The organism is Sulfuriferula sp. (assembly GCF_054605375.1).
This window is the reverse complement of sequence record NZ_JBTSEG010000012.1, coordinates 1-85344: the sequence shown is the minus strand read 5'-3', so window position 1 is coordinate 85344 and position 85344 is coordinate 1. Positions and strand designations below refer to the sequence as shown.

Sequence of the window (85344 nt, the reverse complement as noted above, 5' to 3'; positions counted from 1 at the left end):
TGGTTGCCTGGCGGATGCATTCGACGGCGAAGATGCGCAGGCCTTTTTTCTGATGGCACCAGGCATCGAGGTACCAGTTGTCGCGGTAGTGGGTGAGCCGTTGGGGCGAGATTTCGCGTTCGCTGGTTTGGCTGCGGTCGCGGTTGTAATACTGGATGATGAGCCGTTTGCGTTGCAGTACGGCGCCGGCGACGATTTGAAAATGGCGCAGGTCTTTGGCGCGGGCGGCCATGGCCAGGATGCGGATGCGCTTGTGCGCTTCGCCGCTGCCGAGGTGTTCGGTTTGGAGGAGCGCGTCGATGCGGGTACGGATGGGCGCGAGTGCGGAATCCAGCAGGCCGGGTTGAAGGGTTTGCAGCAGGTGATTGAGAGTGATGAGGGCATGGAGTTCCGCGCTGGTGAACCACAGGCCGGGCAGGGGGTGGCGCCCGTCTGCGGTGTCATAGCGGTAGCCGTTATATGCTGCGTCGAAGATGAGGGGCGCGCCGAGCTGGTTGCGCAGGTCAGTGATGAGGCGGGTGAGTTTGGAGCGGGAAATTGCCAGTTCGTCCATCAATGCCTGGCGGCTGATGGTGCTGCGCCGCCCATCGAGCAGGCGATGCAGCCGGTAGAGGTCGTCGGGTTTGCTCAAGGTGGCTTGCTCACTTCAAACCCGGGGTGATTGGCAAATTTGCCGGTGGCCGATCAGGTCGGCAGAACTTTGACGTGTCCGGCGGTGCCATAGTCGAGAATTTTCTTGTCGTGAGTGACGAGCACATCTCGCTGCGGGCAGTGGCAAGCGCGGCGATCCAGGGCGCGTTCGATCCAGGCTTCCACTGTCATGGGCAGGCCCAGGAATGATCGAGATGAGCAGCGGTTCGTCCGGGCTGACTTGTTCCAGTGCTTTGCGTGTGCTTGTCTTGATTTTTTCAGGGGTGCCGAAAGCCAGCCAGAGCCAGACGTGGGTATCCAGGAGCAGACTGCCCATTTCAAGCCTTTTTCTTGAGCTTTAAATCGGCGTAGAGGCGGTCCTCTTCTCCGCTTTCGGCAGCAAAGGGTTCATGGGGTACCTCCACGATGTCACCCAGAATCTGGCCGGTGTTTTTCATGTAGCCGAACAGGCTGGCCGGAGTTTCGCACTCAAGGGGCACCAGCCTGACCATGGGCTTGCCGTGTTTGGCGATCACCAGCGGTTCGTGGGTGGAGGCAACCTGGTCGATCAGTTTCAGGCACTTGGATTTGAACTCGGCGGTATTGACACTCATGTCGGCTTCTTCATGCACAGTAAATTATAGCCATGCTAGTCGTCTCGTTAATTGAATGCAATTCAAGTGCCGGGCTGGAAACTGGATTCAGGCCTGACGGGAAGTTCAACAGGGTAAAGTCGAGGCCCATACCGGGCGGTGCGGGTTGCTGCCTTGCTGGGGGGTTCATGGATTGCTCCGTATGGGCGGACGGGGAAATGGGTACGGTGTATCCGAACGCAACTCGCTCAAGGCATGAGCGTCGTGATTCCACCCCGCAACAATCAGCGCTCCGAAATCTGCCGAAACGACGAGCAGGATTGCAGCTTTCCTTACCGAATTCACGGCTGATGTACTGGGAAAAAAGAGAGAACTCACCTCGGTTGCGGTCGAGTATGTGGCGGCCAACGAGTGGTTCATAGGCGGCACTTCCGTCGCATCACAGGGTTTGGCAACTTTCTACCTCGATATCAAGATTACTGAAGGAACCAACACAAAAAATCAGAAAGCCGAATATGTTCAAAAAGTATTCGCTGCCTTCGAGCCGGTTCTGGGCAATCTTGATCCAGCGAGCTATATCGTCATCCATGAAGTCAGAGCGGATTCCTGGGGTTATGAAGGCGCCACCCAGGAGTTCCGGTACATCAAGGGCAAGGTTCTTTGAGATGCTGCCGGTCAGCCAGTTGCTGCCAGACTGTATCAATACCCAAAGCCCGCCGCTATAATTCAGTTCATGTCTGAAACCTTTCAAACCATCGCCCTGGTGGGCAAATACGATAGTCCTGAAATTGGCGAAGCGCTGTTGCGGCTGGCAGACTATCTGAATGATCGCGGCCATGATGTGCTGATTGCGCGCAATACCGCAGAGCATATCGGCAGCGATGTTTACCCGATAGCCGAATTGGCCGGGCTGGGCACGCGTGCGGATCTGGCGGTGGTGCTGGGTGGCGACGGTACCATGCTGTCCATTGCACGCATCCTGGTGAAGGACGACATCCCGCTGGTTGGCGTCAACCAGGGGCATCTGGGTTTTTTGACCGATGTGCCGGTAGAAACGATGCTCGAAAGCATGGATGCCATCCTGGATGGCGAATATGTAGCCGAGCAGCGCCTGTTGCTGAATGCCAGGGTGGTGCGTGATGGCGAAGAGGTGTTTGATGCGTGTGCTTTCAATGATGTAGTGGTGAGTAAAGCCAGTAGCGGGCGGTTGATAGAATTCGAGGTGTTTATTGACGGTGATTTTGTTTATCGCCAACGCTCCGACGGCCTGGTGATTGCCACGCCTACCGGCTCTACCGCCTATGCGCTATCTGCGGGCGGGCCGATTCTGCATCCCACGCTGGAAGCGCTCGTGCTGGTGCCCATCTGCGCACATACCCTGTCGGCCAGACCAATTGCGGTAAACAGCCGCTCCGCAATCGAGTTGCGCCTGATCGATGCACGCGATGCGCGCGTCTACTTTGACGGACAGCGCCATTTTGATGTCGAGCCAGGCGACCGCATCCTGGTCACCCGCGCACCCAAGACCATGCGCCTGCTGCATCCCAAAAATTACAGCTACTACTTTACGCTCAGGCATAAGCTGCACTGGGGTACCCAGCTTTAAATGCTACGTCAACTCAGCTTGCGGGATTTTGTCATCGTGGACGCGCTCGAGATTGAATTCGAGGCCGGGTTTACTGTGCTGACCGGCGAGACTGGTGCAGGTAAATCCATACTGGTGGACGCGCTGGCGCTGGCACTGGGCGGACGCGGCGATGCCAGCGTGATCCGTGAGGGAGCGGCCCGTGCCGACATTAGCGCCGACTTCGATAGCAGCGCCTTGCCCGGCCTGCAAGCCTGGTTGACCGAAAATGCGCTGGATGACGAAACCGCCTGTTTGCTGCGTCGAGTGATCGACAACAATGGCCGCTCGCGTTGTTTTATCAATGGCCGCAGTGTGACCGCACAGCAGTTGCGTGAGGCGGGTGAATTTCTCGTCGATATTCACGGCCAGCACGCGCATCAGTCGCTGCTCAAAACAGCCGCCCAGCGCGATCTGCTCGACAGTTACGGCGGCCTGCAAGCCTTGGCGCGGCAGGTGGCCGATACTTATCGCCACTGGCGCGAACTGCACGACCGGCTTAACGCGCTGCGTGACAACAGCAGCGAGCTCGACGCCGAACGCGAGCGCCTGCAATGGCTGGTCACGGATGTGGACGCGCTTCAATTTACATTGGCGGGCTGGGGCGAACTGCAGGCAGAGCATCGCCGCCTGGCCAATGCCGCCAGTCTGCTGGAGGGCGTGGGCCTGGCGCTGGATAATCTGTCGGAAGGTGAGGCGGCTGCCGAACAGCAGATCGGCGCAGTCAGCGCGCGGCTGATGAGCCTGGCGGAATACGATGCTGACCTGCAGCCGACCTGCGAGCTGGTGGAATCCGCCGTTCTCCAGTTGCAGGAGGCCACGCACAGCCTGCGCCGTTATCTGGATCACCTTGAAGCCGACCCGGCTCGATTGAAGGAAGTCGAATCGCGTATTGAGCTTGTACTTGATACGGCGCGTAAATATCGCGTCAAGGTGGAGCAGATCCCCGAACTGTTGAGCAATGCGCAAACCCGACTCGGCGAACTCGGCGCAACGGCCGATCCGCTGGCACTGGAACAGGCAGCCCATGCCGCGCGCGAACAGTGGCTTGCTCATGCAGGAAAGCTCAGTGCCGGGCGTGCCAGGGCAGCCAGGAAACTGGCAACCAGCGTGACCTTATCCATACAGCAGTTGGCCCTGGCTGGCGGTGCATTCGAGATCAATTTGACGCCGCTTCCGGAAGGCAATGCGCATGGTCTGGAACAGGTCGAGTTCATGGTTGCGCCGCACGCGGGCACGGCACCAAAAGCCCTGGCCAAGGTGGCGTCGGGTGGCGAGTTGTCGCGTATCAGCCTGGCGCTGCAAACCGCGGTCAGCCAGATGGCCGGCGTGCCGACCCTGATTTTCGACGAAGTTGATGTGGGTATCGGAGGGAGCGTGGCAGAAATTGTGGGAACGCTGCTTAAAAACCTGTCCGGCAGCCGCCAGGTTTTATGTATTACGCACCTGCCGCAAGTGGCCGCCTGCGGTCAACAGCACCTGCAAGTCAGCAAGGTGGTGCGGGCGGGCAGCGTGGCGAGCCATATCGCAGTGCTGGATGCGTCAGCGCGCGTGGATGAGATTGCCCGCATGCTGGGTGGGGTCACCATTACCGACACCACGCGCAAACACGCAGCCGAGATGCTGAACGCCTGATCGTCCGTCGTTACCCGTCCCCGTAGCAGGCAAGTATTGATTGAAGTTGTGGATCGAATCGTTCAAGGTGATGGCTTTGCCTTGAAGATGGTGCAGCAGGATTATTTGGATTTATGCGGACACGTGCTTTTCGTGCAGTCCGCGTAAATATGCAGTGAGTGATCGTGAATGGTAAAGCCGCGCTGGGCGGCGACTTTTTTCTGGCGGCGCTCGATTTCCTCGTCGAAAAACTCTTCCACACGTCCGCATTGTATGCACACCAGATGGTCGTGATGCCCGCCGCTATTGAGTTCGTAAACGGCTTTGTCGCTGTCGAAATGATGGCGGATCAGCAGTCCGGCCTGTTCGAACTGGGTCAATACACGGTACACGGTGGCAAGGCCGATATCGATATCTTCGGCAATCAGCAGGCGATAAACTTCTTCAGCGTTAAGGTGGCGTTTTTCCGAACTCTCGAACAAATCGAGGATTTTCAGTCGGGGCAGAGTGGCTTTGAGGCCGATGCTTTTCAGATCGCTGGGGTCGCTCATGATGGGGAGTGTCTCGTGCAGGTTATCTGAGCTATCATAGTGCCTTTATTTTGCTTTGCAAACTCCAGACTAAAATATGCGCGCCTTGATCCTGATTTTCATAGCCAGCCTTGCACTGGCTGGTTGCAAAAGCATGCCGTCCTTTTCCATGCCATCCCTGACGCCTTATAAAATCGATATCCAGCAGGGTAACTATGTGGATAGCACGAATGTGGCCAAGCTCAGAATCGGTATGACCCGTGCGCAAATAAGCTTCATTATGGGTACACCCCTGGTGAAGGATATGTTCCACACCAGTCGTTGGGATTATGTCTATATCGATAAAAAAGCCGGCAAGCTGATCACCAAACGCCGCGTCGCCGTGTATTTCGATGGCGATTTGGCAAAGCGTATTGTGGAAGTGAAGAATGACGGCAAGGAAGTGGATATCAACACCGCGCTGACCACCGATGAAACAGCGCCCGCTGACGCGAATACCCCCGCTGTTGCGGCACCGGTCCCCGATGCTGTCACGACGCCTGCCGAACCCGTTGCAGGTGGAAAATGAGCATCGCCACACCGATTAAAGTTGTTATCGCGGGCAGTTCCGGACGGATGGGCCGGGTGTTGCTGGAGGCGGTTGCGCTAGCACCGGATTGCGTGCTGCATGGTGCGTTGGAACGTAGCGGCAGCCCGTTTGCAGGCCGTGATGCGAGCGTGCTGGGCGGGCCGGCAGAGGTTATGGTTAGCGATGACATGGCAGCAGCTTTGACGGGAGCCAATGTGCTGATCGATTTCACGCGCCCTGAGGCCACGCTCCAGCATCTGGCGCAGTGCCGCAAACTGGGTGTGAATATGATTATCGGCACGACGGGCTTCTCTGCCGAACAAAAACAGGCGATCGCCGCCGCCGGCCAGGATATCGGCGTGGTATTTGCCCCGAATATGAGCGTGGGCGTGAATCTCACTTTCAAGTTGCTGGAAATCGCGGCCAAGGTGCTCAACGAAGGTTACGACATCGAAATCATTGAAGCGCATCATCGCCACAAAGTGGATGCGCCGTCCGGTACGGCGCTACGCATGGGCGAAGTGGTGGCCGATGCGCTCGGGCGCGATTTGTCCGAATGCGCGGTATATGGCCGTGAAGGCGTGACCGGCGAGCGTCAGCCGTCGACCATCGGTTTTGCCACGGTACGCGGTGGGGATATCGTTGGTGACCATACCGTGATGTTTGCCGGCATTGGCGAACGCGTCGAAATTACCCACAAGGCATCCAGCCGCATGACCTTTGCACAGGGGGCGTTGCGGGCCGCGCGTTTTCTGGCGAAGCGCCCCGCCGGACAGTATGATATGCAGGACGTGCTCGGCCTGCGCTGAACTTGCATTGAGTTCGAGGCCGCTTTCGGCTAAAATGACACACATATTTCAGAGGCGGGCGGGTGAAAACCCGGCCCGCCTCTTCGTGTAAGTCTTATACCGGAGTACTCCCTTGCCGCACGCTCAACCCGCCATTCTGGTGCTTGCCGATGGTTCCGTCTTCCGCGGCGTAGCCATTGGAGCATCAGGTATTACTGTGGGCGAGGTTGTGTTCAACACCGCCATGACCGGTTATCAGGAAATCCTGACCGACCCGTCCTACGCTCGCCAGATTGTCACGCTTACCTATCCCCACATCGGTAATACTGGCGTTAATGCCGAGGATGTGGAAGCCGACAGGGTTCATGCGGCGGGCCTGGTAATACGTGATCTGCCGCTAGTGGCCAGTAATTTCCGTTGCACGCAATCTTTGTCCGATTATCTTGTGGCTGAAAATGTCATTGCCATCGCCGATATTGATACGCGTCGTCTCACCCGCATCCTGCGCGAGACGGGCGCGCAGTCCGGCTGCATCATGGCCGGGCATGTCGATGAAGCCGAGGCGCTGGCGCAGGCGCGCGGTTTTCCCGGTCTGGCTGGAATGGACCTCGCCAAAGTGGTCAGCTGCAGTAGCGCCTACCCATGGGAAGAAGGCGAATGGCAATTGGGTAATGGTTACGCCAAGCCGGACAACATGCCGTTCCATGTGGTTGCCTACGATTATGGGGTGAAACGCAATATCCTGCGCATGTTGGTCGAACGTGGCTGCAAGCTGACTGTGCTGCCCGCCCAGGCCAGCGCACAAGCGGCGCTGGCGCTCAAGCCGGACGGTATTTTCCTGTCCAACGGCCCGGGTGATCCCGAGCCATGTGATTACGCCATTGCTGCACTTAGCGAGTTGGTGACGACCGGCATTCCGATTTTCGGTATTTGCCTCGGACACCAGTTGCTGGCGCTGGCTTCCGGTGCCAAAACCATCAAGATGAAATTCGGTCACCATGGCGCTAACCATCCGGTAAAAGACCTCGACACGGGACGCGTGGCAATCACCAGCCAGAATCATGGTTTTGCGGTGGATGCCGACTCGCTTCCCGCCAACCTGCGCGTGACCCATGTTTCCCTGTTCGACGGCTCGCTGCAGGGTTTTGCACGTACCGATGTACCGGCGTTCAGCTTCCAGGGCCACCCTGAAGCCAGCCCCGGCCCCCATGACGTCGGTTATCTGTTTGACCGCTTCGTGGCCATGATGCAGAAAGCCCACCGTTAAGCCATGCCGAAACGTACTGACATCCATAGCATCCTCATTATCGGCGCCGGCCCAATTGTCATCGGCCAGGCGTGCGAGTTCGATTATTCCGGCGCGCAGGCTTGCAAGGCGTTGCGCGAGGAGGGTTACAAGGTGATCCTGGTGAACTCCAACCCGGCCACCATCATGACCGACCCGGAGATGGCCGATGTCACCTACATCGAGCCGATTACCTGGCAGGCGCTGGAAAAAATCATCGAGAAAGAGCGGCCCGAGGCTTTGCTGCCGACCATGGGCGGGCAGACTGCGCTGAACTGCGCGCTCGATCTGGCCAGACACGGCGTGCTGGAAAAATTCGGCGTCGAGATGATCGGCGCTTCGCGCGACGCCATCGACATGGCAGAAGACCGCGAGAAATTCAAGCAGGCGATGACCCGTATCGGGCTTGCCTCGCCACGCTCCTCCATTGCGCATAGTATGGAAGAAGCCTTGCAGGTGCAGGCGGTGATGGGTTTTCCCACCATTATTCGTCCGTCCTTTACGATGGGCGGCACCGGCGGTGGCATTGCTTACAACCGCGAAGAATTCATCGCCATTTGCGAGCGTGGTCTGGAAGCATCACCCACGCGGGAACTGCTGATCGAGGAGTCGCTGATCGGCTGGAAAGAATACGAGATGGAGGTAGTGCGCGACCGCGCCGACAACTGCATCATCGTCTGCTCCATCGAAAACCTCGATCCGATGGGCGTGCATACCGGCGACTCCATTACCGTGGCGCCGTCGCAAACGCTGACCGACAAGGAATACCAGATTCTGCGTAATGCCTCGATCGCGGTACTGCGCGAGATCGGTGTCGAGACCGGTGGTTCCAACGTGCAGTTCGGCATCAACCCTGCGGACGGACGCATGGTAGTGATCGAGATGAACCCGCGGGTTTCGCGTTCCTCGGCACTGGCGTCCAAGGCGACCGGCTTTCCCATCGCCAAGATCGCCGCCAAGCTCGCGGTGGGTTATACGCTGGATGAGCTGAAAAATGACATTACCGGCGGTACGACGCCGGCTTCGTTCGAGCCCAGCATCGACTACGTCGTCACCAAGATACCGCGCTTTGCCTTCGAGAAATTCCCGCAGGCCAACGACCGCCTGACTACCCAGATGAAGTCGGTAGGCGAGGTGATGGCCATTGGCCGGACCTTCCGTGAATCTTTCCAGAAAGCGTTGCGCGGACTGGAAACCGGCATGGACGGGCTGGACGAAATCACCACAGATCGTGATGTGATCGAAGCGGAAATCGGCAATCCGGGGCCTGAGCGTATCTGGTATGTAGCGGATGCGTTCCGTATCGGCATGAGCCTGGATGAGATATTCGATTTTACCAAAATCGACCCGTGGTTCCTGGTACAGATCGAAGCCCTGGTGGCAGACGAGGCGGCACTCAAAGGCCGCACGCTGGGCGACCTCGGTGCAGATGAATTACGTCATCTCAAGCGCAATGGCTTCGCCGACCGCAGGCTGGCAAGGTTGCTGGGCTGCGACAAGCACGCGGTGCGGGCAAAGCGCTGGGCGCTGGGCATCCATCCGGTATACAAACGTGTGGATACCTGTGCGGCCGAGTTTTCCACCCACACCGCCTATCTGTATTCCACTTACGAGGAAGAATGCGAAGCGCAGCCAAGCGACCGCAAGAAAATCATGGTACTGGGCGGCGGGCCGAATCGTATCGGACAGGGTATCGAGTTCGATTACTGTTGCGTCCATGCCGCACTGGCGATGCGCGAGGACGGTTACGAGACCATCATGGTCAACTGTAACCCGGAAACGGTATCCACCGATTATGACACCTCCGACCGGCTGTATTTTGAGTCGGTAACACTGGAGGATGTACTGGAAATCGTACGTATCGAGAAGCCGGTCGGCGTGATTGTGCAATATGGCGGGCAGACCCCGCTCAAACTGGCGCGCGATCTGGAGGCTTTTGGCACGCCGATCATCGGCACGACACCGGACATGATTGATTGTGCCGAAGACCGCGAACGTTTTCAGCAGCTTCTGGTAGGACTGGGCTTGAAGCAACCGCCTAACCGTACCGCCCGTTCCGCCGATGAAGCGCTTCGCCTGGCGGCGGAAATCGGTTATCCGCTGGTGGTTCGCCCCTCCTATGTGCTGGGCGGCCGGGCCATGGAAATCGTGCGTGAGGAAGCTGATTTGCAGCGCTATATGCGCGAAGCCGTCAAGGTTTCCAATGACTCGCCGGTACTGCTGGATCGCTTCCTCAACGATGCCATTGAAGTGGATGTGGACGCCATCAGCGACGGCAAACAGGTGCTCATCGGCGGCATCATGGAACATATCGAACAGGCTGGCGTGCATTCGGGTGATTCGGCGTGCTCATTGCCGCCCTACAGTCTGTCGGCTGAAATCCAGGATGAAATCCGTCGTCAGACGGTCGCCATGGCACGTGCGCTCAATGTAGTTGGACTAATGAACGTGCAGTTCGCGCTACAGGGTGATACGGTGTACGTGCTTGAGGTCAATCCGCGCGCTTCGCGTACCGTGCCGTTCGTGTCCAAAGCCACCGGTATCCAGCTTGCCAAAGTAGCCGCGCGCTGCATGGCAGGGCGCAGCCTGGCTGAGCAGGGGATTGAAAAAGAAGTGGTGCCGCCCTATTTCTCGGTAAAAGAAGCGGTATTTCCCTTCGCCAAATTCCAGGGCGTGGACACCTTGCTGGGGCCGGAGATGAAGTCCACGGGTGAAGTCATGGGCGTTGGCGCCAGTTTCGGCGAGGCCTTTGTCAAGTCGCAGCTGGCGGCGGGCGTGAAGCTTCCCAAGGGTGGTGCAGCTTTCATCAGTGTGCGCAATGCGGATAAAGAAAAAGTCGTCGAAATCGGCGCACAGTTGATCAATCTGGGCTTTACGCTACTCGCAACACGTGGCACGGCAACGGCACTTGCTGCTGGCGGGCTGGCAGTGACCATTGTCAATAAAGTAGCCGAGGGGCGTCCGCATATTGTAGACATGATTAAAAACAACGAGATCAGCCTGATCGTCAACGTGGTAGACGACAAACGTGCCGTGCGCGATTCGGTGGAAATTCGCCGTGTCGCACTGGCGCAACGCGTTACTTACTACACCACGCTGGCCGGGGCACGCGCCGCCTGTATCGGAATGCAGGCGATGAGCGAGCTGAATGTTTATGACCTGCAGGGATTGCATCGGCAATTACCTGCCCGATAAGGATTAAGTATATGAGTGCAATGAGCAAGATTCCCTTGACAGTCAAAGGCGCAGAAATGCTGCGCCAGGAACTGCATCGTTTGAAAACCATAGAGCGCCCGTCGGTGATTACCGCCATTGCGGAGGCGCGCGCGCAGGGTGATTTGTCTGAAAATGCTGAATACGATGCTGCCAAGGAAAAACAGGGTTTTATCGAGGGACGTATTGCCGACCTGGAAGGCAAGCTGTCCTCGGCCCAGATCATCAATCCTGCAGAGGTGGATGCGGACGGACGCGTCGTATTCGGTGCAACCGTCGAGTTGGAAGATCTTGAAACCGGCACCACTGTGACTTATCAGATCGTCGGGGACGATGAAGCCGACATCAAGCAATTCAAGATATCCATCAGTTCACCGATTGCGCGAGCATTGATTGGCAAAAGTGCAGGCGATACCGCCGATGTGCAGGCCCCCAGCGGTGTGCGCCAATACGAAGTGCTGGATGTGAGTTACGTATAGGCCATGAAAAACCTGCCTGAAGCGCTTGCCCGCATCGCCGTTACCTTTTGGGTAGGCGGTTTGTGGGCGATCGGCTACGTTACCGCGCCAGTACTGTTCACCCATCTGGCCGACAAACAGCTGGCTGGCAACCTGGCCGGGCATATGTTTGCCGTCATGGCGTATGTCAGTATCGCTTGTGCGGTTTATTTGATTATTCAGCGTCTGGCTGCGTTTGGTGGCCGTGCGTTCAAACAGGCGTTTTTCTGGGTAGTGCTGGTCATGTTGCTGCTGACTCTGGCGACCCATTTCGGTATTCAGCCCATCATGGAAAGTCTCAAGGAGCGTGCCATGCCGCAGGCGGTCATGGAAAGCATCTTCCGTGACCGTTTCGCACGCTGGCATGGCGTATCCAGTATCGTTTATCTGGTGCAGAGTTTGTTGGGACTGGTATTGATTTTCAAGCAGAATAACCGCTGATCGCTTACTTTGGCAGGCTGATTTTTGGTTTGGCCGCCGGGCGGTAAATCAATAAAAGCTTGCCGATATGTTGAACCGGTGCTGCGCCCAGGTCGGTACAGATTTTTTCCATCATTGCAATGCGATTATCGCGGTCATCTCCGAATACCCTGACCTTGATGAGTTCGTGGCTTTTCAGATTAATGTCCACTTCACGCATGACCGCGTCGGTCAGTCCGGCATCTCCGATCATGACAACAGGATGCAGATGATGGGCTTGTCCGCGCAAATAACGGCGTTGCAGTGCATTGAGGGTGATCATGATGGCCATTTCTAAAGCAAACCCGGATTTTAGCCGATGAAGCCAAGTAGAACCAGCAAAGCCTGGATGCGCGAGCATGTGAATGATCCTTATGTGAAGCTGGCCAAGCAACATGGCTATCGTTCCCGCGCTGCGTTCAAGCTCGACGAAATCAATACGCGCGATCATTTGCTTCGTCCGGGCATGCTGGTGGTGGATCTGGGCGCAACCCCCGGTGGCTGGTCGCAGATAGCCGCGAAACTGGGCGCAAAGGTCATCGCCCTGGATCTGCTGGAAATGGATTCGATTGCCGGGGTGACGTTCATTCAGGGTGATTTTACCGGCGAGGCGGCGCTCATGGAGTTGAAGCAAGTGCTGGCGGGGCGGCTGCCAGACCTTGTAATTTCGGATATGGCACCCAATATGAGTGGTGTTGCCAGCGCCGATCAAGCGCGCAGCATGCATTTATGCGAACTGGCGCTGGAATTTGCCTGCCATCATTTGAAACCTGGTGGTGATTTGCTGGTCAAGACTTTTCAGGGCGAAGGTTTTCAGGAATATGTGAAGGCGATGCGAAGTCAGTTCGGGCAGGTTGTAACACGCAAACCACGCGCCTCGCGAGATCGCAGTAGTGAAGTATATCTACTCGGGAAAAGCAGGCTGCCAAATGCTGGCAGTGGTACCGGATTCGGTTTAGAATGAGTTTAAACTCGCAATTTTTACCTGCTCACAGGAGCGTTACGTGAATAACATGTTTAAAAATATTGCCATTTGGCTGGTTGTGGCTTTGGTGCTGATGACGGTATTCAATCAATTCACCACACGTCAGACTGCGCAGTCGCAAATGGACTACTCGCAATTCATCCAGGAAGTGAAGCAAGGTGAAATTACCAAAGTGGTGATCTCCAACCATGTGCTGAAAGGTGTGAAAAGTGATGGCAAGCAATTCACTTCCTACGCCCCTTCTGACCCCTGGATGGTTTCCGATTTGCTCAAGAATGGCGTCGCAATCCAGGCAAAACCGGAAGAGGAACCCTCGTTCCTGATGAGCCTGTTCGTGTCCTGGTTTCCAATGCTGCTCCTGATTGGCGTGTGGATATTCTTCATGCGTCAGATGCAGGGTGGCGGCAAGGGCGGCGCGTTCTCGTTCGGCAAGAGCAAGGCGCGCATGCTGGATGAATCCACCAATCAGATTACCTTTGCCGACGTGGCAGGGTGTGATGAAGCCAAGGAAGAAGTTTCCGAACTGGTCGAGTTTCTGCGTGATCCGTCCAAATTCCAGAAACTGGGCGGACGTATTCCGCGCGGCATACTGATGGTGGGTAGCCCGGGTACAGGTAAAACGCTGCTCGCCAAGGCCATTGCGGGTGAAGCCAAAGTGCCGTTTTTCAGTATTTCCGGCTCTGATTTCGTCGAGATGTTTGTGGGTGTCGGTGCAGCGCGTGTGCGGGATATGTTCGAGCAGGCTAAAAAGCACTCTCCTTGTATCATTTTCATTGACGAGATCGATGCGGTCGGTCGCCAGCGTGGCGCAGGCATGGGCGGCGGCAACGATGAACGTGAGCAGACGCTGAACCAGTTGCTGGTCGAGATGGACGGTTTCGAAGCTTCCGTAGGCGTTATCGTGATTGCGGCTACCAACCGCCCCGATGTGCTGGATCCGGCTTTGCTGCGGCCCGGCCGTTTTGACCGCCAAGTCGTGGTTCCATTACCTGATATTCGTGGCCGCGAACAGATTTTGCTGGTGCATATGCGCAAGATTCCGATGGCGCCGGATGTGCGCGCCGATATTCTGGCGCGCGGCACGCCGGGATTTTCCGGCGCCGATTTGGCCAATCTGGTAAACGAAGCGGCGCTGTTCGCTGCGCGAAGTAATAAGCGCCTGGTGGATATGGACGATTTCGAGCATGCCAAAGACAAGATCATGATGGGCGCTGAACGCAAAAACATGGTCATGCCTGAAATCGAGCGTCGCAATACTGCCTATCATGAGGCGGGTCACGCTGTTGTGGCCTATACGCTGGACAAGACCGATCCGGTGCATAAGGTCACCATTATCCCGCGCGGACGTGCCTTGGGGCTGACCATGCAGTTGCCTACCGAAGACCGCTACAGCATGGATCGTGAACAGATACTGCAAAATATTTCGGTGCTGTTTGGTGGTCGTATCGCTGAAGAAGTGTTCATGAACCACATGACAACGGGCGCTTCCAACGACTTCGAGCGGGCTACGGAAATGGCGCGGCGCATGGTGACCCAATGGGGTATGTCGGATGCGTTGGGCCCCATGGTATACGGTGAGAACGATGGAGAGGTATTCCTTGGGCGAAGTGTGACAACGCACAAGAATGTATCCGAGGCCACCATGCAAAAGGTGGATATGGAAATCCGTCGAATTATCGATCAGCAGTACACGCTGGCGCGCAAAATCCTTGAAGACAGCCGTGACAAGGTTGAAGCCATGGCGCATGCGCTGCTGGAATGGGAAACCATTGATTCGGAGCAGATCGGCGATATCATGAAAGGCCAGCCGCCGCGACCACCCAAGCCATCCCCCAGTGTCAACGCGAGTCCGCCTAACCCGCCCCAGGGTGGTATTCCGGCAACGCCACCCGCACCTGCTGCAGCACCCGCACAAGAAGCCTGATTACATTCGACAGGTAAGTCACACCAGCCAGGGGCTATAATGCAGCCCCTGGCTTTTTTGTTTCATTTGCGATGATTCTGCACTGCAGCACTATTCAGCTTGACTTGGCTACCCCCCGTATCATGGGAATACTCAATGTCACCCCGGATTCATTTTCCGACGGTGGCCGGTATACGCATATTGATCATGCGGTGGAACATGCCTGGCAGTTAATTGCAGAGGGCGCCGCGATCATTGATATCGGAGGTGAATCTACCCGCCCCGGTGCCCAGTGGGTGCCGCTGCAGCAGGAGATGGACCGGGTGCTGCCGTTACTCGATGCTTTGCGCGGCTGCGGCGCGGTATTGTCAGTGGATACACGTAAACCCGAAATCATGACCGCAGCCATCGCAGCAGGCGCGCACATGATCAACGATATTGATGCTTTGCAGGCGCCAGGCGCATTGCAGGCGGTTGCATCGGGCGATACGGCTGTGTGTTTGATGCACAAACAGGGTGAGCCGCAGGTGATGCAACTCAATCCGAGTTACGATGATGTCATCACCGAGGTTGCGGCGTTTCTTGCCGCACGGATTGCGGCAGCGATGGATGCCGGCATTGCGCGCGAACGCATTGTGGTGGATCCGGGCTTCGGTTTTGGAAAGTCATTGGCGCATAATCTTAAACTTTTACGTCATCTTGACCGTATTACTCAGGAAGTGCCGATACTGGCGGGTATTTCGCGCAAAACCATGCTTGGCAAGATTACGGATCGGGAAGTCGGCCGGCGAGAATATGCCGGCTTGGCGGCAAATGTGCTGGCTGTCATGCGGGGTGCGCGTATTTTGCGGGTTCACGATGTGGCCGCATGTCAGGATGCCTTAAAAATAATTCAGGCAGTGGAGGGGTGTGATGAGTAGAAAATATTTTGGTACCGACGGCGTCCGTGGCCGGGTAGGGGATAACCCGATCACGCCGGATTTTGTCATGCGTTTGGGCTATGCGGCAGGAAAAGTACTGGCTTCCAATACCTCGGGCCTGGCAGCGGGAGAAAACCCGGTGGTCCTGATCGGGAAAGACACGCGTATTTCAGGTTATATGCTTGAGGCAGCACTGCAGGCTGGCCTGTGCGCGGCAGGCGTCGATGTACGCCTGGTAGGACCCATGCCGACGCCCGCGGTGGCTTATCTGACGCGAGCGCTGCGCCTGCAGGCGGGGGTAGTAATTTCCGCCTCGCATAACCCGTTTGAAGACAACGGTATCAAGTTCTTTTCTGCTACCGGAGCAAAATTGCCGGATGCGACCGAGCTGGCTATTGAAGCGCTCGTGGATAAACCGATGGAAACCATGCCGTCCAGAGGCTTGGGGCGTGTCAAGCGCATCGAAGATGCGGCTGCACGCTACATCGAGTTTTGCAAAAGCACCTTTCCATTTGATCGGGATTTGCGTGGTCTACGCATTGTGCTGGATTGCGCGCACGGTGCGACTTACCATGTCGCCCCCCATGTATTGCACGAGTTGGGCGCAGAAGTCATTCCCATTGGCAATCACCCGGATGGCTTCAATATTAACCGTGAATGCGGTGCAACGCATACGAGTGCGATGAATGCTGCGGTGCGCCGTCATCGTGCTGATTTCGGCATTGCGCTGGATGGCGATGGCGATCGACTGATGATGGCGGATGCCGATGGCACGATTTTCGATGGCGACCAACTGGTTTATGCCATTGCCAAACATCGTCTGGAAGTGGGGTATATGAAGGGTGGTGTGGTCGGTACCTTGATGACTAATCTGGGTATGGAGCACGCGCTGGAACGTTTGAATATCCCGTTCGCCCGCGCCAAGGTGGGAGACCGTTACGTACTTGAACTGCTGCAGCAGAATGGCTGGCAACTGGGCGGAGAAACGTCCGGTCATGTGTTGTGTCTGGACAAACACACCACAGGTGACGGCATCATCTCGGCACTGCAGGTACTTCATGCCTTGCGTGATTGTGGTACTTCGCTGGCAGAATACACCGCCGATCTCAAACTTTACCCGCAAGTGCTGCTGAACGTGAAGGTCACTAAAGGTTTTGATCTCAATCACGCTGCTGTCCAGCAGGCCTGCGGGGATGCTGAAAGCGCTTTGGGTAATGACGGACGGATTGTATTGCGCGCTTCAGGAACCGAGCCGTTGATCCGTGTTATGGTTGAGAGTACTTGCCCGGATCAGGCACAGCTACAGGCTGAGCATATCGCCCAGGCAGTGCGTCAGGTAGCGCCTTCGAGCTAATAACTGATCTGGTCAACCGAATTTCCCGGTAATGTAGTCTTCAGTGGCTTGCTGTTTCGGATTGGTAAATACCAGATCGGTCTTGCCGAATTCAATCATTTCACCCAGGTACATGTAGGCGGTGAAATCGGAAACCCGCGCCGCCTGCTGCATGTTGTGAGTGACGATGGCAATGGTGTAGTCGGTTTTAAGTTCGTGGATCAGCTCTTCAATACGCGCGGTGGAAATCGGGTCGAGCGCCGAAGCGGGTTCGTCCAGCAATAACACTTCAGGCTTGACTGCGATGCCGCGTGCGATGCACAGACGCTGTTGCTGGCCTCCAGACAGACTATTTCCACTGCGGTTCAGAACATCCTTTACTTCATTCCATAGGGCGGCTTTTTTGAGTGCCCATTCCACACGTTCATCCATGTCTGAACGTCCCATGCTCTCATACAGCTTGATGCCAAATGCAATATTGTCGTATATCGACATGGGAAAGGGGGTTGGCTTCTGGAACACCATGCCAACCCGGGCGCGCAGTTTATTGAGATCCGCACCTTTTTCCAGGATATTCTGCCCGTCCAGCAATATTTCACCCTCGGCACGCTGCCCTGGATAGAGGTCGTACATGCGGTTCATGGTGCGCAGCAGGGTGGATTTTCCACAACCTGAAGGTCCGATAAAGGCAGTCACCTGGCGTTCGGGTATATCCAGATTGATGTTTTTCAGGGCATGCGATTTGCCATAATAAAAATTCAGGTTGCGCAGACTGATTTTTGCGTTGTGTTCCATGCTCTGACTCATGTAGTGATTCCGTGTATAAAACTTAATGGGAAGAGGATTGCTGACGGAACAGAATGCGCGCGGCGACACTGAGTCCGAGCACGGCCGTCGTAATCAGCAGCGCGCCCGCCCAGGCAAGTTTGTGCCAATCATCGTAGGGACTCATGGCCATCTGGAAAATCACCACCGGCAAGTTGGCCATGGGTTTATTCATGTTGGTGCTCCAGAATTGATTGTTCAATGCCGTGAACAGCAAAGGCGCGGTTTCGCCGCTGATGCGTGCAATAGCCAGCAGAATTCCTGTCAATATGCCCGCTTTGGATGCGCGCCATGTCACCATGGTGATTACTTTCCAATGTGGAGCGCCCAGTGCGGCTGCCGCCTCGCGTAAGCTGTTGGGAACCAGTTTAAGCATATTTTCAGTCGTACGTACCACTACCGGTATGACGATCAGGGATAGTGCAAATGCGCCGGCCCAACCAGAGAAATGCCCGGTGCTTACCACATAAACCTCATAGACAAACAAACCGATGACGATGGATGGTGCTGAGAGCAGAATGTCATTGATGAAGCGGGTGGTCGGTGCCAGCCAGCCACGTTGACCGAATTCAGCCAGATAAGTGCCTGCCAGAATGCCGATCGGCGTGCCAACCAGGGTGGCGACCATGGTCATCAGCAAGCTGCCGACAATGGCATTGAGAAGTCCACCGGTACTGCCTGGGGGGGGCGTGGATTTGGTAAACATATCAATGCTTACACCACCCAAGCCATAGGTCAGCAATGTCCATAGTATCCATGCCAGTGCTGACAGGCCAATCAGCATGGTCGCAAGCGAAGCGATCAAATTGAACTTGTTGGCGAATTGCCGCCGTGCGTAGAGGGAAAACATGCAAGCTCCTAGCTTTTCTTGCCTTCGTGCTTGCCCAATTGCAGCAGTAGCAGTTTGGACAAGGCCAACACAATAAAGGTGATGAAGAAGAGGATGAGCCCGAGTTCGATCAGGGCCGAAGTATATAGTTTGCCATCGGCCTCGGTAAATTCGTTGGCCAGCGCAGAGGATATCGTGTTGCCGGGCATCATCAGTGATGTGCTGAGCTGATGCGCATTCCCTATCACGAATGTGATGGCCATGGTTTCGCCCAGAGCGCGTCCGAGCCCGAGCATGATGCTGCCAACGACGCCGATTTTGGTATATGGAAGAACAATATTCCACACCACTTCCCAAGTGGTTGCGCCCAGGCCGTATGCCGATTCCTTGAGCAAGGGCGGCACGATTTCAAATACGTCGCGCATGACGGAAGCAATAAACGGTACCACCATCAAGGCCAGAATCAAACTGGCAGTCAGCATGCCGATACCCATCGGTGCCCCCTGAAACAGCGGTCCGAATATGGGCAACGGGCCCAGCTTGTCAATCAGCCAGGGTTGGACATGTTCAGCGAACAAGGGAGCGAATACGAACAGCCCCCACATGCCGTAAATAATGCTGGGCACGCCTGCCAGTAATTCAATTGCAATACCCAATGGGCGCTTCAGCCATTTTGGCGAAAGTTCAGTCAGAAACACAGCAATTCCGAAGCTGAGAGGTACGCCAATCAATAATGCGATAACGGATGTGGCCAAGGTGCCATAGATGGGTACCAGTGCCCCGAATTTTTCGGTAACCGGGTTCCATGAGCTGTCCGTCAGAAATCCAATGCCAAATGCGCGAATGGCGGGCATGCTGCCCATGACTAAAGAAGCCAGGATGCCAATCAGCAAGGCCAGCACAATAAATGCAAAAATTCGTGTGGCGTTACGGAATAGTTTGTCCTGCCACATGAAGCGGCGTGTGCGATGGGTGGATAACGGGTTGCTCATGTGATTCGTACCATATTGAGACCGGTGCTGGTTTCGCAAATATGCTGATTTTGATAGAGCGCACACTTCATCAGAGGGTCATCTTTCCGGAAAACTTTAATTTGTATGTCATGCAGATAGTGCAAAGCGTTGCGACCCCGTCCTCGCGTGAGCAGTATTTTCGCAGGGATTTTACCGCGATCTTATGGTTTGTTGATTAAAACTCTCCAGTATACAGAGGTATGCCGGCACTATTTCTACTGACCAATGACAGCAAAGCTGGCATGGCTTGGAAGTTCGTATTTCCGATTCGGGATTCTGGTTCTCCTGTATCGTTGATGATTTTTGTCACGCTGCCCGGCGCGTAACCTAATCCAATACAAGGCGTTATATCAACATCATTGACGTGCGCCAATCAAAAAAACCAGCATCGCTAGTGGTGATCGCTGGGTGCACTGCACCTGTGGGTCAGAGTGAATTTGGCATCGGTAATCGGTCAGTATGCATAGCCGGGTGATTGATCGGAGTTCTGTAAACCTCGATAGCTGCTTTATGCCAATCTCCAGATTGCGGCATTGATAGTAAGGTTCCAATGTTACAGAATTATGACAGTACGGTTAAATCAAACAGGGAATGCCCGGTAAAATATTGACCAGCCCTTGGTGTTGTGTGTACTATTTGCGGCTTTCTATGGGTCGGAATAGGCGATGCGCAAAAAACTGGTCGCAGGCAACTGGAAAATGCACGGTAGTCTGGTTGAGAACAAAACATTGCTGGATGCGCTGCTGCTTGAATTGGGGCAAGAGCGTGCGATGGGCTGCATAGTTTGTGCGCCTTTCCCGTATCTGGCACAGGTGCAATCGATATTGTCGGGCAGTGCGCTGGCATGGGGTGCTCAAAGTGTGAGCAACCACATGAAGGGAGCATATACTGGCGAGGTTTCCACCGCGATGTTGCAGGATTTCGGTTGCACCTATGTCATCGTTGGCCACTCTGAGCGACGTGCGTTGTATGGCGAGGATGATGCGACCGTTGCGGCGAAATTTGCCGCTGCGCAGGCCGCCGGTTTGATACCGATCCTGTGTGTGGGAGAAACGCTGGAACAGCGCGAGGCAGGTGTGACCGAAGCGGTTATTGGCCGCCAGCTGGATGCGGTTCTGGCGGTTTCCGGTATTGCGGGCATAGGGCGTGCGGTCGTGGCCTATGAGCCGGTATGGGCGATCGGTACGGGCAAGACGGCCAGCCCGCAGCAAGCGCAAGCCGTACATGCCTTTATTCGTGGCAAGTTGGCAGCATTGGATAAAAATATAGCGGCATCTCTGGTGATTCAATATGGTGGTAGCGTAAAAGCCGCCAATGCGGCAGAATTGTTTGCTCAGCCGGATATTGATGGTGGCTTGATAGGCGGCGCGTCGCTGGTTGCAGATGAATTCATTGCCATTTGCCGGGCAGCTCAAAGCTAAGGATATCGATTTGGAAACAGCAATTTTGGTTTTTCATGTGCTGGCAGCAGTGTCAGTGATTGTGCTGGTGCTGTTACAGCAGGGGAAAGGCGCCGATATGGGCGCCGCATTTGGCAGTGGCGCTTCGGGTAGCCTGTTTGGTTCCACCGGCTCGGCCAATTTTTTGAGTCACGCCACGGCCGTCCTCGCAACGGTTTTTTTTCTGACAAGTCTGACTCTGACCTATCTTTCGGGTCATCAAACCAAAGCGGTTGGCGTAATGCAGGGTCAGCAAAAAACACAAGTTCAACCTGTGGCGCCCGCTAGTGTACCAACACCAGCCCAGCCTGCAGGTAATGTAGTTCCAGGCAATACCGGGTCAAAAGCCGGGGAAATTCCCAAGTAATACGGGAGCCGCCATTGGGGCGGATTATCAATCCGTCCTGTCAATACGCCGACGTGGTGAAATTGGTAGACACGCTATCTTGAGGGGGTAGTGGCGTAAAGCTGTGCGAGTTCGAGTCTCGCCGTCGGCACCATAAATTCGGGTTATGAGGCAATCAGCTTTGGTGATTGCATAACTTATTGATTGTTTTGAGTAAAACAATTATTTTTTCAGCTTGACACGACGCTTTTCGCGCTACTAAACTGAAACGCTGTGCACGCTTCCTGGGTAGGGTTGCGTACGGCTTTGGAGCGGATGCATGCTAGCAAATTATTTTCCTGTTTTATTGTTCGTGTTGATTGGGCTCGCCGTAGGCGTAGGGCCGATGGTCATTGGCTGGCTACTGGCGCCCAATCATCCGGACAGTGAAAAACTTTCGCCATACGAGTGTGGCTTTGAGGCATTCGAGGATGCGCGCATGAAATTCGACGTGCGTTATTATCTTGTTGCCATCCTGTTCATTTTGTTTGATCTGGAAATCGCCTTCCTGTTTCCGTGGGCGATCGTGCTCGAGGAAATCGGTATGTTCGGTTTTCTTGCCATGGTGATTTTCCTGGGAATTCTTGTCGTTGGCTTTGTGTACGAGTGGATGAAAGGGGCGCTGGAATGGGAATAGAAGGCGTTTTGGAGAAAGGCTTCGTCACCACCACGGCCGACAAGCTGATTAACTGGACTCGTACCGGTTCGCTGTGGCCGATGACCTTTGGTCTGGCATGCTGTGCTGTGGAAATGATGCAGGCCGGCGCATCGCGCTATGACCTGGATCGTTTTGGTATTGTGTTTCGCCCCAGTCCACGCCAGTCCGACGTCATGATTGTGGCGGGTACACTGTGCAACAAAATGGCGCCGGCGCTGCGCAAAGTGTATGACCAGATGGCCGAGCCGCGCTGGGTGATTTCCATGGGGTCCTGCGCCAATGGGGGCGGCTATTATCACTACTCGTACTCCGTGGTACGCGGTTGCGACCGCATCGTACCGGTGGATGTGTATGTGCCGGGCTGTCCGCCGACTGCCGAAGCGCTGCTTTACGGCATTATCCAGTTGCAGAACAAAATCAAGCGCACCAACACCATCGCGCGTTAACCGGTAGAGCGAGAAACCATGAATCCGTCGCTGGAAAGCCTGTCCGTTACCCTGATCACTGCATTGGGCACCAAGCTCGTTCGGCAGCGGGATGCGCTGGGCGAACTGACCATCGAAGTGCGCGCACGCGACCTTACCGAAGTGATGACGACGCTGCGCGACCATGCCGGTCTGCGTTTTGAGCAATTGATCGACCTGTGCGGAATGGATTATTCCGCCTATCGGGAGGGTGCCTGGGAAGGGCAGCGTTATGCCGTGGTGTATCACCTGCTCTCCATCAGCAAGAATCGGCGTGTGCGTGTGCGCGCGTTTGCAAGCGAGGATGATTTCCCGGTAGTGCCTTCCCTGGTCAAGGTATGGCCTGCCGCCAACTGGTTCGAGCGCGAGGCGTTCGACCTGTTCGGAATTGTATTCGACGGTCACCCGGACCTGCGCCGTATTCTGACCGACTATGGATTTGTAGGCCACCCGTTCCGCAAGGATTTTCCGCTGTCCGGCAATGTGGAAATGCGTTACGACCCGGAACAGCAGCGCGTGATTTACCAGCCGGTGAGCATAGACCCGCGCGAGGTAACGCCCCGCATTGTGCGTGAAGAGAACTACGGAGAGCGCGCCTGATGGCTGAAATCAGAAATTACACCATGAACTTCGGGCCGCAGCACCCGGCGGCGCACGGCGTGCTGCGTCTGGTGCTCGAGTTGGATGGCGAGGTGATTGAACGTGCCGATCCGCATATCGGGCTGCTGCATCGCGCTACCGAAAAACTCGCCGAGCACAAGACCTTCATCCAGTCGTTGCCATATATGGATCGCCTGGACTATGTGTCCATGATGAGCAACGAGCACGCTTATGTCATGGCCATCGAAAAGCTGATGGGCATTGCCGTGCCGGAACGTGCGCAATATATCCGCGTGTTGTTCGACGAACTCACCCGCATTCTCAACCACCTGCTGTGGCTGGGCGCGCATGCGCTGGATATCGGCGCAATGACCGTGTTCCTGTATGCATTTCGCGAACGCGAAGATTTGATGGATGTGTACGAAGCCGTGTCGGGCGCGCGTATGCATGCGGCCTATTATCGTCCCGGCGGCGTTTACCGCGATCTGCCCGACACGATGCCGCAGTACCAGGCGTCCAAGATTCACAATGCTGCCGCGATTCGCGACATGAATACCAACCGTCAGGGCTCCGTACTCGACTTCATCGAAGACTTCGCCCGGCGTTTCCCGACCTATGTGGACGAATACGAAACCCTGCTTACCGACAATCGTATCTGGAAGCAGCGTACCGTCGGCATCGGCGTGGTATCTCCGGAACGCGCGCTGGCGCTGGGTTTCAGCGGCCCCATGCTGCGCGGCTCGGGGATAGAGTGGGACCTGCGCAGGAAACAGCCCTACGAAGTCTACGACCGCATGGAATTCGACATCCCGGTGGGGGTGAATGGCGACTGCTACGACCGCTATCTGGTGCGCATGGAAGAAATGCGGCAAAGCAACCGTATCGTCAAGCAATGTGTGGACTGGTTGCGCAAGAATCCCGGCCCGGTGATCACCGACAATCACAAAGTGGCGCCGCCGTCGCGAGTGGACATGAAACAGAACATGGAAGAGTTGATCCATCATTTCAAGCTGTTCACCGAGGGCATGCATGTGCCGGAGGGCGAGGCTTACGCGGCAGTTGAACACCCCAAGGGCGAGTTCGGCATTTATCTGGTGTCAGACGGCGCAAACAAACCTTACCGCCTGAAAATCCGCGCGCCGGGTTACCCGCATCTGGCGGCTCTGGATGAGATGGTACGCGGCCATATGATTGCCGACGTGGTTGCCATTATTGGCACGCAAGACATAGTGTTTGGGGAGATTGACCGATAATGCTGAACCCAGATTCCCTCGCCCGGATTGATTACGAAATTGCCAAATACCCGGCTAATCAGCGCCAGTCCGCGGTCATGTCGGCGCTCCGTATTGCCCAGGTGGAAAAAGGCTGGCTGTCCACCGAAACCATGAATTTTGTTGCTGACTATCTGGGTATGCCGACCATCGCAGTCTATGAAGTGGCGACGTTCTACAACATGTACAACACGGCTCCTGTGGGCCGGCACAAGATCACCCTGTGCACCAACATCTCCTGCGCGCTGATGGGGGCGCCTGAAATTGCCGAGCACTTGAAAGAGAAGCTGGGATGCGGTTTTGGCGAAACTTCCGAAGACAACCGCTTTACCCTGAAAGAGGGTGAATGCATGGGTGCCTGCGGCGATGCGCCGCTGTGCATGATCAACAACCACCGCATGGAAGGCTTTCTCACGCCCGAGAAAGTGGACAGCATCCTCGAAGAGCTGAAATAACATGGTGATCAAAGGCGGCGAAGTCATATTCAATACGGTACATCTTCCTGAGTCATGGAAGCTGTCCACCTATGTGGCCAACGGCGGTTATGCCGCATTGCGCAAAATTCTCAGCGAAAAAACCTCGGCCGAGACCATCATTGCCGAGGTAAAAAAATCGGCCTTGCGCGGTCGTGGCGGTGCAGGCTTCCCAACCGGGTTGAAATGGAGCTTCATGCCGCGCCATTTTGATGGCGACAAATATCTGGTGTGCAATTCCGACGAGGGCGAACCGGGTACATTCAAGGATCGCGACATCATGTTGTTGAACCCGCATGCGCTGATCGAAGGGATGGCGATCGCCGCCTATACCCTGGGTACCAGGCGCGGTTACAACTATATCCACGGCGAAATATGGGAAACCTACGAACGCATGGAAGCAGCGCTTGAAGAAGCAAGGGCAGCCGGCTTCCTGGGCGACAACATTTGTGGCACGGACTTCAGTTTTCACCTGTTCAACCACCATGGCTATGGCGCCTATATTTGCGGCGAGGAAACCGCGCTGCTCGAATCCATCGAGGGCAAGAAGGGTCAGCCGCGTTTCAAGCCGCCGTTTCCGGCCAGTTTCGGCCTGTACGGCAAGCCCACCACGATCAACAACACGGAAACTTTCGCCAGCATCCCCTACATCATTCGAGAAGGGGGGCAGAAATTTCTGGAACTGGGCAAGCCCAATAACGGCGGCACCAAACTCTTCTCGGTATCCGGGCATGTGAATCGCCCCGGAAATTTTGAAGTGCCGATGGGGATGCCTTTTGCCGAGCTGCTGGAAATGGCAGGCGGCATTCGGGATGGACACACCTTCAAGGCCTGCATTCCCGGTGGTTCTTCCACCCCGGTGCTGCCCGCCGAGATCATGATGCAGTGCACCATGGATTACGACTCCATCGCCAAAGCCGGTTCGGCGCTGGGTGCAGGCTCGGTCATTATCATGGACGAGACGGTGTGCATGGTGAAAGCACTGGAACGCTTATCCTATTTTTATTTTGAAGAATCCTGCGGACAGTGCACCCCGTGCCGCGAGGGCACCGGCTGGCTGTATCGGGTGATTCACCGCATCGAGCATGGTCAAGGCAGGCCGGAAGACCTCGATTTGTTGAGCGATGTCGCTCACAACATCGGCGGCCGTACCATCTGCGGTCTGGGAGATGCGGCAGCGATGCCGGTGCAGGCAATGCTCAAACACTATCGCCACGAGTTCGAGCACCATATCGAACATGGCAAATGCATGGTTTAGGTGAAGCAGGTTTAGGTGAAGCAGATGCTAGAGATCGAAATTGACGGCAACAAGATACAGATGACGGCGGGCGGCACCATTATGGAGGCCGCAGCACAGATCGGGATTTATATTCCGCATTTCTGCTATCACAAAAAGCTTTCCATCGCGGCCAATTGCCGCATGTGTCTGGTGCAGGTGGAGAAGGCAGCCAAGCCGCTACCGGCTTGCGCCACACCGGTTACCGATGGAATGAAGGTGTTCACCAAATCCGACTATGCTGTCAAGGCGCAGAAGGGCGTGATGGAATTCCTGCTGATCAACCATCCGCTGGATTGCCCGATTTGCGACCAGGGCGGCGAATGCAGCTTGCAGGATCTGGCAGTTGGCTACGGCGGCAGCAGTTCGCGCTACCAGGAAGCCAAGCGCGTGGTTAAGGAAAAAGATCTGGGTCCGCTGGTTGCCACCGACATGACGCGCTGCATCCACTGCACGCGCTGCGTGCGTTTCGGCCAGGAAATCGCCGGCATCATGGAGATGGGGCAGGTGGGTCGTGGCGAACATTCCGAGATCATGCCGTTCATCAGCAAGACCATCGATTCCGAACTGTCCGGCAACATCATCGACCTGTGCCCGGTGGGCGCGTTGACCAGCAAGCCGTTCCGTTATACCGCGCGCAGCTGGGAGCTGTCGCGGCGCAAATCGGTGAGCCCGCACGATGGCCTGGGCAGCAATCTGATTGTGCAAGTTAAAGATAGCCGCGTAATGCGGGTACTGCCATTGGAAAACGAGGCGGTCAACGAATGCTGGCTGTCCGACAAGGATCGCTTCGCATACGAAGGCCTGAATTCCGAACAGCGCCTTAGCCGTCCGATGCTCAAGCAGGATGGCAAATGGCTGGAAGTGGATTGGCAGACGGCACTGGAATATGTCGCCAACGGCCTCAAGCAGATTCGCGAGCAACATGGTGCCGACAGCATCGGCGCGCTGGCTACGTCGCACCAGACCGTTGAAGAACTCTACCTGCTGCAAAAGCTGATGCGCGGCCTGGGTACCGGTAACGTGGATAGCCGTCTGGCACAGGCCGATTTCAGGCTGGATGCCAGCCTGCAAGGCGCACCCTGGCTGGGCATGGCGGTTGCCGATATCAGCAGGCTGCAGCGGGTACTGGTGATAGGCAGCACGCTGCGCAATGACCATCCCCTGCTCGCGCATCGTTTGCGTCAGGCCGTGAAGCACGGTGCGCAACTCAATCTGGTGAATCCGGTGGACGATGATCTGCTCACCAAGCTTGCCAATAAAGCCATTGTCGCTCCGCAAGCCATGGTCAATACCCTTGCGCAAATTGCGCTGGCATTGGCTGAGACCAGGCAGACCGAATTGCCTGCAGCCATCAAGGCGGTGTTGGCGGATGTCACGGTCGGCGCTGCGGCACGGGCCATCGCTGCCAGCCTCACAGGTGCCGAGCGGCGTGCGGTATTCCTCGGCAATCTGGCGCAGCACCATCCTCAGTATGCCGACCTGCACTCACTGGCCGAAGTAATCGCAGGGCTTGCCGGAGCAAATTTCGGTTGTCTGGGCGAGTCAGCCAATAGCGTGGGCGCTTACATTGCCGGCGCGGTGCCATCCAAATCCGGTCTGAAGGCAGGCATGAATGCGGCCGCCATGATGGCGACACCGCGCAAGGCTTATCTGTTGCTGGGTGCTGAGCCGGAGCTGGATTGCAATGATCCGGCCGCAGCCATGCGCGCATTACAGTCGGCTGACATGGTGGTGGCGATGAGCGCTTACAAACACAGCGCGCTGGAATACGCAGATGTGTTGTTGCCCATTGCACCGTTCAGTGAAACTTCAGGTACTTTCATCAGCACTGAAGGTCGCGTGCAAAGCTTCAACGGCACGGTCAAACCGCTAGGTGAAACGCGCCCGGCATGGAAGGTGTTGCGCGTGCTGGGCACCATGCTTGGCGTAAAAGGTTTCGACTACGATACCAGTGAAGCCGTGCGTCAGGATGCGCTGGGCGGCAGTGGTCTGGCCGCGGGCGCGCTCAATAACCGCTTGTCCGGACCGGTACTGCAATCGGCCGCCATTACCGGCACATTGACTCGCGTGGGCGAAGTGCCCATGTACCAGGCCGATGCGATTGTGCGCCGTGCTGCTTCGCTGCATGGCACGCGCGCCGCAGCATTGCCTAATGCGTCCATGCATTCCGCCTTGCTGGCGCGCCTGGGCCTTGCCGATGGCGCCATGGTGACGGTGCGTCAGGGTGAAGCGCGAGCTGTGGTGCGGGCCCTGGCAGATGACAGACTGCCGGATCAGTGTGTGCGGCTGGCTGCCGCGCACCCGCTGACTGCCACGTTGGGCGCGATGCTGGGTGAAGTCTCCGTGGAGCGTGCATAACATGGAATTCTTGCAAAACCTGTTTGGATTCACCTGGCCAGCAGTATGGTCGCTGGCCAAGATTGTTGCCATTGTCGGCCCGTTGATGATTGCAGTGGCTTACCTCACCTACGCCGAGCGCAAGGTGATCGGTTATATGCAGGTGCGCATCGGCCCCAACCGGGTTGGCTTCAAGGGCCTGCTGCAACCGATCGCCGACGGACTCAAGCTGATGATGAAGGAAATCATCATCCCCAGCGGCTCCAACAAGTTTCTGTTCGTGCTGGCGCCGGTGCTGACGATTGCCCCGGCGCTGGCTGCCTGGGCGGTGATTCCGTTCACCCCGGAACTGGTACTGGCCAACGTGGACGCGGGCCTGCTCTACATCATGGCGATCACTTCCATGGGTGTGTACGGCGTCATCATTGCGGGTTGGGCATCCAACTCAAAATACGCATTCCTCGGCAGCCTGCGTTCCGCCGCGCAAATCGTGTCTTACGAAATCGCCATGGGCTTTGCGCTGGTGGGTGTGTTGATGGCTTCGCAAAGCCTGAATCTGATCGATATCGTGAAGGGACAGGCAGGCGGGGTGTTCAGCTGGTACTGGCTACCGCTGTTCCCGATGTTCATTGTGTACCTGATTGCCGGCGTGGCGGAAACCAACCGCGCCCCGTTTGACGTGGCTGAAGGTGAATCCGAGATCGTGGCCGGCTTTCATGTGGAATATTCCGGCATGGCGTTCGCGGTATTTTTCCTGGCGGAATATGCCAACATGATTTTGATCGCAACGCTGGTTGCGTTGATGTTCCTGGGAGGCTGGAATCCGCTGTTTGACATAGCGCCGTTCACCTGGATCCCGGCCTTCGTCTGGCTGATGCTGAAAGTGGGTTTTGTGCTGTTCCTGTTCCTGTGGTTCCGGGCCACATTTCCGCGCTATCGCTACGATCAGATCATGCGCCTGGGCTGGAAGGTGTTTATTCCAGTCACCCTGATCTGGCTGCTGTTCGTGGGGGGCATGATGCAAACCCGCTACGGTTACCTGTTCCACTAATGTGGAATGATGGAGTAATTTGATGAAAGCGATTAAACACTTCTTTTCGAGCATGTTGCTCACCGAGCTGTTGCGCGGCATGGCCCTGACCGGGCGGCATCTGTTCGCGCGCAAGATTACGGTGCAGTTCCCCGAAGAAAAAACGCCGATGTCGCCGCGCTTTCGTGGCCTGCATGCGTTGCGCCGCTATCCGAATGGCGAGGAACGCTGCATTGCCTGTAAATTGTGCGAAGCGGTATGCCCGGCGCTGGCCATCACCATTGAGTCGGAAAAGCGCGACGACGGCACGCGCCGCACGACGCGCTATGACATCGATCTGACCAAGTGCATTTTCTGCGGTTTCTGTGAAGAATCCTGTCCGGTGGACTCGATTGTGGAAACACACATTCTCGAATACCACGGAGAGAAACGCGGCGATCTCTATTACACCAAGGACATGCTGCTCGCCGTAGGCGACAAGCACGAAGCGCAAATTGCCGCAGCCCGCGCAGCAGATGCGCCATACCGTTAATGCTGTTCAAGAATCGAGTGGATCAGTATGAATTTTGAAACTGCAGTTTTTTACTTTTTCGCGGCGATATTGCTGTTTGCCGGAATGCGCGTCATCACCGCACGCAATCCGGTACACGCGGCGCTGTTCCTGGTGCTGGCATTTTTTACCGCTGCCGGATTATGGCTGATGCTTGAGGCGGAGTTTCTCGCCATCACCCTGGTGCTGGTCTATGTGGGTGCGGTGATGGTGCTGTTCCTGTTCGTGGTGATGATGCTCGATATCAACCTGGACAAGCTGCGCGAAGGTTTCTGGGATTACCTGCCGCTGGCCGGTATTGTGGCGACGCTGATGGTGCTGGAAATGGCCGTCGTGCTGGGTGGCAAACAGTTCGGGCTGAGCGCCGTTCCGGCGCCGCTTGCGCATGCTGCCAATTACAGCAATACCAAGGAACTGGGACGCCTGCTATATACCCAATACGTGTATCCGTTTGAGCTGGCAGCGGTGATTCTGCTGGTGGCGATTGTTGCCGCCATTGCGCTTACCATGCGCCGCCGCAAGCACACCAAATATCAGGATCCGGCGCAGCAGGTAAAAATCAAGCGTGCAGATCGTGTTCGCATGGTTTCCATGGCATCTGAAAAAGCAGTATCGACTGAAAAGATTTCGCAGCCTGAAAAATAATTCGCCAGCGTCATTGCTGGCACCGCAATCATAGGGGGATACCCGTGTTGTCACTTTCGCATTACCTGGTGCTAGGCGCGATATTGTTCGCCATCAGCATATTGGGCATATTTTTGAATCGCAAGAACGTCATCATCCTGCTCATGGCGATCGAACTCATGTTGTTGGCAGTGAACATGAATTTCATCGCTTTTTCGCACTACATGGGCGATACGGCAGGACAAATTTTCGTGTTCTTCATTCTTACCGTGGCAGCGGCGGAATCCGCTATTGGCCTGGCCATTCTGGTGGTGCTGTTCCGTAACCTGCACACCATCAACGTGGACGATCTGGATCATCTGAAAGGCTAACGGGCGCCGAGGCGAACCCGACGGGAAATAACCATGACGGAAATGCAAAAACTTTATCTCCTGGTGCCGATGGCGCCGCTGCTGGGCTCGATTATTACGGGTCTGTTCGGCTGGGCTATCGGCCGTACCTTGTCACATCTGGTCACCATTGCCGGTGTGGCGGTGGCGTGCTGGGTTTCCTGGATAATTTTTCAGGATGTGCAGGCCGGGCATATATTCAACGGTACTGTTTATACCTGGATGACCAGTGGCAACATACGTTTCGAGATCGGTTTCCTGATTGACCCGCTGACCACCATGATGATGCTGGTGGTGACCTTTGTTTCGCTGATGGTGCATATTTACACCATCGGCTACATGAAGGACGATCCGGGATATCAGCGTTTCTTCAGCTACATTTCGTTGTTTACGTTTGCCATGCTGATGCTGGTAATGGCAAATAACTTCCTTCAGCTGTTCTTCGGGTGGGAGGCGGTGGGTCTGGTCTCGTATCTGTTGATTGGCTTCTGGCATACCAAGCCCACGGCGATCTATGCCAACCTGAAAGCTTTTCTGGTCAACCGCGTCGGCGATTTCGGTTTCCTGCTGGGCATCGGCCTGGTGCTGGCCTATTTTGGTACGCTCGATTACGCCTCGGTATTTGCTCAGGCACCGAGTATGGCAAGCCACACGATCAGCATTATCCCGGGACAGGAATGGTCGTTATTGACGTTGATCTGCATCCTGCTGTTTATCGGCGCGATGGGCAAATCGGCGCAGTTCCCGCTGCATGTATGGCTGCCCGATTCGATGGAAGGCCCTACGCCGATTTCCGCACTGATTCACGCAGCCACCATGGTGACGGCGGGCATTTTCATGGTGGCGCGTATGTCACCTTTATTCGAACTGTCGCAGACCGCGCTTTCCGTAGTGATGGTGATCGGCGCGATTACCGCGCTGTTCATGGGTTTCCTGGGTATGATCCAGAACGACATCAAGCGTGTAATAGCATATTCCACCTTGTCCCAGCTTGGTTACATGACAGTCGCACTGGGCGCATCGGCCTATTCTGTAGCCGTGTTTCACTTGATGACACACGCATTTTTCAAGGCGCTGCTGTTCCTGGCAGCCGGTTCGGTCATCATGGGTATGCATCACGACCAGGACATTCGTAACATGGGTGGTTTGCGCAAGTACATGCCGATTACCTGGATTACCTTTCTGGTTGGTTCGCTGGCGCTGATCGGCACGCCATTCCTGTCGGGCTTTTATTCCAAGGACAGTATCATCGAGGCGGTGGGATTATCGCATCTGCCAGGTTCCAGCTTCGCCTATTTCGCCGTCGTGGCGAGCGTATTCGTCACCGCCTTCTATTCGTTCCGGCTGTATTTCCTGGTTTTCCACGGCAAGGAGCGTTTCCCCATGCATGCCGACCACGCACATGGTCACGATGACCACGGTCATGGTCATGGCGGAAAACCGCACGAATCCCCCTGGGTGGTGACCGTGCCATTGATCATGCTGGCCATACCGTCTCTGGTTATCGGGTATTTCACAATTCAGCCGATGTTGTTTGGTGACTATTTCAAGGGTGCTATTTTCATCAATAGCACCTTGCATCCGGCCATGGAAGAACTGGCGCATGAGTTTCACGGCGCGGGTGCCATGGCTTTGCATTCACTGACGTCCTTGCCACTGTGGCTGGCGGTTGCAGGCGTGGCCGTATCCTGGTTCTTCTATATGAAACGTCCGGATATTCCGGCGGCAATCAAACAGCGTTTCAGCCTGATTTACACAATTATGGAAAATAAATACGGCTTTGATATCTTCAACGACTGGTTCTTTGCGGGTGGTGCCCGCAGGCTTGGGAATCTGTTGTGGCGCTATGGTGATGTAAAAGTGATCGATGGTTTTTTCGTCAATGGCGCAGCGCGAGTGGTGGGATGGCTTTCACGGGTGATCCGCAAGTTTCAGTCCGGTTATATTTACCATTACGCCTTTGCGATGATTATTGGCGTATTTGCGCTGCTTACCTGGTTTGTACGTGCCGCCTGATGCATCGGGCGATGAATAAATACAAGAGAATAGGGAATTTATGCTAGCTGGATACCCACTACTGAGTCTGTCCATATGGGTGCCGATCATGGCCGGTGTGCTGGTGCTCGCCACCGGGTCCGATCGCAATGCACCATTGGCGCGCTGGATTGCCTTGCTGGGGGCTGTCCTGGGTTTTGCTGTGACACTGCCGCTCTATACCCAGTTTGACCCGCTCTCGGCCGGCATGCAGTTCACCGAACTGGCACGCTGGATTCCGGCATTCAATATTCACTACCATCTTGGCGTAGACGGCATCGCCATGCCTTTTGTCCTGCTCAATAGTTTCACCACCGTGCTGGTGGTGATCGCTGGCTGGAAAGTCATCCAGGTCAAGACTGCGCAATACATGGCAGCCTTTTTGATCATGTCAGGCCTCATCAACGGGGTGTTCGCGGCGATGGATGCGATGCTGTTCTATGTGTTTTTTGAGGCCATGCTGATCCCCATGTTTCTTATCATCGGGGTGTGGGGCGGGCCAAACCGGGTGTACGCCGCGCTCAAATTCTTCCTGTATACCCTGATGGGCTCGCTGTTGATGCTGGTGGCGTTTATTTACCTGTATTTCCAGTCCGGTGGCAGCTTCGAAATACTTGATTATCAGCGTCTGCCCATCGGCATGACCGCGCAGATACTGATCTTCATTGCGTTCTTCCTGTCGTTCGCGGTAAAAGTACCGATGTGGCCGGTGCATACCTGGCTGCCGGATGCTCACGTCGAAGCGCCGACTGGCGGTTCAGTAGTACTGGCTGCGATTACGCTGAAAATCGGCGCCTATGGTTTTCTGCGCTTCAATCTGCCCATTGCGCCGGATGCCAGTCATTATCTGTCCGGCTTCATTATCACCATTTCATTGATCGCGGTGGTGTATATCAGCTTTGTTGCGCTGGCGCAGAGCGACATGAAAAAGCTGATCGCCTATTCCTCCATCGCGCACATGGGTTTCGTTACCCTGGGTTTTTTCATGTTCGATGCCCTTGGCATGGAAGGCGGGCTGGTGCAGATGGTTTCACACGGCTTTGTTTCGGCGGCGATGTTTCTGTGCGTGGGCGTGATGTACGATCGCCTGCACTCGCGTCAGATCAGCGATTACGGCGGACTGGCCAGGAAAATGCCGATATTTGCCGCGTTCTTCATGCTGTTTGCGATGTCCAATGCCGGCTTGCCCGGCACCAGTGGTTTCATTGGTGAATTCATGGTCATCCTGAGCGCCATCAAGGTGAATTTCTGGTACGCCTTCCTGGCCGCGACCACGCTGATTACCGGTGCGGCTTACACCTTGTGGATGTACAAGCGCGTGGTGTTCGGGAATATCACCAACCCGCACGTTGAAGACTTGCAGGACATCAGCCCACGCGAATTCAGCTTTTTGGCTGTGCTTGCAGTGGCGGTGCTGGCGATGGGTGTCTACCCCAAGCCGGTTACCGATGTCATGCACACCTCGGTGAACAACCTGCTCGCCCATGTGGCGCAGAGCAAACTGCCCTAAGCTGTATTGATAAGGACTACGGATGAATTTTGCACTCACCGATTTGATGCCGTTACTGCCGGAAATCTTTCTGCTGGCGGCTGTTTCTTTCATTCTGATTTTTGACCTGTTTCTCAGCGATGAACAACGTTACATTACGTATATTCTCAGCCTGGCGGCATTGCTGGGCTGCGGCTGGCTGACATTTACCGGTGCAAGTGGCAGTGTGGTGTACGCCATGCATGGCATGTTTGTCAGCGATATGCTGGGCGATGTGCTGAAACTCGTGGTGTATTTCAGCGTGGCGGTGACCATGGTTTACTCGCGCGAATATATCCGGGTGCGCGGCATGTTCCAGGGTGAATTCTTCGTGCTGATGCTGTTCGCCACACTGGGCATGATGGTGATGATTTCCGCCAGTCATTTCCTGACTTTGTACATGGGGCTGGAACTGCTGAGTCTGTCGCTGTATGCGCTGGTTGCGCTGCAGCGTGACTCGGCCGTGGCGGCTGAGGCGGCGATGAAATACTTTGTGCTTGGCGCACTGGCTTCGGGCATGCTGCTGTATGGCATGTCCATGCTGTATGGGGCCACAGGCAGTCTGGAGATCGCCAAGGTCGCTGCGGTATTGCAACAGGGGTTGGGCAGCAATACCGTACTGGTATTCGGTCTAGTATTCGTGGTTGCCGGGCTGGCGTTCAAGTTGGGCGTCGCACCGTTCCATATGTGGATCCCCGATGTATATCAGGGTGCTCCAACAGCGGTGACACTGTTCATTGGTACGGCCAGCAAAATAGCCGCGCTGGGTTTTGTACTGCGTATCCTGGCGCAAGGATTGCAGCCGTTATCACCCGACTGGCAATCCATGCTGGTGATCATGGCAGTATTGTCCATGGCAGTGGGTAATATAGCGGCCATTGCGCAGACTAACTTCAAGCGCATGCTGGCCTATTCAACCATCGCGCACATGGGCTTCCTGCTGCTCGGCTTGCTGGCTGCCGATATCAATGGCTACACCTCGGCCATGTTCTATATGATCAGTTATGTCCTCATGGGGCTGGGCTCCTTCGGCATGATCCTGCTGCTGTCGCGCAAAGGCTTCGAGGCCGAAAACCTGGATGATCTGAAAGGCCTCAATCAGCGTAGCCCGTGGTTTGCGTTCATGCTGCTGCTCTTCATGTTCTCGCTGGCCGGCATTCCGCCTACGATTGGCTTCTATGCCAAATTGTCGGTGTTGCAGGCGGTGATTCATGCCGGTTACACCTGGCTGGCCGTGGCCGCCGTTATTTTTTCACTGATCGGCGCATTTTATTATTTGCGCGTAGTCAAACTCATGTATTTCGACAAGCCGCATGATATGACCCCGATCACGCCGCAAAGTGACATGCGTATATTAATGAGTGCCAATGGTTTGGGGATGCTGGCACTCGGTATCCTGCCGCAACCGCTGATGGCGTTGTGTGCGTATGCAATTGGTAAATCACTATGAATACACCTGTTATTGCCTTGCTGTTGACGGCGCTGGTCGCCGCCAACCTGCCATTTCTGATCGAGCGTATATTTTTCATCGTCCCCGCCAAGGATAAACACAAGGCGCTGGGCTGGCGTTTGATGGAATTGATCATGCTGTATTTTGTGGTGGGTGGCGTGGGTTTCCTGCTGCAGCGTAAACTGGGGCCTGTACAACACCAGAACTGGGAGTTTTATGTGGTCACTGCCTGCCTGTTTCTGGTCATGGCCTATCCCGGATTTGTTTACCGCTACTTGTGGCGGCGTTAACAGAATCAAGCGACGCCTGAATAATCGGGCAGGCTTATTGCTTTAGTAATCCCGTTCCTGGCCGTTATTTGGTTTTACCATCAATAAGCAGACAATAAAGGAGCGCTATGGCTAGGCCGGAAAAGGTTCGACTGGGCGAACTTTTGGTTCAGCAAAAGCTGCTTTCTGAAGAACAACTCCAGTTAGCACTGACCGAGCAGAAGCGTAGCGGGCGCAAGCTCGGTCGTTTTTTTGTCGAAAACGGCTTCGTCACCGAAGACCAGATTTCCGGTGCGCTGGCCAAACAGCTCAACATTCCCTACATCGATCTCAAGTACTACAACTTCAATCCGGATACGGTGCGTTTATTGCCGGAAACGCAGGCGCGGCGTTTTCGCGCCATTGCTCTCGAAGACCACGGCACCGCGCTGCTGTTCGGTATGGCAGATCCCACCGATCTGTTCGCTTATGACGAAATTGCCCGTTTCGTGAAAAGAAATATCGAGCTCGCCGTGGTGAACGAAGGTGAGCTGCTGCAAACCATCGATCGCATTTATCGCAAGACAGAGGAGATCACCGACTTCGCCCGCGAGCTGGAACAGGATCTGGGCGACAGCTATGTGGATTTCGGTACGCTGGGGGCAACCGCCGGGCTCGAAGAGGCGCCGGTGGTCAAGCTGCTGCAATCGGTGTTCGATGATGCGACGCAGGTCAGGGCATCCGACATCCATATCGAGCCGCAGGAAGGCAGCCTGCAGATTCGCTTCCGCATCGACGGTGTGCTGCATTTGCAAACCGAATCCGATATCAAGATTGCCTCGGCACTGGCCCTGCGGCTCAAGTTGATGTCAGGTCTGGATATCTCGGAAAAACGCCTGCCCCAGGATGGCCGGTTTGCCATCAAGGTCAAGCAGCAGCAGATCGACGTGCGTATCTCTACCATGCCTACGCAGTATGGCGAATCAGTGGTCATGCGCCTGCTGAACCAGGGCGGTACGACACTCAAGCTGGATACCATCGGCATGCCCGGCAATATGCTGGAAAAATTTCGCGCCATTCTGCGCCGTCCAAACGGATTGGTGCTGGTGACCGGACCGACCGGAAGCGGAAAAACCACTACGCTGTATGGCGCATTGGCAGAACTGAATACGCTGGAAAGAAAACTGATTACTGTTGAAGACCCGGTCGAGTATCGTCTTCCCGGCATCAACCAGGTGCAGGTCAACGATAAAATCGAGCTCACCTTTTCGCGCGTGCTGCGCTCCGCATTGCGTCAGGATCCGGATGTCGTTCTGGTTGGCGAAATGCGCGACCAGGACACTGCCCAGATCGGTATGCGCGCAGCCATGACCGGCCACCTGGTGTTATCCACACTGCATACCAACGATGCGGCAAGCACGCCGATTCGATTGCTGGATATGGGCGTGCCGCGCTATATGGTTGCCACATCCATTCAGGTCGTATTGGCGCAACGTCTGGTGCGGGTTATTTGCGAGAGCTGTGCCGAGCCTTACCAGCTGAAACCCACCGAGCGTGAATGGCTGAAGGCAGAATTGGGCGATGCGGTCGATAGTCACCGGTTTTTGCATGGGCGTGGCTGCTCGCATTGCAGTGGTACCGGTTACCGTGGCCGCACAGGTGTGTATGAAATGCTGGAAATGACGGAGGCCGTGGCCGATGCCGCCAACCATCAGGACCACGCACACTTCATGAAGGCAGCGCAGGCGCAAATGGCCGGTCAGACGTTGCGCAGGCATGCTGTGGCACTGGCCGGCGCAGGGAGAAGTACCGTTTCCGAAGCCATGCGCATCAGCAATCAGTTCGACGATTAAACATGCCATTTTTCGCCTATAAAGCCCGCAATGCACATGGTGAACTGGTAAAGGGGGTGCTGGAAAGCCCGGATAGCAGTGCCGTGGCAGAGCAGCTTTTCAATACCGGCATCACCCCGCTCGAAATCGCGGAGACCAAAAAACCGGCCTTGCGTAGCGAAGGTGGATGGTGGGAGCGTTTGACCGAAGAAAAAATTCGCCCCATCGATGTCCAGTTATTTAGCCGCCAGCTGTATACCCTGCTCAAGGCCGGCGTGCCCATCATGCGCGGACTGGCAGGCCTGCAGGAATCCGCCATCAACAAATCGTTTGGACGCGTGCTGGGCGATATCCGCGAATCACTGGATTCAGGCCGCGAGCTTTCTGCCGCCATGCGCCGTCATACGGACGTGTTCTCGCCTTTTTATCTGAGCATGGTACGCGTCGGTGAAATGACCGGACGTCTGGAAGAAATATTCCTGCGCTTGTTCGATCATCTGGAATTCGAGCGCTTGATGAGCGAGCGGGTACGTTCAGCCTTGCGTTACCCGATGTTCGTGGTGATCGCCATGGCGGTGGCGATTACCGTGATCAACCTGTTCGTGATTCCGGCATTTGCCAAGGTGTACGCCGGGTTCAATGCCGAGCTGCCGCTGATGACGCAGATACTCATCGGCTTTTCCAATTTCATGGTCAAGTACTGGCCCTTGATGCTCTTGATGCTGATTGGGGCCGGATTTGCATTCAAGTCTTATATCGCTACGGTCAATGGCCGCTACCGCTGGGACAAACTCAAGCTGCGCTTCCCGATTGTAGGCAAGATACTGCTGAAAGGCGCGCTGGCGCGTTTCGCGCGCAGTTTCGCGCTGGCCAGCAAGAGCGGTGTGCCCATCGTGCAGGGCCTGAATGTGGTGGCGCAAACAGTCGACAACGCCTATATCGCCAGCCGGGTCACCCAGATGCGCGATGGTATCGAGCGGGGCGAAAGCATCCTGCGCACCGCCGTCACGGCCGGCGTGTTTACGCCGGTGGTATTGCAAATGGTGGCCGTGGGCGAAGAAACCGGCGAGCTCGACAGCCTGATGGAAGAAATTGCCGAAATGTACGAGCGCGAGGTGGATTACGAGCTCAAAACCCTGTCGTCGCAAATTGAACCCATCCTGATCGTGGGCCTGGGTATCATCGTTCTGATCCTGGCCCTGGGCGTATTCCTGCCGATCTGGGACCTCGGCAAGGTCGCGCTGCATAAATGAAAACCGTACGGCGTGGCATATTCTGCCGCCCCGCGTCAGTTGTTTTGGTTATGAAAAGGCAGGCCGGTTTCACCCTGTTCGAACTGCTGGGCATCATTTTGCTGGTCAGCGTGTTGTCTCTGCTGCTCTATGATCGATTTCTGGGTTATCAGGCACTGGCAGAAAAAACTTCCATGGAGATGACTGTCATCAACATGCGTAGCGGACTGCGCTGGCAAGTGGCGGAACTGATGATAGAGGGAAAAGCCGACAAAATGGCTGGTCTGCTAAATGAAAACCCCATAAAATGGCTCGCGGCACCACCACCTAATTATATCGGGGCATTTCAAAACCCGGAACAGCACGCAATTCCCCGCAATGCTTGGTATTTTGATACGCGGCGACACGAGCTAATCTATAAGCCAGGTCGCAATGGTATTTTTACCACGGACCCTGCCCACGCAGCGGCGCTTCGTTTCCGGGTTGCCGGGATGGTAAGCCCCCCTGCTAGCGCAGGCTCCGTGGCCAAAGTACAAGGGGTCACCCTGATCAAGGTAGTTCCGCAGAATGAACACTAATTATTGGCATGGTTTGTGCTGATCGGTAACCACGAAATTATTTCACCGCTATTTGAATGGCGGGACACGGAGGGCAGAAAAATGAGTAAAAGCAATCGCGGTTTTACCTTAATCGAGCTGGTCGTCGTCATCGCCATTATCGGGATTCTGGCGGCGACGGCGTTGCCGCGCTACATCAACCTGCAGACCCAGGCGCGTATCGCCAAGGCACAGGCGATTTACGGATCGATCAGAGCGGCTTCCGCACTGGCTCGCGCCAGTTGCATGGTGGATCTGGCCACGAATGCTGCTCCTACGTGTACAGCCACCGCGGGTACGGCCAACATGGATGGTCTCAACATTAATATGGTCAACCAATATCCGGCGGCAACGACAGCGGGCATTATTGCGGCGGCCCAATTGGATGCGACTAACGATGCGGTAACCATTACGCCGGGCGCTACTGCTACCAATCCGATAGTGGTCACGATCAACGGCGCCACCACGCCGGCTAGTTGCAGTATTTCCTATACCGCTGCAACCACAGGCCCGGTGGCTCCTATCATTACCCCGGCGACTGGTGGCTGTTAATAAACATGATTTATCCGCAGGCACGTTAATTGCTCAGTTGTATTCAGGAACATTTTTATTCAAAAATTGAAGGAGTTGAATGATGCGTAAAGTACAGGCAGGTTTCACCTTGATCGAACTGGTGGTAGTGATCGTGATTTTGGGGATTCTCTCAGCAGTGGCGCTGCCAAAATTTATCAATATGAGTGCTGATGCAAATGCTGCGGCTCTTCAGGGGGTGGTTGGCGCGATAGCTTCAGCCAGTGCTATCAATTATGCCGCGCGTAGCGCAAATAGCGCAAACGCACAAACTACGGCCACTGTCGGACTTACTTGCAGCACGGCTGCTACTGCAATACTGCAAGATGGTATTCCTAACGGATATACGCTGAATGCGACCACGTTGGTAGCAGGTAACAATAGCTGCACGGTGACCCAAACTAATGGTGGCGCTACTGCAACTGTAAACATTATCGGTATTTAATGTAGGGAACGGGGGATAGATTCGCAAGAATTTATCCCCCGTATGTGGTGGGCGAAGATTCGGAAGTGCAAGTTTATCCTGTGCATATTTCGCTGCGTATAGCACGCGTAGGGCGCAATAGCGTAGCGTATTGCGCCGCATGGGAGCTATACACAAATACTCTCACCAAAGTACCGGCGCATTATGCCCTTAGGGCTAATGCGCCCTACACGTTTTAGCTGGTCAACGCTTTCTCCGGGACAGGCAGCGATGGGATTGATGGGCTGATATGCTGATGCAACTTAAATCATTGCCCCGGCAAACCGGTCTCCGTATGTCCGTCAAATCAGTTTCCGGTTTTACCCTCATCGAGCTCATTGTAGTCATGGTCATCATCGGCATACTCGCCGTGGCGGCCATCCCGCGTTTTTTTGATCGCCAAACTTTTGACAGCCGCGGGTTCAATGATGAGACGTTGGCCGCATTGCGCTATGCCCAGAAAGCCGCGATTGCCCAGCGCCGCACGGTGTGCGTGGCCTTCAGTCCAAGCACCGTTATTCTCACCATGGCTTCGTTCCCGGATTCATCGACTTGCGACCGGGATTTGGCTGGGCCGACTGGCACCAGCCCTTTCAAGATCACAGCGCGCGGTAGTGTGGCTTTTGCCGCTACACCGACCAATTTCCAGTTTAATGCGCTCGGGCAGGCCATTTCGCCACCGTCATCCATACAGGTGGCCGGTGCAACGGGTAGCATTTTTATCGAGCAGGACACCGGTTATGTTCACCCCTAACCGTACCCGGCAGGCAGGTTTATCGCTGATCGAACTGGTGATGTTCATCATCATCGTCGGCGTCGCGGTGGCGGGGGTATTGTCGGTGATGAATATCACCACGCAGCATAGTGCCGACCCGATGGTGCGCAAGCAGGCGCTGGCGATAGCCGAGGCCTTGCTGGAAGAGATCGAGTTGCAGCCGTTTACCTACTGCTTTCCCACTGATCCGCTGGCGCTGACCGCGAGCAGTGCGAGTGGCTGTACCGGTGGTGTAGGTGGCTCGGAGGATACGCTGCCAGCAACGGCGCGGGTAAACAGCCCGCGCAATGCCAACAACGTATCCGATTACACGAACTTCTCCATGTCACCCATTGTGGATATTACCGGTAGTCCGATTACCGGGCTGGGTGCCTACACGGCAAGTGTCAGTATCACACAGGTGGGCTCCAGCTTTCCTTCCGTGACCAATCCTAACGACGTGTTGAAAATCGATGTACGGGTGGTTTCCGGCAACACGGATATCTCTCTTACCGGCTATCGTTTCCGCTATGCGCCGAATGCGGTGCCATGACGAAATGATGACAGCCATGACCAAAACCCAACGCGGATTCACCCTGATCGAGGCGATAATCGTGATCACCATCACCGGCATCATCGCCGGGATGGTGGCGGTGTTCATCCGCGCGCCGGTGCAGGGCTATTTCGACTCGGCGCGGCGTGCCGAACTGACCGATATTACGGATACGGCCCAGCGCCGCATCTCGCGCGACCTGCATCTGGCGTTGCCGAACAGCGTGCGCGTGAGCGGAGGCAATTATCTGGAGTTTCTGCAAACCAGCGGCGGCGGGCGTTATCGCGCCGCGGTGGATAATAGCGGCGGCGGCAATGTGCTGGATTTCACCCAGCCTACGACGACCTTTGATGTGCTGGGCCCGCCGGTGGCCAAGGTGCCAGGCGAAATGAACCTGGTCGCTGTGTATAACCTGGGTATACCGGGTGCAGACGCCTATCAACAACCTGCCGTCAATACCAGCCCGATGACCGCCGGAGGCAATACGGTCACGATCAATTCCTTCCAGTTTCCGTTCGCTTCACCCGCCAATCGTTTCCAGATTATTTCCTACCCGGTCTCCTACGTCTGCGCCGGAGTGGGGACGGACGCCAGTGGCAACGGCACCGGGACGCTCACCCGTTACTGGAATTATTCCATCCAGACCAGTCAGCCCACCAGCTTTCCTTCCGGTACGCCGAGTGCGTTGCTAGCCAAGAATGTAAGCGGGTGCAACTTTACCTACGATCCGCAGGTGATTACCCAGCGTGCGGGTCTGGTTTCGGCCTGGCTGCAGGTCACCCAAAGCAACGAAAGCGTGAGCTTGTATTACGAGGTGCATGTCAGCAATGTTCCCTGAGCGCAATATATCGAACGTCATCCAGCGTGCCGGACAAGCCCAGCGCGGCTTTGCCATCGTGGCGGCAATTTTTCTGGTGGTCGTGCTGGCAGCACTGGGTGCATTCATGCTGACTTTCTCCAGTGTGCAGCACATTACTTCTGCTCAGGATGTGCAAGGCACGCGCGCCTATCAGGCAGCGCGTACCGGTATCGAGTGGGGCGCCTATCAAGCGCTGCGCAATTCAACTTGTTCACCCAGCACAACGTTAACAGCTGGCGGGACGCAGGCCGGGTTCAGTATCGTAGTGCAGTGCAATTCGTTCCCTTCCACTACGGAAGGCGGCAACACGGTGAACATGTATCAGATCATTTCCACCGCAAGCCAGGGGACGCTGGGCAGCGCAACTTATGTGGAACGGCAATTGCAAGCAACGCTGGGTAAATAACCATGCAGGCAATCACTAACAAAATGAAGGACAGATTTTTCCGCATGCTTCACACCATGCCGAGGCCGGGGACAGTTCGTGCCTGCCTGCTCGGGATATTGATGGTTCTGATGCCGGTTGTGGCCTCTGCTGCCTGGTTTAATGCTGCCTGGAATTATCGTGTGCCGATCAATGTGCCCGCCGGGGCCAGCGTCAACAGCACCATCAAGGTGGATGTGGATTTCAATGCCCTGCTGACGACGCTGGGCGTCGCGGGTACGTTCGATGTCAACTCACCCCGCATAACACGTGCGGACGGCATAACGCTGAGCGCCACGCAGGAATTTACCGATACAGTGTATGCCGGTGCCACCGATGCGACAGGCAATGGCCGTGGCGAAGTACGCTTCATTTTGCAGGATGCGGGGCCGGCGACGTATTACCTGTATTTCGATATCGTGGCCAATGGCCTGAAGGCGGCGAATCCGCAACCACCTATCAACGGAAATTTTGAAGTGGGTGCGACGGGTACTGCCACACCGGCTGGCTGGTCGGCTTCGACACGTTCAAATAACGGCATGGATATCCAGATGCGCCCGGCAGAGACGGTGGGCGTGTCCGACCCGAATGGCAGCCCGAGTCCATTCAATACCGACGGTAATCCCAATACAGGCCAGTATTCCTATTTGATGGGCTATCGCTCCAATGCGGATAGTGGCGGTAGCGCCACGCTAACCAGGAGCTTTACCGTGCCTGCGACCAATCCTGGTACCTTCAATATTCAGCTCAAGCCCGAAGGGTGGGACAGCGCCGTCAATGGCAATACATCCTATTATGATTTTATCCGCGTGCGCTTGCTTAATCCGTCCAATTCGGCGGTGTTGCTGGATATAGCTGGCCCTCAGTTAAACAATTATTCCACTTGCCCGTTCGGCCCTAACTACAGTACCAATTCAGCTTCGAATAAAAATCCGGGCTATGGCTATTACAACGATTGGGATAACGGCACCAAATCCGACAATCACACTTTGGGCATGAGCGCCGTTTACGACCGCAGGCAGGAGCCCTGGACGCTTTGTTCGGCGAGTTTGAGTTCGGTAGCAGGAAAAGCGGTTACGCTGGAAATCAGGGTCGACAATTTCAACCAATATAAAAGCTGGTTTCTGGTTGACGATGTGGAATGGAGCGTGGTCCCCGCCACGCTGGGCACGCCGGAAAGCGGTGCTGTGCCACCGCCGGGCGGGTTCAATGCCTACGACACCGCGACCGTGGCGGGCGCAACCACCGGCTTCATCCAGACCAAGATAGCCGGTTCCCCGTTCAATCTTGATCTGATCGCGCTCAATACTGCCAAAAACGCCATCCTGACCACGTTCACCGGCGTAGTAAAAGTGGAACTGCTGAATAGCAGCGCGGGCGGCGCGCTGGATGCGAACGGCTGTAATGCGGCCTGGCCAACAATACAAACCCTGGCTTCGAATCCGGTTTTTGCGCTAACCGACAATGGGCGCAAGACGGTCTCTTTTCAGGAAAACAACGCCTGGCGCAACGTGAGGGTACGCATTACTTATCCGGCTACCGGCACCCCCACGGCGGTGGGCTGCTCAACCGACAACTTCGCCATTCGTCCGGCCAGTTTTTCCGGCTTCAGCGTGACCGACGCCAACTGGCAGAGTGCCGGTACCACTCGTAGTCTGAATAATATGGGTGCAACTGGCGGGAATGTGCATAAAGCCGGACAACCATTTAGCCTGACTGCGACGGCGATCAATGCACTTGCGACACCGGGAGTGACCGCTAATTACACGGGTATTCCGTCGGCCAATCTGACCGCCTGCTCCGGCTCGGGTTGTACAACCAGTTTCGGCATCTTCACGGTGGGGGGGGCTGCCGCCGTAGGTGGTGTTTTCAGCTCATCAAGTGCTGGTTACACCGAAGCAGGCGCATTTACCCTGCAATTGCAGGACATGACTTTTGCCAGTGTCGATGCGGGAGATGGCACGTCGGCCAGTTGCGCCGGGTTGTACATATGTTCCAGCCCGCTTGTCGTAGGCCGTTTTGTCCCCGATCATTTCAGTGTAACGACAGGCAATACGCCTGCGTTCCTGACCTTCAACGATGCTACCTGCACCTCACGCTCCTTTACCTATATTGGCCAGGGCTTTGGTTACAAGACACCGCCGCAGGCCTTGATCACCGCCCAGAACACCGCGGGTGCCACGACACAGAACTACAGCGGCAGCCTGTGGCGTCCGACGGCTGCCTACACCTACACCAGTCCGTCAGGGACGCTGGATACCGGCCTGACGACCCTGCCGACGGTGACATCCAGCAATAACGGTACCGGCAGCGAAAACGTCAACGGCACTGACCTGCTCGCCTATGTGCGTAGCCTGACCACACCGCAGGCACCTTTCAACGCCAATATTTCGCTGAATCTGAGTGTCAGCGACACTAGCGAAGCATTGGTAACAGGAAACGGCACCATCAGCACGACAACCCCCGCCGTATTCAATGGCGCGGGAAGCGGTATTGCTTTCGATTCCGGCAACCTGTTCCGCTATGGAAGGTTGAGGCTCAGCAACGCATTTGGTTCGGAATTGCTGGATTTGCCGATTCCCGTCGAAGCGCAATACTGGAATGGAAATGTGTTTGTCACCAATACGGCAGACAGTTGCACGACCATCACTGCCACCAACATTGCCATGGGTAATTATTTGACGAACCTGAGTCCCTGCAAGACAGCCATTTCTGTGAGCGGCCGTCTGAGTAGTGGGAAAAGCGGCAATCTGAAATTGGTGAAACCGGGCGCAGGTAATAATGGCAGTGTAGACCTTACCGTGAACCTGGGTGCGACTGCCACCGGATTGACATGCGTGGCGCCATTGCCGACCACCCAACAGCCTGTCACGGCAGCCAATCAATCGTATCTGCAAGGCAAATGGTCAGGCACAAACTATAACCAGAACCCGCTGGGACGCGCGACATTCGGTGTGTATAAAAACGCGAATGAATTTATTTATATGCGGGAAATGTATTAAACCTGGCAAGCTGCGCGTCATTGAGAATGCTGGTTAAAGCAAAGCGTAGAAATGACGATTTGGATAAACTGAAACAGAAAAAGACAAAAGCCAATTGACAACAATGGCTTATTGATTTAATTTCAAGTGAATTTTACAAATGGCTATGGGCATGCGTCTATTCTCGAAAACAACAAAAATTGCCGGCTGGTTGTCCATCAATATTCAGGGGGATGGTATTTATATGGCGCATATCACGCCTATACCAGCAGCTCAGCCCCAGGTCGGGCTGGTTGCGTTTTATGCCATTGAGAAAACGCAAGTTGATGCCACCTTGGAAAAACTGTCCAGAGAACTGCGCACGGATAGTTATGAGTGCACGAATTTGCTTAACCAGGGGGAGTATAAGCTGTTAGCCGTGGATACGCCCAACGTGCCCCAGGAAGAGCTCAAAACGGCAATTCGCTGGCGTTTGAAGGACCTGCTGGATTTTCACATCGATGATGCGACCATTGATGTGCTGGATATCCCGGGTGATAAAAATGCGCCTGAGCGCAAAGGCGCCATGTATGCAGTAGTAGGGCACTCTCCATTTATCAAGCAACGTCAGACGTTATTCGAGCAAGTCAAAATCCCGTTGCGGGTAATCGATATCCCGGAAATGGCGCAACGCAATATTTCCGCCCTGCTGGAGCCGCAAGACCGTGGTCTGGCATTGCTGTCCTTTGATAGTGCAGGTGCCTTGCTCACGATCACCTATACCGGCGAATTGTATCTGTCGCGGCGTTTTGACGTGACGCTGGAGCAATTGCAGCAGGGTGATATCGATCAGAAAAATGCGTGTTTTGACCGGGTTACGCTGGAGCTGCAGCGCTCGTTCGATCATTTTGAAAGGCAGTTCCGGTTTATTGCGGTTGCCAAATTGGTGCTTGCGCCATTGGGTGATGGTAATGCAGGTTTGCAGGAATATCTGGCGGCCAATTTATACATGCCGGTTGAAACCTTGAATCTGGATGCCGTCCTGGATATTTCCAAGGTGCCGGCGCTGGAACAGCCGGCACAGCAACAGCGTTATTTCATGGCGCTGGGCGCTGCGCTACGACAAGAGGTAAAGGTACTGTGAGCCAGCAGATCAACCTTTACAACCCGCTGTTCCGCAAGCAGGAGAAGTATTTCTCCACTGTCACCATGGTGCAGGCGCTAGGTCTTATTCTGCTGGGTTCGCTGCTGGTTTACGGTTTTGCCTGGTATCGCACTTCGGCACTCGAAAAGCAGTCCGTGCAGGCCGAAAAATCCTTTCAGGCTACCCAATTGCGCCTGGCGCAAACGTCGGCTGCTTTTGGTCCGCGCCACCCGAGTAAATTGTTGCAGGACGAGATTGCGCAGATGGATGGGCAGGTGATGGCGCGGGCTCAGGTCATTGAACTGCTTGGTAAAGGTGAGTTGGGCAATACCAGGGGATTTTCGGAATATCTGCGTGCGTTGTCCCGGCAGACGCTGAGCGGATTGTGGATCACCGGGTTCCACGTATCGGGTACGGGGAGCGATATGGCGATTAATGGCCGAACCCTGCAGCCTGAGCTGGTGCCTGTGTTCATCAATCATTTGAAAAAAGAGCCGGTACTGGCAGGCAAGACATTCAGTATGCTGGAAATGCACCGGCCCGAGATTGAAAAAACTGCGGATGGAAAACCGGCACCCATTCCCCCGTACATCGAGTTCAGTTTGCGCAAAATGGAAGCGGAGCCTGCCAAATGAGCGCATTGAAAGCACAATGGAGACGCCTGGCCGACCGCGTTGATGCAATGAGTTTGCGCGAGCGCACCCTGATTTTTCTTGCGGCTGCGGTTATTCTGGTCGTATTGGTGAATACTGTTCTAATCGACCCATTGCTGGCGCAGCACAAAAAACTGCAGCAACAGATTACCCGGACACAGGAAAAATCCAACGCAATGGAGATGCAAATCCAGACGCTGGTGAAGACCTGGAATGCCGATCCTGATGTTGCCCTGCGCGCGCGGCTGACCCACTTGCGGGGGCAGTATGAGCAAACCGGAAAGACGCTCGCAGACATACAAAGCGGTCTGGTGCCGCCGCAGCGAATGCCGGTATTGCTGCAAGACATTTTGCGGCACAACAAGTCATTACACCTGGTGTCATTGAAAACACTGCCGGTCACCTCTCTGGGAGAACCGGAAACGAAGTCCGCCGGCAAGGTGGCAGGCGAAGCAGAAAAACCGGCTCAGGTGAAACCAGGTTCCGCGGAAAATCTTGTCTACAAACACGGGGTCGAAATTACGGTGGAAGGCAGCTATCTGGATCTATTGCGTTATCTGTCTGAGATAGAGGCGCTACCCTGGCATATGTTCTGGGGTAAGGCAGATCTGGATGTGGATCAATATCCCAAGGAGACGCTTACCTTGCGGTTGTACACCTTGAGTATGGATAAAGCATGGCTGGCGCTATGAATGCGATCATTCGGCAAATCGGTCAACGAAAGCGGGTTAAGCACCGGCGTTTCGCCGCGCTTGGCTATTTTGTGTGCGCGTGTCTGTTTGCGCCTTTGGCCTGCGCCAGCGGAGAACTGCAGGATCCGACGCGTCCACCGGCCGATTTATCTCCAGGAAACGCGGGACCGCTGGTGACAAGCGGTCCCCAGTTACAATCCGTGCTTATTTCGGCACACCAGCGTTCGGCAATCATCAGTGGTCAGCGTTTCACAATCGGGGAGAAGTTGGGCGACGCGCGAGTAGTCAGGATTAGCGAAGACGAAGTCATTTTGAAAAGCGGCAGTGGTTTGCAGACATTGAAACTATTTCCTGATGTCGGAAAACGTATCCTCATGCGCAGTCAGCACCATAAACACTGATCGTCCCGGCAGGCAAAAAGGTAGAAAAAATGCAGAAACGAATGATATCCATGCAATCGCAGACTCACGATACACGGGAGATGGCTTGGGTTTTACCAGTCTTGTTGGGCCTGGCGGCGCTGGCGCTCACTGGATGTGCCAATATGGGTGCGCGGGATAATTCCACATTCAAGGAAATCAATACCGAACTCAGCACGGCGGCTGCAGCGCAGGTAAAGCCAGCCCCCCAGGGAGCGGTGAATGCGGCTCTTTTGCCAGCGCTTAAAATTGAAATGCCCAAGGTCAATAAACCACCCGAGCAAAGATTCGACCTGGTCGTCAGCGATGCGCCGGCCACACAGGTATTTCTGGGGATCGTGTCGGGTACCCGTTACAGCATGCTGATCAACCCTGAGGTAAGCGGCACCATCTCGGTCAATCTCAAGAACGTTACCGTATTTGAAGCACTGGACGCCATCCGTGAGCTCTACGGCTACGATTACAAGGTGGAAGGTACCCGTATTTTCATTCAGCCGCTGACCATGCAGACGCGGGTATTCAAGCTGAACTATATCAGCGGCCAGCGTAAAGGCGCTTCCGATATCCGCGTGATTTCCGGCTCTGTAAGCAACTCATCGTCTACCGGGCCGACTACACCCGGCGGTACGACCACGACCACCGGCGCGCCGACCAGCCGTGCATTCGAAACCAGCAAAATAACGACCGACACTGAAACCGATTTCTGGAGCGAATTGAAAAACTCGTTGACGGCAATCATCGGCGATAAAGATGGCCGCAAGGTGGTGGTGAGCCCTCAATCGGGTGTGGTGCTGATTCGCGCGATGCCCAATGAATTACGGCATGTGCAGAATTATCTGAAAGCCACGCAGTTATCGGTTGACCGTCAGGTCATGCTGGAAGCCAAGATCATCGAGGTGCAACTCAATAGCGGTTATCAGGCAGGTATTAACTGGGCGGCATTCAGGTCTGGATTGTCGGTAGGTTCGGTGGCACCAGGAACGTCGCTGAGTGCGAATGGTGCTCTGACCAGCCCCACTCTTGCAGCGACGCCGGGTTCTAGCTTGGCAAATATTGCGACGGCCAGTGCAGCAACGGCCGCCAATGGTCTGTTCGGTCTGGCCTATCAGACCAGTAATTTTGCCGCGCTGCTGTCGTTCCTGAATACGCAGGGTACGGTGCATGTGTTGTCCAGCCCGCGTATCGCCACGCTGAATAACCAGATGGCGGTGCTTAAAGTGGGCACGGATGATTTTTTCGTCACCAACGTAAGCTCGACCACGGTCACGGGCACTGCGACCACGACTACGCCTAACGTGACGCTGCAGCCATTTTTCTCGGGCATTGCGCTGGATGTGACGCCACAGATTTCCGAAGACGGCGAGATTATTTTACATATCCATCCTTCGGTGAGCCTGGTCACCGAGAATCTCAAAACAATTAATCTTGGCGGTACGCTGGGTTCGCTGAATCTTCCGCTGGCATCCAGCGCGGTGTCCGAGACGGATAGCGTGGTGCGCGTTCAGGATGGCAGCATCGTCGCCATAGGCGGATTGATGCGGCAATCCATGACCGATGATCGCTCCGAAGTGCCGGTTGCCGGCGAGGTGCCGGTATTCGGATCACTGTTCCGCAACACCAACCGCGTCAGCCAGAAGCGAGAACTGGTGATTCTGCTGAAGACAACGGTGGTGCAGGGTGACAGTGACTGGGGACAGGATATTCTCAACAGCCGCGAGCGTATCCAGAAATTGCGGCCTGGCAATACTTTTGAGGATGGATCGAGCATGGGGACAACGGGCCAGCACTGAGTATGTATCTTGCCCATTTCGGTTTGCGTGAAGCACCTTTCGGCATCACACCGGATACCAGTTTCTTTTTTGCCTGCACCGATTATCAGGAAGCACTGAATACCCTGTTGATCGCCATCAGGCACGGTGAAGGGTTTATCAAAATCACCGGTGAAGTGGGCACAGGCAAGACGCTGTTATGCCGACAGTTCATGGCGAGCATTAACATGAACCACGGTGCTGCTGTTGTTTCGGATAGTGGACCGGATCAGGAACGGGGCGCAAAGCCGGGCAACCCGGCACAGCGCTTTGTTACCGCCTATATTCCCAATCCCTACCTGACTCCCCATGCCTTGCTTCTGGCGCTTGCGGATGAGTTGGGTATCGTTTTGAAGCCGGATGTCGACCAGCATCATTTGCTCAAATCACTGACCGGGGCACTGCTGGAGTTTGCCCGGCAGGGTAAGCAAGTGGTGTTGTGTCTGGATGAAGCCCAGGCGATGCCGCTGGAGAGCCTGGAGGCAATCCGCCTGCTGACCAACCTGGAAACGGAAAAGCGCAAGCTTCTGCAGATCGTGTTGTTCGGGCAACCGGAGCTCAACCAGAAATTGCAGCAGGATTCAATTCGCCAGCTGAACCAGCGCATTACTTTCCATTACCATCTAGGCCCGTTGCGGCGCGACGATATGGATTATTATCTTTCGCATCGTCTTAATGTGGCTGGATACGCAGGCGGCCGTCTGTTTAGCCGTGGTGCGATAAGGCAATTGTATATGGCGAGCGGCGGCATTCCACGGCTGGTGAATATCATGTCGCATAAGGCGCTGATGCTGGCCTATGGCGAAGGCAGACAACAGGTAGGAGCACGCCATGTACGTGCCGCGGCAAAAGATACCGGGTCAGCCAGAAATAATGGGTGGCGCTGGTGGTTGATCGTTGCGATGCTACTGATTGCCGGCAGCGCATTGGGATGGGTACTGCGATGAGCGTGATCAATAAAATGCTGCAGGATCTGGAAAACCGGCACTCCACAGGAACCGGGGATGCATCGATGTCTGCGCATCTCAGGGCAGTCCCGGCACGTAGCCGGATACACCCTGCATGGTGGGTAATGTTGTTGGTGACCCTGGTGGTGGTGACTGGCCTGGTTGTCTGGAGGGTGTGGCCATCCTCCAGGGTTGTGAATGTCGTGACGCCGGTCAACACAGTAACAGGCGAGCTGACGCAGGCAAAAATTCACGCGGACGTACGTCCGGCGCAGCAATCCGGACTAACACCTGTCTCCAATCAGCATTCTTCCACCGATTTGAAACTGGCCATGCAGCTCAGCGCAGTCCAGGAGCTTGCCACTGCCCAGTTGCAATCAACGGAAAAAAGGCCATTGCCAGAAACGGCTGCGCCGGCAGTCACTAAACCAAACCCCATTGCACCCGTTCCGGTTGTGGCCAATTCTGCATTGTCTCAACCCATCCCGAATACCGTAAAACCAGAGGCGGTTACACCGGCACAGATGCCCTCCGTATCTGGCGACCGGGAAGACGCCAGGCCAAAAGAAACATCTGCGGCTATGCCGGTTGTTAAACAGATCAAGGAAATTACACCGCAACAGCGAGCCGAAAACGAATATGGCAAAGCCATATCCTTGCTGCAGCAGGGACGCACGCCGGAAGCGATCGAATCCCTCGGTAACGTGCTGCAATTCGACCCCGGCAATACGGCGGCGCGGCAAACACTGGTAGGTGTGCTGGTGGCCGGCAAGCGGTACGGTGAGGCCGAGCGCAGTCTGCAGGATGGCTTGAAGCTCAATCCTGGCCAAACCGGCCTGGCCATGATCATGGCACGTCTGCAAGTAGAACAGGGGAATACCCAGGGTGCCCTGAAGACGCTGCAGCGCAGCTTGCCTTTTGCTGCGGAGCAGCCCGACTATCAGGCCTTTCTGGCGGCCCTGTTGCAGCGCGAGGGACGCAACAAAGAAGCAGTGGAGCATTATGTGCTGGCGCTGCGCAAGGTTCCCGGATCCGGCGTCTGGTTGATGGGGATGGGTATCTCATTGCTGGGCGAAAATCACCAGGCGGAAGCGCAGGAAGCATTTCTCAGAGCCAAGGCGAGTAATTCTCTCAGCCCCGAGTTGCTGGCATTCGTGGAACAGCAGTTGAAGCAGTTCAAACAACATTAACCGCGATAACCCATGCTGATGTGATACGGTGTGCGTACGTAATCCGGGCCGGGCTTATTTGTATTTCAGGGTGGCGGTGGACCGCATAGCGCGTCATGCCGAGTCGCTCAAATCCATGTTCACAAATCGCCCTCGCGGGCTTCCCTCGCTGCCAACCCCGCGCTGGTATAATTCCCACTCAAACCAAATCACCCGCCTACATGTTGCTGCACCATCGTATTGCCGCTATATTCCGCCTGACCCGCCGCAAACTGCGGCATTTGTGGCTGAGCTACGGTTTTTTTTGGGTAGGCGCATTACTGGTAGGTCTGTTGGCAGTGCTGTTTGCCCAGTGGGCAAATGACGTGCAAGCACAGTTCGGCCGCTGGATCGCCGATCGCGAATGGCTCGCGTTGCTGATCACCCCCACGCTGACTGCCGCGTGTGTCTGGCTGACCAGAAAATATTTCGATGGCAGCGAAGGTAGCGGTATTCCCCAGGTGATTGCAGCGCTGCATGCGCCGGGGCGCCGTCTCCTGGTTCCGCAGCTGTTCGGTTTGCGTATCATCATTGGCAAGATCGGGGTCGGTCTGCTTGGCATGCTGGGTGGCCTGACCATCGGACGTGAGGGACCGACAGTGCATGTGGGTGCTTCGGTCATGTATGAGATGCGGCGCTTTTATCCGCGCTCCAGCGCACGGCTGGAACGCAATTTGTTGTTGGCGGGCGCAGCCGCGGGGTTGTCCGGCGCTTTCAATACCCCCCTGGCGGGCATTGTGTTTGCGATTGAAGAGATCACGCGCAGTTTCGAGGCGCGGACGAACGGCACCCTGATCACCGCAATTGTGTTTTCCGGCCTTGTGTCGCTGGCCCTGGCAGGAAATTATCTGTACTTTGGCCAAATCAGCGCGCCGAATATGTTTCCCATATCCTTCGCGGTGCCGGTGGTCATTGCCGCGGTGTTGTGCGGCGCGGCTGGCGGGGTGTTCAATCTGCTGTTACTGAAGCAAACGCGCTGGATTCCGAAAAAATTGCGCGATGTTCGGGCAAGCCGGCCGCTGTTGTGGGGAGGCGGTCTTGGTCTGCTGATTGCGCTGCTCGGCATTGCCACTGGTGGCGATACCTGGGGGAGTGGTTACGATCAGGCGCGTGCGTTGCTGCTGAATGAGCCGCACACGACAGGCCTGTTATATCCAATCACTAAAATGCTCGCGCTGGTGCTGTCCTACATTACCGGTATTCCGGGCGGCTTATTTTCTCCTTCGCTATCCATAGGCGCAGGTTTCGGTCATGTCATGTCGGCGATTTTTTCCGGCACTTCACCCTCGGCATTAGTGGCGATCTGCATGGTGGGTTATCTGGCTGCGGTCACACAATCCCCGCTGACCTCTTTCATTATTGTGATGGAAATGATCAACGGCGGTGGCTTGGTGCTCCCGCTGATGGCTACGGCGCTGATCAGTAGCCGCATTGCCAACTTGCTCACCCCCCCACTGTATGAGGCGCTGGCACACCAGAAATATTTTGGCACTCACCGGCACGCGGCTACACCAGTTTGAAGTGTTGCCTCAGCCTGCAGGCAGTGGTCGTGTAGCGTGGGGCAAGTGGAGATGAATACGTTTTGACAGGACGGTTTTTTTAGTCACAGCATCAGCAATGGTGTGGCGATCAAGCTCTTGCAAAAAAAGACTGCGCGCTTCACCCAGGATGGATTTGAGCACACAGACGGGCGTGATCACACAATTGTTGGTAGTTTTGTTGAAGCATTCCGCGATGTCGAAGTTCGATTCAGTCAGGCGTACTACCTCACCGAGGGTGATTTTGGAAGCAGGGCGCGCCAGTCGCATGCCACCATGTTTGCCGCGTATCGTATGTATGAATCCATTATTCGCAAGATTGTGCACCACCTTGACCAAGTGGTTGCGTGAAATGCCGTAGAATCCCGCAATGTCACTGATGGTTCCCAATTTCCCAGGCTCTATCAAGCTGAGGTATATGAGTACTCGCAAAGAATAATCTGTGTATTGAGTGAGTTGCATGGTGTGTGCCTGGCATTGTCGAGATTGAATTATACGTTTTAGCATACTTCTTTTGACATGGGACCGGTTGCATATTAGTATGTGCTCATATACATCGTCGATTGTATATATATATTTAAGGGCGAACAGCCCTTTATTTTTGGCTAAAACATATATTTAATATATATGTTAATGAGTTCAATGACAGTGAAGGTATTCAAATGAATGATGCGTTATTTAATAAGCTGGGTGGCGAAGGTGCAGTGGATGCGGCAGTTGATATTTTTTACCGGAAGGTACTCAGTGATGATCGCATTAGCGATTTTTTTGACGATGTTGACATGGATCGTCAAGCAGCCAAACAAAAGGCATTCCTGACCATGGCTTTCGGTGGGCCGAATCAGTATAGCGGACTGGATATGCGGCGCGGCCATGCACATCTGGTGAAAAAAGGCCTGAACGATGCCCATTTCGATGCGGTAGTCGAAAACCTTGCTGCGACTTTGCAGGAACTCAATGTTTCGCAACAGTACATCGCTGAGGTGGCAGCACTATGCGAAACAACGCGCAACGACGTTCTCGGTAAATAATCGAAAAATCACCAGGAGAAATGCCATGCCCAATCTGACTTTCAACGGCAACACTTATCACTGTACTGAAGATCAGTCGGTGCTTGATGCATTGACAGGACATGGCGTACCCATTCCATCCTCCTGCCGTAACGGAATATGTCAGACTTGCATGATGCAGGCGGTATCCGGCGATCTGCCGGCTGGTTCGCAAAACGGACTGAAAGAAACGCTGAAAATACAGAATTATTTTCTTGCTTGCAGTTGCCGTCCCCAGGCAGACATGGAGGTCAGTCTGCCGGCGGCAGGTACTGCACGCAAGCAAGTGGTCGTGCAGAGCATCAAGCCGCTCAACCATGAAATCATTAGCGTGGGATTGTATTGTGAAGCCCCGATCGATTACCGGGCCGGGCAATTTATCAATCTATTCAAGGATGCCACAATAGGGCGCAGCTATTCGCTGGCCAGCGTACCCACGCAGGATAAACATCTTACCTTGCATATCCGTAAAGTACCCGATGGGCGGGTAAGCAACTGGGTGCACCAGGAACTTAAAGCAGGTGATATTGTCGAAATCAGCGCAGCTGCAGGCAACTGTTTTTATGTGCCGGACAAGATGGATCAGCCCATTTTGCTGATTGGAACCGGCTCAGGGCTCGCTCCTCTGTATGGCATAGCCCGTGATGCGCTGGAACAAGGCCACACCGGGCCAATCAGCCTTTATCATGGCAGTCGGGATGCACGTGGACTGTATCTGGTCAATGAACTGCGCGCACTGGCAGATCGTCATGACAATTTCAGCTATACGCCCTGCATTTCCGGCGAAGCGGTTACGGATGCCGGCTATGCTCAAGGCCGAGCCCTGGATTTGGCATTGGCGGATACCGGAAAATTGACAGGATGGCGCGTGTTCATATGCGGCAATCCGGACATGGTAAAAATCGCCAGGAAAAAGGCGTTTTTGACCGGCGCTGCAATGCAGGATATTTACGCGGATGCATTTACGCTGGCTGCCGCCTAATCTTGTTCCAGTGGCGAACCAGACCAAGGTTGAGCTGGATTAGGTAGCTTATTGAGCGGGTGGGCCCTGGCGAAAATAGGCGGTCATGCTGATGATTTCTTCGTTGGTAAACGGATTTTCCAGTGAGGTTAGAGGGACACCATGGATACCTCCCAGCACCCGCGCAATAAACTCATCCCTGGGTAAGGTTTTGGCCATGGAGAAAAGATTCGGGGCCGGGTTGGGTTGAGCCTTGTCTGGATTCAGATGGCAGCCCATGCACAGGTTCTGGTAAATCGATTGACCGGTACGCAGGCGCAGTGGTGTTGGCGTGAGCGGTAAGAACCCGGAAATATCCAACGGCTGGCTGGTTTTGAGTTGTTGCAGTAGCCGAGCGAATGCGGGGAGCTTGTCTGTGCCAAAAAGCTGGCGTAAATCAGTGATCTGTTTTTTTAATACCGCTGGTGACGATGCACCATCCTGAATGGCATAACGTGTCAGTATTCCGAGGGTACCCAGGCTGCTGCGGATACGCTGGCGCAAACCCTGACGCCGTAGTGGCGGGGTTGCGGGGTCAAGCAGCATTCTGGTGTCGCCATACAAAACAGCGATCTCAACCTGCAAGCGCTGTTGATGCTCACCGGCCGCCCAGCCTGGCAGGGCGGCGGTGAACAATATCAGCATGACCAGAATGCGGCCCAAACCCACAGAGCGTTAATCCACCTTGATTTTCTGCTCTACCGGCAGCTTGGGATCGGCACTCCATTCGGTCATGGATCCGTCGTATACCCTGGCTTGTTTATTACCGAGAACTTCGCTGGAAACGAACCAGCCCAACGAAGCCCAGTGACCGGTATTGCAGAAATTGATCTCCTCACCCTTGAGGGGAACGCCGGCATTCTTATACAGTTTCTCCAATTCAGCCACGCTGCGGAATTGACCGCCATTATTATCGGTGAGCCAGCTTTCAGGCAGATTTTTCGCGCCCGGAATCGTGCCATTCCGTTTGACCGTGGCTGTTCGATTGACACCCATGTACTGGTCGTTGGGGCGATTGTCGACCAGTATATCGCCCGATTTTCTGGCTTTTTCTACGTCCGCCTCAGTGGGATACATGTCCTTGCGGAATTTTGCTACAAAGGTTTTCGGTTGCGGTTGATTCATGCCCGTCTGGATCTTGTTGGCCTTGTCCGTCGTGTAAGCGGCATACCCACCATCCAGAATGGATACGTCGTCATGCCCAAGCACCTTGAACGTCCAGTAAACGCGGGTGGCACTGCCCATATCCAGCGCATTGGTGCCTGCCGAATAAATCACCACATGGCTATTGTTGTCGATACCCAGGCTACCGATGAGTTTCTCGATCTGCGGAAGTGGAGGCAACATGCCGGGAATGTTGTTTACTTTCGCGCGCCAGCCATCTTTCATGTAGTCGCTATAGACGGCGCAAGGAATATGGCCACGTAAATAGTCCATTTTGGAGTGGCCATCCAGTTGGTTGCGGATATCCAGAACGACAATACCTGGCTTGCAGGAATTCTGCTTGATCCAGTTCGTGTCCACGAGTGGGGTGGTGCTCGCCGCGAATACGGTGGTGCTGGCGACCGCCAACCAGGCTACTGTCAAAAACAATATTTGTTTCATGCTTTATTCCTCCTTTTATTAAACAACGATGATCCGGTCAGCACCGAGCAGACGCAGTAGCGCCTGATCCCAATCCCGATCGGTATTGCCTGTTGGCGTAGCATTAAAGCGCCACACGTGATGCGTCTTTTGCAGATGCTCGACCACCTGAGTCAGGGTCTCGCGATCGGGGAAAATGCCTGTTTCCAGTACCACGATATCCATTGCATTCATTTTTTATATCCCTAAAAACTCATGACGAAATCTGCAGTGAGCATGGCTTCAGCCAGGGCGGTAGAGTCGAGCCAGGGCAACTGTTCTTCAGCTACAGTAGTTTCGGGAGAAATATCGGCCAGTTCCAATAAATCAAACTGTTCCGCATTTTCCTCAGTGTCTGCCACCGGCGCGCGCATGAACACCAATCGGACTTGATGGCCGAAAATCGTTAATCCTGCGGCAACACGCATGGCCTCCGCATGATCGCGCCGCCCCAGCAGCAAAACCGTCTTGGTGGAATTTGTCATGTTCAGCCTTAAATGGTGATGACCCGTGCCGCGTGAGCGAGTAGGGCGCTGTGATTGGTCTGGCTGCCGAGTTCTACAGGGCAGTTTTCCGTGGCCATGAAACGTTGCCATGAATGCTCGCAGGCAATCGCCTGATTTGCTGCGCCCATCAGATTTCGAATGTCTGTTTCCGCAAGAATGCGAACGCCGTCATTGGTAAAAAAACAGCCCCACGCGATGCCTTTCCGGATGCAGGCATGCGCCAAGGGTGCCAGCACATGACTACCCCGATCAGTTGATATCACAAACAGCATTTCCAACTAACTTCTCCTTTTTCCCAGATAGAAAAATCCTGCTGACAGCGTGACCAGCATCAGAAATCCGCCCAGCAAGAGTGCAATTTGATCCTGGTTCATGCGGGTTGCCGGTTGCTGGGCAAGCTTGCCAATGACCAGTGGGTCCGGATAAGTGACGGAATCCATCGGCAGGGATGGGTGATTCGCCCAATCTATCCAGCCATCAGTAAAGACTCGTATATCCGCGCCGGCGCCGGCGCGGAGCAAGGTGAAATACGCAATCGTTTCGAACGGATCATTCGCATAGACGACGGCGCCACTGCGCAAAGGTAACTGCAAATCGGCTTTGGCTATTTGCGCCCTAGCTTTGAGCATCGGCAGGGGCTGCGCGTCCGGCAGATGGCCGCCGCGCATGGCCCGGATGCGTTCTCCCCAATACTCGTTTTCGCTGCGCCCATCCAGTATTGACGGAGGGTGAGCGGTTGCCAATGCCTGCGCCAGCTCACTGCGCAACACAATGCGTTGTTCGCGTACGACACCCTGGTAAATCGGATTGCGCGTCATTCCACGGCCGGTGCCTTCCCCCATTTGAGTCTGTTTCAGGCCAGCGCCCCGGGAGACGGGAACAGTCAGAATGGATATTTTTCGCTGGCCGCACAGATACAGCATGCCGGCCACGAAATCACGTTCGGTGGGGTCATCACCCACGACCAATACATGCGCCTGTTCGGGTAATCCGGCGGTGCCCAGCAGCCAATAAATCTCGCGAAAGCTTGCAAGTCGTCCATGTGGCCCAAGAAAGCTGGCAGCGGGCAGGCAATGGGCGCCACGGATGGTGGAATGCAGGCAGGCGTCCTCCGAACGTGCATCCACGACAGTGACGTGACCGATCAGACTGGATGCCTGATCGGTATAGCTGAGCGCAGCATCAGCAGCGTGGCCATTCCCGATCGGGGTCACCCCTAGCAGGAAAAGCACGGCCGTGAAAAATTTGCGCATGACCGGCCAGTTCAGCAGCCGCCGAACTTGTGCTGACTGTCGTCCGTGGCAGCACTGCCTTGTGGCGCAGGTGGATGTTCAATGTAGTAACCGACCAGATCAGTGACCGATACGGTTCCATAATTACTACCCAGATTGATATCCTGCAGGCTTTCCATCGGTTGCGGGGTGCGTGATTTGGCCAATACGTCGGGTGCTACAGCGGCGTAGCGGAACAGGAACGCCGATAGCCCGAAGGCGACAACCAAAGCCATCAACCAAAAAACCAGAATTTCCTTTTTCATCGCGGCATCCTCAGAAAACGTCCTTGGTCAGGCAAAGATAAGTGATGTAAAAAGCCACCACGAACATGATGATCTGCAGAATGGTTTCAAAATCCAAAGTCATGATGGCTCCTTTGCCTGGTAATGACGTACTAGCATGTTCAAATCCAGCGCTTTGCCGTCGGCGGGGTTAATCACCGGCGGTGTGTAGTAGGGCACGCCGTTACGGGTGGCATGAAGATAGACAGGTGGGTCCATGAAGATATAGGCCAGGCCGCCGATACTGATCACTACCGACAATATCGAGAACGCGATCATCTGTAATTTTGCAAAGCGCATCGCCATCTCCTCAATTCTTGCGCACGTAGACATGCCAGCACCGGTCCATCCTGACGGTGGCAAGGTGTGAACTGTGCAGGTCTTTCATCATGGGAGGTATGGCTTCCATGGAGGTGGCGTTATCAATCAGCACTTCAATGACCTCGCCAGGCATGGCCATGCTGAGCGCCTTTTTTGTCATCAGCTGCGGGCGTGGGCAGGAGTCGCCCAGGCAGTTTATTTGCTGCTTGATCATGTGCTCGCTCCCGTCCGGTAACACGGCTTGCGTTGCTTTCCCTGAGCTGGGCGTGGCCTCGGTTTTTTTACTGAAAAATCCCATCATTGACTCCTCGAATGTTTTTGTAATTTGACTATGCAGACTGTCCTGCCTCGGATTTGGCCATGGCGCCTTGTATCGCGGGTTGCGCGAGGGGCGACTCAGCCCAGCTATCGCAGGCTGCCGATTCAGCGGATGCAGCTTTCGATGCCGGTACGGGTGCGTCTGCACGTTCGCGTTTTAAAATCGCACGGTAAATGGCTAACAGGACCAGTGTCTGCAATGCGCCGAATACAATTGCCGGAATGCCGGTCTTGCTTTGCAGTGTTGCCGCATTGGCGAAGCCGAACTGCAACCCGGCAAGATTGGGTGCGCCGGTCATGGTTTGTGGTGCAGGTGGCCAGAAATCGAAAGACCAGAACAGGGAAAACAGGAACATGCCGATGAAGGTAAACAGGAGCGCCCAGATTGCACCGATATTGCCTTCACCCGCCTTGACCCAGGTGGACACCGTACACGCACCGGCCAGCACCATGCCCAGGCCGAACAGAAACAATCCGATAAAGGTATTCAAACCCACATCGAAATGCATGGGCTTGCCCGCGCCGATGGTGATGAATGCCGTAAATCCCAGCGTCATGATCATCATTGCGACCAGCATGGCTTTGGTATTGCGATAGGTTTTGAAAAGCATGGCGTCGCGCAGGGCCGCCACATTGCAGTAACGAGAGCGCTGTACCAGCAGTCCCACGGTGGTACCGAATATAAATGCCGACAGGCATTCCGCCACAGGTGTCATGTCATCCCTCCAGGTTCTTTTTGTAAATCAAAGTGCCGACCCAGGTGCCGGCCAGTATGCCGCTCACCGCCAGGTAACCGCCAAGATTCATCTCCGGTGTCAGCCCGAAAAATGTGCTGACATTGCATACAAAGGCAAGCCGGATGCCGATTCCCATGAGCAGACCGCCGATAGTGATCATTATCCATTCAGTCAGACGGTGCGGCATGCGCCAGCAGAATTCCTTGCTGAGCACGGCACCGACAAAGGCGCCAAATACCATGCCCAGGCTGATGTAAATTTTCCAGTAGTAGGGGTCAGGCGGGAATGCAACGTGCCAGAACGGGATGCGTTCGATATTGCTGCCCATGAAGAATTTGGCGATCAGCCCGGTCATCATGGTTTCGCCGCCACCGACCGTCCAGGCACCAACCACCAGAAACAGAAATATGTCGAGCACTGCGATAATCGCCAGTGCGGCAACAGGATTAAGGGTTTTCTTGAATAACTCCATCCGGCTCTCCATTGGTTTTTATGGTCACGCTATGAGCAGCGTGTTGGGATACCATAAGCAATGGTCGTGCCATCAACACATTATTGTATTAATTCAATGTGTTGATTCGAATTCCAGGATGGGGAGGTGCTGCGAAGTGATTTAAAATGCTACAGGAGATGAGTCAGAATGAGACAGTTGGCAAGCGATCCATTTCGTCCAGCTTGCGGCGCAACGTGGAGCGGCTGATGCCCAGAACACGAGCGGCGGCCACCTGGTTGCCGTGATTTTCTGCCAATGCGTGGCGGATATGCTCGGCTTCCGCCTCTGCCAGGGTTTTGTTTTTATCTGTGGTTTCCAGCGAATTCGGCCTGATCGGCAGGGCGATTTCGTGCGTATCCAGAACCGGGCCGCCGTAGAGTGCGAAACTGCGCTCCACAATATTTTTCAACTCCCGAATATTACCCGGCCAATCGTACTCAATCAGCTTCTGCCGGGCTGCCGGGCTCAGGTTGAGATCGTGACGGCCCAGTTGTCTGCGTTCCAGGTCCAGGAAGTAATCAATCAACGGCAGAATGTCTTCGCGTCTTTCGCGCAGCGGCGGAATGTGTATGGGGAGCACATTCAGACGGAATAACAGGTCGCGACGAAAGCTGCCCTGGCTCACCATTTCTTCCAGATCGCAATTGGTGGCCGCGATGATGCGCACATCCACCTTGATCGAGGTTTCGCTGCCAACCGGGCGTACTTCGCCTTCCTGAAGTGCGCGCAGCAATTTTGCCTGCAGGCGCGGGCTGATGTCGCCGATTTCATCCAGAAACAGCGTGCCGCCATGCGCTTGCTGAAACAGGCCTTTGCGGTTCGAGGTGGCGCTGGTGAACGAACCCTTGATGTGTCCGAACAGTTCGGAATCGAGTAACTCTTCCGGCAGGGAGCAGCAATTGATCGCGACAAAGTGGCCGTGGCTGCGGGCGCTCACGCTGTGGATGACATTCGCCAGCACTTCCTTGCCGGTACCGGTTTCTCCGGTGATCAGTACCGGCAGATCCCGATCCCGGATACGTTCGACAATTTTCCGGATTTCAACCATGCGCGGGCTGCGTGCAGTGATATGGCCGAGTTTGTCGCGGTCGGACAATTCGCCGCGCAAGCGCGTGACTTCTTCGTACAGGGATTTTTTTTCAAGTACTTTATGCACCCGCAATAACAGCTCGTCCGGGTTGATGGGTTTGGTGAGGTAATCGTAGGCGCCCAGGCGCATGGCTTCTACAGCAGTTTCAATGGAAGCGTAAGCGGTCATCACGATGCTTTCCGCCGGGTAATCGATTTTCTTCAGATAGGCTAGCAGTGCCAGACCGCTTTCATCACCGATGCGCAGATCGGTGATCACCAGATCCACAATGTGCTTGTCCAGACATAATCTGGCGGCAGCCAGATCACTTGCCTCCAGGGCGAGATGCTGGTCTGCTTTCAACAGTAGTCCCAGCGTTTTCCGGATGGAATACTCGTCATCCACAATCAGAATGGTCGCCATGACTAGTTAATTCCGTTGAGTTGAAAACTGACTTCAGTGCCGACACCTTGCGTGCTTTTGATGTCCAGTTGTGTGCCGTGCTGCACCAGAATACGTTGCACGATAGCCAGCCCCAGGCCCGTACCGCCCTTGCGACTGGTAACGAAAGGCTTGAGAATGTTTTTCTGGAAGTCCGGCGCAATACCACAGCCGGTATCTGTAATACGCACCATGATCTTCTCTCTGTAAGGCTGCGTCGTGACCGACAATTCACCGCCTTCGGGCATGGATTGTAACGCGTTGAGCATCAGGTTCCACAGTACCTGGCGTATCTGGTCGTGATCAAAAAAGGCTGTTTGTGCATCCGCTGCGCAATGGATGCTAAAGCGCAGGTTTTTCCCCGTCTGATGATCCTGGTATAGCATGTGGGCGATTTCCTCGATTAGGCTTTTCAGGTCTGCGCGGGCCAGTTCCGACTCGCGCATTTTGGCAAACTCCAGAAAATCGCTCAGGATGCGACTGAGACGCCCCGATTCGTTGTTCAGGATGGAAATTACCTGGGTGCGATCTTCCCGGTTCAGGGTGTCGCCCCCCAGCAGATTGACCGAATTAATGATGGCGGATAGCGGATTGCGTATTTCATGGGCGATCGTTGCCGACATTTCGCCTACGCAAGCAAGCCGCTCAGCCTGGGTGCGCTGTTCGTGTTCACGTGCGGCTTCTTCGGAGGCATGCTTGAGGGAGGCGACCATATGATTAAAGGCCACCGCCAGCATGCCTACCTCGTCCCGTGAACTGGTGGGGACCCTGACGTCAAGATCCCCTCGACTGATCTTGCGCACCGCTTCCATCATGTTGCGCAATCCGCGTGTGGTCAGTAGCGATAGCGCCCAGGCGGCTGCGCTGCCCACTATCAAGGCCGCAAGAATGAAGAACATGCCTTCGCGCCAGGTTCTGGTCAATGCCGAGTCCATGCGGACGGTAGACAATCCGAGCGTTACGGTACCGACTGTCTGGCCGGCAATCCGGATTCGCTCCTGCAGGTCAAGAACATGATCGGTCGGGGCTAACGGGAATTGTTCCGATCTGGCCGCCAGCGGTGGCAATCTTTTACCGAGGCGTTCCGGATAGGTGGTGCCCAGTACGCGCCCGCGCGAATCGGTGATTTCGCAATACACGACATCGGGCTGACTTTTAACCCGGTGAATGATTTCTGCGAGCGCAGCCAGATCCTCGGTAAGCAGGGCATTGGTGGAGGCCACCGTGGTCAGCGCCACCAGCGAGCGGCCACGGCTGTACAGTTCGGCCTGAATTTTATCCGATTGCTCGCGGATTGCATCGGTGACGAAAATACTCATCAGCACGATGTGTACCAGTGCGACTGAAAGCATCAGGCGAAAACGTAAGGTTTGCGTGAAGCCGGTGGTGATTTTCGCCGTGTCGGCAAACGCGATGGACAGGTTTCCGGGTTCAGGCATGTTCATCTACTCACCTTGGCGTACTGACTGTCTTCGGAATGCACGAAGCCCTGTGGCAGGTTCATGCCGTGCAGTATCTGTCGTCCGGCCGGTGTGTCACGCAGTTCTACCAAAACATCGGCGACTGTTTTGGCATCCCCGGCGGGCATATCGTCGCGCACGGCAATCGGCATTTGCGGTTGTGGCGGGGTCTCGGCGATGATCCGCAAGGATTGCTGGATGTGCTTGGGCATGGAACGCAATGAAGGTTTCCAGGTGCCCGCTATATCCACCAGGCCGGAATAAAGCGCCATCAGTACGGAATCCTGTGAGCCGAAGTACTTCACCTCGAAATCCTTGTCTACCGGAATACCGATGGATTCCAGATAACGGCGGGTCATGACGGTTGCTGCGAAAGCGCCGGGATCGGGAAAGCCCAGACGCAATCCAGGTTGCAGCTGGGGCGCGGCAAGACCGGTGATATGGCTGTCGCGGCGTACCACCAGAATGCCGGTGAAGGGTTCCCCTGCTATTTTAGCGATAACGTGATAGCCGGATTTTTGCGCTTCGCCGCACAGCAATGGGTTGAGGTACACCATGTCGTATTCCCGCTGGGCGACACGTTGCATAAACACAGTAAAGCTCGGGGCAGTGACAAATTGTACCGGGCGGTGCAGTCGATCTTCCAGTACCTTGGTCAACGGCAGAAACATGGAGGCCAGCTTGTTCGGACTTTGCAGGGGCAATACGCCGAAGCGGTAAGGGGTAAGGCCGGATGCCTGAGCTGAAGCTACCCCGGAAAGCGGCAGCCATGCGCCCGCAAGCATCAAAAAGACTGCCACGTATGTAACCCATCCTAGCCGGCTGCGGGTTGCTGTGTAAAACAGGCGCCATTCCATAAGTCGTCGTATGGTAGCAGGCTCAGCCTCCTTGTCTCAAATTTGGTGCCGGAAGTTTTTCCCGGAAAGCCGCCAAACCCCATGAAGGCATGGAAACAAGGAGCACAAACAGAGATGCGTTGTATCCCGGTTCAGGTGTGCTGGATGACGAAGGCCGCTTCCACGCTGAAATTGCCGATGCCCCGATGATTGGTCATGGTCCAGCCGGTGTCGCGCAGATACGCGGTCATCTGGTGGTTCATATCGGGATTGCCGCAGATCAATACCCGGTCCTGCTCCGGATCGGCAGCCGGCAGATCAAGGTTGCCGAATAACTCGCCGGAGATGAACAGGTCCGAGCAACGGCTGCTGTTCGCGAAAGGCTCGCGTGTTACGGTCGGAACATAACGAAGTTTATTATTCGATCTGCGCTCCAGTTCCTCTTTGTAGGCCAGTTCAGCCACGTTGCGGACGGTGTGCACCAGTATGACTTTTTCGTAGGCTTCGTAGGTAGCTGGGTCGCGGATCATGCTCATGAACGGCGCCAGGCCGGTGCCGGTGGCCAGCAAATATAAGTTGCGGCCCGGCAACACATGCGCCAGCGTCAGTGATCCGGTCGTCTTGCTATTTACCCAGACTGAATCACCCGGTTGGACTTTGACCAGTTGACTGGTGAGCGGGCCATCCGGCACATGGATGCTCAGAAATTCCAGATGGTCGTCATCGCGGGTCGAGACGATGGAATAGGCGCGGGCGACAAGCTTGCCTTCCTGCTTCAATCCGATGGTTACGAATTCGCCATTGGCGAAGGCGAAGTCTGCCGGGCGGGTAAGTGTCAGGCTGAAGGTTCGATCCGACCAGGGCCGTACGGCTGTAACCGTTTGTTCAGAATAAGGCATGTAATACGCTCCATAACTTGTTTGTGATCCGGAAATATATCCGCGTTCATAAATTATAGACTGTCATTTTTAATGGTGGTTCTAACTGCTTCGATTTTCCTGCGGACAGGCTATTTATGGCTTTCTCCACACGCTGGCCAGCCAGTGCTGCTCTGCTTGCGGTAACCCGCTGGGGCGGTAATAGTGAGTCAGCCCAATAAAACCGGCATCCGACATATATTGCTGCCAGGTTGGCAGATCATAATAGGCGCCGTAGCGTCCGCCGTTCCAGCCTTCAATGTTGTTGCCGCGCGGGTTTGAGCTGAATAGCACGCCGCGCGGTTTCAGTGTCGCTTGCAATTGCCTCAGCACGGCAGGCAGTTCCTGACTGGGAATGTGGAACAGCACGGCATTGGCAAACACCCCGTCGAAGTGATCGGGCGGCAAATCCAGTTTCAGAAAGTCCTGCTGCCATATTTCGCAGCCGCTATATGCACGCGCCATTTCTGCAAACTGTGCCGCGCCATCCAGACCGATCACGCGATGACCAAGCTCGGAAAACACCTTGAGATCGCGTCCCGGCCCGCAGCCGAAATCCAGCAAGGTGCAGGGCGGCTCGCCTTCAATATATTGCAGTAGCGCCGCGATGTTCTGGCTCACATCATGATGGCGTGTGCCTTCCCAGAAGTCCTCACAACGCTGGTTGTAGTGCTGCAACGTAAGCGCGGAGATGTTTTCCAGATCCTGCGGACTCAGTTTCATGTCAATTATTTCCGGATATGCGAGCGCGGGTAATTGCCACCCATCTTTACCACTTCACCACATGCACATGATTCAACGAACGTCCCAAAAAGCGTTCGCCAATGGTCTGGAATTTGACCGGCACGTCGGTCACGTAAAATTCGTAGTGTGGCGGGACGGGGTCGGTGTTGGCCAGGCCTTGTTCCGCCAATAATGCCGCGGTACGGGTGGCCATGGCTTCGGCGGAGTCCACTAGTTTCACGTCTTTGCCCATCACGTTCTGCAATAGCGGCTTGAGCAGCGGATAGTGGGTGCAGCCCAGCACCAGCGTATCGATATGTTCCGCCAGCACCGGTTTGAGATATTCCTGTGCGGTCAGGCGGGTGACTTCATGGTCGAGCCAGCCTTCCTCAACCAGCGGCACGAACAGCGGGCAGGCCTGGGAATAGATACGCGCATCGGCCGCCATCGACTGAATGGCGCGGGCGTAGGCATTACTGTTGACGGTGGTAGGCGTGCCGATGACGCCGATCTGGCGGGTGCGGGTGGCCGCCACGGCAGCGACGGCACCGGCTTCGATCACGTCCAGCACCGGCACCGGCGACATGTCGCGCACTTCCTGAGCGGCGACGGCGGCCATGGTATTGCAGGCAATGATCAGTACCTTGACCTGTTTTTCCAGCAAAAATTCGGCGATCTGGGTGGTGTAGTGGGCGATGGTTTCCACCGATTTGACGCCATAGGGCACGCGCGCGGTGTCGCCGAAGTAGACGATGTTTTCGAACGGCAGGCGCTCCATCAGGGCTCGCACGACGGTGAGTCCGCCGATGCCGGAGTCGAATACGCCGATGGGTTGTTTGGGATCAATCTGCATGGATTTGGGCATTGCGATGTTGCGAGAGCGCCCATTGTACATGCTCGCGCACCAGTGCCGAGGGGTGGCCGGCACGGCTGTGCAGGGCATGCATAGCTACGTCGCTGGTCGGTGCGTTTCCCAATGCCACGGCAATGTTGCGCAGCCAGCGTTCATGGCCGATTCGGCGGATTGCGCTGCCTTGCAGGCGGGCGTCGAAGTCGTGTTCGCTCCAGGCGAACAGGGCCGCGAGGGTAGCGCTATCCAGACCGTTGCGCACCGCGAAATCGGCCAGTTCGCTGGTCTGGGCAAAGCGGTTCCACGGACACACCAACTGGCAGTCGTCGCAGCCGTAGATACGGTTGCCCATCAGCGGGCGCAACGCAACGGGAATGCTGCCGGAATGCTCGATGGTGAGATAGGAAATGCAGCGCCGCGCGTCCAGTTCATAGGGCGCCACAATCGCCTGCGTTGGGCAGATATCAATGCAAGCCTGACAACTGCCGCAGTGTGCGGAAACCGGCTTGTCCACCGGCAAGGGCAGGTCGGTATAGATTTCGCCGAGGAAAAACCATGAGCCGGCGGCGCGATCCAGCAGCAGGGTATGCTTGCCACGCCAGCCCAGTCCGGCGTTGGCAGCCAGCGCCACTTCCATCACCGGGGCGGAATCGGTGAACACCCGGTAGCTGAATGTACCCGCGACTGTCTCGATACGCGTCGCCAGTTGTTGCAGGCGGGTGCGCAGCACCTTGTGGTAATCGCGCCCCAGCGCATAGCGGGAAATGAAGGCGAGATCGCCGTCACCCATCACTGCCCAGCTCTCGGCAGCTTGTGGCGGCAGGTAGTTTATGCGCACCGAAATCACGCGCACCGTGCCGGGCACCAGCTCGGCGGGCCGCGTACGTTTGGTGCCGTGTTTTGCCATATAATCCATCTCGCCGTGGTAGCCTTTATCCAGCCAGGCGAGCAGCTCCACCTCGGTGTTGTCCAGCGCGCAACCGGTGATGCCCACTGCGCCAAAGCCGAGTTCCTGCCCCCACGCCTTGATATCCTGTACCAGTTTCGTTAAATCGAGTTCGCCATGATCCATCCTGCCGATGATACCCTGCCGCCGCTCACTCTTCACCTGCCCGATGAAGCCGCAACCCTTGCTTTGGGCGCAGACATGGCGCGAATACTGGCGCCAGGCCTGGTGTTTTATCTGGATGGCAACCTGGGTGCGGGTAAAACCACGCTTGCACGCGGACTCTTGCGAGGGCTCGGATATGAGGGAAAAGTCAAGAGTCCGACCTATACTTTGGTTGAGCTTTATGCTATTTCTAGGTTAAAGTTATATCACTTTGATTTATATCGCTTCGCAGATCCGTTAGAATGGGAAGAAGCGGGGTTCAGAGAATATTTCAATTCAGACAGCATTTGCCTGGTCGAATGGCCGGAAAAAGCCGGCGTCTGGCTCCCCAGGCCGGATGTACGGGTGCTGCTGAAAATGTGTGAAAGCGGTAGAGCAGCCGAATTGATGGCGGAAACGGAGGCGGGCAGGCAATGGTTAAATCAACTGAGAGGAACAAAGCACTGATAACCCGCTGGGGATTGCTGGCCGTATTGTTGTTTGCGCCGATCCTGAGTTGGGCAACCAACGAAGTCAACGCTGTGCGTTACTGGCCGTCTGCCGATTATAGCCGCCTCACCCTGGAATCGGCCAAACCCATCCGCTATAAACTCTTTACTCTCAGTAACCCTGAGCGCCTGGTCATTGATCTGGAAGATGTCGAGCCCTCACGCGCATTGCAGGACCTGTCCGGAAAAATCGACAGCAACGATCCGCTGATCACCGATTTGCGCGCCGGACTCAACCGGCCCGGCGTGATGCGGCTGGTATTGGATTTGCGCGGTGCGGTGCAGCCGAAAATATTCAGCCTTAAACCGGAAGGTGAATATGGTAATCGACTGGTGCTGGACCTTTATTCAGCCCATGCCCAAATCCCTGGCGCAGACAGCGCCGCTGCAGAATCGCAAGCAGAAGACCTCGCCAACCCCGAGATAGCTGCACCAACTGATACGCAGAAAGAAGATAAAGTAGCGCGTTCACGCGACAAAAAACCGCAATTCAAAATTACCCGCCTGATTACCGTGATGATTGACCCAGGCCATGGCGGCGTCGACCCCGGCGCGCATGGCGCCAAGGGCACTCTCGAAAAAAATGTGACGCTGGAAATAGCCAAACGCGTTCAGGCCAAGATCGATGCCATACCGAACATGCGTGCTGTATTGACCCGCACTGGTGATTATTTTGTTCCGCTGGGTGAGCGTGTAGACAAGGCGCGTCAAGTGAATGCGGATTTATTTGTGTCTATCCATGCGGATGCCTTTGTCAAACGCACGGCACGTGGTTCCAGCGTGTTTACCTTGTCCGAGCATGGTGCATCGAGTGCGGCTGCACGCTGGCTGGCGAAGAATGAAAATGACGCCGATCTGGTCGGTGGGGTGAACGTCGGTGTGAAAGACAAGAATCTGGCGCGTACCTTGATAGACTTATCGCAAACCGCAACGAACGATGATAGTCGCCGCCTGGGACATGCGGTGCTGACCGAACTCTCCGACATTAATCACTTGCATAGAGGTCGCGTTGAACAGGCGGGTTTTGCTGTGCTGAAAGCCCCGGACATTCCGTCCATCCTGGTGGAAACCGCATTCATTTCCAATCCTGAAGAGGAGCAGCGCCTGACCGACGACGCTTATCAGGACAAGATGGCCACCGCCATTGTGGATGGCATCAAGCACTACTTTGCCACCAACCCCGCGACCATCCGCGCCAAACTGGCGGCAAATTCATGATTTTTGATACCCGGCCGGGTTGACCAGCCGGGTATAATCGGGCGATCGATTTTTGGATAGCCCATGTCTGCCATACAACTCCTCCCCGATTTGCTGATCAGCCAGATTGCCGCTGGCGAAGTGGTCGAACGCCCGGCATCGGCGTTGAAAGAACTGCTGGAAAACAGCCTCGATGCGGGGGCGACGGAGATTCGCGTGCAACTGGAGCAGGGCGGCATCAAGCTGATGCGCGTGGCGGATAACGGCGCCGGCATTGCGGCAGCGCAATTGCAGATCGCCCTGGCACGCCATGCCACCAGCAAGATCGCCAGCCTGGATGACCTGGAGCGCGTTGCCAGTCTGGGGTTTCGCGGCGAAGCGCTGGCCAGTATCGCCGCGGTGGCGCGGCTGCGCCTGGCGAGCCGCGCTGTCGGCGCAGATCATGCCCACCAGATAGAGACAGACGGCGGCCGGCCCGGAGAACCCCAGCCCACGGCGCTGGCAGCGGGCACCACCATTGAAGTGCGCGACCTGTATTTCAATACTCCGGCACGGCGTAAATTTCTCAAATCCGAGGCCACCGAATACGGTCATAGCGAGGAAGCGTTTCGGCGCATTGCGCTGGCGCGGCCGGATGTGGCATTCAGCCTGCAGCATAATGGCCGCGCCCAGCATCACCTACGCAGCGAGGACGCGCGCCGCCGCATCTCAGCATTGCTGGGCGAAGAGTTCGCCGCCTCCGCGCTGGAAATCGACGAATCCGCTGCCGGATTGCGCCTTGCCGGCATGAGTGCGCTGCCTGCTTATTCACGCGCCAGCCGCGATGCGCAGTATTTTTTTGTGAATGGCCGTTTCGTGCGTGACAAGCTCATCGCCCACGCGCTGCGTCAGGCCTACCGCGACGTGCTGCACCATGATCGCCATCCGGCGTATTGCCTGTTTCTGGAACTCGATCCGGCGCTGGTGGACGTGAACGTGCATCCGGCCAAGATCGAGGTGCGCTTCCGCGACGGCCGCGCTGTGCACCAGTTTCTCTACCACGCATTGAACAGGACGCTGGCCGGGCGCGGCGGCGAGAACCCGGCAGCGCAGGCGCAACTGGCCAGTCCCGAGCCTGCCAGCCATGCCGCGCGCCCGGTGTTTTCCTCAGGCGCGCCTTATCAGGCGCCGATGCCGCTGGGTGTGGCGCAACCCACCACTTTTTACGACCTGATGACGCGCGATCTGCCGCTGCCAAAAACCGTTGCCGCGCAGACGGAAGAAACCGCCGCACACCCGCTGGGCTACGCCATCGCCCAGCTGCACGGCGTGTATATCCTCGCGCAGAATTCAGCCGGCCTGGTGCTGGTGGACATGCATGCCGCGCATGAACGGGTGGTGTATGAAAAGCTCAAGACTGCGCTCGACCAAAAAGCGGTGGCGAGCCAGCCGTTACTCATCCCCGCTGCATTCCAGGCCGATGCGCTGGACGTGGCGGCGGCCGAAGAGCACGCGGCCGCCCTGCACGAAATCGGCTTCGAGATTGCACCGCTGTCCCCCACCAGCCTGGCCGTGCGCGCCGTACCGCGACTGCTGCAAAATGCCGACCCTGCGCAACTCGCCCGCGATGTGCTGCACGAATTGCGCGAATGGGGGGCCAGCCGCGTGCTTACCGAACGCCGCAACGAATTGCTCGGCACGCTCGCCTGTCACGGTGCGGTGCGCGCCAACCGGCAATTGAGCATTACCGAAATGAATGCGCTGTTGCGCGAAATGGAAACCACCGAACGCGCCAACCAGTGTAATCATGGCCGGCCCACCTGGTTCCAGATCAGTCTGGCGGAACTGGACAAAATGTTCATGCGCGGAAAATAACAGGAATGAGCCAAAAGAAAGCAGTTAGCCGCGGAGTTAACGAATAAACAATATGCCGGAATCCGCTTGGCACGCGCCCGCTGGGTGAGGCCATCACTTACCGGGAGCGGGAGTTGAACCTCCGCCCGGGCATGCCTGGCTTGCAAATCCGCAAGCTGTGGCAGGGCGCATACTGTAGCAATAGGGGGGTAAATAACTTCTCTTCTGCTATATTTTACCTGGCCGTGCCCTGGTTCATCCGCATATTCCGGAAGCTCTTTGCGGCACTGCAGGCCGGCCGGCAGCCGCAGGACAGAGGGCGGGGCCGCTATGGCTGCGTTTATTAACTCCATGTCTGGGAACAAAAATATGGCAGCGAAAAGAAGATCCTGGCTGGCCCTGGCAATTCTCCTGGGAACGGTGCTGACAGTCACCGCGCAGATTGCCAGCGGCCTGCTCATGGCGTGGGCGAACATGCACCTCCGTGCCTTCCATGTGGTCAATGGTTTGGCAGCGGCGATGTTCCTGGCGGGCGAATGGCTATGGCTTCTTTTCAGCCCGTCGGGGAGAGTCGCGGCGCAGCGGATCTTCCTGTTGTCTGCGCAGAGCCGCCATGCTTTTGGGAGGCAAGTGCGCGCGCCATTGCAACAGGGCCCTTTGCGCGAGGGACTGGGTGCCCTGGTGGAAGGTATTTTCCTGGCTCTGGCCAGTCTCGTCGTGCTCTTTGGTTTTTTGATCTGGCAAGGGTTGGGTGGATTGCTGCCCTGGCATCGCGCCCTTGCCCTGCTGCTCGCCCTGCTGTGGCTCATTCATTTCGTTTTTACCGGTCTGGATCATCGCCCGCGCAAAAAGCTTCGGAAGGAAAACAACCCATGACGCATGTCGTTACGGAATCCTGTATTCGCTGTAAATATACGGATTGTGTCACCGTCTGCCCGGTGGACTGTTTTCACGAGGGCCCGAATTTTCTGACCATTGATCCCGCCGAGTGCATCGACTGCGCGCTGTGCGTACCGGAATGCCCTGTCGATGCCATCTTTCTTGATGCAAACCTTCCCGATGGGCAGGAGGAATACCTGGAAATCAATGCGCGATTAGCGGCCCGTTGGCCGGTCATCATCCAGAAAAAACCCGCGCTGCCAGATGCCGGGGAGTGGGGGAAAATCCAGGATAAGCGGCGCTATCTGGATGAAGGCAAGACAGCGGCGGAAACGTCTATACCCAGGCCAGCCTCGCTGCTGGAAGAATATAAACGCACCCCCGAGTTCGATGCGGACAGTATCCCGCAAGGATTGCGGCACGACCACCGGACCAAGGCGGGTATCTGGGGGCGCATCGTGCTCCTGGACGGTAGCCTGCGATACTGTCTTGATGACGGTAGCGGGCGGAGCTGGCATTTAGCGCCGGAGCGCGAAGCCTGGATTCCCCCCGATGTGCCCCATCATGTGGAGGCCGTAGGGCCGGTGCGCTTTTATATCAGCTTTTGGCGGTGAAAACCCCGGCGTGTGCCGGGCGCTAAATGATGTTGCTTATAAAAATACCGGGTGATACCATTAACATGTATTAATAATGTATCTTTACATTTGCCATGATTATTAGCCCGCCCGCGGATTCCATCCCCAGCCCGGACAAACTCCGGGAGGCGTTGCGCGAGGTCATCGATCCCGAAGTAGGCATGAACATCGTCGATCTCGGTTTGGTTTATGACATTACGGTGGAGGACGGCGTTGTCTGCGTGGATATGACCATGACGTCTCCTGCCTGCCCGATGGGGGAAATGATTGTGGAAGATGTCGAATCGGTACTCCGCGCCGCGCTCCCCCGGGGAGCCGGGATCGAGGTTGCGCTGGTCTGGTCGCCGCCGTGGGAGCCATCCATGATGAGCGCCGAGGCCCGCCGGCATTTCGAGTGGTGAAGCTGGCCATGCGCGACGTGCCGCCCGCCTTGCGATTGCCCATGCTGATGCTCGGGATGATCGCTCTCGTTATGGGCGTGCTGGCGGGCTTGGCCCGGTTGGCGCTAGATGTACCGGCGCTCGCCCAGGCGCGGGCGGCGGGCCACGGCGCACTGATGATCGCGGCCTTTTTCGGTACCGTGATCAGCCTCGAGCGGGCGGTGGCCCTTCGCCGGGCCTGGCCCTATCTCGCACCGCTTTGCGCAGGCCTGGGCGGCATTGTTCTCCTGGCCGGTGCGCCCGAATGGGCTCCCCAATCGCTGTTCATCCTGGCCAGCGCGGTGCTGACAACGGCAAGCGGCATGGTGTTTCGGCAACAGCCGGCTCTGTTCACCGCTACCCTGGCCCTCGGCGCCCTGTGCTGGCTGGCCGGCAATCTGGTCTGGCAGGTTGATGCGAACATCGGCGCCGCCGTACCCCTGTGGATGGCCTTCCTCGTCCTCACCATTGCGGGCGAACGCCTGGAGCTCACGCGCTTCCTGCCGCCGCAGCCTGTCGCAAGACAATTCTTCATCAGCATACTCGTCGTCATGGGTGCCGGAACAGGCATCGCTGTGTCGGGAAATGCAGATGGCCTGCGGCTGTTTGCACTCGGCATGCTGGGTCTCGCCATCTGGTTGTTGCGCTACGACATTGCCCGCAAGACCGTGCGCCAGACGGGCCTGACACGCTTCATCGCCGTTTGCCTGTTGTCGGGCTATGCCTGGCTGGCGACCGGCGGCCTGCTTGGCCTCACCGGTGCCCTCATTCCCGGACACGTTTGGCGCGATGCCGCCCTGCACGCCGTGTTCCTCGGTTTCGTTTTTTCCATGGTGATCGGTCACGCGCCGATCATCTTCCCGGCGGTCATGCGCGTGAAGATTCCCTACCACCCGGTGTTCTATCTGCCGCTTGCCGCTTTGCATCTCTCGCTGCTGGCTCGCGTGGCGGGAGATATTCTGGGCATGTGGCCGTTGCGCCAGTGGTCGGGCGTCGCCAACGGGGCCGCGTTGCTGCTCTTCATCCTGACCCTGCTTGCCAGTGCTTTACGCGGCGTACCGGACAAGGAGGCGAAGCCATGAAGCGCAGCGCGGCGCTGCTGAAATTGTCGCGGGAGCACCATACCGCACTCGTGCTGGCGCAGCGCATAGCCAAAGCCGCTGACGCTGCCGCCATGGCGGCTTTGCTCGCGTCGGTGCCGGCGGTTTTTAGCCGGGAGGTGGAACCGCATTTCCGCGTCGAAGAAGAGTCCATGCTGCCGCATCTGGAAGCAGCGGGAGTCGTCAATCTCGTGCGCCGCACCCGGCAAGAGCATCGACTGCTACGCGAGCTTGTGGAGCGAATCGCGGCCGGCGACGATACCGCTCTGAAGCCGTTCGGCATCACCCTCAAAGCCCATGTCCGCTTCGAGGAGCATGAACTGTTCGCCGCCGCAGAGATGGTTCTGCCGGCGGAGTTCCTCGCAGGCTTCGGCCAATCGCCGCAGCCATTTTCTGACCACCCTGAACTTCCCGACTGATAGGAGTATTGACATGAATCACCAGCCTCACCAGCATCTCTCCCCTGACGCCATCTATCCTTTTGACGCGCGCGGCATTGCCAAGCGTTTTCGCCACGCGGCCATTTTTGGCGCGCTGGATGCTCTCCACCCGGGGGAAACGATGCGCTTTTGCAATGACCACGATCCTCTCCCTCTCTTGGATCAGTTGCGGCAGCGTTACGGGCAGGGCGTGAATATCCACTACCAGCAGCGGGACCCCGGGGTTATCGTCATCGACTTCATCAAGCTGGCCGGTTGACGCGGATGAAGTATCCCGATTTCTTCGATGCCGTGCCGCATATCCGGCTGCATGATCCCCTCGCAGCCTTTCTCGGTGCCGTTGGAGACGGCATCATCGACTACAGTTATCTCGATGCCGTCAAGCTGGCCGGACATTCCTGCCCGACAGTCGCCTCGGCCTACTGGCTTACCCGGCAGGCCTTGCTTGCTCTCTATGGCGAGGGCATGCCGGAGCGCGGCGCGGTGCGTGTCGAATTCGCTGCCGACGCATCGACTGGCGTCACAGGTGTTATCGCTAATGTAGTGTCGATGCTGACGGGAGCCGCCGCCAACGGCGGCTTCAAGGGCCTGGCCGGGCGCTTCGAGCGGCGAGGGTTGCTGTCTTTCCACAGCGAGGTGCCGCTGGAAATCCGCTACACCCGCCTTGACGGTGGCGGGCAGGTGGATGCGGAGGCCAATCCTGGCGGAGTGGCCGCCGCTCCCGAAACCGGCGCCCTGATGCAACGATGTTTGGCCGGAGCGGCCACTGCGGACGAAACCCGGCGCTTCGGAGCGCTATGGCAGGACCGGGTACGCCGTATCCTGCTCGATTACGGCGAGGATGCGACGGTATTCATCCTGCACCGCAGCCACTGATACCCGCTTTCTTAAGCGGCGCCGCGATACGAAGCCCAGGGCTGGAGGCTACTGCTTTTCCAGCCGCAAACCAGCTTGCGCTAAAGTTCTGTCCTCGCTTTGATATTGCAGGCGGGACAGGTTTTGCCATCAAATCAGCGCAATCCCCTGCACTCTGCTAGAATGCATGCCTGCGGTGTTTGCTACAGTCTCAATCCCGCTGCCTATCCGGCTTTCAAACCCCCATCCGCCTGCCCAAGACTGGCGCTGCCTATGCAGCGACAGGCCGATCTGTTTTTCAGGAAATTTATGTCATTCGCATCCCTCGGTTTATCCGAAGAAATCGTCCGTGCCGTTACCGAGCGCGGCTATACCGACCCAACCCCAATACAGTCGCAGGCCATTCCCGCCGTGCTATCCGGCGGCGATCTGCTGGCCGGCGCGCAGACCGGAACCGGCAAGACCGCCGGTTTTGTTTTGCCGATCCTGCATCGCCTTGCCGACAAGGCTGTCAAAGGCCCGTCCGAAGGCCGTCCCCCGATTCGCGCCCTGATATTGACCCCGACGCGTGAGCTCGCAGCCCAAGTGGAAGAAAGCGTGCGCGAGTACGGCAAATATCTGAAGCTGAACTCGATGATGATGTTCGGTGGTGTCAACATCAACCCGCAGATCCAGAAGCTGCGCAGCCGTGTGGATATCCTGGTGGCAACGCCGGGACGTCTGCTTGATCATGCCCAGCAAAAGACCGTGGATCTGTCCAAAGTCGAAATTCTGGTGCTGGACGAAGCCGACCGCATGCTGGACATGGGCTTTATCCGCGACATCAAGAAAATCATGGCGCTGATTCCCAAACAGCGCCAGACACTGTTGTTTTCCGCGACCTTCTCGGACGAGATCAAGACGCTGGCAGACAGCCTGTTGAATAATCCGGCCATGATCGAAGTGGCGCGTCGCAACGCGACTGCCGAGCTGATCTCGCAAAAAGCCTACGCGGTGGATCGCGAGCGCAAGCGTGAACTGCTCACCCATCTCATCAAGGAACACAACTGGTTCCAGGTGCTGGTATTTACCCGTACCAAGCACGCTGCCAATCGACTGGCGGAGCAGCTCGACAAGGATGGCATTCCGGCCATGGCGATCCACGGCAACAAGAGTCAGGCGGCGCGTACGCGTGCATTGAAGGAGTTCAAGGACGGCAGCCTGCAGGTATTGGTTGCCACCGACATCGCCGCACGTGGCATCGATATCAGCGAGCTGCCGCACGTGGTCAATTTCGAGCTGCCCAATGTGGCCGAGGATTATGTGCACCGCATTGGCCGCACCGGACGCGCAGGCAGTGAAGGCGAAGCGCTGTCGCTGGTCTGTGTGGACGAGCACAAACTGCTGGCGGATATCGCCAGGCTGACCAAACGTGATTTAACCGCCGAGATTTTGCCGGGCTTCGAACCCGACCCGCGCATCAAGGCGGAGCCGATACTCAACGGCAGCCAGCGTGGCAACCAGCCGCGCGGGGGCGGGCAGGGCAGGGCACGTACGCCGGCTAGATCCGGCGGTCAGCCGGCTGGCCGGCCTGCCGGAGGTGGTGGTGCCAAACCGGCTGCGCGTGCACCCGCCTTGCATCGTACTGGCGGTCGTAATCGTTAAGTGATTCAGGTTTTCGCGACTCCCTGCAGTCGCGAAGGCCGTATGCGGTTTATAGGGTAAATTGCCGAACGGCTTACCAGCCTGTGTCCTGTGGGCACAGGCTGGTAAGCCGTTATCGATCGGGTTGCCGTGACAGTTTTATTTACGCATCACCAGCATGATTACGCCGGCTGCTATCGCACCCACCCCAGCCCAGACTGGAATATCGACTGTTTCCTTGTTCTTGACCGAAAGTTCGAACGAACCCAGTTTGACCTCCTGCGTCTCCTTGGTGTAACTGAATCCGCCATATGCCAGTGCCAGGACGCCGGCCACGATTAATGCGATCGCCATCACTCTTATTGCATTCATGTTTGCCCCTTGAAAAATTCGATGGAAAGCAGCGCCTGGCTGCGTTCCAGGCTTCCAGTGTTGTTGTTCTGCGAAGCGATGCCCGCAGATCAGACGTTGATTATTATAGCGTTCACTTCCTGAGAAATCTGCGTGCAAGCTGCCATGCCAGCCAGCTGCGGCGTAGCCATTTACCTTTGCCTTTAGAACGTAAAACCATAAAAAGTGTGCTTGCACCCGCCACGAGTAATGGATTTCGCCATACAAAACGCACCACTTCCACGCCTTGATCAACTCGCGCCAAAGGGGCGCGCAGGGGTTCCATATATTGCCCAAGTTCAATCCGCTGGCTCGCCACCAGTGCCTGCAAATGATGGCGACGGCGGGCGAGCTGATTGAGGTGATGTCTCATTTATGGGCATCCAGTTGTGCACTGTCCTGGCGGAGTTCCGCGAGGGTAGCGGCAAACAGCCTGGGTTTGGTGCGCAGTTTATGCAGTGCCAACCAGGAGGCGGAAAGCCCGCCGATCAAAAACACCCCTGTGAGTCCAGCCAGAACCAGCAGACGATGAGTATCCCAGAACGCCACGACAATCAGCAATACGGCAAGCACCACGCCCACGCCGATACAGAATAAGGCAACCAGCATCAACATCAACAAGATTGCCAGCCGCTCGCGTTCTTCTTCCAGCTCGGTCGAAAATAGCTCCAGACGCGTATAAACGATGGCAATCAACGTGCCGGTGAGCGCTTTTAACGACTCGAGCAACCCTTTGCTGGCTGGATTGTTTTCCGCAGTCATCCCTGTTTAGCGACGGCCAATCAGCAAACCAATAACCAGGCCTACGCCGGCGGAGATACCTACTGCTCTCCACGGGTTTTCATGCACATAATCATCGGTTGCCCGCGCTGCGGCACGGGTTCTTTCGAGTAGCGCAGCCTGGGCATCGGCCATTTTGATTTTTGCGGCAGCGAGGGATTCCTCGGCTTTTGCACGCACTGCCGCCATGGCTTCGCCACCCTGGTTGGCAGTGGCTTTGAGCAAAGCTTCGGCGTCGGCAATCACCACCTTGAAGTCAGAAATCAACTGGTCTTTGGTAATGTCGGTAAAATCTGTTTCTGAGGTTAATTTTTTTGTGCTCAAGGTCGTTTCTCCCTCTCAAATTATTAATGCGTGAATCGTGTTGCTAATATTCAGGCCTGTAAGGATAGTAACAGATAACAAATACCCCGAATGCCTGAACTCCTGTTTTCACTGTAGACCGAGTCGGGATATCTGCCTAGGAGAAAGGATTTTTTTCGTTTGAAACTTGTCTCCCATGCTCTGGCAAGTTACCTTTACGTTTAGCACCCTAAAAACGAGATTACAAAATTGGATCCAATGCACCGCAGTTTGTTTGCCCGTACACCATGCCTCTATGGCAATGACCCGGAACGCATGCGCGCAGAAATCCGCGATTATTTCCACACCACTTTTGACCGTTACGAGCAATTGTTCGAGACACTCGTCTGTGATGAAGCGTATTACAAAAAACCCATCCCGTTGCGCCACCCGCTGATTTTCTATTTCGGCCATACCGCTACATTTTTTATCAACAAGTTATTGCTGGTAGGCCTTATCAGCGAACGTATCCACCCGAAATTCGAGTCCATATTCTCGGTGGGGGTGGATGAGATGAGCTGGGATGATCTGACTGATACCCACTACGATTGGCCGCGTCTGGCCGAATTGCGCGCCTACCGCGACCAGGTGCGTGCGCTGGTGGATCAAGTAATCGCCAGCGCCCCGCTGACCCTGCCGATCGACTGGAATCACCCCTGGTGGGCCATCGTGATGGGCATTGAGCACGAGCGCATCCATCTGGAGACATCTTCAGTGCTGATTCGTCAGCATGCGCTGGCTCATGTTCAACCGCATGCTGCATGGGGCGCATGCAAACTGGCGGGTGAGCCGCCAGGCAATGAATTGGTGTCGATAGAGGGCGGCGCAGTGCGTCTGGGCAAGGAGCAATCCGATCCGCACTATGGCTGGGACAATGAATACGGTCTGCATGAGGCTGCCGTGAGCCCGTTTCAGGTCAGCCAGTATCTGGTCAGTAATCGTGAATTTCAGGGCTTTGTCGATGCCGGTGGCTACCGGACGGACGCCTGGTGGGAGGAGGAAGGGCGCGGCTGGCGGAATTTCAGTCAGGCGCAGCACCCCAATTTCTGGATTGCTGATGGCAGCAACTGGCACCTGCGCTTGATGACAGAAGAAGTGCCCATGCCGTGGGATTGGCCCGTGGAAGTCAACTACCACGAGGCCAAGGCATTCTGTAACTGGAAAGCCGGGCAAACCGGTCAACCTGTGCGCCTGCCCACCGAGGACGAATGGTATCGCCTGTATGATGTAGCCGGTGTGGCCGAAGTGCCGTCGGATCAGGCTGCCAGCGCCAATTTACATCTCGATCGCTGGGCATCCGCTTGTCCGGTCACGACTTATCGTCACGGCGAGCTGTTCGATGTGGTGGGTAATGTCTGGCAATGGACCGAAACGCCGATTTATCCGCTGGAAGGCTTTGAGGTTCACCCGATTTATGACGATTTCACCACGCCCACTTTCGATGGCCGCCACAATCTGCTTAAAGGGGGTTCGTGGATCAGCTGTGGCAACGAGTCGCTGCGTAGCGCACGTTATGCCTTCCGCCGCCACTTCTTCCAGCATGCCGGGTTCCGTTATGTGGTGAGCGATGCGCCCGCCAGTGCGCCGAATGTGTTTTACGAGAGCGACAAGCAACTCTCCGAATATGCTGAATTCCATTATGGCGATGAATATTACGGCGTGCCCAATTTCCCCGGCACGCTGGCGCAGATTGCCATCCGCGCAATGGGTGACAAGCCAGCACATCGCGCACTCGACCTGGGCTGCGCGACCGGGCGTGCCACCTTCGAGCTGGCACGGCATTTTGACCATGTGACCGGCGTCGATTTCTCGGCCCGCTTTATCAATCTCGGCGTGCAATTGGCCGAGCAGGGCAGCGTGCGCTACACGCTGGTGGACGAAGGCGAACTGGTGTCGTACAAAACCCGGCGCCTGGCCGACCTGGGACTGGATGGATTGCGCGGCAAGGTGGCATTTCTGCAGGGCGATGCCTGTAACCTCAAACCCATCCTCAGCGGCTACGATTTCATTCTTGCCGCCAACCTGATCGACCGCCTGTACAGCCCGGCCAAGTTTCTCACCAGCGTGCATGAGCGCATCAACCTGGGTGGAATCCTGATGCTGAGCTCGCCCTATACCTGGCTGGAAGAGCACACCCGGCGCGAGGATTGGGTGGGGGGCTACAAAAAGGATGGCGAGAATTTCACCACGCTGGATGGATTGAAAATACTGCTGGGCAAACATTTCCGCCTGGTGCAGGCGCCGCAGGATGTGCCTTTCGTGATCCGCGAAACGCGGCGCAAGTTTCAGCACACCCTCGCTGAAGTGACCCTGTGGGAACGTATCGTGTGAGTTTTGACTTCGACCAGGCGATATCGCGCGAAGGGACTGACAGCGTCAAATACGACGGCCGCATTGCGTATTTCGGCACCGCAGAAGTGACTCCGCTGTGGGTGGCGGACATGGATTTCGCTGCCCCGCCTGCTGTTACCGCGGTACTGGCGGCGCGTGCTGCACATCCCATCTATGGCTATACACGTTATCCGGACAGTCTCTATGACGCGCTGATCGGCTGGATGCAGCAGCGCCATGGCTGGGCGGTCAAACGTGAATGGATCCTGATGTGTCCCGGCGTGGTGCCGTCATTGCATGCGGCGGTCATGGCGTTTGCCCGGCCAGGCGAGGGTGTTATCGTGCAACCGCCGGTGTATTTCCCGTTTTTCTCTGCGGTGACCAGCAGTTCGCGGCAGCTTGTTGAAAATCCTTTGCAGCTGATCGACGGCAGATACCGGATTGACTTCGACCACCTCGAGCACTGCGCTGCCAGTGGTGCCAAACTGCTGTTGCTGTGTTCGCCGCACAACCCGGTGGGACGGGTCTGGCAACCGGACGAACTCGCCGAGATACTGCGTATCGCACGCCGGCACAAGCTGGTGGTGCTATCCGATGAAATTCACGCCGATCTTGTCTATCCTGGCCAGCATCACACCGTGCTGGCCACCCTGGCGGACGAGTCCGACAGCCTGATCACCGCTGTGGCACCGAGCAAGACCTTCAATATTCCCGGCCTGGGCCTGTCCTGCCTGATCATCTCCAACCCGGAAGTACGCGCTGCGATCGGCACCGTATTCGCCAGCCAGCATGTCAGCGCCAGCAACCCGTTCAGCATCGTGGCATTCGAAGCCGCTTATCGTGAAGGTGGCGCCTGGCTTGATGCACTCATGGCCTACTTGCAGGATACGCGCGATTTTGTGCTCGACTATGTGCGTCAGCACCTGTCCGGTATCCGCGCGATTGCACCTGAAGGCACGTATCTGCTCTGGCTCGATTGCCGCGACATGCAATTGAGTGATGTCGCGTTACGGGACTTCTTTATTCATCAAGCCAGGCTGGGTATGAACGCGGGCACGGTTTTCGGCACCGGCGGCAGCGGCTTCATGCGCCTGAATCTGGCCGCGCCCAGACACATCATTGTTGCTGCACTGCGGCGCGTCAGCCAGGCGCAAGGCTTATCCGGCTAGACTGTCTACATGCAATTGAGGGGAATCAGTATGCTGCGCACCGCTTTGGTTTCTTGTTTTCTTGCTGCATGCAGCCATCTCAGCCAGGCTAAACCGATCAACCTGGAACCCGGTTTGTGGGCAACCCACATGCAGATGCAAATGAATGGTGTCGCCGCGCCCAGTGGCGATCGCGTACAAACCCGTTGCATGACCGCGCAGGACATGGAGGACGTCAGCCAGTTCATACCGCAGATTGCGCGGAAGGGGTGCGTCATTCAACCCGCGCGGCGTAGTGGTAATGCCTGGAGCTGGACCCTCGATTGTGCGCAAGGCCCGGTAAAGGAACGCGGGATGGGGCAGGTCACTTATCTGAGCGCGACCCACTACACCGGCATTTTAGAGACGGTAGTGGACATGCCAGGCGGGCAAGTCGAGCAAATAAAAATCAGTTATGACAGTCAGCGCAAGGGGGTCTGTGCAAATTGAAGTCTGTTAGACAGGGTTTTTCAGGTTATGCAGGAGATACTGGCGTCAGGCGGATGCTGAAACAACCATGGAAAGCTGCCGGTGACTACGGTAGAGTGATGCGCATAATTATGCTGTGAGGAGAATAAGATGAAACGTCTGTTGCTGGGTATGCTGTTGATTGCTGGTTGTTTCGCAGCCCCCGCTTTTGCCGATCCACCCGACCACTATCCTTTTGTTTCTTATGGTGAGGGTTTGCGACTGGCGCAGCAGCAGAACAAGCCGATATTCCTGTATTTCGGCCGCTATGGGTGCGGCTGGTGTGCCAAGACCAACAAGGAAAGTTTTTCCGACCCGGATATTCATCGCCTCTACACTCAACACTAC

Annotated in this window: 96 protein-coding genes, 1 tRNA gene and 1 pseudogene; 67 read left to right on the top strand and 31 right to left on the bottom strand. The window is 56.0% G+C overall.

The window, feature by feature from the left end; all coding sequences use genetic code 11:
• The 3 genes from ACYCZJ_RS08845 to ACYCZJ_RS08835 all read right to left on the bottom strand — a co-directional run.
• Nucleotides 1–631: helix-turn-helix transcriptional regulator (locus ACYCZJ_RS08845; RefSeq protein ID WP_461553863.1), on the bottom strand; the 631-nt coding region annotated here is incomplete at its 3' end.
• Nucleotides 632–684: 53 nt separating this feature from the next.
• Nucleotides 685–822, bottom strand: a complete 138-nt coding sequence (locus ACYCZJ_RS08840) for a hypothetical protein (protein ID WP_461553862.1) — start codon at nt 820–822, stop codon at nt 685–687.
• 146 nt (nt 823–968) lie between these two features.
• Complete coding sequence (locus ACYCZJ_RS08835) at nt 969–1244, bottom strand: type II toxin-antitoxin system Phd/YefM family antitoxin (protein ID WP_461553861.1); 276 nt, start codon at nt 1242–1244, stop codon at nt 969–971.
• A 262-nt stretch (nt 1245–1506) separates the two neighbouring features.
• Here ACYCZJ_RS08835 and ACYCZJ_RS08830 point away from each other — a divergent pair, with 262 nt between their 5' ends.
• The 3 genes from ACYCZJ_RS08830 (at nt 1507) to recN (ending at nt 4482) form a co-directional block, all read left to right on the top strand.
• Nucleotides 1507–1887 carry a tautomerase family protein gene (locus ACYCZJ_RS08830; RefSeq protein ID WP_461553868.1) on the top strand — a complete coding sequence of 127 codons (381 nt, stop codon included), beginning with the start codon at nt 1507–1509 and terminating at the stop codon, nt 1885–1887.
• Between the two features lie 69 nt (nt 1888–1956).
• Nucleotides 1957–2829 carry an NAD kinase gene (locus ACYCZJ_RS08825; RefSeq protein ID WP_461553860.1) on the top strand — a complete coding sequence of 291 codons (873 nt, stop codon included), beginning with the start codon at nt 1957–1959 and terminating at the stop codon, nt 2827–2829.
• The gene (recN, locus tag ACYCZJ_RS08820; protein ID WP_461553859.1) at nt 2830–4482 is read left to right on the top strand and encodes a DNA repair protein RecN; all 1653 of its coding nucleotides are present in this window, start codon (nt 2830–2832) and stop codon (nt 4480–4482) included. It begins immediately after the preceding gene.
• Between the two features lie 101 nt (nt 4483–4583).
• Here the strand turns inward: recN and fur are convergent, their stop codons facing one another.
• On the bottom strand, nt 4584–5012 hold the full coding sequence (gene fur, locus ACYCZJ_RS08815) for a ferric iron uptake transcriptional regulator (protein ID WP_461553858.1): 429 nt from the start codon (nt 5010–5012) through the stop codon (nt 4584–4586).
• 76 nt (nt 5013–5088) lie between these two features.
• On the opposite strand from fur, the gene ACYCZJ_RS08810 reads away from it, so the two are divergent.
• The 6 genes from ACYCZJ_RS08810 to ACYCZJ_RS08785 all read left to right on the top strand — a co-directional run bounded on the left by ACYCZJ_RS08810 (nt 5089) and on the right by ACYCZJ_RS08785 (nt 11783).
• Entirely contained in the window at nt 5089–5559 is a 471-nt protein-coding gene (locus tag ACYCZJ_RS08810) for an outer membrane protein assembly factor BamE (protein ID WP_461553857.1), read from the top strand.
• Nucleotides 5556–6368, top strand: a complete 813-nt coding sequence (gene dapB / locus ACYCZJ_RS08805; RefSeq protein ID WP_461553856.1) for a 4-hydroxy-tetrahydrodipicolinate reductase — start codon at nt 5556–5558, stop codon at nt 6366–6368. The genes ACYCZJ_RS08810 and dapB overlap by 4 nt, the downstream gene beginning before the upstream one ends.
• Nucleotides 6369–6480: 112 nt before the next feature.
• Nucleotides 6481–7614 carry a glutamine-hydrolyzing carbamoyl-phosphate synthase small subunit gene (gene carA / locus ACYCZJ_RS08800; RefSeq protein ID WP_461553855.1) on the top strand — a complete coding sequence of 378 codons (1134 nt, stop codon included), beginning with the start codon at nt 6481–6483 and terminating at the stop codon, nt 7612–7614.
• Between the two features lie 3 nt (nt 7615–7617).
• Entirely contained in the window at nt 7618–10827 is a 3210-nt protein-coding gene (carB, locus tag ACYCZJ_RS08795; RefSeq protein ID WP_461553854.1) for a carbamoyl-phosphate synthase large subunit, read from the top strand.
• Between the two features lie 20 nt (nt 10828–10847).
• Nucleotides 10848–11324, top strand: coding sequence for a transcription elongation factor GreA (gene greA, locus ACYCZJ_RS08790; RefSeq protein ID WP_461553867.1), 477 nt, complete (start codon nt 10848–10850; stop codon nt 11322–11324).
• Nucleotides 11325–11327: 3 nt separating this feature from the next.
• Entirely contained in the window at nt 11328–11783 is a 456-nt protein-coding gene (locus tag ACYCZJ_RS08785; protein ID WP_461553853.1) for a DUF4149 domain-containing protein, read from the top strand.
• A gap of 4 nt (nt 11784–11787) precedes the next feature.
• Here the strand turns inward: ACYCZJ_RS08785 and yhbY are convergent, their stop codons facing one another.
• Entirely contained in the window at nt 11788–12084 is a 297-nt protein-coding gene (yhbY, locus tag ACYCZJ_RS08780; RefSeq protein ID WP_461553852.1) for a ribosome assembly RNA-binding protein YhbY, read from the bottom strand.
• Between the two features lie 36 nt (nt 12085–12120).
• On the opposite strand from yhbY, the gene ACYCZJ_RS08775 reads away from it, so the two are divergent.
• From ACYCZJ_RS08775 to glmM, 4 genes are all read left to right on the top strand, one after another.
• Complete coding sequence (locus ACYCZJ_RS08775; protein WP_461553851.1) at nt 12121–12765, top strand: RlmE family RNA methyltransferase; 645 nt, start codon at nt 12121–12123, stop codon at nt 12763–12765.
• A 40-nt stretch (nt 12766–12805) separates the two neighbouring features.
• Nucleotides 12806–14710, top strand: coding sequence for an ATP-dependent zinc metalloprotease FtsH (gene ftsH / locus ACYCZJ_RS08770; protein ID WP_461553850.1), 1905 nt, complete (start codon nt 12806–12808; stop codon nt 14708–14710).
• A 104-nt stretch (nt 14711–14814) separates the two neighbouring features.
• Nucleotides 14815–15609 carry a dihydropteroate synthase gene (gene folP, locus ACYCZJ_RS08765; protein ID WP_461553849.1) on the top strand — a complete coding sequence of 265 codons (795 nt, stop codon included), beginning with the start codon at nt 14815–14817 and terminating at the stop codon, nt 15607–15609.
• Entirely contained in the window at nt 15602–16963 is a 1362-nt protein-coding gene (gene glmM, locus ACYCZJ_RS08760) for a phosphoglucosamine mutase (protein ID WP_461553848.1), read from the top strand. The genes folP and glmM overlap by 8 nt, the downstream gene beginning before the upstream one ends.
• 12 nt (nt 16964–16975) lie before the next feature.
• Here the strand turns inward: glmM and pstB are convergent, their stop codons facing one another.
• Genes pstB through pstC form a run of 3 tightly spaced genes read right to left on the bottom strand, consistent with a single transcriptional unit; the run spans nt 16976 to nt 19588 of the window.
• Complete coding sequence (pstB, locus tag ACYCZJ_RS08755; protein WP_461553847.1) at nt 16976–17749, bottom strand: phosphate ABC transporter ATP-binding protein PstB; 774 nt, start codon at nt 17747–17749, stop codon at nt 16976–16978.
• Nucleotides 17750–17771: 22 nt separating this feature from the next.
• Nucleotides 17772–18617, bottom strand: a complete 846-nt coding sequence (pstA, locus tag ACYCZJ_RS08750; RefSeq protein WP_461553846.1) for a phosphate ABC transporter permease PstA — start codon at nt 18615–18617, stop codon at nt 17772–17774.
• An 8-nt stretch (nt 18618–18625) separates the two neighbouring features.
• Nucleotides 18626–19588: a phosphate ABC transporter permease subunit PstC gene (gene pstC, locus ACYCZJ_RS08745; RefSeq protein ID WP_461553845.1), complete on the bottom strand. Its 963-nt coding sequence runs from the start codon at nt 19586–19588 to the stop codon at nt 18626–18628.
• A gap of 686 nt (nt 19589–20274) precedes the next feature.
• Between pstC and tpiA the strand changes: the two genes are divergently transcribed.
• The 36 genes from tpiA to ACYCZJ_RS08565 all read left to right on the top strand — a co-directional run bounded on the left by tpiA (nt 20275) and on the right by ACYCZJ_RS08565 (nt 55002).
• A complete protein-coding gene (gene tpiA / locus ACYCZJ_RS08740) occupies nt 20275–21030 on the top strand; it encodes a triose-phosphate isomerase (RefSeq protein ID WP_461553844.1) in 756 nt (251 codons plus the stop codon).
• Nucleotides 21031–21040: 10 nt separating this feature from the next.
• Nucleotides 21041–21415, top strand: coding sequence for a preprotein translocase subunit SecG (gene secG, locus ACYCZJ_RS08735; protein ID WP_461553843.1), 375 nt, complete (start codon nt 21041–21043; stop codon nt 21413–21415).
• 47 nt (nt 21416–21462) lie between these two features.
• Nucleotides 21463–21548, top strand: a tRNA-Leu gene (locus ACYCZJ_RS08730).
• A 165-nt stretch (nt 21549–21713) separates the two neighbouring features.
• The gene (locus tag ACYCZJ_RS08725) at nt 21714–22070 is read left to right on the top strand and encodes an NADH-quinone oxidoreductase subunit A (protein ID WP_461553842.1); all 357 of its coding nucleotides are present in this window, start codon (nt 21714–21716) and stop codon (nt 22068–22070) included.
• Complete coding sequence (locus ACYCZJ_RS08720) at nt 22061–22537, top strand: NuoB/complex I 20 kDa subunit family protein (RefSeq protein ID WP_124703488.1); 477 nt, start codon at nt 22061–22063, stop codon at nt 22535–22537. Before ACYCZJ_RS08725 ends, ACYCZJ_RS08720 begins: the two co-directional genes overlap by 10 nt.
• Nucleotides 22538–22555: 18 nt before the next feature.
• The gene (locus ACYCZJ_RS08715; RefSeq protein ID WP_461553841.1) at nt 22556–23155 is read left to right on the top strand and encodes an NADH-quinone oxidoreductase subunit C; all 600 of its coding nucleotides are present in this window, start codon (nt 22556–22558) and stop codon (nt 23153–23155) included.
• Complete coding sequence (locus ACYCZJ_RS08710; protein ID WP_461553840.1) at nt 23155–24408, top strand: NADH-quinone oxidoreductase subunit D; 1254 nt, start codon at nt 23155–23157, stop codon at nt 24406–24408. Before ACYCZJ_RS08715 ends, ACYCZJ_RS08710 begins: the two co-directional genes overlap by 1 nt.
• Nucleotides 24408–24881 carry an NADH-quinone oxidoreductase subunit NuoE gene (nuoE, locus tag ACYCZJ_RS08705; protein ID WP_461553839.1) on the top strand — a complete coding sequence of 158 codons (474 nt, stop codon included), beginning with the start codon at nt 24408–24410 and terminating at the stop codon, nt 24879–24881. Before ACYCZJ_RS08710 ends, nuoE begins: the two co-directional genes overlap by 1 nt.
• 1 nt (nt 24882) lies before the next feature.
• The gene (gene nuoF / locus ACYCZJ_RS08700; RefSeq protein WP_461553838.1) at nt 24883–26157 is read left to right on the top strand and encodes an NADH-quinone oxidoreductase subunit NuoF; all 1275 of its coding nucleotides are present in this window, start codon (nt 24883–24885) and stop codon (nt 26155–26157) included.
• 24 nt (nt 26158–26181) lie between these two features.
• Nucleotides 26182–28536, top strand: a complete 2355-nt coding sequence (nuoG, locus tag ACYCZJ_RS08695) for an NADH-quinone oxidoreductase subunit NuoG (RefSeq protein ID WP_461553866.1) — start codon at nt 26182–26184, stop codon at nt 28534–28536.
• A 1-nt stretch (nt 28537) separates the two neighbouring features.
• Entirely contained in the window at nt 28538–29566 is a 1029-nt protein-coding gene (nuoH, locus tag ACYCZJ_RS08690; RefSeq protein WP_461553837.1) for an NADH-quinone oxidoreductase subunit NuoH, read from the top strand.
• Nucleotides 29567–29588: 22 nt separating this feature from the next.
• Nucleotides 29589–30077 carry an NADH-quinone oxidoreductase subunit NuoI gene (gene nuoI, locus ACYCZJ_RS08685; protein WP_461553836.1) on the top strand — a complete coding sequence of 163 codons (489 nt, stop codon included), beginning with the start codon at nt 29589–29591 and terminating at the stop codon, nt 30075–30077.
• 27 nt (nt 30078–30104) lie between these two features.
• Complete coding sequence (locus ACYCZJ_RS08680; RefSeq protein ID WP_461553835.1) at nt 30105–30740, top strand: NADH-quinone oxidoreductase subunit J; 636 nt, start codon at nt 30105–30107, stop codon at nt 30738–30740.
• Between the two features lie 44 nt (nt 30741–30784).
• Nucleotides 30785–31090 (top strand): NADH-quinone oxidoreductase subunit NuoK, encoded by a 306-nt coding sequence (gene nuoK, locus ACYCZJ_RS08675; RefSeq protein WP_124703479.1) that lies wholly within the window; start codon nt 30785–30787, stop codon nt 31088–31090.
• Between the two features lie 33 nt (nt 31091–31123).
• On the top strand, nt 31124–33124 hold the full coding sequence (nuoL, locus tag ACYCZJ_RS08670; RefSeq protein ID WP_461553834.1) for an NADH-quinone oxidoreductase subunit L: 2001 nt from the start codon (nt 31124–31126) through the stop codon (nt 33122–33124).
• Between the two features lie 40 nt (nt 33125–33164).
• Complete coding sequence (locus ACYCZJ_RS08665; RefSeq protein WP_461553833.1) at nt 33165–34652, top strand: NADH-quinone oxidoreductase subunit M; 1488 nt, start codon at nt 33165–33167, stop codon at nt 34650–34652.
• A 22-nt stretch (nt 34653–34674) separates the two neighbouring features.
• The gene (gene nuoN, locus ACYCZJ_RS08660; protein WP_461553832.1) at nt 34675–36120 is read left to right on the top strand and encodes an NADH-quinone oxidoreductase subunit NuoN; all 1446 of its coding nucleotides are present in this window, start codon (nt 34675–34677) and stop codon (nt 36118–36120) included.
• Nucleotides 36117–36410: a DUF2818 family protein gene (locus ACYCZJ_RS08655; RefSeq protein ID WP_461553831.1), complete on the top strand. Its 294-nt coding sequence runs from the start codon at nt 36117–36119 to the stop codon at nt 36408–36410. The genes nuoN and ACYCZJ_RS08655 overlap by 4 nt, the downstream gene beginning before the upstream one ends.
• Nucleotides 36411–36517: 107 nt before the next feature.
• Nucleotides 36518–38221 carry a GspE/PulE family protein gene (locus ACYCZJ_RS08650; protein WP_461553830.1) on the top strand — a complete coding sequence of 568 codons (1704 nt, stop codon included), beginning with the start codon at nt 36518–36520 and terminating at the stop codon, nt 38219–38221.
• Nucleotides 38222–38223: 2 nt separating this feature from the next.
• The gene (locus ACYCZJ_RS08645; RefSeq protein WP_461553829.1) at nt 38224–39453 is read left to right on the top strand and encodes a type II secretion system F family protein; all 1230 of its coding nucleotides are present in this window, start codon (nt 38224–38226) and stop codon (nt 39451–39453) included.
• Nucleotides 39450–40010, top strand: coding sequence for a prepilin-type N-terminal cleavage/methylation domain-containing protein (locus tag ACYCZJ_RS08640; RefSeq protein ID WP_461553828.1), 561 nt, complete (start codon nt 39450–39452; stop codon nt 40008–40010). The genes ACYCZJ_RS08645 and ACYCZJ_RS08640 overlap by 4 nt, the downstream gene beginning before the upstream one ends.
• An 81-nt stretch (nt 40011–40091) precedes the next feature.
• Nucleotides 40092–40580 carry a type IV pilin protein gene (locus tag ACYCZJ_RS08635; RefSeq protein ID WP_461553827.1) on the top strand — a complete coding sequence of 163 codons (489 nt, stop codon included), beginning with the start codon at nt 40092–40094 and terminating at the stop codon, nt 40578–40580.
• A 79-nt stretch (nt 40581–40659) separates the two neighbouring features.
• Entirely contained in the window at nt 40660–41043 is a 384-nt protein-coding gene (locus ACYCZJ_RS08630; RefSeq protein ID WP_461553826.1) for a type IV pilin protein, read from the top strand.
• A 313-nt stretch (nt 41044–41356) separates the two neighbouring features.
• Nucleotides 41357–41815: a prepilin-type N-terminal cleavage/methylation domain-containing protein gene (locus ACYCZJ_RS08625; protein ID WP_461553825.1), complete on the top strand. Its 459-nt coding sequence runs from the start codon at nt 41357–41359 to the stop codon at nt 41813–41815.
• Nucleotides 41802–42368: a type II secretion system protein gene (locus ACYCZJ_RS08620; RefSeq protein ID WP_461553824.1), complete on the top strand. Its 567-nt coding sequence runs from the start codon at nt 41802–41804 to the stop codon at nt 42366–42368. The genes ACYCZJ_RS08625 and ACYCZJ_RS08620 overlap by 14 nt, the downstream gene beginning before the upstream one ends.
• Nucleotides 42369–42384: 16 nt before the next feature.
• Entirely contained in the window at nt 42385–43206 is an 822-nt protein-coding gene (locus tag ACYCZJ_RS08615; RefSeq protein WP_461553823.1) for a prepilin-type N-terminal cleavage/methylation domain-containing protein, read from the top strand.
• Nucleotides 43187–43633 (top strand): hypothetical protein, encoded by a 447-nt coding sequence (locus ACYCZJ_RS08610; RefSeq protein ID WP_461553822.1) that lies wholly within the window; start codon nt 43187–43189, stop codon nt 43631–43633. The genes ACYCZJ_RS08615 and ACYCZJ_RS08610 overlap by 20 nt, the downstream gene beginning before the upstream one ends.
• Nucleotides 43634–43677: 44 nt before the next feature.
• Entirely contained in the window at nt 43678–46653 is a 2976-nt protein-coding gene (locus tag ACYCZJ_RS08605) for a DUF6701 domain-containing protein (protein ID WP_461553821.1), read from the top strand.
• A 151-nt stretch (nt 46654–46804) separates the two neighbouring features.
• Entirely contained in the window at nt 46805–47755 is a 951-nt protein-coding gene (locus ACYCZJ_RS08600) for an agglutinin biogenesis protein MshI (protein WP_461553820.1), read from the top strand.
• Entirely contained in the window at nt 47752–48390 is a 639-nt protein-coding gene (locus ACYCZJ_RS08595; protein WP_461553819.1) for a PilN domain-containing protein, read from the top strand. Before ACYCZJ_RS08600 ends, ACYCZJ_RS08595 begins: the two co-directional genes overlap by 4 nt.
• Entirely contained in the window at nt 48387–49100 is a 714-nt protein-coding gene (gspM, locus tag ACYCZJ_RS08590; protein WP_461553818.1) for a type II secretion system protein GspM, read from the top strand. The genes ACYCZJ_RS08595 and gspM overlap by 4 nt, the downstream gene beginning before the upstream one ends.
• Nucleotides 49097–49501 (top strand): hypothetical protein, encoded by a 405-nt coding sequence (locus tag ACYCZJ_RS08585; protein WP_461553817.1) that lies wholly within the window; start codon nt 49097–49099, stop codon nt 49499–49501. The genes gspM and ACYCZJ_RS08585 overlap by 4 nt, the downstream gene beginning before the upstream one ends.
• A gap of 50 nt (nt 49502–49551) precedes the next feature.
• Nucleotides 49552–51309 (top strand): pilus (MSHA type) biogenesis protein MshL, encoded by a 1758-nt coding sequence (gene mshL, locus ACYCZJ_RS08580; protein WP_461553816.1) that lies wholly within the window; start codon nt 49552–49554, stop codon nt 51307–51309.
• 2 nt (nt 51310–51311) lie between these two features.
• Nucleotides 51312–52274 carry an ExeA family protein gene (locus ACYCZJ_RS08575; RefSeq protein WP_461553815.1) on the top strand — a complete coding sequence of 321 codons (963 nt, stop codon included), beginning with the start codon at nt 51312–51314 and terminating at the stop codon, nt 52272–52274.
• Complete coding sequence (locus ACYCZJ_RS08570; protein WP_461553814.1) at nt 52271–53464, top strand: tetratricopeptide repeat protein; 1194 nt, start codon at nt 52271–52273, stop codon at nt 53462–53464. Before ACYCZJ_RS08575 ends, ACYCZJ_RS08570 begins: the two co-directional genes overlap by 4 nt.
• 200 nt (nt 53465–53664) lie before the next feature.
• Nucleotides 53665–55002 (top strand): chloride channel protein, encoded by a 1338-nt coding sequence (locus ACYCZJ_RS08565; RefSeq protein ID WP_461553813.1) that lies wholly within the window; start codon nt 53665–53667, stop codon nt 55000–55002.
• 9 nt (nt 55003–55011) lie between these two features.
• On the opposite strand, the gene ACYCZJ_RS08560 is transcribed toward ACYCZJ_RS08565, so the two are convergent.
• Nucleotides 55012–55482 carry an Rrf2 family transcriptional regulator gene (locus ACYCZJ_RS08560; RefSeq protein WP_461553812.1) on the bottom strand — a complete coding sequence of 157 codons (471 nt, stop codon included), beginning with the start codon at nt 55480–55482 and terminating at the stop codon, nt 55012–55014.
• A gap of 200 nt (nt 55483–55682) precedes the next feature.
• Between ACYCZJ_RS08560 and ACYCZJ_RS08555 the strand changes: the two genes are divergently transcribed.
• Together ACYCZJ_RS08555 and ACYCZJ_RS08550 are read left to right on the top strand one after the other, a co-directional pair.
• Nucleotides 55683–56051 carry a group I truncated hemoglobin gene (locus tag ACYCZJ_RS08555; protein WP_461553811.1) on the top strand — a complete coding sequence of 123 codons (369 nt, stop codon included), beginning with the start codon at nt 55683–55685 and terminating at the stop codon, nt 56049–56051.
• A gap of 25 nt (nt 56052–56076) precedes the next feature.
• Nucleotides 56077–57051, top strand: coding sequence for a 2Fe-2S iron-sulfur cluster-binding protein (locus tag ACYCZJ_RS08550; RefSeq protein ID WP_461553810.1), 975 nt, complete (start codon nt 56077–56079; stop codon nt 57049–57051).
• 48 nt (nt 57052–57099) lie between these two features.
• On the opposite strand, the gene ACYCZJ_RS08545 is transcribed toward ACYCZJ_RS08550, so the two are convergent.
• The 18 genes from ACYCZJ_RS08545 to queG all read right to left on the bottom strand — a co-directional run bounded on the left by ACYCZJ_RS08545 (nt 57100) and on the right by queG (nt 69990).
• The gene (locus tag ACYCZJ_RS08545) at nt 57100–57714 is read right to left on the bottom strand and encodes a c-type cytochrome (RefSeq protein WP_461553809.1); all 615 of its coding nucleotides are present in this window, start codon (nt 57712–57714) and stop codon (nt 57100–57102) included.
• 30 nt (nt 57715–57744) lie between these two features.
• Entirely contained in the window at nt 57745–58674 is a 930-nt protein-coding gene (locus ACYCZJ_RS08540) for a sulfurtransferase (protein ID WP_461553808.1), read from the bottom strand.
• An 18-nt stretch (nt 58675–58692) separates the two neighbouring features.
• Nucleotides 58693–58887 carry a hypothetical protein gene (locus tag ACYCZJ_RS08535; RefSeq protein ID WP_461553807.1) on the bottom strand — a complete coding sequence of 65 codons (195 nt, stop codon included), beginning with the start codon at nt 58885–58887 and terminating at the stop codon, nt 58693–58695.
• An 11-nt stretch (nt 58888–58898) separates the two neighbouring features.
• The gene (locus tag ACYCZJ_RS08530) at nt 58899–59177 is read right to left on the bottom strand and encodes a hypothetical protein (RefSeq protein ID WP_461553806.1); all 279 of its coding nucleotides are present in this window, start codon (nt 59175–59177) and stop codon (nt 58899–58901) included.
• A gap of 8 nt (nt 59178–59185) precedes the next feature.
• On the bottom strand, nt 59186–59476 hold the full coding sequence (locus ACYCZJ_RS08525; RefSeq protein WP_461553805.1) for a hypothetical protein: 291 nt from the start codon (nt 59474–59476) through the stop codon (nt 59186–59188).
• Nucleotides 59477–60451 (bottom strand): hypothetical protein, encoded by a 975-nt coding sequence (locus ACYCZJ_RS08520; protein WP_461553804.1) that lies wholly within the window; start codon nt 60449–60451, stop codon nt 59477–59479.
• Between the two features lie 11 nt (nt 60452–60462).
• Nucleotides 60463–60735 carry a hypothetical protein gene (locus ACYCZJ_RS08515; RefSeq protein ID WP_461553803.1) on the bottom strand — a complete coding sequence of 91 codons (273 nt, stop codon included), beginning with the start codon at nt 60733–60735 and terminating at the stop codon, nt 60463–60465.
• A 99-nt stretch (nt 60736–60834) separates the two neighbouring features.
• On the bottom strand, nt 60835–61053 hold the full coding sequence (locus ACYCZJ_RS08510; protein WP_461553802.1) for a hypothetical protein: 219 nt from the start codon (nt 61051–61053) through the stop codon (nt 60835–60837).
• A gap of 10 nt (nt 61054–61063) precedes the next feature.
• Nucleotides 61064–61288 (bottom strand): sulfurtransferase TusA family protein, encoded by a 225-nt coding sequence (locus ACYCZJ_RS08505; RefSeq protein ID WP_461553801.1) that lies wholly within the window; start codon nt 61286–61288, stop codon nt 61064–61066.
• A 115-nt stretch (nt 61289–61403) separates the two neighbouring features.
• The gene (locus ACYCZJ_RS08500; protein ID WP_461553800.1) at nt 61404–62108 is read right to left on the bottom strand and encodes a YeeE/YedE thiosulfate transporter family protein; all 705 of its coding nucleotides are present in this window, start codon (nt 62106–62108) and stop codon (nt 61404–61406) included.
• A gap of 1 nt (nt 62109) precedes the next feature.
• Nucleotides 62110–62601, bottom strand: coding sequence for a YeeE/YedE thiosulfate transporter family protein (locus ACYCZJ_RS08495; protein WP_461553799.1), 492 nt, complete (start codon nt 62599–62601; stop codon nt 62110–62112).
• 163 nt (nt 62602–62764) lie between these two features.
• Nucleotides 62765–64114 carry a sigma-54-dependent transcriptional regulator gene (locus tag ACYCZJ_RS08490; RefSeq protein WP_461553798.1) on the bottom strand — a complete coding sequence of 450 codons (1350 nt, stop codon included), beginning with the start codon at nt 64112–64114 and terminating at the stop codon, nt 62765–62767.
• A gap of 2 nt (nt 64115–64116) precedes the next feature.
• Nucleotides 64117–65577: a sensor histidine kinase gene (locus ACYCZJ_RS08485; RefSeq protein WP_461553797.1), complete on the bottom strand. Its 1461-nt coding sequence runs from the start codon at nt 65575–65577 to the stop codon at nt 64117–64119.
• Nucleotides 65574–66392 (bottom strand): phosphate/phosphite/phosphonate ABC transporter substrate-binding protein, encoded by an 819-nt coding sequence (locus tag ACYCZJ_RS08480; protein ID WP_461553796.1) that lies wholly within the window; start codon nt 66390–66392, stop codon nt 65574–65576. The genes ACYCZJ_RS08485 and ACYCZJ_RS08480 overlap by 4 nt, the downstream gene beginning before the upstream one ends.
• A gap of 188 nt (nt 66393–66580) precedes the next feature.
• Nucleotides 66581–67327 carry a ferredoxin--NADP reductase gene (locus ACYCZJ_RS08475; protein WP_461553795.1) on the bottom strand — a complete coding sequence of 249 codons (747 nt, stop codon included), beginning with the start codon at nt 67325–67327 and terminating at the stop codon, nt 66581–66583.
• A gap of 114 nt (nt 67328–67441) precedes the next feature.
• Nucleotides 67442–68068 (bottom strand): class I SAM-dependent methyltransferase, encoded by a 627-nt coding sequence (locus tag ACYCZJ_RS08470; RefSeq protein WP_461553794.1) that lies wholly within the window; start codon nt 68066–68068, stop codon nt 67442–67444.
• 46 nt (nt 68069–68114) lie between these two features.
• Complete coding sequence (gene murI / locus ACYCZJ_RS08465; protein ID WP_461553793.1) at nt 68115–68933, bottom strand: glutamate racemase; 819 nt, start codon at nt 68931–68933, stop codon at nt 68115–68117.
• The gene (gene queG, locus ACYCZJ_RS08460) at nt 68911–69990 is read right to left on the bottom strand and encodes a tRNA epoxyqueuosine(34) reductase QueG (RefSeq protein WP_461553792.1); all 1080 of its coding nucleotides are present in this window, start codon (nt 69988–69990) and stop codon (nt 68911–68913) included. The genes murI and queG overlap by 23 nt, the downstream gene beginning before the upstream one ends.
• On the opposite strand from queG, the gene tsaE reads away from it, so the two are divergent.
• The 12 genes and pseudogenes from tsaE to ACYCZJ_RS08400 all read left to right on the top strand — a co-directional run bounded on the left by tsaE (nt 69982) and on the right by ACYCZJ_RS08400 (nt 79519).
• Complete coding sequence (tsaE, locus tag ACYCZJ_RS08455; protein WP_461553791.1) at nt 69982–70476, top strand: tRNA (adenosine(37)-N6)-threonylcarbamoyltransferase complex ATPase subunit type 1 TsaE; 495 nt, start codon at nt 69982–69984, stop codon at nt 70474–70476. The genes queG and tsaE overlap by 9 nt on opposite strands.
• Entirely contained in the window at nt 70443–71735 is a 1293-nt protein-coding gene (locus ACYCZJ_RS08450; RefSeq protein ID WP_461553790.1) for an N-acetylmuramoyl-L-alanine amidase, read from the top strand. Before tsaE ends, ACYCZJ_RS08450 begins: the two co-directional genes overlap by 34 nt.
• Nucleotides 71736–71798: 63 nt before the next feature.
• Nucleotides 71799–73568, top strand: coding sequence for a DNA mismatch repair endonuclease MutL (gene mutL, locus ACYCZJ_RS08445; RefSeq protein WP_461553789.1), 1770 nt, complete (start codon nt 71799–71801; stop codon nt 73566–73568).
• A 309-nt stretch (nt 73569–73877) separates the two neighbouring features.
• Nucleotides 73878–74423 (top strand): hypothetical protein, encoded by a 546-nt coding sequence (locus ACYCZJ_RS08440; RefSeq protein WP_461553788.1) that lies wholly within the window; start codon nt 73878–73880, stop codon nt 74421–74423.
• A pseudogene (gene fdxA, locus ACYCZJ_RS08435) lies at nt 74420–74737 on the top strand (ferredoxin FdxA); the annotation flags it as partial. The gene ACYCZJ_RS08440 and the pseudogene fdxA, both read left to right, overlap by 4 nt.
• Nucleotides 74711–75040, top strand: a complete 330-nt coding sequence (locus tag ACYCZJ_RS08430) for a DUF1971 domain-containing protein (RefSeq protein WP_461553865.1) — start codon at nt 74711–74713, stop codon at nt 75038–75040. The pseudogene fdxA and the gene ACYCZJ_RS08430, both read left to right, overlap by 27 nt.
• Nucleotides 75041–75135: 95 nt before the next feature.
• Nucleotides 75136–75462 (top strand): metal-sulfur cluster assembly factor, encoded by a 327-nt coding sequence (locus tag ACYCZJ_RS08425; protein ID WP_461553787.1) that lies wholly within the window; start codon nt 75136–75138, stop codon nt 75460–75462.
• On the top strand, nt 75456–76562 hold the full coding sequence (locus tag ACYCZJ_RS08420) for a hypothetical protein (protein ID WP_461553786.1): 1107 nt from the start codon (nt 75456–75458) through the stop codon (nt 76560–76562). Before ACYCZJ_RS08425 ends, ACYCZJ_RS08420 begins: the two co-directional genes overlap by 7 nt.
• The gene (locus ACYCZJ_RS08415; RefSeq protein ID WP_461553785.1) at nt 76559–76999 is read left to right on the top strand and encodes a hemerythrin domain-containing protein; all 441 of its coding nucleotides are present in this window, start codon (nt 76559–76561) and stop codon (nt 76997–76999) included. Before ACYCZJ_RS08420 ends, ACYCZJ_RS08415 begins: the two co-directional genes overlap by 4 nt.
• A gap of 13 nt (nt 77000–77012) precedes the next feature.
• A complete protein-coding gene (locus ACYCZJ_RS08410; RefSeq protein ID WP_461553784.1) occupies nt 77013–77279 on the top strand; it encodes a DUF2249 domain-containing protein in 267 nt (88 codons plus the stop codon).
• Nucleotides 77280–77284: 5 nt separating this feature from the next.
• Nucleotides 77285–77896, top strand: coding sequence for a hypothetical protein (locus tag ACYCZJ_RS08405; RefSeq protein ID WP_461553783.1), 612 nt, complete (start codon nt 77285–77287; stop codon nt 77894–77896).
• 288 nt (nt 77897–78184) lie between these two features.
• Entirely contained in the window at nt 78185–79519 is a 1335-nt protein-coding gene (locus ACYCZJ_RS08400) for a DEAD/DEAH box helicase (protein WP_461553782.1), read from the top strand.
• Nucleotides 79520–79657: 138 nt separating this feature from the next.
• Here ACYCZJ_RS08400 and ACYCZJ_RS08395 read toward each other — a convergent pair whose 3' ends face one another.
• The 4 genes from ACYCZJ_RS08395 to ACYCZJ_RS08380 form a co-directional block, all read right to left on the bottom strand.
• Nucleotides 79658–79870, bottom strand: a complete 213-nt coding sequence (locus tag ACYCZJ_RS08395; RefSeq protein ID WP_461553781.1) for a hypothetical protein — start codon at nt 79868–79870, stop codon at nt 79658–79660.
• Between the two features lie 112 nt (nt 79871–79982).
• Entirely contained in the window at nt 79983–80261 is a 279-nt protein-coding gene (locus tag ACYCZJ_RS08390; protein WP_461553780.1) for a YqjK family protein, read from the bottom strand.
• The gene (locus ACYCZJ_RS08385; protein ID WP_461553779.1) at nt 80258–80650 is read right to left on the bottom strand and encodes a phage holin family protein; all 393 of its coding nucleotides are present in this window, start codon (nt 80648–80650) and stop codon (nt 80258–80260) included. The genes ACYCZJ_RS08390 and ACYCZJ_RS08385 overlap by 4 nt, the downstream gene beginning before the upstream one ends.
• A gap of 6 nt (nt 80651–80656) precedes the next feature.
• Nucleotides 80657–80992: an ElaB/YgaM/YqjD family protein gene (locus ACYCZJ_RS08380; protein WP_461553778.1), complete on the bottom strand. Its 336-nt coding sequence runs from the start codon at nt 80990–80992 to the stop codon at nt 80657–80659.
• Between the two features lie 237 nt (nt 80993–81229).
• Here ACYCZJ_RS08380 and ovoA point away from each other — a divergent pair, with 237 nt between their 5' ends.
• The 4 genes from ovoA to ACYCZJ_RS08360 form a co-directional block, all read left to right on the top strand.
• Nucleotides 81230–83341 (top strand): 5-histidylcysteine sulfoxide synthase, encoded by a 2112-nt coding sequence (ovoA, locus tag ACYCZJ_RS08375; RefSeq protein ID WP_461553864.1) that lies wholly within the window; start codon nt 81230–81232, stop codon nt 83339–83341.
• Nucleotides 83338–84510, top strand: coding sequence for a MalY/PatB family protein (locus ACYCZJ_RS08370; RefSeq protein WP_461553777.1), 1173 nt, complete (start codon nt 83338–83340; stop codon nt 84508–84510). Before ovoA ends, ACYCZJ_RS08370 begins: the two co-directional genes overlap by 4 nt.
• 30 nt (nt 84511–84540) lie before the next feature.
• On the top strand, nt 84541–84978 hold the full coding sequence (locus tag ACYCZJ_RS08365; RefSeq protein ID WP_461553776.1) for a DUF3617 domain-containing protein: 438 nt from the start codon (nt 84541–84543) through the stop codon (nt 84976–84978).
• Between the two features lie 129 nt (nt 84979–85107).
• On the top strand, nt 85108–85344 hold a 237-nt coding region (locus ACYCZJ_RS08360; RefSeq protein WP_461553775.1), incomplete at its 3' end, for a thioredoxin family protein.

What these genes read in the sequence shown, in the direction of transcription:
- ACYCZJ_RS08405 (WP_461553783.1), top strand. Translation starts at nt 77,285, where the DNA reads ATGAAGTATCCCGATTTCTTCGATGCCGTGCCGCATATCCGGCTGCAT.
- ACYCZJ_RS08630 (WP_461553826.1), top strand. Translation starts at nt 40,660, where the DNA reads ATGATGCGTAAAGTACAGGCAGGTTTCACCTTGATCGAACTGGTGGTA.
- ACYCZJ_RS08600 (WP_461553820.1), top strand. Translation starts at nt 46,805, where the DNA reads ATGCGTCTATTCTCGAAAACAACAAAAATTGCCGGCTGGTTGTCCATC.
- tsaE (WP_461553791.1), top strand. Translation starts at nt 69,982, where the DNA reads ATGATCCATCCTGCCGATGATACCCTGCCGCCGCTCACTCTTCACCTG.
- ACYCZJ_RS08635 (WP_461553827.1), top strand. Translation starts at nt 40,092, where the DNA reads ATGAGTAAAAGCAATCGCGGTTTTACCTTAATCGAGCTGGTCGTCGTC.
- ACYCZJ_RS08615 (WP_461553823.1), top strand. Translation starts at nt 42,385, where the DNA reads ATGACCAAAACCCAACGCGGATTCACCCTGATCGAGGCGATAATCGTG.
- ACYCZJ_RS08650 (WP_461553830.1), top strand. Translation starts at nt 36,518, where the DNA reads ATGGCTAGGCCGGAAAAGGTTCGACTGGGCGAACTTTTGGTTCAGCAA.
- ACYCZJ_RS08785 (WP_461553853.1), top strand. Translation starts at nt 11,328, where the DNA reads ATGAAAAACCTGCCTGAAGCGCTTGCCCGCATCGCCGTTACCTTTTGG.
- ACYCZJ_RS08835 (WP_461553861.1), bottom strand. Translation starts at nt 1,244, where the DNA reads ATGAGTGTCAATACCGCCGAGTTCAAATCCAAGTGCCTGAAACTGATC.
- nuoN (WP_461553832.1), top strand. Translation starts at nt 34,675, where the DNA reads ATGAATTTTGCACTCACCGATTTGATGCCGTTACTGCCGGAAATCTTT.
- ACYCZJ_RS08775 (WP_461553851.1), top strand. Translation starts at nt 12,121, where the DNA reads ATGAAGCCAAGTAGAACCAGCAAAGCCTGGATGCGCGAGCATGTGAAT.
- ACYCZJ_RS08625 (WP_461553825.1), top strand. Translation starts at nt 41,357, where the DNA reads ATGTCCGTCAAATCAGTTTCCGGTTTTACCCTCATCGAGCTCATTGTA.
- recN (WP_461553859.1), top strand. Translation starts at nt 2,830, where the DNA reads ATGCTACGTCAACTCAGCTTGCGGGATTTTGTCATCGTGGACGCGCTC.
- ACYCZJ_RS08490 (WP_461553798.1), bottom strand. Translation starts at nt 64,114, where the DNA reads ATGGCGACCATTCTGATTGTGGATGACGAGTATTCCATCCGGAAAACG.
- ACYCZJ_RS08500 (WP_461553800.1), bottom strand. Translation starts at nt 62,108, where the DNA reads ATGACACCTGTGGCGGAATGCCTGTCGGCATTTATATTCGGTACCACC.
- nuoL (WP_461553834.1), top strand. Translation starts at nt 31,124, where the DNA reads ATGACGGAAATGCAAAAACTTTATCTCCTGGTGCCGATGGCGCCGCTG.
- ACYCZJ_RS08520 (WP_461553804.1), bottom strand. Translation starts at nt 60,451, where the DNA reads ATGCGCAAATTTTTCACGGCCGTGCTTTTCCTGCTAGGGGTGACCCCG.
- ACYCZJ_RS08605 (WP_461553821.1), top strand. Translation starts at nt 43,678, where the DNA reads ATGCTTCACACCATGCCGAGGCCGGGGACAGTTCGTGCCTGCCTGCTC.
- tpiA (WP_461553844.1), top strand. Translation starts at nt 20,275, where the DNA reads ATGCGCAAAAAACTGGTCGCAGGCAACTGGAAAATGCACGGTAGTCTG.
- ACYCZJ_RS08410 (WP_461553784.1), top strand. Translation starts at nt 77,013, where the DNA reads ATGAATCACCAGCCTCACCAGCATCTCTCCCCTGACGCCATCTATCCT.
- queG (WP_461553792.1), bottom strand. Translation starts at nt 69,990, where the DNA reads ATGGATCATGGCGAACTCGATTTAACGAAACTGGTACAGGATATCAAG.
- ACYCZJ_RS08515 (WP_461553803.1), bottom strand. Translation starts at nt 60,735, where the DNA reads ATGAAAAAGGAAATTCTGGTTTTTTGGTTGATGGCTTTGGTTGTCGCC.
- ovoA (WP_461553864.1), top strand. Translation starts at nt 81,230, where the DNA reads ATGCACCGCAGTTTGTTTGCCCGTACACCATGCCTCTATGGCAATGAC.
- ACYCZJ_RS08535 (WP_461553807.1), bottom strand. Translation starts at nt 58,887, where the DNA reads ATGAATGCAATGGATATCGTGGTACTGGAAACAGGCATTTTCCCCGAT.
- gspM (WP_461553818.1), top strand. Translation starts at nt 48,387, where the DNA reads ATGAGCGCATTGAAAGCACAATGGAGACGCCTGGCCGACCGCGTTGAT.
- pstA (WP_461553846.1), bottom strand. Translation starts at nt 18,617, where the DNA reads ATGTTTTCCCTCTACGCACGGCGGCAATTCGCCAACAAGTTCAATTTG.
- ACYCZJ_RS08395 (WP_461553781.1), bottom strand. Translation starts at nt 79,870, where the DNA reads ATGAATGCAATAAGAGTGATGGCGATCGCATTAATCGTGGCCGGCGTC.
- ACYCZJ_RS08610 (WP_461553822.1), top strand. Translation starts at nt 43,187, where the DNA reads ATGTCAGCAATGTTCCCTGAGCGCAATATATCGAACGTCATCCAGCGT.
- ACYCZJ_RS08810 (WP_461553857.1), top strand. Translation starts at nt 5,089, where the DNA reads ATGCGCGCCTTGATCCTGATTTTCATAGCCAGCCTTGCACTGGCTGGT.
- ACYCZJ_RS08440 (WP_461553788.1), top strand. Translation starts at nt 73,878, where the DNA reads ATGGCTGCGTTTATTAACTCCATGTCTGGGAACAAAAATATGGCAGCG.
- ACYCZJ_RS08665 (WP_461553833.1), top strand. Translation starts at nt 33,165, where the DNA reads ATGCTAGCTGGATACCCACTACTGAGTCTGTCCATATGGGTGCCGATC.
- fur (WP_461553858.1), bottom strand. Translation starts at nt 5,012, where the DNA reads ATGAGCGACCCCAGCGATCTGAAAAGCATCGGCCTCAAAGCCACTCTG.
- ACYCZJ_RS08540 (WP_461553808.1), bottom strand. Translation starts at nt 58,674, where the DNA reads ATGAAACAAATATTGTTTTTGACAGTAGCCTGGTTGGCGGTCGCCAGC.
- ACYCZJ_RS08450 (WP_461553790.1), top strand. Translation starts at nt 70,443, where the DNA reads ATGGTTAAATCAACTGAGAGGAACAAAGCACTGATAACCCGCTGGGGA.
- mshL (WP_461553816.1), top strand. Translation starts at nt 49,552, where the DNA reads ATGCAATCGCAGACTCACGATACACGGGAGATGGCTTGGGTTTTACCA.
- nuoH (WP_461553837.1), top strand. Translation starts at nt 28,538, where the DNA reads ATGGAATTCTTGCAAAACCTGTTTGGATTCACCTGGCCAGCAGTATGG.
- ACYCZJ_RS08620 (WP_461553824.1), top strand. Translation starts at nt 41,802, where the DNA reads ATGTTCACCCCTAACCGTACCCGGCAGGCAGGTTTATCGCTGATCGAA.
- glmM (WP_461553848.1), top strand. Translation starts at nt 15,602, where the DNA reads ATGAGTAGAAAATATTTTGGTACCGACGGCGTCCGTGGCCGGGTAGGG.
- ACYCZJ_RS08385 (WP_461553779.1), bottom strand. Translation starts at nt 80,650, where the DNA reads ATGACTGCGGAAAACAATCCAGCCAGCAAAGGGTTGCTCGAGTCGTTA.
- ACYCZJ_RS08425 (WP_461553787.1), top strand. Translation starts at nt 75,136, where the DNA reads ATGATTATTAGCCCGCCCGCGGATTCCATCCCCAGCCCGGACAAACTC.
- pstC (WP_461553845.1), bottom strand. Translation starts at nt 19,588, where the DNA reads ATGAGCAACCCGTTATCCACCCATCGCACACGCCGCTTCATGTGGCAG.
- ACYCZJ_RS08560 (WP_461553812.1), bottom strand. Translation starts at nt 55,482, where the DNA reads ATGCAACTCACTCAATACACAGATTATTCTTTGCGAGTACTCATATAC.
- ACYCZJ_RS08550 (WP_461553810.1), top strand. Translation starts at nt 56,077, where the DNA reads ATGCCCAATCTGACTTTCAACGGCAACACTTATCACTGTACTGAAGAT.
- ACYCZJ_RS08725 (WP_461553842.1), top strand. Translation starts at nt 21,714, where the DNA reads ATGCTAGCAAATTATTTTCCTGTTTTATTGTTCGTGTTGATTGGGCTC.
- yhbY (WP_461553852.1), bottom strand. Translation starts at nt 12,084, where the DNA reads ATGATCACCCTCAATGCACTGCAACGCCGTTATTTGCGCGGACAAGCC.
- carB (WP_461553854.1), top strand. Translation starts at nt 7,618, where the DNA reads ATGCCGAAACGTACTGACATCCATAGCATCCTCATTATCGGCGCCGGC.
- ACYCZJ_RS08485 (WP_461553797.1), bottom strand. Translation starts at nt 65,577, where the DNA reads ATGAACATGCCTGAACCCGGAAACCTGTCCATCGCGTTTGCCGACACG.
- ACYCZJ_RS08365 (WP_461553776.1), top strand. Translation starts at nt 84,541, where the DNA reads ATGCTGCGCACCGCTTTGGTTTCTTGTTTTCTTGCTGCATGCAGCCAT.
- ACYCZJ_RS08575 (WP_461553815.1), top strand. Translation starts at nt 51,312, where the DNA reads ATGTATCTTGCCCATTTCGGTTTGCGTGAAGCACCTTTCGGCATCACA.
- greA (WP_461553867.1), top strand. Translation starts at nt 10,848, where the DNA reads ATGAGCAAGATTCCCTTGACAGTCAAAGGCGCAGAAATGCTGCGCCAG.
- nuoF (WP_461553838.1), top strand. Translation starts at nt 24,883, where the DNA reads ATGGTGATCAAAGGCGGCGAAGTCATATTCAATACGGTACATCTTCCT.
- ACYCZJ_RS08840 (WP_461553862.1), bottom strand. Translation starts at nt 822, where the DNA reads ATGACAGTGGAAGCCTGGATCGAACGCGCCCTGGATCGCCGCGCTTGC.
- nuoE (WP_461553839.1), top strand. Translation starts at nt 24,408, where the DNA reads ATGCTGAACCCAGATTCCCTCGCCCGGATTGATTACGAAATTGCCAAA.
- ACYCZJ_RS08495 (WP_461553799.1), bottom strand. Translation starts at nt 62,601, where the DNA reads ATGGAGTTATTCAAGAAAACCCTTAATCCTGTTGCCGCACTGGCGATT.
- ACYCZJ_RS08415 (WP_461553785.1), top strand. Translation starts at nt 76,559, where the DNA reads ATGAAGCGCAGCGCGGCGCTGCTGAAATTGTCGCGGGAGCACCATACC.
- ACYCZJ_RS08545 (WP_461553809.1), bottom strand. Translation starts at nt 57,714, where the DNA reads ATGCTGATATTGTTCACCGCCGCCCTGCCAGGCTGGGCGGCCGGTGAG.
- nuoG (WP_461553866.1), top strand. Translation starts at nt 26,182, where the DNA reads ATGCTAGAGATCGAAATTGACGGCAACAAGATACAGATGACGGCGGGC.
- ACYCZJ_RS08715 (WP_461553841.1), top strand. Translation starts at nt 22,556, where the DNA reads ATGAATCCGTCGCTGGAAAGCCTGTCCGTTACCCTGATCACTGCATTG.
- ACYCZJ_RS08470 (WP_461553794.1), bottom strand. Translation starts at nt 68,068, where the DNA reads ATGAAACTGAGTCCGCAGGATCTGGAAAACATCTCCGCGCTTACGTTG.
- ACYCZJ_RS08655 (WP_461553831.1), top strand. Translation starts at nt 36,117, where the DNA reads ATGAATACACCTGTTATTGCCTTGCTGTTGACGGCGCTGGTCGCCGCC.
- ACYCZJ_RS08680 (WP_461553835.1), top strand. Translation starts at nt 30,105, where the DNA reads ATGAATTTTGAAACTGCAGTTTTTTACTTTTTCGCGGCGATATTGCTG.
- ACYCZJ_RS08555 (WP_461553811.1), top strand. Translation starts at nt 55,683, where the DNA reads ATGAATGATGCGTTATTTAATAAGCTGGGTGGCGAAGGTGCAGTGGAT.
- ACYCZJ_RS08645 (WP_461553829.1), top strand. Translation starts at nt 38,224, where the DNA reads ATGCCATTTTTCGCCTATAAAGCCCGCAATGCACATGGTGAACTGGTA.
- ACYCZJ_RS08565 (WP_461553813.1), top strand. Translation starts at nt 53,665, where the DNA reads ATGTTGCTGCACCATCGTATTGCCGCTATATTCCGCCTGACCCGCCGC.
- pstB (WP_461553847.1), bottom strand. Translation starts at nt 17,749, where the DNA reads ATGAGTCAGAGCATGGAACACAACGCAAAAATCAGTCTGCGCAACCTG.
- nuoI (WP_461553836.1), top strand. Translation starts at nt 29,589, where the DNA reads ATGAAAGCGATTAAACACTTCTTTTCGAGCATGTTGCTCACCGAGCTG.
- ACYCZJ_RS08720 (WP_124703488.1), top strand. Translation starts at nt 22,061, where the DNA reads ATGGGAATAGAAGGCGTTTTGGAGAAAGGCTTCGTCACCACCACGGCC.
- ACYCZJ_RS08530 (WP_461553806.1), bottom strand. Translation starts at nt 59,177, where the DNA reads ATGACAAATTCCACCAAGACGGTTTTGCTGCTGGGGCGGCGCGATCAT.
- ACYCZJ_RS08570 (WP_461553814.1), top strand. Translation starts at nt 52,271, where the DNA reads ATGAGCGTGATCAATAAAATGCTGCAGGATCTGGAAAACCGGCACTCC.
- ACYCZJ_RS08505 (WP_461553801.1), bottom strand. Translation starts at nt 61,288, where the DNA reads ATGATCAAGCAGCAAATAAACTGCCTGGGCGACTCCTGCCCACGCCCG.
- ACYCZJ_RS08510 (WP_461553802.1), bottom strand. Translation starts at nt 61,053, where the DNA reads ATGCGCTTTGCAAAATTACAGATGATCGCGTTCTCGATATTGTCGGTA.
- ACYCZJ_RS08710 (WP_461553840.1), top strand. Translation starts at nt 23,155, where the DNA reads ATGGCTGAAATCAGAAATTACACCATGAACTTCGGGCCGCAGCACCCG.
- ACYCZJ_RS08400 (WP_461553782.1), top strand. Translation starts at nt 78,185, where the DNA reads ATGTCATTCGCATCCCTCGGTTTATCCGAAGAAATCGTCCGTGCCGTT.
- mutL (WP_461553789.1), top strand. Translation starts at nt 71,799, where the DNA reads ATGTCTGCCATACAACTCCTCCCCGATTTGCTGATCAGCCAGATTGCC.
- dapB (WP_461553856.1), top strand. Translation starts at nt 5,556, where the DNA reads ATGAGCATCGCCACACCGATTAAAGTTGTTATCGCGGGCAGTTCCGGA.
- ACYCZJ_RS08640 (WP_461553828.1), top strand. Translation starts at nt 39,450, where the DNA reads ATGAAAACCGTACGGCGTGGCATATTCTGCCGCCCCGCGTCAGTTGTT.
- ACYCZJ_RS08390 (WP_461553780.1), bottom strand. Translation starts at nt 80,261, where the DNA reads ATGAGACATCACCTCAATCAGCTCGCCCGCCGTCGCCATCATTTGCAG.
- ACYCZJ_RS08585 (WP_461553817.1), top strand. Translation starts at nt 49,097, where the DNA reads ATGAATGCGATCATTCGGCAAATCGGTCAACGAAAGCGGGTTAAGCAC.
- ACYCZJ_RS08475 (WP_461553795.1), bottom strand. Translation starts at nt 67,327, where the DNA reads ATGCCTTATTCTGAACAAACGGTTACAGCCGTACGGCCCTGGTCGGAT.
- ACYCZJ_RS08825 (WP_461553860.1), top strand. Translation starts at nt 1,957, where the DNA reads ATGTCTGAAACCTTTCAAACCATCGCCCTGGTGGGCAAATACGATAGT.
- murI (WP_461553793.1), bottom strand. Translation starts at nt 68,933, where the DNA reads ATGCCCAAATCCATGCAGATTGATCCCAAACAACCCATCGGCGTATTC.